Annotated in this window: 100 protein-coding genes, 3 tRNA genes, 1 other RNA gene and 1 pseudogene (2 of these 105 cut by a window edge); 48 read left to right on the top strand and 57 right to left on the bottom strand. The window is 72.4% G+C overall.

All coding sequences use genetic code 11. The annotated features are described in order from the left end of the window. The 3 genes from DEI84_RS03630 to sucB form a co-directional block, all read left to right on the top strand. Positions 1–62: the 3' portion of a leucyl aminopeptidase gene (locus DEI84_RS03630; protein WP_110889709.1), read on the top strand. The gene continues 1444 nt to the left of window position 1, outside the view; the window shows 62 of its 1506 coding nt (coding positions 1445–1506); the start codon falls outside the window, past its left edge; it ends in the stop codon at positions 60–62. A gap of 168 nt (positions 63–230) precedes the next feature. Beyond that, positions 231–1604 carry a dihydrolipoyl dehydrogenase gene (lpdA, locus tag DEI84_RS03625; RefSeq protein WP_110825438.1) on the top strand — a complete coding sequence of 458 codons (1374 nt, stop codon included), beginning with the start codon at positions 231–233 and terminating at the stop codon, positions 1602–1604. A 67-nt stretch (positions 1605–1671) separates the two neighbouring features. Then, entirely contained in the window at positions 1672–3204 is a 1533-nt protein-coding gene (sucB, locus tag DEI84_RS03620; protein ID WP_110889708.1) for a 2-oxoglutarate dehydrogenase, E2 component, dihydrolipoamide succinyltransferase, read from the top strand. An 80-nt stretch (positions 3205–3284) separates the two neighbouring features. Here the strand turns inward: sucB and DEI84_RS03615 are convergent, their stop codons facing one another. Next, positions 3285–4109 (bottom strand): hypothetical protein, encoded by an 825-nt coding sequence (locus DEI84_RS03615; RefSeq protein WP_146236300.1) that lies wholly within the window; start codon positions 4107–4109, stop codon positions 3285–3287. Positions 4110–4237: 128 nt separating this feature from the next. Here DEI84_RS03615 and DEI84_RS03610 point away from each other — a divergent pair, with 128 nt between their 5' ends. After that, positions 4238–4951: a DUF4191 domain-containing protein gene (locus DEI84_RS03610; RefSeq protein WP_110825435.1), complete on the top strand. Its 714-nt coding sequence runs from the start codon at positions 4238–4240 to the stop codon at positions 4949–4951. Between the two features lie 153 nt (positions 4952–5104). On the opposite strand, the gene DEI84_RS03605 is transcribed toward DEI84_RS03610, so the two are convergent. After that, complete coding sequence (locus DEI84_RS03605) at positions 5105–5542, bottom strand: RDD family protein (RefSeq protein WP_110889706.1); 438 nt, start codon at positions 5540–5542, stop codon at positions 5105–5107. Between the two features lie 142 nt (positions 5543–5684). On the opposite strand from DEI84_RS03605, the gene glnA (DEI84_RS03600) reads away from it, so the two are divergent. After that, on the top strand, positions 5685–7109 hold the full coding sequence (gene glnA / locus DEI84_RS03600) for a type I glutamate--ammonia ligase (protein ID WP_110889705.1): 1425 nt from the start codon (positions 5685–5687) through the stop codon (positions 7107–7109). A gap of 291 nt (positions 7110–7400) precedes the next feature. On the opposite strand, the gene DEI84_RS03595 is transcribed toward glnA (DEI84_RS03600), so the two are convergent. The 5 genes from DEI84_RS03595 to glnA (DEI84_RS03575) form a co-directional block, all read right to left on the bottom strand. Further along, entirely contained in the window at positions 7401–8819 is a 1419-nt protein-coding gene (locus DEI84_RS03595; RefSeq protein WP_110889704.1) for a UDP-glucose/GDP-mannose dehydrogenase family protein, read from the bottom strand. Continuing rightward, a complete protein-coding gene (locus DEI84_RS03590; protein WP_146236299.1) occupies positions 8816–10360 on the bottom strand; it encodes a glycoside hydrolase family 26 protein in 1545 nt (514 codons plus the stop codon). Before DEI84_RS03590 ends, DEI84_RS03595 begins: the two co-directional genes overlap by 4 nt. Then, a complete protein-coding gene (locus tag DEI84_RS03585) occupies positions 10353–11927 on the bottom strand; it encodes a glycosyltransferase family 2 protein (protein ID WP_110889702.1) in 1575 nt (524 codons plus the stop codon). The genes DEI84_RS03590 and DEI84_RS03585 overlap by 8 nt, the downstream gene beginning before the upstream one ends. 514 nt (positions 11928–12441) lie before the next feature. Beyond that, the gene (locus DEI84_RS03580; RefSeq protein WP_110889701.1) at positions 12442–15417 is read right to left on the bottom strand and encodes a bifunctional [glutamine synthetase] adenylyltransferase/[glutamine synthetase]-adenylyl-L-tyrosine phosphorylase; all 2976 of its coding nucleotides are present in this window, start codon (positions 15415–15417) and stop codon (positions 12442–12444) included. 34 nt (positions 15418–15451) lie between these two features. Then, a complete protein-coding gene (glnA, locus tag DEI84_RS03575; RefSeq protein ID WP_110889700.1) occupies positions 15452–16789 on the bottom strand; it encodes a type I glutamate--ammonia ligase in 1338 nt (445 codons plus the stop codon). A 187-nt stretch (positions 16790–16976) separates the two neighbouring features. Here glnA (DEI84_RS03575) and DEI84_RS03570 point away from each other — a divergent pair, with 187 nt between their 5' ends. Together DEI84_RS03570 and DEI84_RS03565 are read left to right on the top strand one after the other, a co-directional pair. Next, the gene (locus DEI84_RS03570) at positions 16977–18068 is read left to right on the top strand and encodes an iron-containing redox enzyme family protein (RefSeq protein WP_258371688.1); all 1092 of its coding nucleotides are present in this window, start codon (positions 16977–16979) and stop codon (positions 18066–18068) included. Next, positions 18049–18303, top strand: coding sequence for a CDGSH iron-sulfur domain-containing protein (locus DEI84_RS03565; RefSeq protein ID WP_309146378.1), 255 nt, complete (start codon positions 18049–18051; stop codon positions 18301–18303). The genes DEI84_RS03570 and DEI84_RS03565 overlap by 20 nt, the downstream gene beginning before the upstream one ends. A 4-nt stretch (positions 18304–18307) precedes the next feature. Here DEI84_RS03565 and DEI84_RS03560 read toward each other — a convergent pair whose 3' ends face one another. Next, positions 18308–18493, bottom strand: coding sequence for an SPOR domain-containing protein (locus tag DEI84_RS03560; protein ID WP_110825426.1), 186 nt, complete (start codon positions 18491–18493; stop codon positions 18308–18310). A 69-nt stretch (positions 18494–18562) separates the two neighbouring features. Between DEI84_RS03560 and map the strand changes: the two genes are divergently transcribed. The 3 genes from map to rnpB all read left to right on the top strand — a co-directional run bounded on the left by map (position 18563) and on the right by rnpB (position 20718). Further along, positions 18563–19426: a type I methionyl aminopeptidase gene (gene map / locus DEI84_RS03555; RefSeq protein WP_110889698.1), complete on the top strand. Its 864-nt coding sequence runs from the start codon at positions 18563–18565 to the stop codon at positions 19424–19426. A 43-nt stretch (positions 19427–19469) separates the two neighbouring features. Next, complete coding sequence (gene ppgK, locus DEI84_RS03550; RefSeq protein WP_110825424.1) at positions 19470–20222, top strand: polyphosphate--glucose phosphotransferase; 753 nt, start codon at positions 19470–19472, stop codon at positions 20220–20222. Between the two features lie 135 nt (positions 20223–20357). Next, an RNA gene (gene rnpB, locus DEI84_RS03545) (RNase P RNA component class A) lies at positions 20358–20718 on the top strand. 60 nt (positions 20719–20778) lie between these two features. Here the strand turns inward: rnpB and DEI84_RS03540 are convergent. The 8 genes from DEI84_RS03540 to DEI84_RS03505 form a co-directional block, all read right to left on the bottom strand. After that, positions 20779–21513 carry a zinc ribbon domain-containing protein gene (locus tag DEI84_RS03540; RefSeq protein WP_110889697.1) on the bottom strand — a complete coding sequence of 245 codons (735 nt, stop codon included), beginning with the start codon at positions 21511–21513 and terminating at the stop codon, positions 20779–20781. Positions 21514–21515: 2 nt separating this feature from the next. Then, positions 21516–22349, bottom strand: coding sequence for a Nif3-like dinuclear metal center hexameric protein (locus DEI84_RS03535; protein WP_110889696.1), 834 nt, complete (start codon positions 22347–22349; stop codon positions 21516–21518). 38 nt (positions 22350–22387) lie between these two features. After that, positions 22388–23536, bottom strand: coding sequence for a hypothetical protein (locus DEI84_RS15450; RefSeq protein WP_146236298.1), 1149 nt, complete (start codon positions 23534–23536; stop codon positions 22388–22390). Positions 23537–23656: 120 nt separating this feature from the next. Beyond that, the gene (locus DEI84_RS03525) at positions 23657–24580 is read right to left on the bottom strand and encodes an AraC family transcriptional regulator (protein ID WP_181420335.1); all 924 of its coding nucleotides are present in this window, start codon (positions 24578–24580) and stop codon (positions 23657–23659) included. A gap of 102 nt (positions 24581–24682) precedes the next feature. Continuing rightward, positions 24683–25111 (bottom strand): ATP-binding protein, encoded by a 429-nt coding sequence (locus DEI84_RS03520; protein ID WP_110825420.1) that lies wholly within the window; start codon positions 25109–25111, stop codon positions 24683–24685. Further along, complete coding sequence (locus tag DEI84_RS03515) at positions 25102–25440, bottom strand: STAS domain-containing protein (RefSeq protein ID WP_110825419.1); 339 nt, start codon at positions 25438–25440, stop codon at positions 25102–25104. The genes DEI84_RS03520 and DEI84_RS03515 overlap by 10 nt, the downstream gene beginning before the upstream one ends. Before the next feature lie 110 nt (positions 25441–25550). Further along, positions 25551–28208 (bottom strand): phosphoenolpyruvate carboxylase, encoded by a 2658-nt coding sequence (locus tag DEI84_RS03510; RefSeq protein ID WP_110889694.1) that lies wholly within the window; start codon positions 28206–28208, stop codon positions 25551–25553. A 141-nt stretch (positions 28209–28349) separates the two neighbouring features. Continuing rightward, complete coding sequence (locus DEI84_RS03505; RefSeq protein WP_110889693.1) at positions 28350–29018, bottom strand: heme oxygenase (biliverdin-producing); 669 nt, start codon at positions 29016–29018, stop codon at positions 28350–28352. Positions 29019–29093: 75 nt separating this feature from the next. On the opposite strand from DEI84_RS03505, the gene DEI84_RS03500 reads away from it, so the two are divergent. Next, a complete protein-coding gene (locus tag DEI84_RS03500; RefSeq protein ID WP_110889692.1) occupies positions 29094–29954 on the top strand; it encodes a siderophore-interacting protein in 861 nt (286 codons plus the stop codon). A 68-nt stretch (positions 29955–30022) separates the two neighbouring features. Beyond that, positions 30023–30598, top strand: a complete 576-nt coding sequence (locus tag DEI84_RS03495; RefSeq protein ID WP_110889691.1) for a GIY-YIG nuclease family protein — start codon at positions 30023–30025, stop codon at positions 30596–30598. Between the two features lie 118 nt (positions 30599–30716). On the opposite strand, the gene DEI84_RS03490 is transcribed toward DEI84_RS03495, so the two are convergent. The 4 genes from DEI84_RS03490 to DEI84_RS03475 form a co-directional block, all read right to left on the bottom strand. Continuing rightward, entirely contained in the window at positions 30717–31718 is a 1002-nt protein-coding gene (locus DEI84_RS03490; protein ID WP_110889871.1) for a hypothetical protein, read from the bottom strand. A 73-nt stretch (positions 31719–31791) separates the two neighbouring features. Then, positions 31792–32469, bottom strand: coding sequence for an RES family NAD+ phosphorylase (locus DEI84_RS03485; protein WP_110889690.1), 678 nt, complete (start codon positions 32467–32469; stop codon positions 31792–31794). 10 nt (positions 32470–32479) lie between these two features. Then, positions 32480–33082 carry a hypothetical protein gene (locus tag DEI84_RS03480; protein ID WP_110889689.1) on the bottom strand — a complete coding sequence of 201 codons (603 nt, stop codon included), beginning with the start codon at positions 33080–33082 and terminating at the stop codon, positions 32480–32482. Between the two features lie 159 nt (positions 33083–33241). After that, the gene (locus DEI84_RS03475) at positions 33242–33436 is read right to left on the bottom strand and encodes a zinc transporter permease (protein WP_110889688.1); all 195 of its coding nucleotides are present in this window, start codon (positions 33434–33436) and stop codon (positions 33242–33244) included. 125 nt (positions 33437–33561) lie between these two features. Between DEI84_RS03475 and DEI84_RS03470 the strand changes: the two genes are divergently transcribed. The 4 genes from DEI84_RS03470 (at position 33562) to DEI84_RS03455 (ending at position 38119) form a co-directional block, all read left to right on the top strand. Further along, positions 33562–34530, top strand: a complete 969-nt coding sequence (locus DEI84_RS03470) for an acetylxylan esterase (RefSeq protein WP_258371687.1) — start codon at positions 33562–33564, stop codon at positions 34528–34530. A gap of 210 nt (positions 34531–34740) precedes the next feature. Continuing rightward, entirely contained in the window at positions 34741–36276 is a 1536-nt protein-coding gene (locus DEI84_RS03465) for a GNAT family N-acetyltransferase (RefSeq protein ID WP_110889687.1), read from the top strand. Next, entirely contained in the window at positions 36273–37046 is a 774-nt protein-coding gene (locus tag DEI84_RS03460) for an amino acid ABC transporter ATP-binding protein (RefSeq protein ID WP_110825409.1), read from the top strand. Before DEI84_RS03465 ends, DEI84_RS03460 begins: the two co-directional genes overlap by 4 nt. A gap of 53 nt (positions 37047–37099) precedes the next feature. After that, positions 37100–38119, top strand: coding sequence for a transporter substrate-binding domain-containing protein (locus tag DEI84_RS03455; RefSeq protein ID WP_110889686.1), 1020 nt, complete (start codon positions 37100–37102; stop codon positions 38117–38119). A gap of 279 nt (positions 38120–38398) precedes the next feature. Here the strand turns inward: DEI84_RS03455 and DEI84_RS03450 are convergent, their stop codons facing one another. From DEI84_RS03450 to DEI84_RS03435, 4 genes are all read right to left on the bottom strand, one after another. After that, positions 38399–39550 carry an LLM class flavin-dependent oxidoreductase gene (locus DEI84_RS03450; protein WP_110889685.1) on the bottom strand — a complete coding sequence of 384 codons (1152 nt, stop codon included), beginning with the start codon at positions 39548–39550 and terminating at the stop codon, positions 38399–38401. Next, positions 39547–40911, bottom strand: a complete 1365-nt coding sequence (locus DEI84_RS03445) for an NtaA/DmoA family FMN-dependent monooxygenase (protein ID WP_110889684.1) — start codon at positions 40909–40911, stop codon at positions 39547–39549. Before DEI84_RS03445 ends, DEI84_RS03450 begins: the two co-directional genes overlap by 4 nt. Continuing rightward, positions 40908–42134, bottom strand: a complete 1227-nt coding sequence (locus DEI84_RS03440) for an LLM class flavin-dependent oxidoreductase (RefSeq protein WP_181420334.1) — start codon at positions 42132–42134, stop codon at positions 40908–40910. Before DEI84_RS03440 ends, DEI84_RS03445 begins: the two co-directional genes overlap by 4 nt. Positions 42135–42305: 171 nt before the next feature. Then, positions 42306–43256 (bottom strand): reverse transcriptase family protein, encoded by a 951-nt coding sequence (locus DEI84_RS03435; RefSeq protein WP_110889682.1) that lies wholly within the window; start codon positions 43254–43256, stop codon positions 42306–42308. 598 nt (positions 43257–43854) lie between these two features. On the opposite strand from DEI84_RS03435, the gene DEI84_RS03430 reads away from it, so the two are divergent. Genes DEI84_RS03430 through DEI84_RS03420 form a run of 3 tightly spaced genes read left to right on the top strand, consistent with a single transcriptional unit; the run spans position 43855 to position 45262 of the window. Beyond that, positions 43855–44379, top strand: a complete 525-nt coding sequence (locus DEI84_RS03430) for a heme-degrading domain-containing protein (RefSeq protein ID WP_110889681.1) — start codon at positions 43855–43857, stop codon at positions 44377–44379. After that, the gene (locus tag DEI84_RS03425) at positions 44376–44810 is read left to right on the top strand and encodes an HIT family protein (protein WP_110889680.1); all 435 of its coding nucleotides are present in this window, start codon (positions 44376–44378) and stop codon (positions 44808–44810) included. Before DEI84_RS03430 ends, DEI84_RS03425 begins: the two co-directional genes overlap by 4 nt. Beyond that, on the top strand, positions 44807–45262 hold the full coding sequence (locus DEI84_RS03420; protein WP_220032863.1) for a RidA family protein: 456 nt from the start codon (positions 44807–44809) through the stop codon (positions 45260–45262). The genes DEI84_RS03425 and DEI84_RS03420 overlap by 4 nt, the downstream gene beginning before the upstream one ends. A gap of 174 nt (positions 45263–45436) precedes the next feature. Here the strand turns inward: DEI84_RS03420 and DEI84_RS03415 are convergent, their stop codons facing one another. The 3 genes from DEI84_RS03415 to DEI84_RS03405 form a co-directional block, all read right to left on the bottom strand. Next, positions 45437–46084 (bottom strand): copper resistance CopC family protein, encoded by a 648-nt coding sequence (locus DEI84_RS03415; protein WP_110889679.1) that lies wholly within the window; start codon positions 46082–46084, stop codon positions 45437–45439. 95 nt (positions 46085–46179) lie between these two features. Continuing rightward, positions 46180–47142: an SDR family NAD(P)-dependent oxidoreductase gene (locus DEI84_RS03410; protein ID WP_110889678.1), complete on the bottom strand. Its 963-nt coding sequence runs from the start codon at positions 47140–47142 to the stop codon at positions 46180–46182. Between the two features lie 9 nt (positions 47143–47151). Continuing rightward, a complete protein-coding gene (locus DEI84_RS03405; protein WP_110889677.1) occupies positions 47152–47877 on the bottom strand; it encodes a hypothetical protein in 726 nt (241 codons plus the stop codon). A 293-nt stretch (positions 47878–48170) separates the two neighbouring features. Between DEI84_RS03405 and DEI84_RS03400 the strand changes: the two genes are divergently transcribed. Then, on the top strand, positions 48171–48632 hold the full coding sequence (locus tag DEI84_RS03400; protein ID WP_110889676.1) for a BLUF domain-containing protein: 462 nt from the start codon (positions 48171–48173) through the stop codon (positions 48630–48632). A gap of 123 nt (positions 48633–48755) precedes the next feature. After that, positions 48756–49940, top strand: a complete 1185-nt coding sequence (locus DEI84_RS03395) for an APC family permease (RefSeq protein ID WP_375537643.1) — start codon at positions 48756–48758, stop codon at positions 49938–49940. 75 nt (positions 49941–50015) lie between these two features. Here the strand turns inward: DEI84_RS03395 and DEI84_RS03390 are convergent, their stop codons facing one another. Genes DEI84_RS03390 through DEI84_RS03380 form a run of 3 tightly spaced genes read right to left on the bottom strand, consistent with a single transcriptional unit; the run spans position 50016 to position 53214 of the window. Then, complete coding sequence (locus DEI84_RS03390; RefSeq protein ID WP_258371685.1) at positions 50016–51197, bottom strand: low temperature requirement protein A; 1182 nt, start codon at positions 51195–51197, stop codon at positions 50016–50018. 26 nt (positions 51198–51223) lie between these two features. Then, a complete protein-coding gene (locus DEI84_RS03385) occupies positions 51224–51895 on the bottom strand; it encodes a response regulator transcription factor (protein ID WP_110889675.1) in 672 nt (223 codons plus the stop codon). Next, the gene (locus DEI84_RS03380) at positions 51892–53214 is read right to left on the bottom strand and encodes a sensor histidine kinase (protein WP_110889674.1); all 1323 of its coding nucleotides are present in this window, start codon (positions 53212–53214) and stop codon (positions 51892–51894) included. Before DEI84_RS03380 ends, DEI84_RS03385 begins: the two co-directional genes overlap by 4 nt. A 255-nt stretch (positions 53215–53469) precedes the next feature. Here DEI84_RS03380 and DEI84_RS03375 point away from each other — a divergent pair, with 255 nt between their 5' ends. The 11 genes and pseudogenes from DEI84_RS03375 to DEI84_RS03325 all read left to right on the top strand — a co-directional run bounded on the left by DEI84_RS03375 (position 53470) and on the right by DEI84_RS03325 (position 69768). After that, positions 53470–58929, top strand: a complete 5460-nt coding sequence (locus tag DEI84_RS03375; RefSeq protein ID WP_110889673.1) for a discoidin domain-containing protein — start codon at positions 53470–53472, stop codon at positions 58927–58929. 90 nt (positions 58930–59019) lie between these two features. Beyond that, positions 59020–59748: pseudogene (locus DEI84_RS03370) on the top strand (NADPH-dependent F420 reductase); the annotation flags it as partial. Positions 59749–59766: 18 nt separating this feature from the next. Beyond that, positions 59767–60726, top strand: a complete 960-nt coding sequence (locus DEI84_RS03365) for an SDR family NAD(P)-dependent oxidoreductase (protein WP_110889672.1) — start codon at positions 59767–59769, stop codon at positions 60724–60726. Positions 60727–60824: 98 nt separating this feature from the next. Continuing rightward, complete coding sequence (locus tag DEI84_RS03360; protein ID WP_110889671.1) at positions 60825–61784, top strand: alpha/beta hydrolase; 960 nt, start codon at positions 60825–60827, stop codon at positions 61782–61784. A 110-nt stretch (positions 61785–61894) separates the two neighbouring features. Continuing rightward, on the top strand, positions 61895–62356 hold the full coding sequence (locus DEI84_RS03355; protein WP_181420333.1) for a nuclear transport factor 2 family protein: 462 nt from the start codon (positions 61895–61897) through the stop codon (positions 62354–62356). 34 nt (positions 62357–62390) lie between these two features. Then, the gene (locus tag DEI84_RS03350) at positions 62391–62759 is read left to right on the top strand and encodes a nuclear transport factor 2 family protein (RefSeq protein ID WP_258365965.1); all 369 of its coding nucleotides are present in this window, start codon (positions 62391–62393) and stop codon (positions 62757–62759) included. Positions 62760–62837: 78 nt separating this feature from the next. Further along, positions 62838–63353: a MarR family winged helix-turn-helix transcriptional regulator gene (locus DEI84_RS03345; RefSeq protein WP_110825387.1), complete on the top strand. Its 516-nt coding sequence runs from the start codon at positions 62838–62840 to the stop codon at positions 63351–63353. An 80-nt stretch (positions 63354–63433) separates the two neighbouring features. After that, positions 63434–66226, top strand: a complete 2793-nt coding sequence (locus tag DEI84_RS03340) for a LuxR family transcriptional regulator (protein WP_110889669.1) — start codon at positions 63434–63436, stop codon at positions 66224–66226. Between the two features lie 186 nt (positions 66227–66412). After that, positions 66413–67147 (top strand): ABC transporter ATP-binding protein, encoded by a 735-nt coding sequence (locus tag DEI84_RS03335; protein ID WP_110889668.1) that lies wholly within the window; start codon positions 66413–66415, stop codon positions 67145–67147. 2 nt (positions 67148–67149) lie between these two features. Further along, positions 67150–68517 (top strand): FtsX-like permease family protein, encoded by a 1368-nt coding sequence (locus tag DEI84_RS03330; protein WP_309146379.1) that lies wholly within the window; start codon positions 67150–67152, stop codon positions 68515–68517. A gap of 108 nt (positions 68518–68625) precedes the next feature. After that, complete coding sequence (locus tag DEI84_RS03325) at positions 68626–69768, top strand: nucleotide disphospho-sugar-binding domain-containing protein (protein WP_110889666.1); 1143 nt, start codon at positions 68626–68628, stop codon at positions 69766–69768. Positions 69769–69818: 50 nt separating this feature from the next. On the opposite strand, the gene DEI84_RS03320 is transcribed toward DEI84_RS03325, so the two are convergent. Then, a complete protein-coding gene (locus tag DEI84_RS03320; RefSeq protein WP_220032862.1) occupies positions 69819–70418 on the bottom strand; it encodes a TetR/AcrR family transcriptional regulator in 600 nt (199 codons plus the stop codon). A gap of 24 nt (positions 70419–70442) precedes the next feature. On the opposite strand from DEI84_RS03320, the gene DEI84_RS03315 reads away from it, so the two are divergent. From DEI84_RS03315 to DEI84_RS03295, 5 genes are all read left to right on the top strand, one after another. Then, complete coding sequence (locus tag DEI84_RS03315) at positions 70443–71465, top strand: hypothetical protein (protein ID WP_146236297.1); 1023 nt, start codon at positions 70443–70445, stop codon at positions 71463–71465. Positions 71466–71598: 133 nt separating this feature from the next. Beyond that, positions 71599–72708 carry an acyl-CoA desaturase gene (locus DEI84_RS03310; RefSeq protein WP_110889663.1) on the top strand — a complete coding sequence of 370 codons (1110 nt, stop codon included), beginning with the start codon at positions 71599–71601 and terminating at the stop codon, positions 72706–72708. Between the two features lie 75 nt (positions 72709–72783). After that, on the top strand, positions 72784–74436 hold the full coding sequence (locus DEI84_RS03305) for a long-chain fatty acid--CoA ligase (RefSeq protein WP_110889662.1): 1653 nt from the start codon (positions 72784–72786) through the stop codon (positions 74434–74436). Between the two features lie 23 nt (positions 74437–74459). Beyond that, positions 74460–75311, top strand: a complete 852-nt coding sequence (locus DEI84_RS03300; protein WP_110889661.1) for a hypothetical protein — start codon at positions 74460–74462, stop codon at positions 75309–75311. Positions 75312–75596: 285 nt separating this feature from the next. Beyond that, positions 75597–76037 (top strand): hypothetical protein, encoded by a 441-nt coding sequence (locus tag DEI84_RS03295; RefSeq protein WP_110889660.1) that lies wholly within the window; start codon positions 75597–75599, stop codon positions 76035–76037. A gap of 35 nt (positions 76038–76072) precedes the next feature. Here DEI84_RS03295 and DEI84_RS03290 read toward each other — a convergent pair. After that, a tRNA-Val gene (locus DEI84_RS03290) sits at positions 76073–76145 on the bottom strand. 78 nt (positions 76146–76223) lie between these two features. Between DEI84_RS03290 and DEI84_RS03285 the strand changes: the two genes are divergently transcribed. Continuing rightward, positions 76224–76793: a hypothetical protein gene (locus tag DEI84_RS03285; RefSeq protein WP_110889659.1), complete on the top strand. Its 570-nt coding sequence runs from the start codon at positions 76224–76226 to the stop codon at positions 76791–76793. A 172-nt stretch (positions 76794–76965) separates the two neighbouring features. After that, complete coding sequence (locus DEI84_RS03280; RefSeq protein WP_146236296.1) at positions 76966–77853, top strand: L,D-transpeptidase; 888 nt, start codon at positions 76966–76968, stop codon at positions 77851–77853. Here DEI84_RS03280 and DEI84_RS03275 read toward each other — a convergent pair. Together DEI84_RS03275 and DEI84_RS03270 are read right to left on the bottom strand one after the other, a co-directional pair. Next, on the bottom strand, positions 77846–78775 hold the full coding sequence (locus DEI84_RS03275; protein ID WP_110889657.1) for an alpha/beta fold hydrolase: 930 nt from the start codon (positions 78773–78775) through the stop codon (positions 77846–77848). The two genes, DEI84_RS03280 and DEI84_RS03275, sit on opposite strands and share 8 nt — an antisense overlap. 110 nt (positions 78776–78885) lie before the next feature. Then, a complete protein-coding gene (locus tag DEI84_RS03270; protein ID WP_110825343.1) occupies positions 78886–79374 on the bottom strand; it encodes a peroxiredoxin in 489 nt (162 codons plus the stop codon). 243 nt (positions 79375–79617) lie between these two features. Between DEI84_RS03270 and aceE the strand changes: the two genes are divergently transcribed. The 6 genes from aceE to DEI84_RS03240 all read left to right on the top strand — a co-directional run bounded on the left by aceE (position 79618) and on the right by DEI84_RS03240 (position 87392). Beyond that, positions 79618–82362, top strand: coding sequence for a pyruvate dehydrogenase (acetyl-transferring), homodimeric type (gene aceE / locus DEI84_RS03265; protein WP_110825342.1), 2745 nt, complete (start codon positions 79618–79620; stop codon positions 82360–82362). Positions 82363–82369: 7 nt separating this feature from the next. Beyond that, complete coding sequence (locus DEI84_RS03260) at positions 82370–83596, top strand: CdaR family transcriptional regulator (RefSeq protein ID WP_110825341.1); 1227 nt, start codon at positions 82370–82372, stop codon at positions 83594–83596. Positions 83597–83690: 94 nt separating this feature from the next. Next, positions 83691–84653 carry an ACP S-malonyltransferase gene (locus DEI84_RS03255; RefSeq protein WP_110889656.1) on the top strand — a complete coding sequence of 321 codons (963 nt, stop codon included), beginning with the start codon at positions 83691–83693 and terminating at the stop codon, positions 84651–84653. After that, a complete protein-coding gene (locus DEI84_RS03250; protein ID WP_110889655.1) occupies positions 84650–85726 on the top strand; it encodes a beta-ketoacyl-ACP synthase III in 1077 nt (358 codons plus the stop codon). The genes DEI84_RS03255 and DEI84_RS03250 overlap by 4 nt, the downstream gene beginning before the upstream one ends. An 84-nt stretch (positions 85727–85810) precedes the next feature. Further along, positions 85811–86059: an acyl carrier protein gene (locus DEI84_RS03245; RefSeq protein WP_058741348.1), complete on the top strand. Its 249-nt coding sequence runs from the start codon at positions 85811–85813 to the stop codon at positions 86057–86059. An 88-nt stretch (positions 86060–86147) separates the two neighbouring features. Then, positions 86148–87392, top strand: a complete 1245-nt coding sequence (locus DEI84_RS03240) for a beta-ketoacyl synthase (protein ID WP_110825339.1) — start codon at positions 86148–86150, stop codon at positions 87390–87392. Between the two features lie 458 nt (positions 87393–87850). Here the strand turns inward: DEI84_RS03240 and DEI84_RS03235 are convergent, their stop codons facing one another. The 5 genes from DEI84_RS03235 to DEI84_RS03215 form a co-directional block, all read right to left on the bottom strand. Continuing rightward, positions 87851–88384 (bottom strand): DUF3145 domain-containing protein, encoded by a 534-nt coding sequence (locus DEI84_RS03235; protein WP_110825338.1) that lies wholly within the window; start codon positions 88382–88384, stop codon positions 87851–87853. Positions 88385–88515: 131 nt separating this feature from the next. Then, complete coding sequence (locus DEI84_RS03230) at positions 88516–89586, bottom strand: AI-2E family transporter (protein WP_258365971.1); 1071 nt, start codon at positions 89584–89586, stop codon at positions 88516–88518. A gap of 64 nt (positions 89587–89650) precedes the next feature. Continuing rightward, positions 89651–89725: transfer RNA gene (locus tag DEI84_RS03225), tRNA-Ile, on the bottom strand. Further along, the gene (locus DEI84_RS03220) at positions 89716–90948 is read right to left on the bottom strand and encodes a glycosyltransferase (protein WP_258371684.1); all 1233 of its coding nucleotides are present in this window, start codon (positions 90946–90948) and stop codon (positions 89716–89718) included. Before DEI84_RS03220 ends, DEI84_RS03225 begins: the two co-directional genes overlap by 10 nt. Positions 90949–91118: 170 nt before the next feature. Next, positions 91119–92033 carry a multidrug DMT transporter permease gene (locus DEI84_RS03215; RefSeq protein ID WP_181419591.1) on the bottom strand — a complete coding sequence of 305 codons (915 nt, stop codon included), beginning with the start codon at positions 92031–92033 and terminating at the stop codon, positions 91119–91121. A gap of 39 nt (positions 92034–92072) precedes the next feature. Here DEI84_RS03215 and def point away from each other — a divergent pair, with 39 nt between their 5' ends. Next, on the top strand, positions 92073–92648 hold the full coding sequence (gene def / locus DEI84_RS03210) for a peptide deformylase (RefSeq protein ID WP_110825337.1): 576 nt from the start codon (positions 92073–92075) through the stop codon (positions 92646–92648). A 36-nt stretch (positions 92649–92684) separates the two neighbouring features. Here def and DEI84_RS03205 read toward each other — a convergent pair whose 3' ends face one another. From DEI84_RS03205 to dusB, 11 genes are all read right to left on the bottom strand, one after another. Next, a complete protein-coding gene (locus DEI84_RS03205) occupies positions 92685–93197 on the bottom strand; it encodes a hypothetical protein (RefSeq protein WP_110889654.1) in 513 nt (170 codons plus the stop codon). Positions 93198–93357: 160 nt separating this feature from the next. Next, a tRNA-Asn gene (locus DEI84_RS03200) sits at positions 93358–93430 on the bottom strand. Between the two features lie 128 nt (positions 93431–93558). Then, positions 93559–94566, bottom strand: coding sequence for a D-isomer specific 2-hydroxyacid dehydrogenase family protein (locus DEI84_RS03195; protein ID WP_110889653.1), 1008 nt, complete (start codon positions 94564–94566; stop codon positions 93559–93561). Next, entirely contained in the window at positions 94563–95438 is an 876-nt protein-coding gene (locus DEI84_RS03190) for an ATP-binding cassette domain-containing protein (RefSeq protein WP_110889652.1), read from the bottom strand. Before DEI84_RS03190 ends, DEI84_RS03195 begins: the two co-directional genes overlap by 4 nt. Positions 95439–95576: 138 nt before the next feature. Further along, positions 95577–97283, bottom strand: coding sequence for an ABC transporter ATP-binding protein (locus DEI84_RS03185; RefSeq protein WP_375537639.1), 1707 nt, complete (start codon positions 97281–97283; stop codon positions 95577–95579). After that, the gene (locus DEI84_RS03180) at positions 97280–98278 is read right to left on the bottom strand and encodes an ABC transporter permease (protein ID WP_110825333.1); all 999 of its coding nucleotides are present in this window, start codon (positions 98276–98278) and stop codon (positions 97280–97282) included. The genes DEI84_RS03185 and DEI84_RS03180 overlap by 4 nt, the downstream gene beginning before the upstream one ends. Before the next feature lie 2 nt (positions 98279–98280). After that, complete coding sequence (locus DEI84_RS03175; protein WP_110825332.1) at positions 98281–99375, bottom strand: ABC transporter permease; 1095 nt, start codon at positions 99373–99375, stop codon at positions 98281–98283. Between the two features lie 70 nt (positions 99376–99445). Further along, the gene (locus DEI84_RS03170) at positions 99446–101065 is read right to left on the bottom strand and encodes an ABC transporter substrate-binding protein (protein WP_110889651.1); all 1620 of its coding nucleotides are present in this window, start codon (positions 101063–101065) and stop codon (positions 99446–99448) included. A 303-nt stretch (positions 101066–101368) separates the two neighbouring features. Next, positions 101369–103303: a DNA primase gene (dnaG, locus tag DEI84_RS03165; protein WP_110889650.1), complete on the bottom strand. Its 1935-nt coding sequence runs from the start codon at positions 103301–103303 to the stop codon at positions 101369–101371. Positions 103304–103393: 90 nt separating this feature from the next. After that, entirely contained in the window at positions 103394–104674 is a 1281-nt protein-coding gene (locus DEI84_RS03160; RefSeq protein WP_110889649.1) for a deoxyguanosinetriphosphate triphosphohydrolase, read from the bottom strand. Continuing rightward, a complete protein-coding gene (gene dusB, locus DEI84_RS03155; protein WP_110889648.1) occupies positions 104671–105822 on the bottom strand; it encodes a tRNA dihydrouridine synthase DusB in 1152 nt (383 codons plus the stop codon). Before dusB ends, DEI84_RS03160 begins: the two co-directional genes overlap by 4 nt. Positions 105823–105869: 47 nt before the next feature. Here dusB and DEI84_RS03150 point away from each other — a divergent pair, with 47 nt between their 5' ends. Next, entirely contained in the window at positions 105870–106358 is a 489-nt protein-coding gene (locus DEI84_RS03150; protein ID WP_110889647.1) for an aminoacyl-tRNA deacylase, read from the top strand. Positions 106359–106593: 235 nt separating this feature from the next. On the opposite strand, the gene DEI84_RS03145 is transcribed toward DEI84_RS03150, so the two are convergent. The 3 genes from DEI84_RS03145 to DEI84_RS03135 form a co-directional block, all read right to left on the bottom strand. Next, complete coding sequence (locus DEI84_RS03145; RefSeq protein WP_110825326.1) at positions 106594–107313, bottom strand: DsbA family protein; 720 nt, start codon at positions 107311–107313, stop codon at positions 106594–106596. Between the two features lie 164 nt (positions 107314–107477). After that, on the bottom strand, positions 107478–108863 hold the full coding sequence (locus tag DEI84_RS03140) for a glycine--tRNA ligase (protein ID WP_110889646.1): 1386 nt from the start codon (positions 108861–108863) through the stop codon (positions 107478–107480). Positions 108864–108961: 98 nt separating this feature from the next. After that, positions 108962–110050 (bottom strand): aminotransferase class V-fold PLP-dependent enzyme, encoded by a 1089-nt coding sequence (locus DEI84_RS03135; protein WP_110889645.1) that lies wholly within the window; start codon positions 110048–110050, stop codon positions 108962–108964. 71 nt (positions 110051–110121) lie between these two features. On the opposite strand from DEI84_RS03135, the gene DEI84_RS03130 reads away from it, so the two are divergent. Next, positions 110122–111063 carry a LysR substrate-binding domain-containing protein gene (locus DEI84_RS03130; protein WP_110889644.1) on the top strand — a complete coding sequence of 314 codons (942 nt, stop codon included), beginning with the start codon at positions 110122–110124 and terminating at the stop codon, positions 111061–111063. 40 nt (positions 111064–111103) lie between these two features. Here the strand turns inward: DEI84_RS03130 and DEI84_RS03125 are convergent, their stop codons facing one another. The 4 genes from DEI84_RS03125 to DEI84_RS03110 form a co-directional block, all read right to left on the bottom strand. Then, the gene (locus DEI84_RS03125; protein ID WP_110889643.1) at positions 111104–111904 is read right to left on the bottom strand and encodes an isoprenyl transferase; all 801 of its coding nucleotides are present in this window, start codon (positions 111902–111904) and stop codon (positions 111104–111106) included. Then, complete coding sequence (gene recO / locus DEI84_RS03120) at positions 111901–112776, bottom strand: DNA repair protein RecO (RefSeq protein ID WP_110825321.1); 876 nt, start codon at positions 112774–112776, stop codon at positions 111901–111903. The genes DEI84_RS03125 and recO overlap by 4 nt, the downstream gene beginning before the upstream one ends. A gap of 244 nt (positions 112777–113020) precedes the next feature. Further along, complete coding sequence (leuA, locus tag DEI84_RS03115; RefSeq protein ID WP_110889642.1) at positions 113021–114790, bottom strand: 2-isopropylmalate synthase; 1770 nt, start codon at positions 114788–114790, stop codon at positions 113021–113023. 262 nt (positions 114791–115052) lie between these two features. Beyond that, positions 115053–115343: the 3' end of an ABC transporter permease gene (locus tag DEI84_RS03110; protein WP_110889641.1), read on the bottom strand. The gene runs 1104 nt beyond the window's last position; only the last 291 of its 1395 coding nucleotides appear in the window; its start codon lies beyond the right edge, outside the window — the gene reads right to left on this strand; its stop codon occupies positions 115053–115055.

Below are 115343 nucleotides of genomic sequence, written 5' to 3'. Positions count from 1 at the left end.
GCGCGACCGGCGTGATGGTCCGGACCCTGGTCGCACTCGCAGAAGACCTGCAGGGCAAGTAGTAGGTTTGGTTCCGGCGGGGCCGCCGCGTCAGTGTGCTCCCCGCCGGAACTGACGGGACGGGACCGGTACAGACGGTCCGACCGCCGGACGCCGCCGCGCGGTGTCCACCGGGACGGCGTCCAAGAGACACCAAGCCGCCCCTGACACGCACGAGGGAGTTGCACCAGGTGACGGAACAGACTTACGACGTCGTGGTCCTCGGTGGCGGCAGCGGCGGCTACGCCGCAGCGCTCCGGGCCGCCGAGCTCGGCATGAGCGTCGCGCTCATCGAGGGAGACAAGCTCGGAGGGACGTGTCTGCACCGCGGCTGCATCCCGACGAAGGCACTGCTGCACTCGGCCGAGATCGCCGACGGTACCCGTGACGCGGAGAAGTACGGTGTCATCGCCGAGTTCACCGGCGTCGACGTGCCGAAGGTCATCGAGTACCAGCAGGGCGTCATCAACTCGAAGTACAAGGGCCTGCAGGGGCTCATCAAGGCCCGCGGCATCACCGTCGTCGAGGGGTGGGGCCGGCTGACCTCGCAGAACACGGTGCAGGTCGGCGACCAGACGGTCACCGGTCGCAACGTCGTCCTCGCCACCGGCTCCTACTCGAAGTCGCTGCCGGGCCTCGAGATCGGCGGCCGGGTCATCACCTCCGAGACCGCGCTCCGCATGGACTACGTCCCGAACAAGGTCGTCATCCTGGGTGGCGGCGTGATCGGTGTCGAGTTCGCCAGCGTGTGGAAGTCGTTCGGCGCCGAGGTCACGATCGTCGAGGGCCTGCCGCACCTCATCCCCGCCGAGGACGAGTCGATGTCCAAGCAGCTCGAACGCGCGTTCCGCAAGCGCGGCATCGAGTTCTCGCTCGGCGTCCGGTTCGACCACGTCGACCAGCACGAGAACGGCGTCGTCGTCACGCTCGAGAACGGCGCGACCTACGAGGGCGACGTCCTCCTGGTCGCCGTCGGCCGTGGCCCGGTCACGCAGAACGTCGGCTACGACGAGGTCGGCGTGGCCATGGAGCGCGGGTTCGTCACGACGAACGAGCGCCTCCTCACCAACCTGCCGAACGTCTACGCCGTCGGCGACATCGTCCCGGGCCTGCAGCTCGCCCACCGCGGCTTCCAGCAGGGCATCTTCGTCGCCGAGGAGATCGCCGGTCTCAACCCGGTCGTCATCTCCGACACGAACATCCCGAAGGTCACCTACTCCGACCCCGAGGTCGCCTCGGTCGGGCTCTCCCAGGCGAAGGCCGAGGAGCAGTACGGCGCCGACAAGGTCGACACCTACGAGTACAACCTCGCCGGCAACGGCCGCAGCCACATCATCGGCACGGCCGGTGCGGTGAAGGTCGTCCGCGTCATCGACGGCCCGGTCGTCGGCGTCAGCATGATCGGCGCGCGCGTCGGCGAGCTCATCGGTGAAGCCCAGCTCGCCGTGAACTGGGAAGCGCACCCGGAGGACGTCGCTCCCCTCGTGCACGCCCACCCCACGCAGAACGAAGCCCTCGGCGAGGCCTTCCTGCACCTCGCGGGCAAGCCGCTGCACGCGCTGTGATCGACACGCACGTGCGCACGACGAACACCACAACCACGAACCACGCCTGCGAAGAGGAGTCCACCCGATGAGCGAATCCGTCAACCTCCCGGCGCTCGGGGAGAGCGTCACCGAGGGTACGGTCACCCGATGGCTGAAGAACGTCGGTGACCGGATCGAGGTCGACGAGCCGCTGCTCGAGGTCTCCACCGACAAGGTCGACACCGAGATCCCGTCGCCGGTCGCCGGCGTCATCGAGGAGATCCTCGTCCAGGAGGACGAGACCGTCGAGGTCGGCACCCCGCTCGTGAAGATCGGTGACGGTTCCGGTGGTGGCGACTCCTCCGACCAGGGCGGTTCCGAGTCCACCGACGACGCGACCGAGGCGGTCGCACAGGAGTCCGAGCCGGAGACCGCGCCGAGCACGGAGCAGGACACCGAGGCCAAGGCCCCGGAGCCCACCGAGCCCGAGCCCGCACCGGCCGGTCAGACGCAGCCCGCGGCCCCGCAGGCTCCGTCCGCGCCGCCGGCGGCCTCGCCCGTGCCGCAGGCCGCTCCGGTCCCGCCGCCCGCCGCCGCCCCGCCGGCCGCGGTCCCCGCTCCGGCGAAGGCAGCCCCGGCTCCCGCGGCCGTCCCCGCCGCGGCCGCCCCGGCGTCGACGCCCTCGGCCGAGGTCCCGAACCCCACCACCAACGGTGCGGCATCCGGGTACGTCACCCCGCTCGTCCGCAAGCTCGCGAACGAGCAGGGCGTCGACCTGTCGACCGTCGCCGGCACCGGTGTCGGTGGCCGCATCCGCAAGGAGGACGTGCTCGCCGCGGCCTCGGCAGCGGCGGCCGCCCCGGCAGCGTCGGCGTCGACCAGCGCTCCGGCCCAGTCCGGTCCCTTCGTCGCCGAGGTCTCGCCGCTGCGTGGGACGCGGGAGAAGATGACCCGCCTGCGCAAGGTCGTGGCCGAGCGGGCCGTGCAGTCGATGACCTCGACCGCGCAGCTCACCAGTGTCGTCGAGGTCGACGTGACGAAGGTCGCGCAGTTCCGTGACGCGCACAAGGCCGAGTTCCTCGAGAAGACCGGCTCGAAGCTCTCCTTCATGCCGTTCTTCGCCCTCGCGGCCTCGGAGGCGCTCAAGGCGCACCCGAAGATCAACTCGACCGTCGACGGCGAGGAGATCGTCTACCCGGAGACCGAGAACGTCTCGATCGCGGTCGACACCGAGCGCGGACTGCTCACCCCGGTCATCAAGGACGCGGCGTCGCTCGACCTCGCGCAGTTCTCGACGGCGATCGCGGACCTCGCGGAGCGCACGCGCAACAACCAGCTCAAGCCGGATGAGCTCGCCGGCGGCACGTTCACGCTGACCAACACCGGTTCGCGCGGCGCGCTGTTCGACACCCCGGTCGTCTTCCTGCCGCAGTCGGCGATCCTCGGCACGGGCATCGTGACGAAGCGTCCGGCCGTCGTGAAGGTCGACGGCCAGGAGGCCATCGCGATCCGTTCGTTCGTCTACCTGGCGCTCTCCTACGACCACCGGATCATCGACGGCGCGGACGCGTCCCGGTACCTGGTGGCCGTGAAGAACCGCCTCGAAGAGGGCAACTTCGCTCCGAACCTCGGGTACTGACCACCCAGGTCGGACCGACACCACGCTGACGGCCCCGTCTCCCACCCGGGAGGCGGGGCCGTTCCGCGTTCACGTCCCGCTCATCGGCCCCGACCCTGCGTGACGGCGACGACGAGACCCGCCACGACCACCAGCACGGTCACGACCGCACGGACACCGACCCGTCGGCCGGCGAGCGGGACGCCCGAGGTCAGGACGTCCCGACACGCCACGAGCAGGCGGCCGACCGGCAGCGTTCCCGGCGTTCCCGGACGCCCGCCCGTCGCCGTGCCGTGGCGGTCTGCGGTCTCGAAGGCGTAGGGCAGCGGCGGCGGGTCCCACCGCACGGGACGCGGTGGTGCGGCCGCTCGGACCGCGCGGTCGAGCTCCACGAGGGCCACGCCGCCGTGCGTCCGCGCCAGGGAGCACCGTTCGTCGATCCCGTCCACGCTCGGGCCCGCGATCCCGGCGTCCCGGGCGTCGACACGGTCCCAGACGGCACGGACCGCGAGCACGAGCGCCTCGACCCCGGGGAGTGACCCCGCGGGCTGCTGCCCGTCCGCGCCCGGAGGGCGGTCGACGAGCACGACCGCGCCCACGTCGTCGACGACGACGTCCTCCACGCGGGCGGAGCCGAGCAGCAGCGCGCCGGCGTCCGCCAGCAGCGCGACCTCGAGCAGCGGGAGCGTGAGCGTCACGGCGACGCCCGGTGTCGGCGTCCCGATGCGGTCCAGTGCCGTCGGCAGCGCCAGCCCGGACGGTCCGGCCGTCCGCACGACGAGCGCCCCGGTCTCGTCACGACCCACCTGCGCGACGGCGACGAGGTGGTCGTGCGCCAGGCAACTGCGGTCCGCGACCCACTCCCAGAAGGCGTCCGAGGGCGTCGCGGTCCGCCAACAGCGGTCGGTCGGTTGCTCCAGGTCCACGGTGACCAGCGTGCCGGCGGTGGGGCGGGCCTCCCGTCCGCGACCAGGACCGGTGGAGACGTCCCGTTCGCCCACAGCCTGAGGGCGGGCGGTCTCCGATCCGCGTGCCAGGCCGTATCCTTGACGGCATGGCACGCAGCAGTTCCTCAAGCACCCCGGCGAAGGAGCCCGGTCGTCTCAAGCAGATGTACCAGGTCTTCACCATGACGCGCCGGGCCGACCCGTCGTCCGTCTGGTGGTTCGCCCTCGCGTTCCTCGGTCCGGTCGTGGCGGGCGTCCTGTTGGCGCTGCTCCTGCCGGGTCAGAACTGGCTCGCGATCGTCCTCTGGATCCTCGCCGGCGTCCTGCTCGGCGTGCTGCTGTTCCTCATCGTGCTCGGGCGTCTGGCCGAGCGGGCCGCGTACTCGCAGATCGAGGGGCAGCCCGGTGCCGTCGGCGCCGTGCTGACGAACTCGCTGCGGCGTCAGTGGCGGTCGAGCGAGATGCCGGTCGCCGTCCACGGTCGCTCGCAGGCTGCGGTCTACCGCGCGGTCGGGACGCCGGGCGTCATCCTCATCACCGAGGGTCAGGTCGGCAACCTCACGCGCCAGGTCGAGGAGGAGCGCCGCAAGGTGGCCCGCATCGTCCCGAACGTGCCGATCCACGTCGTCAACGTCGGCGATGGTGACGGCCAGGTCACGCTGCACAAGCTGCCGAAGGCCATGAACAAGCACAAGAAGGCCCTGAACCGGAACGAGGTGCTGGCGGTGTCGAACCGACTCGACTCGCTGACGCACGGTCCTGCCGCGTCCATCCCGAAGGGCATCGACCCCACGCGTGTCCGAGCGGGTCGCCCGCGCTGACCGTCACCGCCGCGTCCCGATGCCCCCGGCCGTCCTGGTCGGGGGCATCGTCGTCCTCCGGCATCGGACGGCATCGGCCGGCTCGGACGGCATCGGCCGGCTCGGTCAGCACCGGCCGGCTCGGACGGCACCGGCGGACGAGGACCCGCGCCGTCAGCGGCGGACGAGCACCGTACCGGCAGCGCCGTCGTGGAGCGGACGGCCGTCCTTCGCGTGGATGAGCGCCGGGACGACGATGCACAGCAGCACGGTGCGGACCGCCGGGCGCCAGACACCGACGTAGCCCCCGCGGATCGGCACCACGCGCAGCCCGACACAGAGGTGCCCGAACGACCCCGACGCGAGCGCGATGAACAGGACCTGCAGCACGGCGAAGATGCCCAGCGTGATGAAGTTGCCCGCCGCGCCGTACGTGCCGATGACGAGGGAGACGAGCGAGGCCAGCGCCCAGTCGATCACCAGCCCGAGGAACCGCCGGCCGAAGCTGCCCATGCTCCGCGGACCCGACTCCGGCAGCCCCAGGACCTTGCCCGGCCACTCGGTCCGACCGGAGCCGGCTGCGGGCGGGGTGGACGGAGTGGAGCGGGCCATGTCCCCAGCGTAGGCGGTCGGCGGGTGCGTAACACGCTGGAAACAACGCAGTCACGTCCGGGAAACCCGGTGTCTCTAGCCTCGTCGGAGGGTGCCTCCTGGTTCCCTCGACACCACCCAACGCCACAGGAGACCGACTCGCATGTTCAGTGATTCCTCCGAGGTGCTCGCGTTCATCAAGGACACGGACGTCAAGTTCCTCGACATCCGGTTCACGGACCTCCCCGGGGTCCAGCAGCACTTCAACATCCCCGCATCAACGGTCGACGAGGACTTCTTCGCCGTCGGTCAGCTCTTCGACGGCTCCTCGATCCGCGGCTTCGCGTCGATCCACGAGTCGGACATGCAGCTCATCCCCGACGTGACGACCGCCTACGTGGACCCGTTCCGCGCGGAGCGCACGCTGATCATGGTGTTCGACATCTACAACCCGCGCAACGGCGAGATCTACGGCCGTGACCCGCGCCAGGTCGCCAAGAAGGCCGAGAAGTACCTCGCCTCGACCGGCATCGCGGACACGGCGTTCTTCGCCCCCGAGGCCGAGTTCTACATCTTCGACGACGTCCGCTACTCGGTCACGCAGAACGAGTCGTTCTTCTCGGTCGACTCGGAAGAGGGCGCGTGGAACACCGGCCGCGAGGAAGAGGGCGGCAACCTCGCCAACAAGACCCCGTACAAGGGCGGCTACTTCCCCGTCTCGCCGGTCGACAAGACGGCGGATCTGCGCGACGACATCTCGCTCAAGCTGATCGACGCCGGCCTCGAGCTCGAGCGCGCGCACCACGAGGTGGGCACCGGCGGCCAGCAGGAGATCAACTACAAGTTCGACACGCTGGTCCACGCCGCGGACGACATCCTCAAGTTCAAATACATCGTCAAGAACACGGCCGAGCAGTGGGGCAAGGTCGCCACGTTCATGCCGAAGCCCCTGTTCGGTGACAACGGTTCGGGCATGCACACGCACCAGTCGCTCTGGTCGGACGGCACCCCGCTGTTCTACGACGAGAACGGTTACGGCGGCCTGTCCGACGTCGCGCGCTGGTACATCGGCGGCATCCTGCGGCACGCCCCGGCCCTGCTCGCCTTCACGAACCCGACGGTGAACTCGTACCACCGCCTGGTCCCGGGCTTCGAGGCCCCCGTCAACCTCGTCTACTCGGCGGGCAACCGTTCGGCTGCGATCCGCATCCCGATCACGGGTACGAACCCGAAGGCCAAGCGCATCGAGTTCCGCGCGCCCGACGCGTCCGGCAACCCGTACCTCGCCTTCGCCGCGCAGCTCATGGCCGGCCTCGACGGCATCCAGAACCGCATCGAGCCGCACGAGCCGGTCGACAAGGACCTCTACGAGCTGCCGCCCGAGGAAGCCAAGAACATCCCCCAGGTCCCGGCCGGCCTGTCGCAGGCGCTCGACGCGCTCGAGGTGGACCACGAGTTCCTCACGAAGGGCAACGTCTTCACCGAGGACCTCATCCAGACCTGGATCGACTACAAGCGTGAGAAGGAGATCCTCCCCCTCGCGCAGCGTCCCCACCCGTTCGAGTACGAACTGTACTTCGGCGTCTGAGTTCCGCACACGAGGAAGGGCCCCGCACCGTCAGGTGTGGGGCCCTTCCTCGTGTGCGCGTCCGCAGAGCGGGGAGCCGTCCCCTGCGCGGAAGCGACAGATGGCGGCCGAACTTCCCCGCCGATCTGTCGCTTCCGCGGCGGGACCGCCGTGTGCGTCCGCCTGGAGGCGCGGTGGCGGCCCGGCGGACCGGCACCGGGCCGCGCACCGCACCGCACCGCACCGCACCACGGCAGACGAGAGCGGGGCCCGCGCCGTCGCCGGCACGGGCCCCGCTCGACCGCGGTCTGTTCAGCGCGCGGTCACCAGCGCGTCCGTCGCACCGGCCGCGACGCTCGTGGCCGGCGCAGCGGCCGGGCTCGGTCGGCCGAGGGAGCGGACGGTCCAGCCCGCCCCGACCCACCGTGCGGCCGGGAGGCAGTTGCGCGCGTCGATCACGACCCGCTGACCGACGAGGGCGGCGAGGGCGACCGGGTCGGCCTCGACGACTTCGTCCCACTCGGTGAGGACGAGCACGAGGTCGGCGCCCTCGATCGCCTCCGTCATCGATCCGGCGTACGTGAGGGTCGGGAACGAGCGCCGCGCCGTCTCCATCGCCTCGGGGTCCCACAGCGTCACCTGGGCGCCGCGGAGGTGCAGCGCCGCCGCGACGTTGAGCGCCGGCGAGTCCCGGACGTCGTCGGTCATGGGCTTGAAGGCCGCTCCGACGACGGCGATCCGGCGGTTGAGCACCGATCCCCCGGCGGACTCGATCGCCATGTCGATGACCCGCTGGCGCTGGCCCATGTTGATCTCGTCGACCTGCTGCATGAGCCCGACGACCCGCCCGGCGCCGAGTTCGGCCGCGCGGTGCATGAGCGCCCGGATGTCCTTCGGCAGGCACCCGCCCCCGAATCCGAGACCGGCGTTGAGGAACTTCCGGCCGATGCGGGCGTCGTGCCCGAGGGCGTCCGCGAGCGTCGAGACGTCCGCGCCCGTGATCGCGCACATCTCGGAGATCGCGTTGATGAACGAGATCTTCGTCGCGAGGAACGCGTTCGCGCTCACCTTCACGAGCTCGGCGGTGGCGAGGTCGGTCGTGATGACCGGGGTCCCCTCGCTGATCGGGGCGGCGTACACCTCGCGGATCACCGCGTCCGCCGCCTCCGACGCACCGCCCCAGACCAAGCGGTCCGGGTGGAGCGTGTCCTCGACGGCTTTGCCCTCGCGCAGGAACTCGGGGTTCCAGACGAGTTCGGCGTCGATGCCGGCGGGCGTGAACTCGCTGACGATGCCGCGGAGGCGCGCTGCCGTCCCGACCGGGACCGTGGACTTGCCGACGATGAGACCCGGGTGGGTGAGGTGCTCGGCGACACCGCGGGTGGCGGCCTCCACGTACGACAGGTTCGCGGCGTGCGACCCGGCCTTCTGCGGTGTCCCGACGCAGACGAAGTGCACGTCGGCCGCAGCGACCGCTTCCGAGATGGACGAGGTGAAGCGGAGCCGCCCGGTGGCGACGTGCTTCGTGATGAGTTCGGGCAGTCCGGGCTCGTAGAACGGCACCTGCCCGGCCGACAGGGCCGCGAGCTTCGCCGGGTCGACGTCCACGCCGATGGTCTCGAAGCCCATCTCGGCCATGGCGGCGGCGTGCGTGGCACCGAGGTAGCCGGTGCCGATGACGCTGATGACGGGAGCGGGGCGGGCGTCGTCCCGGGATGGCGATGTGGTCACTTCTTGACCTCCTGCAGGTCGTAGTCGATGTCGTTCCGGGCGATGCCGGCCGCGAAGGCCGCCATGCTGTCGGCCCGGGAGTTGAGTCGCCAGTCGTTCGTCGTGCGGGCACCGTCGACGATGGTGGTGGCGGTCTCGCTGAAGTACGCGAAGCCGATGACATCGGCGTTCGCCGGGTCGGCGAGGGCGTCGAAGAGCGAGGTGATCCAGCGCGCCTTCTGGCCGTCCGTGACCGCGGCACCGGTCTCGGTCGCGCCGATCTCGCTGAGCAGGATCCGCTTCTCGGGCGCGATCTGCCGGAGCTGCTCGATGGTCTTCGCGAAGGTGGTGTCGAACGTCGGAGCCTCGGCCGCCTTCCGGTAGTAGCCGCTCATGCCGACCCAGTCGACGTAGTCGTCACCCGGGTAGTACGCCTTCAGGTAGTCGAGCGTCTGGTACTTCGGGTTGCCCAGGGCGTCGATGCGCGTCGGCGACCAGTTCCAGATGACGTAGTCGTTCGCGCCGGCACGGTCGAAGACGTCGTGCACGTGCTGCCACATCGCGACGAACGAGCCCGGTGCGTTCTGCTGGACGGTGCCGTCGGCCCAGTTGTACCAGCTGCCGTTCATCTCGTGGTCGAGCCGGATGACGACGGGCTGGCCGTTCGCCACGAGGGCCTCGGCGTACTGCGTCAGGTACCGGTCGAACGCCCCGCCGGTGACGTCGGCGTTCGTGTAGCCGGGCACGTACTTCTGGTCGTTGCCGGTCTTCAACGGACGGCTCTCCCAGGTGAGCATCGGGACACGCCCGTTCGTCCAGGAGCGCTGGACGGCGTCGGCGTTGAAGTCCTGGTCGAAGCCCTGGAAGTAGCCGACCATGTTCGTGGCGGTACCGACCTGCTGGGACACCTGGTCGTACTCCGCCCAGTTGAAGGGCGACTGCGCCGTGTACAGGCCGTACCAGCGGGACTGCTGTGCGAGCACCTCGGCCTTGGTCGGGACGTCGACGGGGACCGCGGGGTCCGGGTCCGTCGACGGGCCGTCCTTGCCGGGCACGACGGTCGGACCGCCGCCCTGCCCGGACGCTCCCGATCCGGACCCCGATCCGGACCCGGACCCGGAGCTGCCGGCGTGGCCGCCGGAGGACGACGTGCCGGAGGAGGACGAGCCTCCCGAGGAGTGGTCCGCTCCGGACGCCGACCGGGCGTGCGCGAGCTGCGACCGCAGGTCGGCGATCTGGCCCTTGAGCTGGGTGAGCTGGTCGCCGCGGGAGCCGGCCTGCGCCGTGGTGCTCTGCAACTTGCCCTCGAGCTTCCAGATCCGCTCCTGGGCTGCGGTGAGCTTCGCTTCGAGCGCCTCGGCGTCCGCCGGTTGCTCCTGCTTGGTCGGGACGCCGAGCGCTCGGCTGACGGCCGAGGAGACCGGCCCGGAGGGCGAGATCCACACCGACCAGGTGATGAGCGAGAGGACGGCGACGATGGCCGCCATGCCGACGGCGGTGCGCTTGGCGTGTCGGGTCGAGGGTGCCCACCAGGTGCCGGTGGAGCGAGGGAGATCAGACAATGAGGAACGCCTCCAGAGCGAAGACCGCGATCCCGATCACGTAGGGGATCGACGCGTAGGGGTTGAGACGACGGGGACGGGAGGGCTTCGGGGCGCGCTGTGCCTGTCGCTCGGTCGCGGTCGCGACGTCGCGGCGGGTGGCGAGGACGGTCGTGGTGGAGGCCGTGGTGGCGTCCGGACCGAAGATCTCGTCGAACGCGCGGTCGACGGCGGCCTGCTCGTCCGTGCCGCCGACGGGGGCGGACGGGTCGTGGTCGACCGGACTCACCGGGACGGCCGCGGCGCGGGGCTGCGGCTGCGCCGGGTCCTCCTCGACCGGACCGCCGGCGTAGGCACCGGCACGGGTCCCCCAACCGCTCGCGTGGGCGAGACGGAAGAACCCGATGAGGCGGATCGGCATGAGGAAGAACGTCGAGACGATGATGAACATCGGCAGGCGGAAGAAGTCGGAGGGCTTCTCGGCCAGGTGCCGCATCTGCCGGATCGCCATGCTCAGCACGCTCGAGACGACCATGAGCCCCGCCACGTAGACGAACCCCGTCGAGAAGCCGTACTGGTGCAGGATCCCCTCGTACAGGTTCTGACCCTGCCCGGTGAGCGCCCGGTAGACCCACCCGGCGATCACGCCGAAGAGCATGAACGGCAGGATGATGTCCGTCAGGAAGAACAGGGCGAGGACCGGCGCGTGGCCGAGCATCCAGGGCAGCATCCGAAGCGTGTTGTACTGCGACCCGCGGGCCCAGCGGAGCTGCTGCTTGAACAGCTTCTTGACCTGCAGCGGGGCGTCCGTGTACACGAGCGACGTGTACTGGTAGACGGTCCGGTAGCCCTCCTTGAGCGTCAGGTTCGTGAGCGTCCGGTCGTCGGACACCTCGAGGAAGACGCCCATGAACTCCTCGTGCATGAACTTGTCCATCACACGGACGAGGATGCTGCGGCGGAACGCGATCGTGCGACCGGGCAGGCAGCCGATCTGACCGAGCACGCTCTGCGCGGGCATCGAGTACAGCGCGCGGGAGTTCTCGAGCCAGTCCGCCCAGCGGGTGATCCACGAGCGGGTCGGCTCGAGGATGCGCTGGCGGGTGGTGACGCCGCCGACCGACTCGTCCGCGAACGGCCGGAGGAGTTCGACGAGGGTGCCGGGCGTCCAGACGGTGTCGGAGTCGACGAGCACCGTGATGTCGCCGGTGGACATCTCGGTGCCGACCTTGACGGCGTTGCGCTTGCCGGGGATCGGCGTGTGGGTCCAGCGGACCAGCGGCGCGAACTCGTCGCAGACCGCTTCGAGTGCCTCGTTCCGGGCGCCGTTGATGACGACGATGATCTCGCCGGGACGCTGCTCGACCATGCGGCCGATGACGTCACGGAACAGGTCGAGCGGCTCGTCCACGACGGGGACGACCACGCTGGTCGTCCCGGTGTACGTGCCGGTGAAGGGGCGGTACCGGGCGGAGAGGACGACCTTGAGCAACCAGAGCAACCAGATCACCAGTGAGTACACGGTGAAGAGGTAGAACTCGGGGTGGCCGTCGACCATCTGCCGGATCTGGAGGATGAAGGTGAACATCGATCCCTGCTGCAACGTTCGAAGGGGAGATTCCGCGCCATCGGGAAATCGGGGGTCGGTTCGGGTGTCCTCATTCAGACAGAACGCAGACGCGCCGCGCAACGTGCCCCTCGGCCGGGGGTGACGGCGTTGTGCCCCGGGGTACACCGGCGTCCACTGCACGCCGGACAGGGCCGTGTCCGCACTGGTGCTGACAGCAGTTCCGTGGACCGGTCCCACGGCTCGCAGCCGGGCGACCGACGGCGGGTCCGGCCGGGAGGCCCGGCGCCGGCAGACGAGGAACCCCCGGTCAGCAGGCACTTCAGCGGCATCCGCCAGCCGCCGTTGCGGCGTGGGCCGCGCGTGTTCCGAAACCCTGGTCACGCGCTGACAGCGGTACCGTGTCTGAACCGAACGGGGTACGGTATTCCATCACTCGGGGTACGACGGCGTCGTCGTGGAAATTGCGGAAGACAACTCGCGATCCTCCGCCCGAACGGAGCGTCCCGGGCGTGTCGCGCGGCCCGCCGAGCGATCAGGTGCCGTAGAACTCGCGTTCGAACACCTGTCGCGCGCGACGCGTCACGGCGAGGTAGTCCTCCTCGAGCTGCGACGCCGAGCCCGGCGGGTACTCCAGCAGACGCGCGATCCCCTCGAGCTGCGTGCGTTCGACCGGCAGGACGTCGGTCGTGCGACCGGACCAGAGCACGAGCGCGCTCCGGGTGCGTGAGGCGAACCGCCAGGCGGCCGCGAGCTTCTCAGCGTCCTCCGCGGTGACCCAGCCGGCGTCCGTCGCAGCGTCGAGGGCCTCGAGCGTCGAGGTGGTCCGGAGCGACGGCTGCGCGCGCCCGTGCTGCAGCTGCAGGAGCTGCACGAACCACTCGACGTCGCTGAGGGAACCACGTCCGAGCTTGAGGTGCCGTGCGGGGTCGGCTCCGCGCGGCAGCCGCTCCGACTCGACGCGGGCCTTGATGCGCCGGACCTCACGGACCTCGCGCTCCTCGATCGACTCCGGGTACCGCGTGCGGTCGGCGAGGTGCTCGAAGTCCCGGAGGAGCTGCGGGTCCCCCACGGCACCGCGTGCCCGTAGCAGGGCCTGGGCCTCCCATGTGAGCGACCAGCGGGCGTAGTACGCGGCGTAGGAGTCGAACGAGCGCACGACCGGGCCGTTCCCGCCCTCCGGCCGCAGCCCGATGTCGAGCTCGAAGGGGTGCAGGGCGTCCTCGGTCAACCGGTTCAGTTCGCGCACGACCACCTGCGCCGCCCGCGACGCGACCTCGTTCGGCACCGTCTCGGACCGGTACACGAACAGGACGTCCGCGTCGGACCCGAACCCGAGCTCGCGGCCGCCGTACCGCCCCATCGCGATGACGCCGAACTCCAGGCCCTCCGGGGCGTCCCGACGGGCCAGGTCGAGTGCGCCGCTCAGCGTCGCCTCCGTCACGTCGCTCAGCGCAGGACCGAGCCCGTCGACGTCGAGGTGCCCGAGCACCGCCGCCATGCCCAGTCGCAGCGTCTCCCGCCGACGGACGCTGCGCAGGAGGGCCGCCGCCGTGTCCACGGCGTCGCCGTGACGGGCGGTCGTCGCTCCGGTCTCCGCGAGCAGGGCCGGCAGCGGTCGGGGGCGCAGCAGGGTCTCCGGTTCGTCGAGCCAGGCGACGGCCTCCGGGAAGCGCTCGAGCAGTCCCGACAGGAACGCCGACTCCGACAGCACCGTCGTGAGGCTGTGCGCGGCGCCCGAGGAGTCGCGGAGCATCCGGAGGAACCAGCTCGACTCCCCCAGGGTGTCGCTCAGTCGCCGGAAGGCCAGGAGGGCGCGGTCCGGTGCCGGTCCCTCCGCCATCCACCGCAGGAGCACCGGCAGCAGGTTCCGTTGGATGGCCGCACGGCGCGAGGTCCCCTGCGTCAGGGCACGGATGTGTGCGACGGCGCCGTCTGGGTCGAGGAACCCGATCGCGGTCAGGCGGTCGCGGACCTGTCCGCTCGTCAGGACGATCTCACCGTCGGTCGCCGCCACCGCCGAGAGCATCGGCCGGTAGAAGAGCCGCTCGTGCAGCCCCCGCACCTCGAGCTTCACCGATCGCCAGCGGTCCTGCAGCGCCGACGCCGAGGACGCCAGTCGCGTCGACCGGGCGAGCACGCGGAGTTCGTCCTCGTCGCTCGGCATGAGGTGCGTCCGCTGCAGCCGTCGGAGCTGGATGTGGTGCTCGAGCACCCGGAGCAGGGCGTAGTCCGGCCCGAACCGGGCCGCTTCGGGACGTCCGACGTAGCCCGCGGCCGCCAGGGCGTCCATGGCCTCGAGCGTCGACCGGACCCGCACGGACTCGTCGTCCCGGCCGTGCACGAGCTGGAGCAGCTGCACCGTGAACTCGACGTCGCGCAGGCCACCCGGGCCGAGCTTCAGCTGGCGGTCCACCTGACCGTCCGGGATGTGCGCGGTGACCCGCTCCCGCATCCGCTGAACGGACTCGACGAACCCGGGGCGCTTCGACGACTCCCACACGAAGGGCGCCACCGCGGCGACGTACCGCTCCCCCAGGTCGATCGACCCGGCGATCGCCCGCGCCTTGAGCAGCGCCTGGAACTCCCACCCCTTCGCCCACCGCTCGTAGTAGGCCACGTGGGACTCCAGCGTCCGGACGAGCGCGCCGTCCTTGCCCTCCGGGCGGAGGTTCGCGTCGACCTCCCACAGCGCGGGCTCCGCGGCGAGGTCGGTGATGACGTGCGTGGCCGCGATCGCGAGGCGGGTCGCGATGAGGACCGCGCGGTCGGTCCCGATCGACGGCGCGTCGTCGCCCTCCGCCGGCTCGGTCGGTTCGGTGACGTAGATGACGTCCACGTCGCTGACGTAGTTCAGCTCGCGGGCGCCCGCCTTGCCCATCGCGATGACCGCGAGGGGGGTCGCGGCGACCTCGGCGGCGGGGAACGGGACCTCGCGACGGGCCACGGCGACCGCGACGTCGAGCGCGGCGCCGGCCAGGTCGGCGAGCCCGGCTGCCACGGCCGGGAACGCCTCGGTCGGCACCGGGTGCAGGACGTCGAACAGGGCGATCTGGGCGAGGTGCCGGCGGTAGCGGACCCGGAGGCGGCGGCGCGCGGTCTCGCCCGAGCTGCCGTCGACGGCCTCGGTCAGGGAGGCCGTGTAGCGCTCCTGGGACTGCGGCGGGGTGACCGGGTCGAGCAGCAGCGTCAGTTCCTCCGGGCGTCGCTGCAGGAACTCGGCGAGGCCGATCGAGGAGCCGAGCAGCCGGACCAGACGCTCGGTGGCGGCCGGGTCGGCGAGGACGGGACGCAGCCGGTCCGGAACCGCCTCGACCAGACGCTCGATCGCGAGCAGGGCACCGTCCGGGTCCGCGGTGGCGGCCCAGACGGACTCGGCATCCGCGATCGGGACACGGGGGTCCGACGCGGGGCGGGCCTCCAGGGCGGCGATCCGCTCGAGCGTGCCGGACAGGTCGGCGAAGCCGAGCCGCGCCAGCTGTGACCGCGACGTCGCCGTCCTGCCCGTCATCTCGCGAGTGCTCCCGTGGTGCGCTGCCGGTGGATCAGAGCATGCCGAGGTTCGTGTCCAGCTCGAACGGCGTCACCTGGTCGCGGTACCGCTTCCACTCCTGGCGCTTGTTCAGCAGGACGAAGTTGAAGACCTGCTCACCGAGGGTCTCGGCGACGAGCTCGGAGTCCTCCATGAGCGACAGTGCGTGGTCGAGGCTCGCCGGCAGCTGGCTGTAGCCGAGGGCCTTCCGCTCGGAGTCGGACAGGCTCCAGACGTTGTCCTCGGCCTCGGCGGGGAGCTCGTAGCCCTCCTCGATGCCCTTCAGGCCGGCGGCGAGCAGCAGCGAGTACGCCAGGTAGGGGTTCGCGGCGGAGTCGATGCCGCGGTACTCGACACGGGCGGACTGACCCTTGTTCGGCTTGTACAGCGGCACCCGGACGAGCGCCGAGCGGTTGTTGTGGCCCCAGGTGACGAAGGACGGGGCCTCGTCACCGCCCCAGAGCCGCTTGTACGAGTTCACGAACTGGTTCGTCACCGCGGTGATCTCCGGCGCGTGCCGGAGCACACCGGCGATGAACTGCTTGGCCGTCGGCGAGAGCTGGTACTCGCCGCCGGGCTCGTAGAACGCGTTCTGGTCGCCCTCGAAGAGCGAGACGTGCGTGTGCATGCCGGACCCGGGCTGACCGGACAGGGGCTTCGGCATGAAGGTCGCGTACACGCCCTGCTCGATCGCCACCTCCTTGACCACGGTGCGGAAGGTCATGATGTTGTCCGCCATGGTCAGCGCGTCGGCGTAGCGGAGGTCGATCTCGTTCTGACCCGGACCGGCCTCGTGGTGGCTGAACTCCACCGAGATGCCGAGGTCTTCGAGCATGCGGACCGAGCGCCGACGGAAGTCGTGTGCGCTGCCGCCGGGGACGTTGTCGAAGTAACCGGCCTGGTCGACGGGCTGCGGGCCGCCGTCCTTCCAGTCACGGCTCTTCAGCAGGTAGAACTCGATCTCGGGGTGCGTGTAGAAGGTGAAGCCGCGGTCGCTCGCCTTCGCGAGGGTCCGCTTCAGGACGTTGCGCGGGTCGGCCACGGCGGGCTGCCCGTCCGGCGTCGTGATGTCGCAGAACATCCGCGCGGTGGGGTCGACCTCACCGCGCCACGGCAGGATCTGGAAGGTCGAGGGGTCCGGGTGCGCGAGCACGTCGGCCTCGTACGACCGGGTGAGCCCCTCGATCGCCGAACCGTCGAACCCGATGCCCTCGGCGAACGCACCCTCGACCTCGGCCGGTGCGATGGCGACCGACTTGAGCGTGCCGATCACGTCGGTGAACCAGAGTCGGATGAACTTGATCCCGCGCTCCTCGATGGTGCGGAGCACGAAGTCCGTCTGCTTGTCCATGCACGACCTTTCCGTGTTCGCCGGGCCGCGTCGCGGCTCGCCGGAGGCCGCATCGCGACCGTGCTCACAGGCTAGTGCCCAGGCCGCTGGTCGTGGGCGGGACGCGCGCGGTCGACGGCCCGCGCGGCCTGTTGTCAGGGGTACCGACCAGTATCGGAGTGGTACCGATCCGCGAAGGAGCACCGTCATGGCCGTCCTCGACGCCACCGAAGTCCTCACCCAGACCCCCATGCCTGCGCCGGAGCCGCGCGGCCCGTTGAGCGCGGCCGTCCTCGACGCCCTGCTCTCCGGTGCGCCCGGGGAATCGCTGCCGACCACCGCGGCCGCCGCCGTCGCCGCCGCGTCCGACGTCCTGCACGACGACGACGTCCAGCTCGCGCTCTTCGTCCTGTACGAACTCCACCACGGCGGGGTCCACGGGGTCGACGACAGGTTGGAGTGGGACACGACGCTGCTCGCGACGCGCGCCGTGCTCGAGACGGCGCTCGAGTCCGCCGTGCGCGCCGTCGTCCCGGTACCGGAACGGCCGGAGGCCACGGCCGAGGCGGTGTCGGCAGCCCTCTTCGCCCTCACCGCCGCCGACAGCGGACCGAGTGTCTCCCGATGGGTGGCACGCAAGGCCGACCGTGAGCAGATCCGCGAGTTCCTCGTGCAGAAGACCGCCTACACGCTGAAGGAGGCCGACCCGCACAGCTGGGCGATCCCCCGCCTGTCCGGCCGCGCGAAGGCCGCGCTCGTCGAGATCCAGTCGGACGAGTACGGCGGTGGACGGCCCAAGCGCATGCACTCGGCGATCTTCGCCCGGACGCTCCGGGCCGCCGGGCTCGACGACTCGTACGGTGCCTACGTCGACCACCTGCCGGCGATCACGCTCGGCGCGCTCAACATGATGACCATGTTCGGGCTGCACCGGCGCCTGCGCGGCGCGATCGTCGGACACCTCGCCGCGTTCGAGATGACGTCCTCGATCCCGAGCAAGCTCTACGGGGACGGGTTCCGCCGGAACGGGTTCGACGAGGACGCGACCTGGTACTTCGACGAGCACGTCGAGGCCGACGCCGTGCACGAGCAGATCGCCGGTCGCGACCTCGCCGGCGGGCTCGTGGAGGCCGACCCGACCCTCCTGGACGACGTCATGTTCGGCGCGGCGGCGTGCCTGACGGTCGAGGGGATGGCCGGCGCCCAGCTGCTCTCGAGCTGGGAGGCCGGGCGCAGCTCGCTCCGCCGTCCGCTCGACGACGCCGCCGTCACGTCGGGCGGTGTCACGGTTGTCGCGTGAGCAGGCCGACGAGCCGTCGATCGTCGCCTACCCGGACGGGCCGTTCCTGCTCCGCGGGGACGTCGCCGTGCTCGGGCCGGACGGGCAGGAACTGCCCCGGCGCCGCCGCACCGTGGCGCTCTGCCGGTGCGGCAAGTCGGTGCTGAAGCCGTACTGCGACGGCACGCACAAGCTCATCGGCTTCCGCACCGAACCCGAGCTCCCGGCGGACGGCAGCGACCGCTCCGCCGAGTAGCGGGTCAGCCCTCGGCGTCGGCCGCGTCCGCGCGCTCGTTGTTCGCGCGGATGCGGTCGAGGGCGTGCGCGGCCTCGTCGCGGGTGGCGAACGGACCGATGTGGTGTCGGTTCGTCGACTTGAGGCCCTGTTCGACCTCGCCGGTCTTGTCGTTGTACCACCACTGGGACTCGATGCGTTCGTCGCTCATGAGCCCGACCGTACCCGCCGACCGCACGGCGCGGGCAGGCCGCTCCGGCCCGCCGCTAGAGTGGAGCGCATGCCCCGGGACGAACACGGACACCTGACCGCCGGCCGGATCTCCCCGCAGCGGCCGGTCCCGAAGGACATCGAGCGTCCCGAGTACGTCGGCAAGGTGGAACCGCACGAGCACGGCCTCGGTGACATCTACACGCCCGACGAGGTCGACCGCATCCGCACCGCCGGGCGCATCGCCTCGCAGGCCATCGATGCGGTGGGTGCCGCCATCCGCCCGGGTGTGACGACGGACGAGCTCGACCGGATCGGGCACGAGTTCGTCGTCGGCCACGGTGCCTACCCCTCCACGCTCGGCTACCGCGGCTTCCCGAAGTCGCTCTGCTCGTCCCTCAACGAGGTCATCTGCCACGGCATCCCGGACGACACGGTGCTGCAGGACGGCGACATCGTGAACATCGACATCACGGCGTACAAGGACGGCATGCACGGCGACACGAACCGCACCTTCGTGGTCGGCTCGGCGTCGCAGGAGGTCCAGGACCTCGTCACCCGGACCGAGGAGGCCCTGCGCCGCGGCATCCGCGCCGTCGCCCCCGGCCGGCAGGTGAACGTCATCGGCCGCGCCATCGAGTCGTACGCCAAGCGCTTCGGCTACGGCGTCGTCCGCGACTACACCGGTCACGGCGTCGGCCGGGCGTTCCACTCCGGGCTGATCATCCCGCACGTCGACGACGTCCGGTACGACACCGTCATCGAGCCCGGCATGGTCTTCACGATCGAACCCATGCTGACGCTGGGCGCGATCGACGCCGACATCTGGGACGACGACTGGACCGTGACCACGCGGGACCGGTCGTGGACCGCGCAGTTCGAGCACACGCTCGTCGTCACCGAACGCGGCGCCGAACTCCTCACCGTCTCCTGACCGCACCACCCCTCAGCACGTCTACCGGAAGGCACCGTTCCTCATGACCTCACTCGCAGTCGGCGTCGACATCGGCGGTACAGGCATCAAGGGCGCGATCGTCGACACCGAGTCCGGTCAGCTCACGACCGACCGCATCAAGAAGGCGACGCCCGAGGGCGGGAAACCGCAGGACATCGTCGACGTGGCCAAGTCGATCCTCGACGACCTGTCGCCGGCGTCCGACGTGGCCGTCGGTGTCTGCTTCCCCGCGATCGTGCGCGGCGGCAAGACCATGTCGGCGGCGAACGTGTCGAAGAAGTGGATCGGCTTCGAGGCCGAGGCGCTCTTCGAGAAGGAACTCGGTCGCTCGATCCACTTCGTCAACGACGCCGACGCCGCCGGGTTCGCCGAGCAGCAGTTCGGTGCCGCGAAGGGCCGTGACGGCCTCGTCATCGTGACCACCCTCGGCACCGGCATCGGCACCGCCCTCATCAACGACGGCGTGCTCATCGTCAACGCCGAACTCGGGCACCTCGAGATCGACGGCGTCGACTACGAGACGAAGGCGTCGTTCGCCGCCAAGGAGCGCGACGACCTGTCGTGGAAGCACTGGGCGAAGCGGCTGCAGAAGTACTACTCGCGCCTCGAGGCCCTGCTCTCCCCCGAGCTGTTCGTCGTCGGCGGCGGGGTGTCGAAGCAGCACGAGGAGTTCCTGCCGTTGCTCGACCTGCAGGCCGAGATCATCCCGGCGACGCTCCGGAACAACGCCGGCATCATCGGTGCCGCGACCCTGGCCGCGCGCAGCAACGGCTGAACTCGTCGGAGCGGACGGGTCGCCGATCGTCCTGCACTGCACGGTCGCGTCTGCCCGTCGGACGCGATCAGCGAACGGGTCGCCGATCGTCCTGCACTGCACGGTCGCGTCTGCCCGTAGGATGGGATCAGCGAACGGGTCGGTGAGACGGTCGCGTCACTCCCCCGGGAGTGCCGAGGAACGTCCGGGCTCCACAGAGCAGGGCGGTGGGTAACACCCACCCGGAGCAATCCGCGAGACAGTGCCACAGAAAGCAGACCGCCGGCGGCGACGTCGGTAAGGGTGAAACGGTGGTGTAAGAGACCACCAGGGGTCCGGGTGACCGGATCCGCTCGGTAAACCTCGCCCGGAGCAAGGTCAGACAGAGGACGTCGAGGCTGCTCGCCGAGTCCTCGGGTGGACCGCTGGAGGCCGACGGCAACGTCGGTCCGAGAGAGATGGCCGTCACCGCGGCGGAAGTCGCGGGACAGAACCCGGCGTACGGCCGGCCCGTTCGCCTCGATCCACACAGCACGGCCCCCGACACCGCGAGGTGTCGGGGGCCGTCGTCGTCGACTCAGAGGCCGGACTCCGCCGTCCGCACGAGGATCGCGTCACTGTCCGGGCAGAGCACGACGTCGTCCGGTGCCGCTGCTCGGATCGCCGCCAGGTCGGAGTTCGTCAGCGTCACCCCGGACGCCGTCGAGACGCCGCCCTGCAGGAGCGACGCGCCGAACCCGTACCGTGCACGCTGCCGCTCGTAGAGGGCGAGGAGGTCTGCCGGGACCGCAGCAGCCACTTCCGCCCGCGCCTGCACGGCCGCGACGCGGTCCTTCTCGAACCGGGCGATGCCGTCGTCGCGGACGCCCATGAGCCGTCCACGCTCGCCGTCGAGCTCAGCGAGTTGCGCCTCGACGTCGCCGACCCGTGCGCGCAGGCGGTCGAGCGTCTCCATCACCTCGAGCTCCTGCGTCTCGAGGTCACCGATGCGCCGGGTCAGCGAGTCGAGTTCGTTCTGCAGCCCGGCGGCGTCCTTCGCGTTGCCGACGTTCTGGAGCAGGGTCGTGTCCCGCTCGACACGGGCCTGTGCGGTCGCGGTGTCGGACTCGAGCCGGGCGAGGTCGCGTTCGGCGTCCTCGACCTCGCCGACGGCGACGACGAGCTGCGCGCGGAGGGCGGCGGCGCGGGTGCCGAGTTCGGTGAGGTGCTCGCCCTTCTGCAGGGAGCTGATCCGGTGCGCCAGACGCGTGATGTCGTTGTCGAGTCGCTGCAGGTCGAGCAGGGTGGCCTGGTCCTCGGGTGCTGCCTTCATGGTCAGGCTCCTTCGTTGGGTGCGGATGGCAGGACGGCGAAGTCCCACGGGTCGGTACGGAGGTCGCTCACGGTCACGTGCACACCGGCGGCCGCACGCAGCTGCTCGGCGGCGACGTCCAGCCAGAGCCACTCGGTCGCCCAGTGGGACGTGTCGATGAGCGCCGGTCCGTCGGCGAGCAGAGCCTGTTCGCGGAACTCGGACGCGGGGTGGTGCCGGAGGTCGCTCGTCACGTAGACGTCGGCGGCCCGCACGGCCGGGTGCCCGAGGTACGAGTCCCCCGCCCCGGCGCAGAGCGCGACCGTCCGGACCGGGTGGTCGTACTCCCCGGAGACGCGGACGCCCGTCGCGGTGGCGGGCAACACGTCGACGATCCGTCGGGCCAGTGCGCCGAGGGGCATCGGCTCGGGCAGCACGCCGACGCGGCCGATCCCGGTGATGCCGTCCGCCGCCGGGTCGATGGGGCGCTGGTCGACGAGCCCGATCCGCTCCGCGAGCACCGCCGACGTCCCGGTGGTGACGACGTCGGCGTTCGTGTGGGCCGCGAGCAACGCGCAGCCGCCACGGACCAGCGTGGCGAGCACGGACCCCTTGACCGTGGACTCGTCGATCGTCGTCACACCACGCAGCAGGAGCGGGTGGTGGGTGAGGAGCAGGTCCGCGCCGGCCGCGACCGCTTCCCGCGCGGTGTCGGGGACGGCGTCGACGGCGAGGTGGACGTGCTCGACCACCGCGTCCGGATCGCCGGAGACGAGGCCGACGGAGTCCCAGGACTCCGCTCCGGCGGTCGGCCACAGGGACTCGACGACGGACTGCAGTTCTCGGAGCGTCGGCATCCCGTCAGTGTACCGAGGCGCGGGGCCCGCTCCGGGTGTCAGCGGCGGCCGACGAGGCGCAGCACGCGAGCGACGAGACGCGACCACCAGCCGGGGCCGGCGGTCGTGTCGGCGGCGTCCCGGGCCTCCCGGTCGGACCCGTCGACGTCGGTCGCGGAGTCCGTCGGCCCGCCGACCGTGTCGTCGGAGACGACGGGCGGTGCGGACGGGACGGCGACCGAGACCACGGGCGTCTCGCCCGTGTGGGCGCGGAGCATCGCGGCGAACGCCTCGCGGTCGACGACGGTCGGGCCGGTGGCCGGCTGGACCAGCGGGGTGGGGCGGCCCGAGGCCGACAGCGGCGGTGAGACCGGGGCGCCGGACAGGAGGCCCGACACGGGGCGGACGGCCGTGCGCGGCCCGACGGCGGTCACGGTGGCAGCGCTCGGCGCGGGTGCATCCGCGTCGTCGGCTCCGTCGAGGTCGGCGGGCAGGTCGAGCGCGACGGGCTCGGCCACCGCGCGGTGCGGAGCAGGCAGCAACGGGCGGACCGCACCGACCAGCACCGGTGCGGTCGCGGCACGGCGGAGCGCGGCCCGCTCGCGGCGGCCGGCCTCGAGGGCGGCGTCGGCGAGGAGGTCGGCGAAGACCTCGCGGGCGAAGGCGCGTGCCCCGTCGATCTCGGCGGCCGAGACCTCGGTACCGGCCAGTCCGGCGACGACGGCCTCCCAGGCAGCGAGACGGGCGAGGTCCTCGTCGCGGACACGGACCTCGTCTTCGAGCAGGTCGATGCGCTCGATCGTGGTGCGGCCGCTGGTCGCGCTCAGGGCGACGGCCAGGTCGTCGAGACGGAGGGCGAGACGCTCGGGCGGTTCCGGGAAGGAGGGGGCGCAGACCGCGACGTGGCGCGCGCGGTCACGGCGGAAGGCGCGGTCGTCACGCTGCTCGACGGCACCCTGGCCGGCGACCGGAGCGTCCGCGACGGGAGCGACGGGAGCGTCCGCGACCGGAGCATGCGCAGCGGGATCGTCGACGTCCGGAGCGTCGACGGCGGGGAGCACCGGGCGGCGGACGGGACCGGTGACCGGGGGCACGACGAGGTCGGCCACGTACGGGGAGCGCGTCGCCGGGGCGTCGCGCAACCACTCCTCGAGTTCCCGACCGAAGGGGTCGACGAGGGGGGTGCGTGCACCGGACTGCGTCTCCATGTGAGGAGTATGAATATCGCGCGGTGCGGATCGGCGGACATCCGCGGAGTGTCGCGCGATCGGGTGGCATGTCGCACTGGACGTGAGCGGCGTGTCGGTCGCTCGGAGCGATCCGCGGGGTCAGCCGTGCAGCGTGTCGCGGGGGTACTCGCCGAAGCGACGCGCGTACGCCGCGGAGAACCGGCCGAGGTGCGCGAAGCCCCACCGCAGGGCGACGGTCGCGACGGTGGTGTCGAGCGGCGACGCTGCCCGGAGTTCGTCCCGGACCCGGTCCAGTCGAATGCCGCGCAGCATCGCGTTCGGGGCGACACCGATCTGCCGTTGGAAGGCCTGCTGCAGCCCGCGGACGCTCAAGCCGACCTGCTCGGCGACGTCCGTGGTGGTGATCGGGGTGTGGGCGACCGCGTGCATGTACTCCACGGCCGCACGAACGCGTCCGGAGGCGCCGACGGGGACCGGGACCTGGCGGGTCAGGACGTGGTGCGGGAACGTGCTGAGCAGGGCGAGGGCGGTGCGCCGTGCGACCTCGGCGAGGGCGAGCACGGACATCGGAGCGGCCCCGAGGACGACCGGCGCCCACTCCTGCACGTGCAGGTTCCAGGCACGGGCCGCCTCGACCCCGGGTGCCACCGCGTGGTCGAGCACGACCGTGCCGGGCTCCGCGCCGTGGACCTCGGCGGCGACGCGCTCGACGACGGTACGGTCCACCTGCACGAGGTTCTGCCGGACGTCCATCAGGTCGAAGCGGAACGGACGGTCCGAGGGGAACACGACGGGACGGCCCGGGACGAGGGCGACCTCGTCGCGGCCGACGTCGACCACGCCGCCGCCGTCGCTCACCCACGTCACGACGAACTCGTCCGGGGACGCGACCTCGCCGACCATCCGTGCGTCGTACCGGGTCGAGCGGAAGGACATCGTCGCGTCGCCGACGGTGCGGAAGCGGTACCCGAACGGTCGCTCCGATCGCTCGGGGAGGAAGCCCGAGGCGTCGTACGCGTCCTCGAACAAGGTCCGAGCGGCGTCGAGGTCGTTCCCGGTCATCTCGACGACGTTCCGAGGGTCGGGTGGCACGCACATCACGGGCATGCTGACACGGCTTGGACCGTGTCTATGAATCCGGATCGACCAGGTGCGGGAAACGGCTCACGCCGCGCGGGTGGCCTTCCGCACCGTCCACCGGTTCTCGTCGCCGTGACGGTCGTAGCGGAGCTCGTCGACGACCATCTGCACGAGGGCCAGCCCACGGCCGCTCTCCGCGAACTCGTCGGGCAGGGTCGCTCCGGCCACGTCGACCGCGGCGGGACGACCGTCGTCGGTGATCCGGGCCTCCAGCCCGTCGGACGCGACGGCCAACGTCAGCGAGCACGTCAACGGGACGCCGGCGGTGGCGTGCTCGATGACGTTCGACGCGAGTTCGATGATCGCGAGCTCGAGGGCCATGCGGTCCTCGACGCTGATCGCGGGCTCCGACGTCCAGACGTCGGCGAGGAAGTCGTGCACGGACGACACGTCGTCGGGCGGTGACGCGAAGTCGAGCCGGTGTTCCCCCACGACGGCCCCGGTCAGACCCATTCGCTGACGGCTTCGTCGCCGTCCGCGTAGCTGCGGAGGATCTTGTCGATGTTCGAGAGCTTCAGGACCATCGCGACCTGCTCGGAGGGAGCGGCGATCCGGAGGTCGCCGCCGGCCTGGCGCGCGGTCTTCAGTGCGCCCACGAGTGCGCCCAGACCCGACGAGTCGAGGAACTCGACCTTCGACAGTTCCACGGCGACGCGGGGGCGACCGCCCTCGATGACGGACGCGACCGTCTCGCGGAATGCGGGGGCCGACACCATGTTGAGGCGGCCCGAGCACTCGAGCACCGCCGCTTCCGTGCCGGCTTCGTGTACGACGATGTCCATTGTCTCCGGGTCCTCCTCGAGAACGTGCGCGTGCCTTCCAGCGAGGCTACCGATTGTCGACGACCGGGGGAACAGGACGCGCTGACTCCCGCGACCCCGGTCCGGGGGGATCAGCCCGTGTTCTGCAGTCCGGCGGCGATCCCGTTGACCGTCAACAGCAGCAGGCGGTGGTCCGCGTCGGTCGTGTCGGTGCTGCCCGAGGTGCGGATCGAGCGGAGCGCCCGGAGCTGCAGGTGCGACAGGGCGTCGACGTACGGGGAGCGGAGCCGCACCGCGCGCGCGAGCACCGGACGGTCCTGCAGGACGTCCTCGGCACCGCTGATCCGCAGGACCCACGAGCGGGTGCGGTCCATCTCGGCGAGGACCTTCTGTCCGAGGTCACCGCGGTCCGCGAGTTCGAGGTAGCGGCGGGCGATCTGGACGTCGGTCTTCGCGAGCGACATCTCGACGTTCTTCAGCAGGGCGGCGAAGAGCGGCCACTCGGCAGCAGCGGTGCGCAGCAGCTCGAGGTCGCCGACCGCCTCGAGCGCGGACCCGAGGCCGTACCACCCGGCGAGGTTGATGCGCGCCTGCGTCCACGAGAACACCCACGGGATTGCCCGCAGGTCCTCGAGGGACTCGACGCTCAGGCCGCGGCGAGCCGGACGTGATCCGAGCGGCAGGAGCCCGAGTTCCTCCATCGGCGTGACCCGGGCGAACCACGGCGCGAACCCGTCCGCCTTGACCAGGTCGTAGAACGCGGCGCGGGAGACGTCGTCGAGCTGCTGCGCCAGGTCGGCGAACCGCTCGGCTGCGACCGCCGTGCGGGACTCGTTCGAGGGCGAGGACGCGAACAGGGTCGCGGAGGCCATCTGCTCGAGGTGCCGGGCGGCGATGTCCTGGTCGCCGTACTGGGCGAAGATGACCTCGCCCTGCTCGGTGAGCTTGAGCCGGCCGTCGATCGACCCCGGCGGCTGCGCGAGCACGGCCTCGTTGGCGGGACCGCCGCCGCGACCGAGCGAGCCGCCACGGCCGTGGAACAGCGTCAGTTCGACGTCGTTCGCCGCGGCCCACGTCGCGATGCGCGCCTGCGCGTCGTACAGTGCGAGGTTCGCCGACACGGGGCCGACGTCCTTCGACGAGTCGGAGTAGCCGAGCATGACCTCGAGCCGCCGACCGGTCGCGGCCAGGCGTCGCTGGAACGGCTCGGTCCGGACGGCCTCGTCGAGGATGTCGACACTGGCGTGCAGGTCGGCGAAGGTCTCGAACAGCGGGATCACGTCGAGCACCGGGGCGGCCTCGACCGAGCCGAGCGCGGCGACCGCGAGCTCGTGCACGTTCGCCAGGTCCGCCGCGGACTGCGTGAACGAGACGATGTACCGGCTCGCCGAACGGACGCCGTACCGACGCTGCAGGTCCGCGATGGTCCGGAAGACGGCGAGGACCTCCTCCGTCATCTCGCTGCGTGCTCCCCCGGCCCGGATCTCCGCGAGGGCGGTGCGGTGGACCTGCGAGTGCTGACGGACCTCGAGTTCGGCGAGGTGGAAGCCGAAGGTCTCGACCTGCCACACGAGGTTCTGCAGCTCGCCGTTCGCGGCCCGGACGGCACCGGCGGCGGTCAGGGAGGCCTGCACGACGCGGAGGTCCGTGAGGAGCTCGTCGGGACCGCTGTACGCGAGCGGACGGTCGTCGCGGCGGGTGGCGTCGATGCGGGCGGCGATGAAGAGCAGTGCCCGACGGTGCGTCTCGTTCGGCGCGCGGATGCCGATGCGCTCGGCGACCTCCGGGTCGAGCGACTCCTGCGCCGCGACGAGGGCGGTGAGGCCGGCGTCCGCGGGGGTGTGGTCGGCGTCGAGCGTCAGGGCGCTGCCGATGCGGGTGGCGGCGCGGGTGAGACCGAGCAGGATGTGCTCGGCCGCGATCTCGGCGGCCTGGCGCGTGACGTCGGCGGTGACGTGCGGGTTGCCGTCGCGGTCCCCGCCGATCCACGTGCCGAAGCGCACGAACGCCGGGGCCTGCACCGGGGCGCGGCCGGCGTCGTCGCCCTGCAGCCGGTCGTCGAGCAGTCGGTAGACCTGGGGCACGATCTCGAAGAGCGTCTGGTCGAACACGCTCATCGCGGTCCGGACCTCGTCCAACGGGGTGGGCCGGGTCGTCCGCAGCGGCGAGGTGCGCAGCAGCGTGGCGATCTCCTCGAGCAGGCGTCGCTCGTTCTCGGCGCGGGCGGTGGCGTTCTTCGTGCGGTCGCGTTCGTCGATGAGGTCCGTGATGCGACGGACGCCCGTGGTCACCGCACGACGGCGGGCCTCGGTCGGGTGCGCGGTGAGGACCGGGTGGAACCGGAGCCCCTCGAGCCGGGCGGCGGCCTCGTCGGCGCCGACCTGCTCCACGAGCTCGACGAACGTGGCCGGGAAGGAGTCGCCCGGCAGGCCGCCGTCGTCGCCGCGGGAGCGGAGCACGCGGACACGGTGGTGCTCCTCGGCGAGGTTGACGAGGTGGAAGTACGAGGTGAAGGCCCGTGCGACCTCTTCGGCGCGTTCCGCCGAGAACCCCGCGACGACCGCCTCGGCCCGCGCGGCTCCGTCGGCGTCGGTGTTCTCGTACGCGTGGATGACCGCCTGGCGCAGCGCCTCGACGTCGCGCAGCAGGTCGGGCCCGCCGGTCTCGCTGAGCACCCGGCCGAGCAGGTTGCCGAGGTACCGGACGTCGGCGCGGAGGTCGCTGTCGACCGCTCCGCTGACGTCGTCACGCGCCCGTCCGTGGCGCGTCGAGCCGTCGATCGTCGTCATGGAGGTCCTTCCCGGGTCGGTCCGGGCTGTCCCGCCCGGGTCGGTCCGGGCTGTCCCGGCGTGGCAGCAGCGTACCGGGCAGCGCAGCCTCGTGACGACGACCGTCCGGACGGGCGGACCAACGGCGGTCCGCTGGGTGGGTCAGGCCGGGTCGGCGAGGACGGACGGCAGCCGCGTGCCGTCGACCGCCGCGAGCAGCCCGGCGTCGAGCCGGTACGCGAGTTCGACCTCGGCGATGACGCGCTCCCGCTCGTCCTCCGTCCACGGGGCCGCGTCGAGTTCCGCCCGGTAGGTGTCCGTGAACGCGGCCGGGTCTGCCACCTGGTCGAAGATCCACAGCAGGACGCCGTTCGTCTCGAACCCGAACTGGTCGGCGAGCAACCGGCCGATCGCGTGGCCGCCGGTCAGGTCGCCGAGGTAGCGCGTGTAGTGGTGTGCGACGAACCCGCCCGGCCACGTCGCCGCGACCTCGTTGAGCCGTCGCACGTACGCCGTCGTCGCCGGGAGCGGCGTGAGCAGCTCGTCCCAGTCGGGTCCGACCAGGTACTCGAGGTCCGCACGGATGCCCGGCATTCTGGTCAGTCGGCTCGTCACGAACGGGGCCGCGACGGGGTGGTCCGCCATCCGGTCCGCCGCGCGTTCGAGGGCGTCGTACACGAACGCGTACTGCCCGAGCAGTGCCGCGTAGTCGGCGACGTCGCACCGCCCCTCGACGAGGTCGTGCATGAAGCCGTGCCCGGCCGAGACGCCGTGCGAGCGCCGGGTCCGGGCCCGCAGCGCCTCGGAGAACGGGACGACGTTCGTGCTCATGAGGTGAGGCTAACCTCACTTGATGCCCGTCGTCACGCACCGACGGGAAGACCCAGGAAAGGAGGCTCGTCCCCGATGAGCCCGAAGCCGAACCGCCCGCAGCACGTCCTGGTCGTCGTCCGGACCGAACGACTCACCCCGCACATGGTGCGCGTGCACCTCGGAGGACCCGGGTACGACGCCTTCGTCGGCGACGCCGACCCGGAACGCCTGGCGATGACGGACAAGTACGTGAAGCTGCTGCTCCCGCAACCGGGCTCCGGGCTGCGACCGCCGTACGACCTGGAGGCCCTCCGCGCGACGATGCCGAAGTCGGACCTGCCCGCCCGCCGCACGTACACGGTGCGCGCCGTGGACCCGCTCGCACGGACCATCGCGATCGACTTCGTCGTGCACTCGTCGGCAGGGCACGGCGACGACGGACTCGCCGGACCCTGGGCGGTCGCCGTGCAGCCCGGGGACCGCATCGCACTGTCCGGTCCCGGCGGCGGGTACGCACCCCCGACCGACCCGACCGTCACGCACGTGCTGCTCGGCGACGACAGCGCCCTGCCCGCGATCGGTGCCGCCCTGGAGGCGATGCACCCCACCGCCACGGGTGTCGCCCTGCTCGAGGTGGCCGGCCCCGCCGACGAACAGCCGCTCGTGCACCCGACGGGCGTCACGCTGCGGTGGCTGCACCGCGACGCGGTCGGGGCCGAGCCCGGCACGCTGCTGCTGGCGGCGACCCGGGAGCTGCCCAGGGCCTCCCGGCCGGTCCGGGTCTTCGCGCACGGCGAGCGTGCCGCGATCAAGGCGATCCGTCGGGTCCTGCAGGACGACTGGGGACTCGAGAAAACGGACATGTCACTGTCGGCCTACTGGGCGCTCGGGCGCGCCGAGGACCGGTTCCAGGAGGAGAAGCGCGAACCCGTCGGGGTGGTCTTCCCCGACTGAGCTGCCGCCACCGGCCGGTCGGACGGGAGGCCCGCCGCGCGTCGGTGGTCGCCGGTAGCGTCCCGCGCATGGTCCGGCCCCGAGACGTCCCGCGCTGCTGCGTGCCCGGCTGCGACCGCACGACCACGGACGGCGTGCCCGTGCCGCTGTGCCTCGGACACGTCACCCTGGTCGGCGACTTCGCCGCGGAGCACGTCGGCGTCGAGGACCTGCTGCCCGGCCCGTGCATCGTGTGCGGCGGACGCATCGGCGTGCGCTTCCCGACCGGGACCCTCTGTGCCGTGTGCGAGTGGCGGTTCGGCGACGTGCCGGACGGCGAACTCGGTGCGCCGCGGGTCGACGTCGTCTACTACCTGCGGATGCGCGACGAGAGCGGGGACCGGGTCAAGATCGGCACGACCGCGAACCCGCGGCAACGGCTCGGGCGGATCGCGCACCAGGACCTGCTCGGGTTCGAGCGGGGCGACCGGACGCTCGAACGACGGCGACACGCCGAGTTCGCGGCCTCGCGCTACCCGGGCACCGAGTGGTTCCGCGTGACGCCGGAGCTCCTGGCGCACGTGGGCACGGTCGCCGCGGGCGCCCCGGACCCGTGGGCGCTGCACACGCGGTGGGTCAGCGAGGCGCTGGCGCTCCGGGCCTGAGGCAGCGAGCGGCGCTCTGGTCCCGAGGCAGCGAGGGGTCCGAGGCAGCGAGCGGCGTTCCGGACCCGAGGCAGCGACCGGCGTCCCGCGCCCGACACGCGGTCGGCGGTGACCGCGGTCAGCGGGCGTAGGCGTCGACGAAGAGCGGGCCGCGGATCTCCCGCAGGACGTCGACGAGCCGGTCGACCGTCCGGCCGGACACGCCGGACACCTGGAGGTCCCACGGACCGAGTGCCGGCAGCCGCCCGGTGCGGATGCGCACGACCTCCCACCCGACGGCGCGGGTGGCGCGGTCCTTCCGGCGGTCGGAGTCCTCGCGGGAGCCCACGTGCTCGAGCCCGTGCCGCCCGGTCGAGTCGTACTCGATCGCGACGCGGAGCTCGGGCAGCACGATGTCCGGCCAGACCTCGACGTGCTCGTGGAACGGCCGGTCCAGGCGGATCGCGGTGTGGTCGAACGTCAGGTCGAGCCGGTCGCGCAGCGCTGCGCGGAGCTCCGCCTCGACCGCCGAGGCCGGCGCCGGGGCACACCGACTGACGAAGGACTCCCCCGACGGCAGGCGCGGGGTCTTCGGGCAGATGGTCCGGGGTGCGGCCGAGCGGGCACCGCCGGTCCGTCCGGTGCGGCGGCTCCCCCGGCGCGTCGACGCCACCGCGCCGCTCGGCACCGCGGACGAGGAGGCCCCGGTGGCGACGGCGCGGGCACCACCGCGCGCGGGCGCGGCCGGCAGCGTCTGCCGACCGGTCGTCCGCACGGCGCGCTGCGGGACGGGGACCCCGCTCGGCCAGTCCTCCGGCAGGACCGGCCAGCGCTGCGGCTGGGCGAGCACCGCACACTCCGGGCACCACACGGACCGTCGGCGCTCACGGCCCGGCCGGGACCGCTGCTCGGACGGTGTCGCGACGAACACGTGGCCGATGTCGCACTCCCACGTCAGCAGGACGTCGGCGGCCGGCGGCACCTGCGTGAGGACGACACCGGCGTTCCACTCCGGGTGGTACTGCCGCACGAGGACCGGCCACGACGCCCACTCGGCTCGGAACTCCCCCACGGCGTAGGGCACCGGGACGCCGCGCGACCACTGTCGGCGGCGCCACCACGCATCGACTGGTTCGGCCACGAGCGGCACGGTAGGACGAGCCACCGACACCGACCGGATCGGCCATTGCCGACACCGACCGGGACCGCTTCGCTCAGGTCGGCGGGGTGACGAACGTGAACCGCTCGGGACCGGCGTCGGACCCGTCGTCGAGCACGCGGATGCCGGATTCACGGCAGGCGGTGATGCCGTCGCGGTGCACGCGCTCCGGCCGAGGCCGCTTCGGTACGCCGGCGCTGCCGAAGACGGCCCACGCGTTCGCCGCCGCGGCGCTCGTGAAGCGGGTGCTGTACCGGACACCGGCGAAACCCGCTGCGTCGAAGGCCCGGGCCCACGCCTGCGGCACCCGGTAGTCGCCCATCGTCTGCAGCTCCGCCCCCACGCCGGACCGGACCGCGAGCGGGTCGGTGACGTCGGCGAAACGGCGGCCGCGGGAGGCGCGCGCGGCCACGACGACCATCTCCCGAGCCCGTGCCGCGAACACGGTGTTCGTGGTCAGGGTGTGGTGTGCGAGACGCTCCCGCACGGCGACCTCCACCGAGTCCGCCCAGTAGCAGGTGCCCCGCGGAGCGGCGAGGTCGAAGCGGCCGCCGTCGATCCCGTCCGCGTCCGCCGGGGTCGAGGCGAACCACCAGGCACCGCGGTCGTGCCGCTTCGCCCGGTAGAAGGTGGTGCCGCGCGACTCCGCCGCGGGGAAGGCCGACAGGTCGACGCCCGCGTCCGGGAGCTGCTGGGCGACGTCGGTGCGCCGGGGCTCGTGTGCCGGGGTCATCGCGCGCGGCTCAGGCGTCCGCGTGCCAGGCGTTCGCCGCGCGACGGGCGGCAGTGACCACGGGCTGCACGCGACCGTCCCGGAGCGCCTGGGCGGCGGTCGTCCCGCCGAACTCGTCGGCGACGGTGTTCAACCAGAGCGCGCTGCCCCACGGGTCGATGCCGTCGCGGTCGAGCAGGTCGAGGACCTCCCGCAGGTGCGGGAGCGGGGCGCCGGAGGCACCGAACTGGAACGACGGGAAGATGCGGGTGCCGTCCCCGATCTTCAGGCCGAGCAGGTCGCGCTTCTGGCTCGCCTTGTGGATCGCCTGCCGGCTCACACCACGCCAGGTCGCGAGCGAGGTCGTGTCGTAGAACGGCCCGATGAGGGCGTCCGCCTCGTGCTTCACCGCGGGCAGGGCGGCGAGCATGCGTTCGGCCAGCGCGTCGACGTCCGCAGAGTCGGAGAGCGCGCCGTCCGCCCGGCCCTGCCGGACGAGGTCGGTGACCGCCTCGACCAGTGCGGTCTCGGTGGCGGAGAGCCCCCGGCCCGCGCGGCGGTCCGCGTCGGCCGTGGCGCCGGAGCGCTGAGCGCTCGCACCGCGGGTGGCCGAGCGGTGCAGTGTCGATTCCAAGCCGGACTCCTGTCGTCAACCGTGTCAACCACACGCTACGCGCGGGGCGACAACCGTGTCAACCCGTCCTGCCGGTTCCGCTCCCCCGACCGCCGGACGGGAGGCGCGGTGCGCTTCCGGCACCGCGCCTCCCGTCCGGCGACCCCGCGTCAGCGGGTGTCAGTGCTCGTCGTAGTGGTCCTCGTGACGGGCGTGACGGTGCCCGTCGTGGACGAAGTCGACGTGGTCGTCGTGCTCGACGGTCTCGTGCTCGCCGCCGTCGCGCTCGTGGTCGTGCTCCTCGACGCCGTGCTCGGCGACGCGGTGCTCGCCCTCCGCGGGTCCGTCGACGGTGGGCTCGGTCGTGTCGGTCATGGTGCCGTCCTTTCGTGAGATCGGTTCTCATGCCACCGTACGGGCTCGTCCCCCCGATGTCCGCCGGCGGACCGGCAGACCCGTCGGACCTTCCCCGGGACGCCGTGCCGTGCCAGGGTCGGACCGTGTACACCGACATCACCGGACCGGACCTCACCTCGTACCGCGGCAGCGTCGCCGAACCGGACGACTTCGACGACTTCTGGCGACGCACCCTCGCGGCAGCGCGGGAACACCCCGTCGCCGTACGGACCGAGCGGGTCGACACCGGCCTGACGACGGTCGACACCTACGACGTCTCGTTCGCCGGCTGGGACGGGCAGCGGGTCGCCGCGTGGCTGACGGTCCCCGCGGGCAGCAGCGCCGACGCTCCGCTCCCCGCCGTCGTGGAGTACCTCGGCTACGGCGGTGGACGCGGCCTGCCGACCGAACGCCTGCTCTGGGCGTCGTCGGGCGTCGCGCACCTGCTCATGGACACCCGCGGCCAGGGCTCCGGTTGGGCGACGGGCGACACCCCGGACCCGGACGGCAGCGGACCGGCGATCCCCGGCGTGATGACCCGCGGCATCGAGTCGCCCGACACGTACTACTACCGGCGCCTGACCACCGACGCGGTCCGCGCCGTCGACGCCGTCCGCGACATCGACCTCGTCGACGGCCGGCGGGTCGCGGTGCTCGGCGGCAGCCAGGGCGGCGGGATGGCGATCGCCGTCGCCGGCCTGGTGGAGGGACTGGCCGGGGTGTTCCCCCGCGTGCCGTTCCTCTGCGACCACCGGCACGCCACGCAGATCACCGACGCGTACCCGTACCACGAGGTCGTCGACTACCTGGCGACGCACCGCACCGCCACGGAGCAGGTGTTCGGAACGCTCGCGTACTTCGACGGCGTCCTGCACGCGGCCCGTGCAACCGCACCGGCGTGGTTCTCGGTCGCGCTGATGGACCCGATCTGCCCGCCCTCGACCGTCTACGCGGCCTACAACGCCTGGGGTGGCCCGAAGGAGATCACCGTCTGGGAGTACAACGGCCACGAGGGCGGCGGGGCGCACGAGGACGCCGACACGCTGCCGCGGCTCCGGCAGCTGTTCGGCTGACACCGGAGCGACCACGGCGACCGGCCAGCGGGCGAGCACCGGCTCGGTCACCGGGGAGGGCCACGATGTGACGCTGCGTTGCGCCGTGTAGCGCCGTGTTGCGGAGTGTGCCGCCGTGTTTCGTCCTCCGTTGTGAGCGGGGCGGAGCCCTCGTACCGTCGGGCCACCGACCGGCACCCGCCGGCCGGGTCACCGACGTGAGGGACACCGATGACCGACACGGCCCCGGCGCACACCGCCTCTCCCCGCGCGCTCGTGTTCCGCACGGTGCACCCCGACGACCCTGCCGTCGCCCCGCTGCTCGCCGACCTGGAACACGAGTACGACACCCGGTACGGCGACTCCTCCGACGAGCCGGCGTCGGTCGAGCTCCGGCGTTGGCCGGCGGAGGACTTCGTCGCCCCCCGCGGTGCCTTCGTCCTGCTGTTCGAGGACGACCAGCTCGTCGCCGGCGGCGCGTTCAAGCCGTACGACGCGGAGACCGTCGAGCTCAAGCGCATCTGGACGGCGCCGGCCGCACGTGGGCGGGGGCTCGCCGGGCTCGTCGTCGCCGAACTCGAGGCAGAAGCCCGCCGCCGTGGGTTCCGCCGCGTCCACCTGACCACCGGGCCGCGGCAGCCCGAGGCGGTCCGGCTCTACCTCCGCTCCGGGTACACCCCCCGGTTCGACCGCGGACGGCCGCCGGAGGAGATCGGGATCCACCCCTTCGAGAAGGTGCTCGACGAGGCGGAGGCGGAGCGGGCCTCCCGTCCCGGGACCGACCCGGACGTCGTCCTGGCGGGGCGCGCCGCGCTCGACCGGCCCGTCGTGCCGCTCCGGCACCCGCTGCGGTGGCTCGCCGCCGCGGTCGTCCTCGTGCTCGTGCTGAACCTGGTGCAGACCCTGTTCACCAACCCGTCCTGGGGGTGGCCCCGTGTCGGGACGTGGCTGTTCAGCCCGGCGGTCCTCACCGGACTGCAGCTGACCCTCGTCGCGACCGCGTTGAGCGCGGTGATCAGCTTCGCCGGTGGCGTCCTCGTCGCGGTCGCCCGGATGTCGCCGAACCCGGTGTTGTCCGGGCTCGCCTGGGGCTACGTCTGGCTGTTCCGGTCGGTGCCGCTCATCCTCGTGCTCGTCTTCCTCTACAACCTCGGCTCGCTGTACCCGTCGATCGGCGTCGGGATCCCCTTCGGGCCGCAGTTCACCGTGCCGACGACCGACCTGCTCGGCGACCTGGCGATCGGGGTGCTCGCGCTGAGCCTCAGCGAGATCGCCTACGCGTCGGAGATCGTCCGCGCCGGGGTCCTCGCCGTCGACACCGGGCAGCGTGAGGCGGCGCAGGCGCTCGGACTCCCCCGTCACCGACAGTTCCTGCGGATCGTGCTGCCCCAGGCCCTCCGCTCGATCGTGCCGGCGTTCGTCAACCAGCTGATCGGGCTGCTCAAGGCGTCCTCGCTGCTGTTCTACGTCTCGCTGCTCGACCTGTTCGGGGTGGTGCAGAACCTGTCGAGCACCTACCCGACGGACGTCATCCCGCTGCTCGTCGTCGCGACGCTCTGGTACCTCGCACTCACCAGCGCCGTGTCGGTCGTGCAGTACCACGTCGAGCGGTGGACGGCCCGCGGCTCGGTGCGCGAGCTGCCGCCGACCCCCTGGCAGCGGATCCGTGCCGCGCTGCGGGCTGCCCGCCGCACCGCCGCCACCCGTCCCGCGACCACGGCGTCCCACCCGTCCGTCGCATCGACCGCCGTCAGGAGCACCCGATGACCGCCGCCGTCTCCGTCCGGAGTGCCGTGAAGGCGTTCGGCGACCACGTCGTCGTCGACGGCGTCGACCTCGACCTGCCCGCCGGGAGCGTGACGGCGGTGCTCGGACCCTCCGGGTCGGGGAAGTCGACGCTCCTCCGCGCGATCAACCACCTGGAGCCGCTCGACCGCGGCGTCGTCACCATCGGCGGCGAGCCGGTCGGGGTCCGCGTCCGTCGCGGCCGCGACGGCCGTGAGCGCCTCGAGGAGCTACCCGAACGGATCATCCTGCGGCAGCGCTCCCGGATCGGGTTCGTGTTCCAGCACTTCAACCTGTTCCCGCACCTCACCGCGCTCGAGAACGTCGTCGAGGGGCCGGTGGCCGCCGGGGTCCCCGCCGACGCTGCCCGGGCACGCGGCAGACAGCTCCTCGACCGGGTCGGGCTCGGTGACCGCGCGGACAGCCGACCACGGCAGCTGTCCGGCGGCCAGCAGCAGCGCGTCGCCATCGCCCGGGCGCTCGCGCTCGAGCCCTCGGTGGTGCTGCTCGACGAGCCGACGTCGGCGCTCGATCCGGAGCTCGTCGGCGAGGTGTTGTCCGTCATCGCGGACCTCGCCCGGTCCGGCACCACGCTCGTCGTCGTCACGCACGAGGTCGCCTTCGCCCGCGAGGTCGCCGACCACGTCGTGTTCCTCGACCGCGGCCGCGTCGTCGAACAGGGACCGCCGTCGCAGGTCATCGATGCGCCGGCGCACCCGCGCACCCGCGACTTCCTCGCCCGCGTGCGCTGACCGCGCGGCTCTCCCACACCCCGTCCCCACCCGATCCCCTCGTCTGGAGCACCATGTCCTCGAACCCCGTCTCCCTCCGCCAGCGGCACCGTGCCGGCGTCCTCGTCCTCGCGGCCGGCGTCGTCGTCGCACTCGCCGGCTGCTCAGCGAACGCCGCGGCCGACCCCGCCGGCGCGGACGACGGCTCGGTCACGATCGGCGCCGCCGCGAACGGTGCCGCGACCGAGACCACGCTCGACGTCGCGGCCGACCCCGCCCTGCACGATGCCCTCCCCGCCGATGTGAAGGCCTCGGGGAAGCTCGTCATCGGCGTCGGGGCCCTGCCCGCCGGGGTCCCGCCGCTCGCCTTCACCGGGGACGACCAGAAGACGCTCACCGGCTCGGAGCCGGACCTCGGCCGCCTCGTCGCCGCGAAGCTCGGGCTCCGGGCGGAGGTGTCGAACGCGACCTGGGACAACCTCTTCGTCGGCATCGACGGCGGCAAGTTCGACGCCGGGTTCTCGAACATCACCGTGACCGAGCAGCGCAAGGAGAAGTACGACTTCGCGTCCTACCGGCAGGACGAACTCGCCCTGCAGGTACCGGCCGACAGCGACCTGTCCTTCGACGGCGACCCGTCCGTCCTCGCCGGGGAGACGATCGCCGTGAGCTCGGGCACGAACCAGGAGAAGATCCTGCTCGAGTGGCAGGAGCAGCTCGCGGCCGACGGGAAGACCGTCACGGTCAAGTACTACCCGGACGGCAACGCGGTGAAGCTGGCCCTCGACTCGGGGAAGATCGACGGGTACTTCGGCCCGAACCCGACGATCGCCTACCAGAACAGGCAGAGCGCGGGTGGGGCGCACCCCACGAAGACGGCGGGCACGTACTCCGGAGCCGGGGCGGACCTGCAGGGGCTCATCGCGGCGACGACGAAGAAGGGCAGCGGTCTCGCGGATCCGATCGCGGACGCCCTCGACGAGCTCATCGAGGACGGCACCTACGCGGAGTGGCTGCGGGCGTACGGCCTGTCGAACGAGGCCGTCGAGCACTCGGAGGTCAACCCCGAGGGACTGCCGCTCGACAACAGTTGACGCGCGGCTCCCGCGCTGGCACGACGCGCCGCTCACCTCCCCGGTGGGCGGCGCGTTGTGCGTTGCCGCCGTCGTCCGCGCAGCGGTGACGGGCCGGCGGTCCCCGCCGGGACGCACGCCGTCGGACGGGAGGCGCGGTGTGCGCCGGCACCGAGCCTCCCGTCCGGCGGCAGGACCGCACCCCGCGCGAGCGGGCGCGACCCGGGTCGCGCGGCGCGGCGCGCCGGGCTCCAGGCGACGCCAGGCCTCAGCGACGCCTGGCCTCAGCGACGCCTGGCCTCAGGCGACGACGACCGCCTCGGCGGTGCGGCGGGCCCACTCGGCGGCGAGCAGCTCGTAGGAACGCACCCGTGCGGCGTGCTCGTGCGTGATCGTCGTGACGAGGAGCTCGTCCGCACCGGTGACTCGGCGGAGCACCTCGAGACGGTCCGCGACGTGCCCGGCGTCCCCGACGAAGCGGGCGGCGATGCGGTCGCGGACGGACGCGGCGGCGGCTGCGTCGAGCGGGGTCGCGCGGGCCTCGTCCGGCGTCGGGTACGCGATCGCGCCGATGCCGGACCGGATCGAGTGCACCCACTGCCCGTAGCCGTGCGCGAGTTCCTCGGCCTCGGCGGTCGAGCGGCCGACGACGACGTCCGCGGACACGATGACGTACGGCTCGTCGAGCACGCCGGGGCGGAAGGCCGCGCGGTACGCCCCGACGGACGCCAGGACGGTGCCGGGCGTGGAGTGGTAGTTCGCGCCGTAGGGCAGACCGAGCACCCCCGCGATCCGGGCGCTCTCGCCGCCGGTCGAACCGTGGACCCAGAGCTCGACGTCCGCACCGGTCGCCGGTGGCGCCTCGACGACGGCGCCGTCACGCTCCCAGGTGCCGGCGAAGAGGGCACGGACCAGGGCGAGTTCGTCCTCGAACCGGTCGACGTCACCGGGTACGCGGCCGAGCAGCTCCCCCTGCAGGGCGAACCGGCTCCCGGGGGCGATGCGGAGGTCGAAGGGCGCGGGCAGGAGCAGCCCGTCCACCTCGGTGTCCGCGCGCGGGGCGAGCGCGGGCGGCTTCGGCGTGCCCGGAGCGGGTGCGCCCGAGCGGCCGAGACCGAGGTCGAACCGCGGCCCGTACAGCCCGGTGAGGGTGCCGAAGGTCTCGGCGATCTGCAGTCCGCGGACGTTCCCGACCAGGGTCGCTGCGCTGCCGACCCGGATCGACGTGGTGGCACCGGCGACGGCACCCATGACGACGGTCGGCGCACTGCCCGCGACGCCCGGGTTGAGGTGGTGCTCGGCGAGCCAGTACCGGGCGTAGCCGGCGCGCTCGGTGACGACGGCGAGGTCGACCGTCTCGTGCAGGGCCGCCGTGGCGGACGAACCGCTGCGCACGGGGACGAGGTCGAGCACCGAGAGCGGCACCGGCGCCCCGCGGTCGACGCCGCTCACGCGAGCACCCCCTGGCGGTCACGGACCCGCCCGGAGAGCCCGAGGGTCTCGCGCAGGGTCGCCCCGTCCTCGTACTGCTCCCGGTACACACCGCGCTCCTGCAGCAGTGGGACGACGCTGTCGACGAACTCGTTCAGGCCGTACGGGTTCGTGTGCGGGACGACGACGAACCCGTCGGTCGCCCGTTCCTGCACGTACCGGTCGATCTCGGCGGCGATGCTCGTCGGCGTGCCGACGAAGCCGCCCCGTGTCGACACCCGGATGACGAGCTCGCGGATGGACAGCCGATCCGCCGCGGCCTGCTCGCGCCACGTCTGCACGACCGCCCGGGGGTCCCGGACGTGCCGGACCCTGCCGCGGGTGATCGTGTCCGCGTCGACGTCGGGTTCGACCTCGGGCAGCGGTCCGTCGACGTCGTAGGACGACAGGTCCCGGTTCCAGACCTGCTCGAGGAACGCGATCGCGGTCGCCGGGCTGACCTGCGCCCGACGGATCGCACGGGAGCGTTCCTCGGCGTCGGCCCGGGTGTCGCCGAGCGTGAAGGTCGCGCCGGGCAGGACGAGCAGCTCGTCCCGGGAACGTCCGACCCGCTCCAGCCGTGCCGCCAGGTCGTCGGAGAACCGGCGGGCGTCCTCGAACTCGGTGTGCAGCGAGAAGACGACCTCGGCCTGCGCGGCGGCGAGGTCGCGGCCCTCGTCGGAGTCGCCGGCCTGCACGAGCACGGGGTGACGCTGCGGGCTGCGCGGCACCGGGAACGTGCCGGTGACGTCGAACTGCGGGCCGTGGTGGTCGACGTCCCGGATGCGGGAGCGCTCCGCGTACACGCCGGAGGTCACGTCGGCGACGACGGCGTCCGGCTGCCACGAGTCCCACAGCTCGCGGGCGAGCTCGACGAACTCGGCGGCGCGCGTGTACCGGTCCGCGTGGTCGAGGAAGCCCCCGCGTCGGAAGTTGGCACCGTGGAAGGCGTCCGAGCTCGTCACGACGTTCCACCCGGCGCGGCCCTCGGTGAGGTGGTCGAGCGTGGCGAGCTGCTTCGCGAGCTCGACCGGCTCGTTGAACGTCGCCGACAGCGTGCCGACGAGCCCGATGTGGGACGTCACCCCGGCGAGGGCGGCCAGGACGGCGAGCGTGTTCGGACGACCGACGACGTCGAGGTCGTGCACGCGGCCCTTCTGCTCGCGGAGCCGCAGCCCCTCGGCGAGGAACAGGAAGTCGAACCGGCCCCGCTCGGCGTTCCGCGCGAAGTGCTCGAACGACGAGAACGCGATCTGGCTCTCCGCGCGGTCGTCGCTCCAGACCGTGGTGTTGTTGACGCCCGGGAAGTGGGCGGCCAGGTGCACCTGTCGCTTCGTGCTCATGCGGGGACCCCCTCGGGTGTGGTGGTGGCGTACCGGCTGACCGCGGGGCGCAGCCCGAACCGCGTCCGCAGGTCGGCGACGGGGCGCGAGGCGACGTCCGCGCGGAGCCCGGCGGTGACGAGCGCGGGGACGAGCTGTCGGGCGACGGCGGTGCTGTCGAGCGGGATCCGCAGCGGGCGCAGTCGGACGCCGGCGTACCCGAGGGCACGGAGGTCGCCGATGCGGGACACGAGTTCCGGCACGGTGGTCGCGAGCACGGCGGCGTCCGACCAGGGGGGACCCGCTGCCGCAGGCCCCGCCGCCACGGTTCCCGCCGCCGCGTCGAGCGCCGCCAGCGCGTCCGCCGCCTCCGCCGACGACGACCCGATGAGCACCGCGAGGTCCGCGAGCACCGGGCGCTCCCGGTCCGATCCGGCCGCCTGCTCGGCGTCCCGCACCGCGGCCAGCGCGCCCCGGTCCTCCCGGCCGCCCGCACCGGGCGTGACGAGCACGACGTCCGCGGCGTCGACCGCGAACCGCGCCGTGTCCTCGCGGTGCGCCAGTGCGAGGACCGGCGGCCGACCCTGCGGGGACCGCGGGACGATCGACGCGCCGTGCACCGACAGGTACGAGCCCCGGAACCGGGCGTCGTGGATGCGGTCGCGGTCGATGAAGCGGCCGGTGGTGACGTCGCGGATGACGGCGTCGTCGTCCCAGCTGTCCCAGAGACGTGCGACCACCTCGGCGACCTCGCGCGCCTCGTCGAGCAGCGGCTCGACCGTGCCCGGTCCCGGTGCTCCGTCGGGCAGGGTCCGGCGGCCGAAGAGCGCGGCCTCGCGGGCGGTGGGACTCACCTGCAGTCGCCACCCGGCCCGGCCGGTTGACACGTGGTCGAGGGTCTGGAGGGCCGTTGCGACGTGGAACGGTTCGGTGTGGGTCACCGAGACGGTCGGGACGAGGCCGATCTGGCGGGTGGCCGGTGCGACGGCGGCGGCGACGAGCAGTGCGTCGAGGTGCCCGACGACCGTGCTGGTGTCGAGGTCACCGGTCGCGTCCACGGGGCCGGCGGTGAAGGAGTCCTCGAACGTGACGGCGTCGACGCCGAGGCGGTCCTGCTCGCCGACGACGTCGCGCCAGTGCTGCAGGGTCGGCAGGCGTCGCGCGGCGACCGGGTCGGTCCGCCAGGCTGCCGGGTGCCATCCGGCGCCCTGCAGGGCGGTGACGAGGGTGATGCGGTCGGGCACGGGTTCCTCGGCTCTGTCGGTGGTCACGGCGTGCGGGACGCGGGGCATCGGGCGTGCGTCGACGCTACGGCGACGGACGCCGGACCGGGACGTGGGTTGCGGTCCGTGACGGGGTGTTGCGTCAGATGACGTCCGGCGTCCGTCCGTCACGCGGGTGGTGACGGGGCTCGATCACCAGGTGATGCGGACGAACTCCCGGCGGAGGCGGTCGGCTCGTCCGGGGTTGGTCTGCTCGACCCAGCCGATGCGGCCGAGGAGGTGCGCCCGGAAGTCCGGATGACCCGAGCGGTTCTGCGACTCCGGTCCGTGCTCGGCGCAGTTGTGGAGGACGGCGTGGAGGCGGTCGACCTCGCGGCGGCCGGGAGCGGTGCGGTCGTTGACGACGACGCCGGTGACGCTCTGGCGGACGCTCGCGGGTCGGACCCGGGTCTTGCGGGCGTTGAGCCGGAGGCCCTGGTCGGTGACGATGCGGTCGACACCCCGGAGGAAGGCGTCGGCGCGCCGCGCGAGACGGTCGTCGCCGCTGAAGGTGAGGTCGTCGGCGTACCGGGTGTAGACGGCACCGGCGGCGTCGGCCCACCCGGCGAGGCGCGCATCGAGGTGCCGCAGCACGGTGTTCGCGAGCGCCGGGGAGGTCGGCGCTCCCTGGGGCAGGTGCGCGTCGGCGAGGGCGCGGCGGAGGGCGGCCCGCTCGTCGACGTCCCCGCCGGGCGGCATCGCGGTGAGCACGTGGGTCGGGACCCGGTGGGTGCAGAGACCGGTGAGGACGTGGGCGAGGGGTTCCGCGAACCCGGCCGCCCGGAACACCCCGTACACGGACCGTGCGCGGACGCTCGCGAAGAAGCTGGTGAGGTCGGCTGTGATGACGACGCGTTGCCCGACGTGCAGCGTGGCGCCGGAGACCACGCTGCGGCCGGGGACGAAGCCGTGTGCCGCATCGTGCACCGGCAGGACCGCCAGGAGTTCGTCGAGGACCGTCCGTTGCGTCCGGCGGAGCATGTCCAACGGTTTCTCGAGCAGGCGCGGCGTGCGCCCCGGGCGGCGGACCCACTCGTGCCGGTGGTGGTGCAGCGGGCTGGCGGAGCCGGGTCGGCGGTTCCACCCGCGCGTGTCGGCGAGCACAGGAGCCGGCCGACCGTCAGGTCCAGTTCGCGGGCGAGCTCGGGCAGGGTGTCGACGAGCAGGCGGCTCGACACCCGCGGCACCGCGCGCACGGGGACCGCCCGCCGCAGCAGCACCCGGACCGGTCGGCGGGTGGACCGTGTGCGGTGCAGTCGCACCAGCTGCGGTGACGCCGCGATCACCGCCGCGAGTTGCCGGGGTGCGTCGACGGGAGGCCGTGGGTACGTCTCGAGCACGGTGCGGACGGCGTGGCCCACGTACGCGCGCTCCGGTCCGACGACGTCGAAGCCCGCGGCCGTGAGTAGACCGGTGTCCCAGGCGTCGGCGGCGAGGAAGGCGTCCGCGAGGGCGGTCGCGACCACCTCGACGGGCGTGGGGTTCCCGGGAGACCTGTCGGTGCCTCCGTGAGGTCGCGCGCGCGGAGCGCGCCGAGCCTCTCGGGGCGTGTGGTGCTGCTGGTCCTGCGTACCCCGGGGTGACCCCGGAGAGGTCGACGCGTCACGCGCGCCGTCCGCCTCCCCCGGGAACTCCACGTGCTCACCATACGGAGGATCGCGCTACCGTGACGAGCGACACCGCCGTCCCTGTGAGGAGCACCATGCCCGACACCACCGGAACCACCGACACCACCACCGGAGCCCGGTACCGCGAACTCGGGACCGAGCAGAAGCTCGCCGTCCTGCTCGCGGAGGAACGCGAACTCGACCACGACTCGTTCGACCTCGACGACGCCTGGGCGGTGGGCTCCTGGTTGCGGGCGACCGCCCTGGAGCGCGGGCTCGGCGTCGGGTTCGCGGTGTCCTTCGGCGAGCAGCGGGTGTTCCACGCGGCGACCCCGGGCTCCGGCGCGGTGAACGACGCCTGGTTGGAACGGAAGTTCCGGGTGGTGCGGCACTTCGCCCACTCCACCCTCGCGGTGCGGACGCAGTACGAGGTCGGCGGTTCGACGTTCGACGAGGCCGCGGCGCTCGACCCCCGGCAGTACCAGGCCGCGGGCGGGGGCTTCCCGCTCGTGGTCCGCGGGTCGCTCATCGGCGCCGTCGGCGTCAGCGGCCTCGAGATGCACGACGACCACGCGCTCGTGGTCGAGGCACTCCGGGCACACCGGGCGTCGCGCCCGTGACGACGGTGGACCCCGACGACTGCGTCTTCTGCCGGATCATCGCGACGGACGACGCGGACACCGTCTGGATCGAGCGGGAGCCGGACGCGGTCGCGTTCCGGCCGCTGCCGGAGTCGGAACTCGCGCCCGGGCACACGCTGGTCGTCCCCCGGGAGCACGCCACGGCCCTCCTGGACGTCGCCCCGGACGCCCTGCGAGCGACGGCACTGCTCGCGCAGCGGGTGGGGCGTGCCATGCGGGCCGCGCTCGGTGCGACCGGGGTCGTCGTGCTCAGTGCGACCGGAGCGGACGCGGGCCAGAGCGTGCCGCACCTGCACCTCCACGTCGTGCCGTGCTGGCCCGACGACGGTGTCCTCCGCTGGCCGGAACAGCGCTCCGCGCACGTCGTGGACGGGGACCCGTCGGCGTTGCTCGCGGAGATGTTCGAGTGAGCGGACAGCCCGGCGAGGCCGCTCGCGACACGGCCGTGCAACTCGTCAGGTCCGCGGCGCTGAGTCCGGCCGCCGAGTACGCGTACGCCGCGACCGTGCCCGCCGGAGCGCGACTGGTGTTCCTCGCGGGTGCGTGTCCGATCGACAGCGCCGGAGCGACGGTGTCCCCTGGTGACCACGTCGCACAGGCCGTGCAGTGCATCGCGAACCTCCGACAGGCGCTCGCCGACGCCCGAGCAGGCCTGACGGACGTCGTCAGCACCCGCGTGCTCGTGGTTTCTTCGCGACAGGCGGACCTCGTCGCAGCCTGGGCGGTGGTGCGCGACGCCTTCGGCGCTCATGACGTCCCGAGCACGCTGCTCGGGGTCACCGTTCTCGGGTACGACGACCAGCTCGTCGAGATCGAGGCGGTGGCAGCCGTGTTCGACGGACCAGCCGGGCGCCCGGCCTGACCGCCGCTCCCTTCGACGGCCCACCCTTCTCGATCCGGTCGGCGAACGAGCACCACCCGCTGTCCCGGCCCGACGGGGTCCGTCTGGTGGCGAGCGTCCAGCGTCCGTGAGGGTCAGCGTCGGTGACGCGATGCAGGAGCGGCCTCGGGAACAGGACCCGGCCCACGCCGTGGCTCACCCGCCGAGCCGTCCGGAGCGCCGCCGGACGGCGAGGACGACGCCGCCGGCGACGACGAGCAGCACCCCGCCGAGCACCCACGGCAGCACGGGTGCTCCGGTACCGGTCGCGGTCGGGTCAGCGGCAGCAGCAGGGGTCGGCGTCGCCGTGGCGGACGTGTCCAACCGGGCCTCCCGGCTCGCGGTGGCGGACGGCGAGGAGAGCGGAGCGGGCGTACCCGACGCAGCCGGAGCGGCCTCGACGGTGAACGCGACCTGGCCGTCGACCGGGTGGCCGTCCGGTGAGACGTACCGCCACAGCACCGTGTGCGGGCCGGCCGACAGGTCAACGCGCTTCGACATCGTCGTCCCGTCGACGCGGACCTCACCCGTCGACTCGTCCTGGCCGGTCTGGTCCCGCACCTCGATGCGGAGTCCCGCGTCGAGACCTGCGAGCGGAGCCTCGCTGAACGTCAGGTCGACCTGCCGTACGGCCGTCGTCACCGTCGCGCCGTCCGCAGGGGTGCTGCCGATGAGCGCCGAGTGCGCCGCGGCGGGCCCGGCACCGACCGGACCGGCGACGACCGCCGCGAGGACGACCGCCAGCGCGAGGGCGGAGCCTCCGACGCGACGGGAGGAAGAGCTGCTGCGTCCGGTCCGTGGCACAGACGGACTCTACGGGTCCGAGGTGTGCGCCCGGCGGACGGACGGGAGGCCCGGAGCCGACCGGCACCGGGCCTCCCGTCCGACGGACGCCCGCGTCAGCGGCGCGAGCCGCTCCGGAGGAAGAGCACCGCGGCACCGGCGACGCCGAGCCAGACCAGCGGCCGCGTGACGCGACGCCGCTTCGCGACCCAGCCGCCGTCGGTCGCGTTGCCCGCGTCGGTCGGTGCGTAGAGGTTCCCGTCGGTGGGCGCCTGCTTCCCGCGGAGGGCGAAGACCTCGACGGCCGGACGGGTGATGCGGTGGAACAGCCACGGCACGATGAACTCGGCCGGCACGAGCGCGGCCTGGATGCGCCCGACGTAGCGGTTGCGCTTCGGGTGCAGGGCCTCGGCGACGACGGCCTTCGCCGCGCGCTGCACGGACACGGTCGGGGGCAGCGGGTGCGACGCCTTCTCGGTGTAGTTCGCACCGTTCTGGTAGATCGGGGTGTCGATCGTCGACGGCAGGACGGCGCCGAAGCGGATGCGCGTGCCCAGGTGCTCGTCGGCGAGCACGTCCATGAGCCCGAGGGCCGCGTGCTTGCTCGTCACGTAGGCCGACTGGTACGGCGCGGACAGCAGCGACTGGATCGAGCCGACGAGGACGTACGTGCCCTCACCACGCTGCTTCCAGTGCGGCAGGAGCGCCTTCACGGCGTGGACGTGACCGTGCAGGTTCGTGTCGACGACGCGCTTGAACGCCTCGGTCGGGGTCTGCTCGAACAGGCCGTAGACGAACAGGGCGGCGTTGCCGACGAAGACGTCGATGCGGCCGAAGCGACTGGTGACGGTGCCGACGAGGTCGTTCACCTGTCGCTCGTCGGCGACGTCGGTGGGGACGGCGACGGCCTCGGCGCCGAGTTTGCGGCACTCGGCGGCGGCTTCCTCCAGGCTCTGCTCGCCGCGCGCCGCGAGGACGAGCGTGGCGCCCTGCTTCGCGAACTCGTGCGCAGCAGCCCGGCCGATGCCGCTCGATGCTCCGGTGATGACGACGACCTTGCCGCGGAATCGTGAACCCATGGCTCTTCCCTACCCGGTCGGGGCTGCTGGGGAGCCGAGCGGCGTGTCCCCCGGCCGCGCACCCGGGCGCTCGGTGGTCCGGGTGGCGCCGGCGGGGTCGAGCTCCGCGCGGAGCGAGCGCAGAACCCGCACCAGCACGGGTCGCTTCAGCCCACCGGCGGCGAAGGGTCGGCCGAGCGTCGTCCGGGGAGCGAGCACGACGTGTCCGTTCGCGGTGCTCACCCAGATGCCCCAGTCCTGTCGCACCCCCTTGACCACGGTGTTCGCGAGGCCGAAGGCGCGGATGCGTTCCCACGGCAGCGCATGCACCGGCCGGGCGTGGTCGGGTGTCCAGCCGTGCAGCCCGGTGTCGTCGACGGTCCAGACCTCCGGCTTCGGGTCGGCGAACTCCTCGCCGGCGACCAGGGCGGCCGTCTCGACGGGCAGGTGGAACACCGGCCGGCCACCGGTGGCGCGGATCCGGGCGAGGGTGCGACGGTCGCGTCGGCCGGACGACCATGCGGCGAGCGCCACGCCCGGTCCCGTCAGGAGGAGGATCGGTGGGACGAGCAGGAACACCCCGCTGCGCGGCGTCGCGTCCGCGATGCGGCGCGTGACGTCCGGCTGCACGAACATCTCGACGAGCAGGAACGCGCCGAGCGCCGAGACGAGCACCGTGACGAGGACGATCCGCCAGGTCGGAGGGACCTCGCCGTCCCGCAGTCGCTGCACCCATCGGTCCCCGTCGTGTTCCACGGGCCCAGCTTGGCAGCGGGGACGGTCGGGGTCCGCCGAGGCTGCCGGCGGAGTCCGTGTCCCGTACCCGTGGCAGGTCAGGCGTGGTCGCGGAGGGCTGCGTCCCCACACCGAGCGCGCTCGGCATACATGGGAGAACGGGTGAACGGCAGGCGACGCGGTCGGCGTCCGCGCCGCGCCGGTCAGGACCGTGCGACCGTCGGTGAGGTCGCGGCGGACGGCTCGGTGCGGGATCCGGCGATCCGGTGGACGCTCGGTTGACCCCTCCGGAGGTCGTGCACGAGAGTGAAGCGATGCTCTCCCTCGTCTACATGTCCGTCGCCGTCGACGACCTCACCGACGCGCAGCTCGTCGACCTGCTGCGGGACGCCCGCCTGAAGAACGACGCGCTCGGCGTCTCCGGGCTCCTCGTCGCCAAGGAGGGACGCTTCATGCAGGTCCTCGAGGGGCCGGCGTGGAGCGTCGAGGACCGCTTCGGCGCGATCCAGCGCGACCCCCGCCACACCGACGTCCGTTCGCTCAGCCGCGAGGAGATCGACACGCGCCGCTTCGACGGCTGGTCGATGGCCTTCGGCACCCCGTCCGACGTCGAGGTCCGCGACGAGCCCGGCTTCAGCGACTTCCTGCAGCGACGCGGTGGTCTGCCGACCGGGCTCTCGGGGTCACCGGCGGACTGGCTCCTCCGGTGGTTCCGCGGTCGGCAGTTGCAGGACACCCCGCTCGAGGCCGTCTCGCTGGGACGCCACGCCGCCTGACACCGGGCAACGCCCCGTTCACCCGGCTGTGGCACGGTGACGGACGTGCACCACGCTCCCGTGACCGGCCCCCTGGCCCGTCGTCTCCGGTTGTCCGACGCCGTCACGATCGGTCTCGGCTCGATGATCGGCGCCGGCGTGTTCGCGGCGTTCGCCCCCGCGGCCGCCGCTGCCGGGACGGGGCTGTTCCCCGCCCTCGTCCTGGCGGGCGTCGTCGCCTTCTGCAACGCCACCTCGTCGGCGCAGCTGGCAGCCCGGTACCCGACGTCCGGTGGTGCGTACGTGTCCGGGCGGGAGCGGCTCGGACCGTGGGCCGGCTTCGCCGCGGGGTGGGGCTTCGTGATCGGCAAGACCGCGAGTTCGGCGGCGATGGCGATCACCTTCGCCGCCTACGTCGTACCGGAGCCGTGGCAGAAGCCCGTCGCGATCGCCGCGGTCGTGGTGCTCACGGTCGTGAACACGTTGGGCATCACGCGGACGGCGCTGCTCACGCGCGTGCTCGTCGTCGTCTCGCTCGTCGCGCTGACCGTCGTGGTCGTGATCGGCACGACCTCGACCGGGTCGACCGCGGCCGACCCGGGTACGCCCGCGGCACCGCTCGGCGTCCTGCAGGCCGCCGGGTTCCTGTTCTTCGCCTTCGCCGGCTACGCCCGCATCGCCACGCTCGGGGAAGAGGTCGTCGACCCCGCCCGGACCATCCCGCGGGCCGTGGTGACCGCGTTGACGATCACGCTCGTCGTCTACGCGCTCGTCGCGGTCGCGACCGTGCACGCGCTCGGGCCGGGAGGCACGGCCTCCTCCGCCGCGCCCCTGCGGTCCGTCGTCGACACCGCCGGACTGCCGTGGCCGGGCGTCGTCGTGCAGGTCGGGGCGGCGGCCGCGTCGCTCGGCGCGCTCCTCGCGATGATCGCCGGCGTCGGCCGGACCAGCCTGGCGATGGCGCGGAACCGGGACCTGCCCGGCTGGTTCGCCGCCGTGCACCCGCGCTGGCAGGTGCCGGCACGGGCGGAACTCGCCATCGGCGTCGCCGTGTGCGTGCTCGTCGCCGTCACGGACCTGCGCGGGGCGATCGGCTTCTCGTCCTTCGGCGTCCTGCTGTACTACGCCGTCGCGAACGTGGCCGCGTGGACGCAGGAGCGGCAGGACCGGCGGTACCCGCGCCTCCTGGCCGTCGTCGGCGTGGTGGGGTGCGTCGTCCTCGTCGCCGCGCTGCCGCTCACCTCGATCGTCGGCGGTGTGGCCGTGACGGCGGTCGGCCTGGCGTACCGGGCCGGGCGGCTCGCGCTGGCGCGACGGCGGGTGCGCTGAGCACCGCCGGTCCGGGCGGCTGCGGCTTCCTCCCGCGCGCTGCCGCCTGGCGGCCGCCGCCGATCGGTCGACGTGTCAGTGCGCGGCGACGGGGACGCTCTGCGCCCGGGCACCCCGCGGAGAGGCGACCTCGAGCGTCACCACCACGGCCGCGACGAGCAGGGCGGTGACCGGCAGCGACACCGCCGGGACCGCGATCGAGGCGAGCACCGCGACCGACAGCACGACGACGGCCGTGTTCGCCCGCTGCGGCAGTGACGGTCGGATGGCGAGCGCCCAGATGGACAGCACGAACAGCGCGACCGGGACGGCGACGGTCGCGGCGACGGCGACGGAGCTCAGGTGCACCCGACCGGCGTCGGCGAGCACCGCGACCTCGATCCCCGCCGGCAACGCACCCGCGGCCGCGAAGACGAGGTAGTGCCCGTAGCCGAACACGAGCGCCGACCGCAGGTCACGGATGTGGTCGTGCTGCTCGCGCGAGAAGTAGATCCACCACATCCCGACGGTGATGACCAGTCCGCAGCCCGCGAGGGTGAGCAGGGAGCCGAGGTGCTCGGTGTGCTCGAGGGCGTCGATCACGGCGTTCGCCGATGCGAGCAGCCCCTCGCCGAGGACGATGAGCGTGAACAGCGAGTACCGCTCCGCCAGGTGGTGGGTGTGCCACGGCGTCGTCTCCGACCGCGACTCGACCCAGACCGGCACGAGCAGTTCGCCGAGGATGAGCAACGGCGCCGCGAACGGCCGCAGGTCGTGCGGCAGGGCGAGCGACGCGACCCAGAGGACCTGGACGCCGGTGACGCCCACGGCGTAGCGGACGGCGCTCGGTCGGTAGCGCGCCGACGACACCGCGGCCCGGACCCACTGGCCGACGAGCGCCAGCCGCATGACCACGTACCCGGTGATCCCGACCGTGAAGTCGCCGTCGACCATGACGGCGTGCACCCCGGCGGCGAGGACGAGCACGCCCGCCATCTGGACCACCGTCATCACCCGGTACAGCCAGTCGTCGGTGTCGAACGAGGTGGCGAACCACGTGAAGTTCATCCACGCCCACCAGATCGAGAAGAACACCAGGCCGTACGACAGGACCGCCGACGTCACCTCGCCCTCCGCCTCGATCTCGTGCAGGTCCGTCGCCGCGAGACCGACCGCGACCACGAACACCAGGTCGAACAGCAGCTCCAGGGGGCTCGCGGCACGGTGCCGCTGGGTCGGGTCGCGGGGGACCATCCGCCGCAGGCCGATCGTCGTCACGTCACGCCTCCTCGGTCGTGGGCACGTCAGCGCGTTTCGCGCAGGTAGGTGAGCACCGCACGGACCCGACGGTTCGCGTCGTCCGGTGCGAGGTCGAGCTTGGTGAAGACGTTGCCGACGTGCTTCGCGACCGCGGCGTCCGACAGGTGCAACTCGCGGGCGATGTCGGCGTTCGCGGCGCCCTCGGCCATGAGCGTCAGGACCGTGGTCTCGCGTGCCGTCAACCGGGCCAGCGGGCTGTCGGTCGTCCGACCACGGGCGAGGTGGCGCACGACGTCCGGATCGACGACCACCCCGCCGTCCGCCACCGTCTCGAGCGACCGGAGGAAGGCGGCGACCTTCCCGACGCGGTCCTTGAGCAGGTACCCGACCCCGCCGCGTCCGTCGTCGAGCAGGTCCTGCACGTACGCGCCCGCGACGACCTGCGACAGCACGACGACGGGCAGGTCGGGGTGCTCGCGGCGGAGCGCGATCGCGGCGCGGAGGCCGTCGTCGGTACCGGACGGCGGCATCCGGACGTCGGTGAGCACGAGGTCCGGCCGCTCCCCCGTCGCGGCGAGCGCCGAGACACCCCGGACCAGGGCGCCGGCCTCCGCCGCGGTGCCGACCACGGTGTGACCGGAGCGCTCCAGCAGACTGACCAGGCCCTCCCGGAGGAGCACGGCGTCCTCCGCCACGAAGATCTTCACGAGCGTCATCGAACCACGTCGGGACGGTCCCGCAGGTGTTCGCCGTGCGTCGGCACGCTGAACCGCAGCACGGTCGGGCCGCCGATGGGGCTCTCGACGTGGAACGACCCGCCGAGGACGGCCGCGCGCTCCCGGAGTCCGTCCAGGCCGCCACCGGGGGACGACACGGCTCCCCCGACGCCGTCGTCCGCGACCTCGAGCCAGAACCGGTCGTCGGTGGTCCCGGCGGTCACCTGCACGGTGGCCGCCGCGCCGTGTCGACCGGCGTTCGTCAGTGCCTCGCTCACCACGAAGTAGGCCGCGGTCTCGACCCGTGCGGGCGGTCGGACCGGCAGGTCGACGGCCACGCGCACGGCCAGCGGGGAGCGCGCGGCGAGTTCGTCGACGGCGGCGCCGAGTCCGTGGTCGACGAGGACGCGGGGGTGGATCCCGCGGATGGTCGCGCGCAGGGCGTCGACGGCGTCGTCGACGTTGCCGCTGATGCGGTCGAGGGCCTGCCGCAGGGTGCCGAGGTCCCGGCCGTCCCGCTCGGCGGCGTCGAGGTCGACCGCGAGCAGACCGATGTTCATCGACAGGATCGTGAGCTGCTGCTGTGCGCCGTCGTGCAGGTCGCGTTCGATGCGTCGCCGCTCGGCGTCGAACCCGTCGAGGAGCGCCCGCCGCGAGTCCGTGAGTTCCTCGACGCGGTGTTCGAGTTCGCCGGTCCGGTCGCCGAGGAGTGCCCGGGCGACCAGGTCGTGTGCGGTCGCGAGGGCGGTGACCGCGTACAGCAGGACGACGAGCACGACGAGGGCGCCCGCGAGCTCCACGGGTGGGCTGAGCCGGAGGCCGTCGAGCCAGGTCCGGATGACGTCGTCGTCCTGCGGGCGCGCCCCGGTGGCGGCCCCCACGGCGACGCTGACGCTGACGAGGGTCAGGACGACCAGTGCGAAGCCGATCCCGGCGACCAGGAGGAACACGGGCAGGTAGCCGAGTTCGGACCAGGCGAGCGGGTCGCGGAACCGTCCACGCAGGGTGGTGTGGCGGCCCCGTCCGGACGACCGGGGGTCCGGGATGCGTGGCAGTCCGAGCACGACCGGCAGGCGGCGACCGACCCGGGCGACCGCGACGGCCCAGACGGGGGCGAGGAACCAGGTGGCCACGACGGGTGCGACGACGACGAGTCCGAGCGCCGCGGTGAGGGTGACGTCGAGCAGCGCTCGCCACGGCGTGCCCGACAGGAGGAACGTCCACGGCGGGACGGTCCACGCCGGCCCGGTCGACGGCCCGGTCCGACGGGGCGGGGCGCCCGTGCGCGTCGGTGGATCGGTCCGGTCCGTGCTCGTCACCCGCCCACGGTAGGGCGCGGAGGCGCACCACCACCAGGGTGACGGCGACCGGTCGACGGTGGAGTCGGCTCCACCACGGGAGTCCGGCCCCCACCCGTGTGCGCGGCGCCGGACGCCGTCAGGATCCAGGACGTGGGACCGCTGACGGATCGTCGAGCCCTGCCGATCAGTCCGGGTGCAGGTCCCGCACCACAGCCCCAGCCGAGCACCGCGGAGTCCGCCGTGTCCGGCCCGCCCCTCCGACAGGAGTCCCCGGTGAGCTCACCGCGTCCCGCCGTCCGCACGAGGTCCGTCCTCGCCGTCACCGCCTCCGCCCTGACCGCGGTCACCCTGCTCGCGCTCGTCGGCCCGCCCGCTGCGGCCGCCACCGCCACCGTGGACGTCTCGCGGTCTCCGGCCGGCGTGACCGCGGCCGTCGGCGAGCAGGACGCCGGGACCCCGGCGGTCGGTCCGGCCGCCGACGGTGTGCGGGTCGGTGACGGGTCCTACGCCCCGACCCCGCCGGCGAGCATCACGGACAGCGCCGACGTGCAGAAGACGCTCGACCAGCGGCTGTACATCGACCCGTCGCAGGCGGGCAAGCCGGTCCCGACGAACCAGTGGTGGACCGACCTGCTCGTCAGCAGGTACTCCGGCGACATGTGGGCGTACCCGTTCGTCTCGTCGAACAGCGCCGCCGGGACGAAGGTCACCATCCCGACGCGCTGGAACAGCGACGGCACGGCGATGCGCCTCGAGGCGCCGGTCACGGTCGGCGGGACCGTCGAGCCGACCCCGGACGCCTCCGACCGGGTGCTCGCCGACTTCGAGGACGGCCTGCCCGAGGGCTGGACCGCCACGGGCGACGCGTTCGACCGGACCGCGTCGGGCACGGCCACCGGGCAGAGCGAGGTCGCCGGGTGGCTCGGTGACCGGTTCCTCGACTCGTTCACCGACGCCGACGGCGACGGCGCGACCGGGACGCTCACCTCCCCGTCCTTCACGATCGACCGGTCCACGCTCGCGTTCCTCGTCGGCGGGGGGAACCACCCCGACCACGAGGCCGTGCAGCTGCTCGTCGACGGCGACGTCGTGGCGAGCAGCACCGGGACCGACAGCGAGCGGCTGCGGTGGGACAGCTGGGACGTCTCCCGCTTCCAGGGCCGCTCCGCGCAGGTGCGGGTCGTCGACGACCTCCGTGCCGGGTGGGCCCACGTCCTCGTCGACCAGGTCCTGCTCACCGACGCGCCGGAGGGCCTGGCCGAGCGGTTCTCCACGACGTTCTCCGCGGAGCAGGCCGACGCGCTCCGCTGGGGCGACTGGAACGTCAGCTGGCGCATGCCGCAGGACGGCCCCGGCGGCCAGTACATGGACGTCACGAGCATGCAGGGCTCGCCGTACGAGTGGTTCGAGTTCCACGGCATGACGCCGCGCATCACCCTGCAGGACGGAGCCGAGGTCACCGACGGCGACGGACGGCCCCTCACGCTGCCGGTGACGACGGACCGCTTCGAGATCCGCCAGGACGGGCACGTCTTCGGCGTGCACGCTCCCGACCGCACCACCTTCACCCGGACCGGCAACGCGCTCGAGGCCTCCTCCGGCACGCCGTACCTGGTCCTCAGCGCGGTCCCCGAGGCCGGGCTCACGCTGGACGACCTGCACCGGACCGCGTTCGCCGTGCCGCGCGACACGACCATGACGTACTCCTACGACCCGGCTGCCGCGAACGTCCGGCAGCAGTGGTCCGTCGACACCGAGACCCTCCAGGGCGACGACCACGACACCGTGCAGGGCTGGCTGCAGCACCAGTACGCCGACGCCACCACGAACCTGCGCTTCACCGGCGCCACCTACGCGACCCCGCGCGGCACGATGAAGACGACGGTCGGGCACGACGGGTGGACGCTCGACTACCGGTTCACGGGGATCACGCCGATCGGCAGCAAGCCGGAGGCCATCGGGGACGACCCGTACTCCGAGGACGTCATGCGGCGGTACCTGCACGACTACGCCGCGAAGACCACCTACGGCGGCGACACGTACTGGGGCGGCAAGGACGTCCTGCAACTCGCCGAGTACATGACCATCGCCCGGCAGATCGGCGCCACCGAGGACGCCCGGAAGCTGCAGGACACGCTCGAGACGGCCCTGACCGACTGGTACACGTACACGGACGGCGAGAAGGAGCACTTCTTCGCCATGTACCCGACGTGGAAGGCCCTCATCGGGTTCGCCGACTCGTACGGCTCCGCGCAGTTCAACGACAACCACTTCCACTACGGCTACTTCGCCGTCGCGACGGCCCTCCTCGGCCGCGTCGACCCCGCCTGGGCCGACCGGTACGAGGGCATGGCGACCCTCGTGGTCAAGCAGTACGCCAACTGGGACCGTGACGACGCCCGCTTCCCGCACCTGCGCACCTTCGGCGTCTGGGAGGGCCGGTCCAACGCGGGCGGTGTGTCCTCGCCGGGCGGCAACAACCAGGAGTCGTCCTCCGAGGCGATCCAGTCCGAAGCCGGCCTGTTCCTGCTCGGCAGCGTCCTCGGCGACGAGGACATGCAGGCCACCGGCGCGATGCAGTACGTCACCGAACGGGCCGCCGTCCGCGACTACTGGCAGAACGTCCGCGGCAACCCCGCCTCGGCCTCGTACGACGGCAACGGCGCGTTCCCCGACGCGTACGGGCACGGACAGGCCGGGATCCTGTTCGACTCCGGCCAGGCCCACGCCACGTACTTCTCCGGCGATCCGGCCTGGATCTCCGGGATCCAGTGGATGCCGACCGCTCCCTGGTTCGACTACTTCGGGTGGGACCCCGACTTCTCGAAGGCGCTGATGCGGGAGATGATGACGGCCCGACCCCGGGCGCTCGGCCAGGCCGGGGTCACCGACGGCAACGCCGGCCGGATCCAGATGCTCACGAAGAAGTGGTGGGGTGTCGGGACCTACGGGGACGCGACGATCAGCCGCGACCGCCCGGCTGCTATCGGTGAGCTGCAGGAGGCGATCCGCAGCGTCGAGACGAACCACCCCGGGTACGTCACCCAGCGCACCGCCGCGAACCCCCTGTACGTCCAGGCCACCGACACGCTGCTGGTCTCGGTCGACGACGACGGACGGGTGGTGTTCCCGGACCGGTACTGGACCCCGGAGACGCTCCCGGCGTCGCTCGTCCCCGCCCAGCTCGACGGACGCACCGCCGACCGTCTGCCGAAGGACTGGCCGGTGCCGTCGCCGCTCATGCCGTTCCTCGTCGACGACTTCCGCGCCGACACCGCCACCATCGACGGGCTGTACGGCGTCGACCTGACCGACCACACCCCCGGGCAGGACACCGCGCACGCCGCGCGGGTCTTCAGCGGCATGGGTGACGCGCTCGGCAACGTCGTCCTCGGCTTCCTCGGCCAGTACGACCCGGACACCTACGCCGACGTCCATGCCGCACTGTGGGACGCCGAGGACCCGGCCGTGACCGGACAGTCGATGGCCGGACTCGTCTACCACCAGGCCATGTCGAACCGCACCGTCGGCACCGAGGTCACCGACCGGCACACCTCCGACCCGCTCAGCCAGGTGTTCCGCGCGGCCGACGGGACGATCAGCTACGTGCTCGACAACCCCGACACCGTGCAGCACACCTACGACGTGTACGACGGCACCGAGGTCATCGGGCAGATCGCGGTCCCCGCGCAGACGCAGATCACCTCGCACCTCGACGCCCACCTGGCCGAGATCGAGGTGCACGCCGACGGCGACCCGAAGACCGTCGTCCCGGGGACGACCACCACGTTCACGGCGACCGGCCGCGACCAGTACGGCGCGACCGTCGACCTCGACGACGTCACCTGGTCCACCGACGCCGGCACGATCAGCGACTCCGGCGTCCTCCGCGCCGGCGAGCGGTCGGACCGGGCGACCGTCACCGCGACCGTCGGCGACGTGCACGGATCGGTCGCCTTCCGCGTCGCCCCGGCACCGGTCCTCACCGGGATCGACGTCACCCCCGGCACCGAGCGGCTCGTCGTCGGCACGCCGCAGCGGTTCCGCGCCGCCGGCCACGACCAGTACGGCGACCCCGCCGCGCTGCCCGGTGACGTCAGCTGGACCTACACCGGGTCCGGCACGGTCGCCGCCGACGGCACCGTGACGACGACCGCCGCCGGCTCCGGGTACGTCGTCGCCACCGGCGCAGGCGTCGAGGGCACCGCCGTCGTGGCGTCCGTCACGGCGGTCCCGGACGCCGCAGCCGGAGCCGACGTCACCGCGAGTTCGTCGGACGGCGGCAACACCGCCGGCAAGGCCGTCGACGGCGACCGCAGCACCCGCTGGGAGAGCGCGCACGGAGTCGACGACGTCGACTACACGATCGACCTCGGGCGCGTGACCGACATCACCACCGTGCGGGTCGACTGGGAGGCCGCCGCCGCCGAGCAGTACGTCGTCCAGGTGAAGGACGCCGCGGACGACGACTGGCGGGACGTCCGCACGGTCGAGAAGACCACCGCGGACGCCGACACCGTCGCGGTCGGCACGAGTGCCCGGTTCGTCCGCCTGCACATGACGCAGCGGCTGACCGGGTACGGCTACTCGATCTGGGAGGTGCACGTGTCCGGCACCCCGGCTGCCTCGGCCGTCGAGGTCGAGGACGTGCTCCTGGCACCGCGGTCGGCGACCGTCCGTCCCGCCGACACCGTCCGGCTCCGGGCGTACGGCTTCGACCGTGACGGGTACGGCGGCCTCCTCGCCACGGATCGACCGGCGTGGTCCGTCGCGGGCGGGGACGACGTCGGCACGGGCAGCGTCGACGGCGACGGCGTCGTGACCGCCGGACGTGACGGCGGTGTCACCGCGACCGTCACCGCCACCGTCGGATGGGCCTCCGCCCAGGCGGCGGTGACCACCCTCGACGAGCACGCCGACGACGACGGAGCGGTCCTGCCCGGCCCGTCGCGGGACGTCGCGGTCGGCAAGTCGGTCACCACGTCCTCCGACGAGCGCGGTGACCTCGCCGGCCGCAACGCGGTGGACGGGGACGGGACCACGCGGTGGTCCAGCGTCGCCCGTGACGACCAGTGGATCGCCGTCGACCTCGGCGCCGTCGTGCCCGTCGACCAGGTCCAGGTCGACTGGGAGGCCGCCTCGGCCGAGGCCTACCGCATCCAGGTCCGGGACGACCCGCACGACGAGTGGCGGACGGTCGCCGACGAGCAGCACGGCAGCGGCGGCACGGCGGCCCACCCGTTCGAGGACGTGTCCGCGCGGTACGTCCGACTGCTCGCCGACCGCCGCCACACGGCGTACGGCGTCTCCCTGTGGGCCCTCCGCGTGTTCTCGACCGAGGGCGCCCCGACCCCCGACCTCGCACACCGCGCGGCCGTGTCGTCCTCGGCCGACGAAGGGGACGGCGTCCCCGCCCGCAACGCCGTCGACGGGGACGCCGGCTCCCGCTGGGCGAGCGGGCACACCGACGACCAGTGGCTCGCGGTCGACCTCGGCGCGGAGCACGAGCTGCACGGAGCCGTCGTGCGGTGGGAGGACGCGTTCGGCCGCGCCTACCGCATCGAGGCGCGGAACGCCACGGACGACGGGTGGACGACGCTCGCGACCGAGACGGACGGCGACGGCGGAACCGACCGGCTCGACCTGCACGGCTCGTGGCGGTACGTCCGCCTGCACGGCGTCGAGCGCGCGACGCCGTACGGCTACTCGGTGTACGACCTCGAGATCCGGTAGGCCAGGACCGGATCGCAGGGCGCACGCCGTGCCGCGGTCGGGCAGTCGTGTCGCGACGGTCCGACCGCGGCGCGGTTACGTCGTCCGACGGATGCCCCGGCCGGGCAGGACCGCGGAACCTGGAGGGACCACGGCACCCACCACGTCAGGAGCACCCGCATGGCCAGCCCCACCCCCGTCCAGACCCTCGGCATCGTCGGCGCCGGCAACGTCGGCTCGCAGATCGCCCGACGCGCCACCCAGACCGGCCTGGACGTCGTCATCGCGAACTCGCGCGGTCCCGAGACGCTCGAGACGCTCATCGCCGAGCTCGCTCCGCTCGCCGGCGCCGCGTCGGTGGCCGACGCGGCGAAGGCCGGCGACGTGGTCGTCGTCGCGATCCCGGTCACCGGCTACGCGGCGCTGCCCGCGGACGCCTTCGCGGGCAAGGTCGTCGTCGACACCGGCAACTACTACCCCGAGTACTCCGGCACGGTCGCCGAGCTCGAGCAGGACCCGCACCCCACGACCTCCGAGCTGCTGCAACGCGCGCTCCCCGGCGCCTCCGTCGTGAAGGCGCTCAACAACCTCGGCGCCGCCGACGTCACCACCGACGGTTCCCCGGCCGCCACGCATGGCCGTCGGGCGCTGACGGTCGCCGGCGACGACGCCGACGCCAAGGCGGTCGTGGCCGGTCTGCTCGACCGCTTCGGGTTCGACGTCGTCGACGTCGGGCCCCTCAGCGAGGGGTGGCGGTACGAGCGCGACCAGCCCGCGTACGGCGTCCGACACGACCGCGACGGCATGACCGCGGCGCTCGCTGCGGCACGTCGGTCCTGACGGGGAGGGACGACCATCGTGACCGAGCTGGTCAGCACCCCCTTCCCGGCGTCGGCCACCGCAGCCGACGTCCTCGCCGACGTCGACCTGCACGGCCGGCGGTACCTCGTCACGGGCGGCGGGTCCGGCATCGGCGCCGAGACCGCGCTCGCCCTCGCGGGTGCCGGCGCCGAGGTCATCGTGGGCGTCCGCGACCCCGTCCGGGCCACCGCCACGCTCGAGCGCACGGGTCGGACGGCGGACCGGGTCCACGCGCGCCCGCTCGACCTCGCCGACCTCGCCTCGGTCCGCCGGTTCACCGGCGCCTGGGCCGACGACGGGGTCGGTGCGCTCCACGGGGTCGTCGCGAACGCCGGCGTGATGGCGCTGCCCGACCGACAGCTCTCCGCCGTCGGGTGGGAGCTGCAGCTCGCGACGAACCACCTCGGACACCTCGCGCTCCTCCTCGGGCTCCGCGACGCCGTCGTCGAGGCCGGCGACGGACGCGTCGTCACGGTGAGTTCCACCGCCCATCTGCGGTCGCCGTTCCACTTCGAGGACCCCCAGTTCGACGAGCGTCCCTACGACCGGTGGGCGGCGTACGCGCAGTCGAAGACGGCCGACGTCCTGCTCGCCGTGGGCGTCGCAGAACGGTGGGCGGCGGACGGCGTCGTCGCGAACAGCCTGATGCCGGGGTGGATCACGACCGGGCTGCAACGGCACCTCGACGACGACACCCTGCGCGCCATGGGCGCGATGGACGAGGCGGGCAACCGCATCGAGCAACCGTTCTACAAGACCCCGGCGCAGGGGGCCGCGACCTCGACGCTGCTCGTCGCCTCGCCGACCGTGTCCGGCGTGACCGGGCGGTACTTCGAGGACAACCAGGAGGCCCCGGTGCTCGACGACGGCACGGGTCACGACCGCGGTGTCGCCCGGTACGCCCTCGACCGGGGGAACGCCGACCGCCTCTGGGAGCTCGGCACGAGCGTGCTCTGAGCGGATACGTCAGCTGACGGATGCCGCACCGTCGGCCCTGCTGCGAACGTGGGGACCGCCCCACCCATCCCACCGACACCCCGACAAGGAGCAACACCATGGCCGGAAACCCGAAGGGCATCGCCCTCGAGCCCGCCGCGCAGGAGTTCGTCGACGCGACGTCCACCCCGCCCTTCCTCAACGAGCTGCCGCCAGCGGAGGGCCGGAAGGCCGTCGACGCGGTCCAGGACACCCCGATCTTCAAGCCCGACGTCGACGAGGAGTGGCTCGAGATCGAGGGCGGCCCCACCGGCACCGTGAAGATCCGCCTCGTGAAGCCGGCCGGCACGACGGCGAACCTGCCCGTCATCCTGTACGTGCACGGCGCCGGCTGGGTCTTCGGCGACGCCCACACCCACGACCGACTCGTGCGTGACCTGGCGATCGGGTCGAACGCCGCCGTCGTCTTCCCCGAGTACGACCGATCGCCGGAGGCCGGCCACCCGGTCGCCCTCGAGCAGTCGTACGCGGCGGCGCAGTGGGTCGTCCGCGAGGGCCGCGACAAGGGCCTCGACGCGTCCCGCTTCGCCGTCTCCGGCGACTCCGTCGGCGGCAACATGGCGATCGCACTGTCGCTGCTCGCCGCCGAGCGCGGGGACGTCGAGTTCGTCAAGCTCGTGGCCTTCTACCCGGTGACCGACGCCGCGTTCGACACCGGCTCGTACCAGGAGTTCGCCGAGGGCTACTTCCTCACCCGCGCCGGCATGCAGTGGTACTGGGACCAGTACACGACCGACGAGACGGTCCGCGCGCTCCCGACGGTGTCGCCCCTGCGCGCGCCGCTCGAGACGCTCGCGACGCTGCCCGAGACGCTCGTCATCACGGCCGAGGCCGACGTCCTCCGGGACGAGGGCGAGGCCTTCGCCGCGCGGCTGCGTGAGGCCGGGGTCAAGGCGACGAACGCCCGCTTCGGCGGCATCACCCACGACTTCGTGATGGTGAATTCGCTGCACGACACCGAGGCCGCGAAGCACGCGCTCCTGCTGGCCACCGCCTCCCTGCGCGCGGCCCTGGCCTGACGGCGACGGGCGCGGTGGTGACCCGACCCACCGCGCCCTCCCGCCCGTCCGTCAGTGCGTCCGTCCGACCGTCCATCCACGACCACGACCACGACCACCGAGGAGCAGCCGTGACCGAGACACTCGAGACCCTCGTCGCCCGCGAGGAGATCCGCACCCTCCTGGCGACCTACGCCCGCGGTGCCGACCGCCGCGACGCCCGCCTCGAGGCGTCGGTGTTCACCGAGGACGGCGTCGTCGTCCTCTTCCAGGGTGACCCGTCGACGTCCGAGCCGGTCGACACGATCCGTGGGCGGGAACGCCTCGAGGAGACGTTCGCCGGCCTCGTCGAGCAGTACGACGTGACCACCTACCTCACCGGCCAGTCGATCGTCCGCTTCACGGGTGACGACGAGGCCGAGGGCGAGACGTACTGCGTCGCCTTCCACGTCCTGCACGAGGGCGAGCAGCGGACCCTCCTGACGATGTCGATCCGCTACCTCGACCGCTTCGTCCGCGTGGACGGCGCCTGGGCGATCGCGGTCCGTCACCTGGTGTTCGACTGGACCGACCGCGCACCGTCCCACCCCTGATCCCCGACCACCCACGACCCGTCCGGAGCCCGCTGTGTCCCAACCCCTCGAGTCCCTCATGCACGCCAACCTGTTCGACGTGTTCGGCGAACGCGACCCCGAGCGCCGACGGCAGGCGATCGCGCGCACCTACGCACCCGACGTCGCCTTCCTCGACCCCGACGAGGTCGTCGTCGGGCACGAGGCCCTGCACGCGAAGGCCCAGCGGCTGCTCGACGAGGCCCCCGGCTTCGTCTTCTCGCCTGCCGGCCCCGTGTACGAGAACCACGGCATGGGGTACCTCGCCTGGCACTTCGGCCCCGACGGCCAGCCGCCGGTCGTGTCCGGGATGGACATCTGCTTCATCGAGGGCGACGTCATCGCGAAGGTGTACACCCTGCTGACGAGCGCACCGCCCGCCTGACGGTCGGACCAGTCCCCGTCGGACGCCCTGCCATGATGGTCGGGCGTCCGGCGGTCGGGCGACGGGAGGTGACGGACGATGGCAGCCCACGGCGAGGTGCCCCCGGAGTCGCCGTACGCGTTCCTCACCGACGAGCAGATCCGGGTCTGGTACGCCTGGATGAAGCTGCAACTCCGGCTCCGGTACGAGATGAACCGGCAGCTCCGCGCGGACAGCGACATCTCGCTCGCCGACTACGACGTCCTGGTCGCCCTCACGAGCGAGCCCGGCGGTGAGATGACGATGACCGCCCTCGCGACGCGCATCGGCTGGGAGCGGAGCCGTGCCTCCCACCACACGAAGCGCCTCGCCGAGCGCGGCCTCCTCGAGCTCCGCCGCTGGGAACAGGACCGACGGAGCACCGCGGTCGCGCTGACGGACGACGGCTGGCAGGCCCTGCGCGACGCGACGCCCGCCCACACGGAACTCGTCAAGCAGATGTTCTTCAGCGGGCTCGACAGCGCGGAGTTGCCGGGCTTCGCCGACGTCCTCGAGCGGGTGTACGAGACCGTCATCGACCACGGCACCCTCCCGCGGCCGGCGGACCACCCGTAGCGACCGCTCGGCTTGCCCATCGGGACCGCACCCCGTACGTTTGAGTGAAAGATCACGCAAACCGGCGGGGAGGACCGACGATGGGTGCAGACGGACTCGCTGCGAGCCTCCAGGGCGGGACGGACGACGGCGTTCTGCGCCTCCGCACGGACGACCAGCGCCCGCTCCTCGGTCGCGACGAGGAGGTCGCCGCCCTGACCGCCCTGCTCGACCGGTCGGGCGGAGGCGGCACCGCCGTACTCGTCGAGGGCGAAGCCGGCGTGGGCAAGACCGCCCTCGTCGCCGCGGTCGAGGCACACGCCCGCGGCGCCGGACACCGCGTCCTCCGGTGCACGGGCGTCCAGGGGTCGAACGCCGTCGGGTTCGACGGTCTGCACGAGTTGCTGCACCCCCTGCTCCCCTACGCCGACGCCCTGCCGGGACGGCAGCGTGCCGCCCTGCTCACCGCCCTCGCCGTCGAGGACGGCCCCGTGCCCGACCGCCTCCTCGTGAGCACCGCGGCCCTCGGCCTGCTCGAGGAGGCCGCGGCGCACCGTCCGGTCCTCGTCCGCGTCGAGGACCTGCACTGGGTGGACCGCTCGAGCGCCGAGGTGCTCGACTTCATCGGGCTGCGGCTCTCGAACGCGCCGATCGTGGTCATCGCGACCGCACGCACCGGGCACGAACCCACCGGTACCCTCCCCTGCTCCGCGGCCCGCCTCGAGCTCGGCCCCCTGCCGGAGGACGCCGCGGAGGCCCTCCTCGCCGAGCGCGCCGGCGGACTGTCCGAGACCGCGCGTCGGCGCATCCTCGCCGAGGCCGGCGGCAACCCGCTGGCCCTCCGCGAGCTCCCAGCCGCGCTCGCCGCCACCGGCGCCGCCGGGACCTCCCTCGCCACCCGGCTCCCGACCACCCGTCGGCTCGAGCAGGCGTTCCTCGACCAGCTCTCCGCCGTCCCGGCCGGTAGCCGGGCACTGTTGGTCCTCGCCGCGGCCGCCGACGACGCCGTGCTCCAGGACGTGATGGCGGCGGCGCGGACCATGGACCTCGGGCTGGCCGACCTCGGGCCGCTCGAGGTCCGCGGACTCCTCCGGACGGACCTGGCCGCCCTGCACTTCCGGCACCCGCTCCTCCGGTCCGCCGTCCTCGGGAGCGCGACCGCCGCGGAACTCGCCGCTGCGCACCGCGCGCTCGCGTCGGTCGCCCGCGACGAGACCCGTGCCGCATGGCACCGCGCCTCCGCCACGTTCGAGCGCGACGAGACGATCGCCGCCGACCTCGAGACGGTCGCCCGACGCGCCGAGCAGCGCGGCGCACGACCGGAGGCGGTCCGCGCGTACGCACGCGCGGCCACCCTGTCGCAGGGGGACGTCGGGCGGGCCCGTCGGCTCGGACGTGCGGCGGAGACCGCGCGGGCCGCCGGCATGACGAACGAGGCGATCGAGCTCCTCGAGCAGGTGGACGCCCTGGCCGGCGACCCGGACACCGTGACCGCCACCGCCGTGACCCGCACCGTCCTCAGCCTCACCACGGGGTCACCCGTCGCCGGCCGCATCGAGACGGACCGCGTCCGGTCCGTGCTGGGCGGCGCCGAGCACACCGACCGGCTCGTGGAGGTGCTCTGGGTCTGGGCACTGAGCGTCCGCGGGCGGAACCTGCCCCGCGCGGAGTGGCACGCGATCGAGACACAGCTGCGCAGCCTGTCCTCCTCGAGTCCGCTGAAGCCGGTCGCACTCGCCCTGCTCAACCCGTTCGGGACGGCTCCCGCGGCCCGGGCGGACCTCCCGCACCTCGTCCCACAGCTCACCGACTCGCCCCTCGGCATGGCCTCCCTCGCGATCGCCGCCGAGTCACTGCAGGACCTCGAGACCGCGCTGACGTGCTGGGAACTCGCCTACGAGCGCGCGCACGAGCTCGGCGCGGTGGCCGACGAGGCCCAGGCCCTCCGCGGGCGCGCCACGGTCCTCCTGCTCCGCGGGCGCATCCGCGACGCCGTCGCCGACGCCGAGTACGCCGTCCGGATGGCCAGCGAGAGCCACCTCCCCCTCGTCGCCGGCATGGCGTACGGCACGCTCGCGCGGGCGCACGCCCTGCTCGGCGACGCCGAGGCCGCCGCGCAGGCGCTCCGGGACGGCTCGGCCCGCTCCCTGGGCGGACGGCTCGCGCTCGCCAGTGCCGACGCACGCTGGGCGGCGGGCCTCGTCGCGCTCGGGCAGCACCGGTACCGGGACGCGCAGATCGAGTTCACGCACATGACGGTGCACCCGACACGCTCGCTCTGGGCCATCGCGGACCGCACCGAGGCCGCCGTGCACGGCGGTCGGCCGGAGTCGGTGACCGAGACCCTCGCCGAGGCCGAGGCCGTAGCGAGCACCTTCCGGTCCGCGCACCTCACCGCCCTCGTGCTCCGCAGCCGGGCGCTGCTCGCTCCGGCGGACCGAGCCGAGTCCTGGTTCGTCCGGGCCGTCGAGGCGGGCCAGCTGAGCGAGTCCCCCGTCGAGCTCGCGCGCACACGCCTGCTCTTCGGCGAGTGGCTCCGACGGGAACGCCGCGTCGTGGAGGCCCGCACCCACCTCCGGGAGGCGCTCGCCGAGTTCGTCGCCGCGGGCACCGCCGGGTTCGCCGCACGGGCCGCCGCGGAACTCCGCGCCGCCGGTGAGGCCCCGCCCAACGACACCTCCGGCGCGCCGTCGGCGAGCGCTCCGCTCACCCCGCAGGAACTGCAGATCGCCCGGCTGGCGGCAGCGGGGATGTCGAACCGCGAGATCGCGGACCGGATCTACCTGTCGCACCGCACGGTGAGCACCCACCTGTACAAGGTCTTCCCGAAGCTCGGTGTCAGCAGCCGCGCCGGACTCGCGGAGGCGCTCGCCGCGACCGGACACGCCGATTAGGCCCGGCGGGCCCGACCGGCTCGCCTACGTCAGTCGACGGATGCCCACAGGGCGGTGCGCCTGCGACGCTCGTCGGACGGCCCGGGGCGAAGGACACGGAGCTGCCCGTGGAGGTGGAGCGCGCTCCACCCTCCGTCTCGTGCCTGCACCCGTGACCGGACGACCAGACCGAGGTGGACTGACGCCATGACCGAACCACTCCTCCACGCAGAGGACCTCATCAAGTCGTTCCCCGGCCCGGACCAGGGTCGGGTCGAGGTGTTGCGCGGTGTCTCGCTCGCCGTGCAGCCGGGCGAGTTCGTCGCGATCGTCGGGCCGAGCGGCTCCGGCAAGTCGACGCTCCTCTACTGCCTGTCCGCCCTCGAGCCCTACGACAGCGGGTCGGTGTCCATCACCGGGCAGCGGCTCGAGACCCTGCGACCGAAGCAACTGCAGGCCCTGCGCCGCTCCACCGTCGGCTTCGTCTTCCAGTCGTTCAACCTCATCCCCTCGCTGACGGCCCGGCAGAACATCGCGCTCCCCGCGAGCCTCGCGCACCGCCCGGTCTCCACCGCCGAGGTCGACGCGGCACTGGCATCGGTCGGGCTCGCCGACCGCGGGGACCACCGTCCGGGCAGCCTGTCGGGCGGGCAGCAGCAGCGGGTCGCGATCGCCCGGGTGCTGGCGTCCCGTCCGGAGGTCGTCTTCGCCGACGAGCCCACCGGCGCGCTCGACACCACGGCCGGTGACGCGGTGCTCGGGCTCCTGCGGCAGGTGGCGTCCGGCGACCGCGCGGTCGTGATGGTGACGCACGACCTCGAGGCCGCCGCCCGCGCGGACCGGGTGCTCGTGCTGCGGGACGGCTCGATCCACCGGGAACTCGTCCGTCCGAGCGCGGGGCAGGTCCTCGACGCGCTCACCGCCGCTGCCCAGGAGGCGTGACGATGCTCCGACTCGTCCTCAGCGACCTCCGGCACAATGCCGGGATCTGGGTCGGGGCGCTGGTCGTCAGCGCGGCGACGGCCGTGGCCCTGGCGGTCGCGGCGGCCATGGTCGAGACCGGGATCGCGCTGATCGCCTCGGGCGACGAACTCGACCTGCTGCGTGCAGCCGGCCTGGGCACCCTGGCGACGCTGGTCGTGGTGCTCACGGTCGTCGCGGTGGCCGCGGTGCTCGGCAGCGTGACCCGACTGACGATCGACCTGCAGCGCCGGGGGTACGCGCTCTGGCAGCTCGTGGGCGTCCCGTCCCGGACCGTCACCGTCGTCGTCCGGCTCCAGCTCGGCGTGGTCGCCCTCGTCGGGAGCACCCTCGGGTGCCTCGTCGTCGCGCCCGTCGCGCCGGCCGTCCTGCACCTCGGGCTCTCGGCCTCGGACGGGCTCCGCGACCTCGACGAGCGCTTCGACGTCGTCGGCGGGGTCGCCGTCGTGGTCGCCGTGACGGCGGTCGTCGTCCTCAGCAGTCTCCGGTCGTCCCGTCGCGCCGGTCGGGTCCGCCCCGTCGAGGTCCTCCGCGACCCTGACGCAGCGGCGGGTCGGACGAGCTGGGGACGGTGGACGCTCGCGGGCGTCGCCGTCGTGCTCGCCGCCCTGCTGACGTCGAGCCTCGCAGCCGGTGGAGTGCGTGCGTCCACCTCGGTCCTGCTCATCGGGCCGTTCCTCACCGCAGCCGCCGTCGCCGTCGGGCCGACGCTGTTCCCGGTCGTGCTGCGCGCCTGGACCGCCGTCCTGCCGGCGCACTGGTCGGCGTCGTGGTTCCTGGCCCGGAACGCCGCGGCCTCCGCGGTCGGCCGCAGCAGCGCGACGGTCGGTGCCCTCGTCCTCACGATCGCGCTCCCGGCCAGCATCACGGGCGGGTTCGCGACCACCGCCGACGCCGTCCGCCGGTCCACCGGCGGGGACGGACCCGGACTCGATCCGCAGAGCCTCCTCCTCATGCTCGGCGGACCGCTGCTCGTCTCGCTGTCCGGAGCCGCCGCGACCGTGCTCATGGCCGGGCGGACCCGTGAGCAGGAGGCCGCGCTCGTCGAGGCCGCGGGCGGGTCCCGGTCGGTCGTCCTGGCCCGGGCCGCCTGGGAGTCGGTCGTCCTCGTCGGGACCGCGGTGCTCGTGTCGGCTGTCGTCCTGGTGGTGAGCGGCGTCGCGCAGGCGATCGCCCTCGGGGTCACCGTCCCCGGCACGTCGCCCGACGTCGGACTGGGTGTGGCCGGCCCGGCCACGCTGGTGAGCCTCGTCCTGATGGTGGCCGCCAGCACGCTCCCGCTCGTCGTCGGGCGCCACCGCAGCATCCCGCTCGTCCTCGCCGCGGACTGAACCCGGTCCACCACGGCCGTGTCGGGCCTCCCGGCCGGACAGGCTGCTCCGCCGGGCCGACGCACCTCTCCGATCCTCACGAACCCACGAACCCTGGAAGGACGCACCATGCGCATCCTCTTCTCCGGCGTCCCCGCGCTCGGACACCTGCTCCCCCTCGTCCCGCTCGTCCGCGCCGCCGCATCGGCGGGGCACGACGTCGCCGTCCTCACCAGCGGCGGCATGCGTGACGCCCTCGCCGCCGAACTGCCCGGGGTACCGGTCCTGGCAGCGGGCCCCATGCCTCCCGAGCTGTTCGCGGAGGTGGCCCGGCGCCTCCCCGGCAGCGACCCGGCGAACCGACCGGAACCCGCGGCCGTCGCCGAGTTCTTCGCCGGGACGCGGGTCGACCTCACCGTCGACGACGCCGTCCGCGAAGCGAGGACGTGGGGTCCGGACGTCGTCGTGGCCGACGCGGTCGACCTGGTGGGGCCGCTCGTCGCGGCGACGCTCGACGTCCCGTACGCCGTCGTCGCGTTCGGACCGGAGGTGCCCGATGCGTTCCGACGTCCGATGACGGAGCTCGTGCTCCCCCGGTACGCGGGCCGGGGCCTGGTGCCGTCACCCCCGGTGGCGCTGCTCGACCCGACGCCGGCGTCCCTGCAGGCGTCCGGGTGGACGCAGCACCCCCTGACCATCCCGTTCCGGGCGGAGCCGCACAGCCGTCCGGGCGACACCACTCCGCTGGCGCCGTTCCCGGCGTCCGAGCGGCCGCGCGTGCTCGTCACGCTCGGGACGGTGTTCGGGGACGCCGCACTCCTGACGGCGATCATCGACAGCCTCCACCCTGACGAGGCGGACGTCCTCGCGACGGTCGGCGTGATCGGGGACCACCTCGAGGACACCGACCACGTCCACCACGTGCCGTTCCGGCCGATGCGAGAGCTGCTGGACGGCGTCGACGTCGTGGTGAGCGCTGCGGGAGCGGGTACGGTGCTCGCGGCCGCGAGTGTCGGCGTCCCGATGGTGCTGCTCCCCCAGGGCGCCGACCAGTTCATCAACGCCGAGCGTGCTGCCGCGGCCGACGTCGCCGTGGTGGTCGACGAGCCCGCTGCCGTCGGGCCGGCGGTGCACGCGGTGCTCGCCGGGTCGCGCCATGCCGCCGCGGCCCGTCGGCTCCGCGAGGAGAACGAGCAGCGTCCGAGCGCCGGGGACGCGATCGCCGTGCTCGTGGACCGCGTGACCCACGCCACGAGCGCCGCCGGGCGGTGACCCGGCGGGCCCTGGGCCGCCGACAGGCCCGGGGCCCGTGGCGGGCGGCGTCAGGCCTCGGTCGGCCCGGGTCCTCCGGGACCCGGACCGATGACCGACGCCACGAACCGACGGGCGTCCTCGTCGTCGTGCTCGTGCAGCCGCATGCCGAGCAACGTGTTGATGAGCATCCCCTTCGCGAGGAACGTCTCGGCGGCCGACGGCGTGAGGCGGGCGTCCTCGACGAGGAACCGGAGGATCCGCGTGAACCCCTCCCGCGCGACCGGCCCGATCACGGGGTCCGCACCGAGCATGTACGACTGCATCACGATGAGGTGGACGCCGTCCTCGGTCGCGAGCGTCCGGTAGGCCTCGCCGAGCCGGGACTCGACCGTGCCCGGTTGCCCGTCGTCCAGCGCCGCACGGAACGTGTCGAGGACCGCTTCCAGACAGCCGTCGATGACCGCGAGGAACAGGTTCTCCTTCGACCCGAACATGCGGACGACGTAGGGCTGGCTGATCCCGGCGGCCTTCGCGATCCGCTCGGTGGTCGCCCCGTGGTACCCCTCGCGGGCGAACACGGCGGCCGCGGCGGCCAGGGTCGCCTCCCGCCGCTGACTGCCCGCCATGCGCTCCGCTGCCCTGGGGACCGGACCCCTTGCCGTCGTCATGCCTCGAGGGTATCATCCGATTCCATGAGTAATGAATCGATTACTAACCAACGCTCCTCCGTTCCCTCGCTCCCGCCGCTCCGCCGGGTCCTCCCGGTCCTCGTCGTGCAGGTGCTCGTCGCGATGGCCATCGCCGGTGCGTTCGCCGGCCTCTACATCGGACTGCAGAAGGCCCCCGTGCCGCACCACCTGCCGGTCGCGGTCGTCGGCGCACAGCTCGCCGACGCGGCCTCGACGGCGCTCGGTGACTCCGCCGACGTCCGTCCGGTCGACTCCGCAGCCGCCGCTCGCGCCCTCGTCCGCTCACACGACGTCGTCGCCGCGCTCGTCCCCGCTGCCGACGGATCGATGCTCGCCGTCGCCGGCGCGGACGGGCGGAGCGCGACCGGTGCGGCGACGGCCCTGCTGAGCGGTGTCGCCCGGGCCGGCGGCGTCCCGGTGACCCGCACCCAGGACCTCGTCCCGCTCGTGACCGGGGACGGGCAGGGCATCGCGGGCTTCTACCTCGTGTTCGGCACCACGCTCGCCGCCTTCGTCCTCGCCCAGATCATGAACTCCCTCGGCGCCCTGGCCGGCCTGCGGGTGCGCGTCGCGGTCACCGTCATCGGGAGCATCGCCGCGGCCGTCGTCGTGGCCGTCATCGCCGGACCGGTCGCCGGCGCCGTCCCCGCGGCCCCCGCTGTCGTCATCGGCGTGCTGGCGCTGCTCGCGGTGGCCGTCTCGCTGTCGACCCTGGCCATCACCGCCCTCCTCGGCCCGATGGGCGTCGTCGTGTCCACGCTCGTGTTCACCACCCTCGGCAACGCGACCAGCGGCGCGACGGTGAGCACACACCTCCTGCCGCCGTTCCTGTCCGCCGTCGGTGGCGCCCTGCCGCCCGGAGCGGCGTTCGGGGCGGTGACGGCGGCCAGCTACTTCGACGGCGCCGGCGTCGGCCGCGCACTCCTGACGCTCGGCCTGTGGATCACCGGAGCCGCGATCGCGTTGTCCGCCGCCGCCGCCCGTCGCCGTGCCGTCCGGCATGACCGCCGCTCGCCCTCGGCCTGAGCCGAGCGACATGCTCCGTCCTTCCTGAGCACTCACAGGACTCCGCATCTCCATCGCCTATCGTGGCGACCAGCGCGATCGCGCGAACACCCCACGCCGGTGCAGACCGGCGGCGACGGAAGGTCGGTCTGCGTTGACCACCACCCCGATCCAGCCCGGCTACACCCGCACGAGGCCCGCCGCGGGCCCCAGGGGTTCGAGCACGTCCACCTACTCGGCCGTCCTCGCGCAGGTCAAGGAGCACGACCTGCTCCGCCGCCGCACCGGGTTCTACTGGTCGCTGTTCGGCTCGCTCGTCGGCACGCTCGCACTCGCGTGGATCGCCTTCGCCGTGCTGGGCGAGTCGTGGTTCCAGCTCATCGTCGCCGGCGCGCTCGGCGTGGTCTTCACCCAGTTCGCCTTCCTGTCGCACGAGGCCGCGCACCGTCAGGTGTTCGCCTCACAGCGCTGGAACGACCGCGCCGGCCGCTACGTCGGCACCTTCCTGGTCGGCCTGAGCTACTCGTGGTGGATGACCAAGCACACCCGCCACCACGGCAACCCGAACACCATCGGCAAGGACCCGGACATCGCCGCCGGCGTCATCCGGTTCACGCCCGAGGACGCAGCGGTGACCCGGGGTGCGCGGAGCGTCTTCACCCGGTTCCAGGGGTGGCTGTTCTTCCCGCTCCTGACGCTCGAGGGCATCAACCTGCACTGGTCCGCCGTGCACACCGTGCTGACCGGCGCCGACACCAAGGCCGACGTCCGGGCACGCGTGCTCGAGGCGACGCTCCTCGTCCTGCGCTTCGGCATCTACCTGACCGTGCTCTTCTGGTTCCTGCCGTTCGGCATGGCGTGCGCGTTCCTCGGTGTGCAGCTCGCCGTCTTCGGCGTCATGATGGGTGCCTCGTTCGCCCCGAACCACAAGGGCATGCCGACCATCGCGCACGACGCCAAGGTCGACTTCTTCTCGCGCCAGGTGCGCACCTCGCGGAACATCCGCGGCGGTTGGTGGGTGTCGTTCCTCATGGGCGGCCTGAACTACCAGGTCGAGCACCACCTGTTCCCGTCGATGCCGCGACCGGCCCTGAAGAAGGCCCGGCTGCTCGTCCGTCAGCACTGCGAGACGCTCGACGTCCCCTACACGGAGACGACGCTCCTGCGCTCGTACGGCATCGTCGTCCGCTACCTCAACCGCGTCGGCCTGGCCGCCCGCGACCCGTTCACCTGCCCGATGGTCTCGGAGCTCCGCATCCACTGACGGGTCGGCGAACCGCGCCGCGCTCCCACCCGTACGATCGACGGACACCCATCGTCGACGGAGACGGAGCCCGGCATGACCACCACTGACCTCGCCGCACCGGCGGACGCAGCGAGCGTCGGACGCACCGCTGCCGACCATCCGCACCACCACGCGACCGCGTCCGTCGCCGCGATCCTCGCGGAGTCAGCGGCCCGGTACCCGGACGACGTCGCCGTCGTCGTCGGCGAGCAGCGCATCACCTACGCCGAGCTGTGGGACCAGACCCTCGCGTACGCGGGCGCACTCCGCGCCCGCGGTGTCACCGAGGGCAGCCGCGTCGCGATGCTCATCCCGAACGTGCCCGACTTCCCCCGCGTGTACTACGCGACCCTCGCGCTCGGCGCCGTCGTCGTGCCCGTGCACGCACTCCTCAAGCGGCACGAGATCGAGTACGTGCTCCGCGACAGCGGAGCGGCCCTGCTCGTCTGCGCCGCACCGCTCATCGCGGAGGGTGCGGCGGGGGCCACACTCGCCGGGGTCGACGTCGTCACCGTCCTCGCGCCTCCCGGGGACGGGGACGGATCGGCCGCACCCCGCCTGGAGGCCCTGGCCGCGTCGAGCGCGCCCCTCACCACCCTCACGCCCCGCGACCCGTTCGACACCGCGACGATCCTGTACACGAGCGGCACCACCGGGCAGCCCAAGGGCGCCGAGGGATCGCACTTCGCCCTGCTCGAGCAGGTCAACACGCTCCTCATGAGCACCTTCGACATGCGACGTGGTGACGTGCTGCTCGGTGCGCTGCCGCTGTTCCACACCTTCGGCCAGACCTGCACCATGAACACCGGCTTCCGCGCCGGCGCGACGATCGTCATGCTGCCGAAGTTCGACGGCGACGCCGCACTCGCCGCGATGGTCGAGCACGGCTGCGGCATCTTCATGGGCGTGCCGACGATGTACATGGCGCTGCTCGACGCCGCGACCCGGACCGACGCCCGTCCCGACCTCCGGTACGCGATCTCCGGCGGGGCCTCGTTGCCGCTCGCGGTGCTCGAACGATTCGAGGCCGTGTACGGGGCGCCGATCCACGAGGGCTACGGCCTCACCGAGACCTCACCCGTCGCGAGCTTCAACCACGTCGGACGGACGCCCCGTCCCGGCACCATCGGCACACCTGTCTGGGGCGTCGAGGTCGAGATCGCGGACCCCGCCGTGCAGGACCGCATCGACATGCTGCCGCGCGGCACGATCGGCGAACTCGTCATCCGGGGCCACAACCTGATGAACGGTTACCGCAACCGACCCGACGCGACCGCCGCGGCCGTGGTCGACGGGTGGTTCCGGACGGGCGACCTCGGGACGAAGGACGACGAGGGCTTCCTGACGATCGTCGACCGCACGAAGGACATGATCATCCGCAACGGCTACAACGTGTACCCGCGCGAGGTCGAGGAGGTGCTCGCCGCGCACGAGGACGTCACGATGGCCGCGGTGTTCGGGGTGCCGCACGACGTGCACGGCCAGGAGATCGCGGCGGCGGTCGTCCTCGCCGACGGCGCCACGACCAGCTCGGACGAGCTCGTCCGGTACGTCGCGGACGCCATCGCCGCGTACAAGTACCCGCGGGTCGTCCACGTCGTCGACGCGCTCCCCCTCGGTCCGAGCGGCAAGGTGCTGAAGCGTGCCCTCGTCGAGCAGTTCGGCTCGGAGCCGGCGCCCGGACCGGAGGAGCACGCCGGCGCCTGACCGACGTCGGTACACTCGGCCGGGTGGAGCTGATCACGGACGTGCGTCGAGCCGACTGGCTCGTGCGACGCCTCCAGGCCTCCGGGACCGTCGCCGGCACCGTCGGCGGCGGGTTCGACGGGTACGCCCGCATCCTGCACCCGCTCGAGGCCTTCCGGGAGGACCGCTCGGTCCTCGACGAGCACGGCGACGCTCCGGTCCTCGAGACGAGCACCTGGCGGTGGTCCGACGTCGCAGCGAGGACCGGGCGGACGCTGGACGCCGGGGCCTCCTGGAGCGCACTCAGCGCGAACCGCGACGACGACGTGCTGTTCGACGACGGGTGGCGGGTCGAACCGCCTGCCGAAGGCTGGCTCGATCCGCGCCTGCTGGCCGCACTCACCTCGCACCTCAGTGCCTCGACGGCGACCCCGCTCGACCTGGTGGCGGCGGTGTGGGACGGATGGGGGGACCTGAGCGGCGGCTCCATCCTCGCGGCCGGATGGCAGGACGGGACGCCGGACGCGACCGAGCGTGCCCGCGCCGAGGCGGAGGTCGCCCGCCTCCGCACAGCACACCAGGCGGCACTCGACGCCGTCCGCCGCGCACTCGCCGTGCCGCGACTGCACCTCACCCACCGCGAGCACCTCCTGGTGCGCACGACGGTCGCGGACTGGGCCGACCCGGCGTGGACCGAGCGGGCGGAGATCGCGGACGGTGTGCCGCTCGCGCACACGCCGCAGCTGTTGTGGCCGGAGGACCACGCGTGGGTCCTCGCGACGGAGATCGACTGCGACTCGACGCTGGTCGCGGGGACGCGACGACTCGTGGACGCAATCCTCAGGGACGACCGGTTCGAGGCGTTCGAGGTGGACCCGCTCAGCGCCCTTCGATGACGTCCGTCGAACGGTCCTGACGCGAGCAGGTCACAGCGCCCGCTGCGGAGGCCCGCAGCGCCTCGTACAGCTCCCGTTCTGTGCCACGGCGGGGAGGTTGCCTGGAGCACGTACTGAAGAGGGGGAACCATGACAGCACTGGTCTGGATCGCAGCGGTCGTCGGCGGACTCGCGGCCGTAGCCGCGCTCGCCCGCGCACGTCGCCGCTGACAGCACGGCAACGGTCGGGTCACGTTCCTCGCCCGCACGGCGTCGGCGACTGCTCGCGGTGCTTCACTGGCCGGCATGGGGCAGACACGGACACGAGGGTCGATCGCGATCGTCCTCGCGGTGAGCATCGCGATCGGCGTGAACGGGTGCGCGGGAGTGCGTTCGAGTTCTGGCGGATCCTGCGCCCTGAAGTCGATCGAGCTCCAGGACTCGTCCCTGCACCCCGGAGGAGTCCTCCAGCTCCACTCCGACGCGGTCTGGGAGACGTGTGAGGACACCGGAGGCACGAGCCGCGCGGCGTCCGACGTCACCGTCGTCGTCACACCCTCCGCGAGCGGCGAGGAGGTCCTGCTCGGTCGGCCGACACCGCAGGGGCCGCTGTCCACGGTCGACGAGTCCTTCGAGCTCCCCGCGGACCTCCCGGTCGGTCCCGCGGTGCTCGCACTGCACATCCACAGCGGCGATGTGATCGACGCTGAACTGCCGATCACGATCACCGCACCCCCGGCGACCTGAGATCGGCGGCACGATGGCCGGCCGTGTGCTCTCGGTGGGCCCTGCCGGGATCGAACCGACGACATCCACGGTGTAAACGTGGCGCTCTACCAGCTGAGCTAAAGGCCCTCGCGCCGCTGCCGGGCGCAGCCCACATCCTACGGGAGCGCCGAGAACCGTGCCGCGCCGCTGACTACGCTCGCGCTCATGCACCGCCGCTCCTCCACCGTCGTCACCGCCACCGCGCTCGTGACCCTGCTCGGCACCCTGCTCGCCGGCTGCTCGGTGCCCGGCTCCGACACGAGCACGGCGGCTCCCCCGTGGCCCCGACCGACGGACCTGGAGCACCGCGCCGACCAGGCCGGGCTCCAGGACGTCTGGGGTGAGCGGCTGGCCGAACACGTCCACACCCACCTGTCGATCACGGACGGCGACTCCCCGGTCGTCGTGCCGGGGAACGTCGGCCATTCGGCGTCCGAGCACTTCGCCGCACAGCTCCACACACACGACACCTCGGGGATCCTGCACGTCGAGTCACCGACCCGCGAGACCTTCACGCTCGGTCAGTTCTTCGACGAGTGGGGCGTCTCCCTCGGTCCCGCCCACGTCGGCGGGCTCCGTGGCGAGCTCACCGTGTGGGTGGACGGGAAGCGCTTCTTCGGCAACCCCCGCTCGATCGCGCTGACGAACCGGCGCGAGATCGCCCTGGCCGTCACGACGATCGGCGAGGTCCCGCACCGCCCGGCGCCGTTCGACTGGCCGCCGCAGTACCGCTGAGCGGGCGGCACCCGCGCATCCACGGTCGGCCCCAGCCGCGGTCTGGGAAGCTGTACGGGAGGGGGTGGCGCACATGTCGGAACCGTCCAGCACACCGGGACCGGACGCACCAGCGGACGGGACGCGACCGGACGCACCAGCGGACGGGACGCGACGACGGTGGATCGTCGGCGTGAGCGCACTCGCGGTCGTCGTCGTGGCCGGGACGACCGCCTGGGCGCTCTCCGGCACCGGCCAGGAGGCCCGCCCCACGCCCGTCGCGGCCGCGCCGTCCGCCACGCCCACCCCGACGCCGTCGCGCACGCCGTTGCCGGCCGTCCCCGCACGGCCGTCGGACGCCGCCCTGGCCGCCCTGCCGCTCGCGTTCCACGACGCCGTGATCGGCGGGCTCCTCGACGGGTCGCAGGTCGAGGCGGAGAACCGGTGGACGACGGCGACCCCGAAGACCGCGCTCGTCCCCCTGTACGCCTCGCCCGACCCCGACGCCGCTCCCGTCGCCACGCTGTCGTCCTCGGTGTCCACGCTGGACACCCCGACGGTCACCGCCGTCTGGGACCGCTCGCCCGGACAGGACGGCGGGATGGTGCTCGTCTCGACGCCCGCGCGGAACCGGACACCGGGCGACGGCGGGGTCGCCACCGCCCCGAGTGCGACGTTCGCGTGGGCCCGCGCCGCGGACTTCACCCTGACCGGCATCGACCGCGTCGTGCGTGTGGACAACCAGGCGTCGACCATCGCGATCGTCCGTCGCGACGGCTCGGTGCAGACGAGCGAGGCCGCGCGCCTCGGCACCCCGCAGGACCCGACGCCGACGGACACGAAGACGTACATGGAGGCGAACTACGTCGACCCGCAGGTGACGTACACGCAGGGGCACCCGATCTCGCTGACCGGCGCGCACTCCGCGACGCTCGCCGGCTACGGCGGGAACGCCGCCCTCACCGCCCTGCACTACTACCCGGACCCGAACGGGTCGTCGCACGGGTGCGTCCGCATCTCGGCGGCGATGACCGAGGCCCTGGCCGGGCTGCCGATCGGGACGCCGATCGAGTTCAGCTGAGCAGCTCCCGGACGACAGCGTCCGGCCGCTCCACGTGCGCGAAGTGCCCGCATTCCTCGAGCAGCACGGTCCGCACGTCCGGCAGCGCCCGCCGCAACCGGTCGAGGTCGTCGGTCCGGGCGAACACGTCCTGCCGCCCGGCGACCGCCACCACCGGACACCGCACGGCGGACCAGCGACGGGTGTCGTAGTGTGCCGCGGAGCGGGCTGCGCCGAGGAACCCGGCCGGCCGGAACTCCTCGACGAAGGCGTCGAGGACGCTGCGGTCGAGTCGGCGCACGGCCGCGAACACGGGTGCCGCGAGGAGCGGGAGCAGCCCGACCCGGGCGAACGCCCGCAGGACGGTGTGCGCGGACCCGCGGGTCACGGCGAGCCCGGCGCGCAACAGGGTGAACGCCGGCAGGGACCGCAGCGCCCGCACGGGGTGTCGCGATGCCGCCGCGGTCGCGAACGTCGTCCCCGAGACGAGCCCGAGGGACCGCACCCGAGCGGGTCGGTCGACGGCGAGGTGCAGGCCGACGAAGGCCCCCATCGAGTGCCCGACCACGTCGACGTGGTCGAGGCCGAGCGCGTCGAGCACCGCGACGAGCACCCGGGCGGAGTCGTCCACGTCGAGCGGGACCTCCGGCGGGGGCGACGCCCCCCACCCGGGCAGGTCGACGAACACGAGGCCGCGGCCCGGCAGCCCGTCCGCTGCTGCCAGGAGCGGCGTCCACGTCGACCACGACCCGGCGACACCGTGCAGGAACAGGAGCGGCCGCACACCGCGGCGGTGGTGGACGACGGCCGGACCGGCGTCCGTCGCGGTCGTCGTCGTGGTCAGACCCCAGCGGGCCGGGTCGTCGACCACGGGGTACGGCGCGTAGCGGCCGTCCGGGACCCCGCCGACCTGCGGAGCCGAGCCGGTGTCGGTGGCGCTCACCGTGCCTCCAGTCCGGTGCGCTCGGGCACCGTCAGGGGTTCGGAGCCGACCGTGCCGGGGAGGGCAGGTGGGCGTCCGTCAGCGGGCGCGCAGCGGCCGGGAGGCCCGGGTCAGCTGACCGGGACCGGCGCGGAGCACGCGGCGAGGCGGTCCAGGGCGGCCCGGTACTCGGTCACGTCGCGGGCGACGCCCGGCTCGGTGATGATCGACGCCTTGATGCGGCCCTGCACGTCGATCACGAAGGTCGCGCGGGTGGCGAAGCCCTTCTTCTCGAGGAAGACGCCGTACTCCTTGGACACGGCACCGTGCGGCCAGAAGTCGGCGAGCAGCTCGAAGTCGTAGCCGTTCGCCTGGGCGAAGGACCGGAGCGTCGCCTTCGAGTCGACCGAGATGCCGATCAGCTCGATGCGCTGGTCCTGGAACATCGCGATGTTGTCCTGCAGCGTGCAGAGCTCGTCGGTGCAGGTGGACGAGAACGCGAGCGGGAAGAAGACGAGGGCGACCGGGCGGTGGCCGCGGTGGTCGCTGAGTCGGACGTGCTCACCGAACTGGTTCGGGAGCTCGAAGTCCGGCGCGAGTGAGCCGATCTCCAGTGCCATCGTGGTGGTGCTTCTCTCCCCGGGCGTTGGGTGTGCCCGTCGGTTCCACGCATCCACCGGTCGCGGACGCACGGTCGGCCATGCTACGCCGACGGCCCGCGAACGCAAGTGCCGTCCGGACCGCGTCGTCATCAGCATCGCCGTCGGTGCGTGGGCCTAGAGTGGACGCGGCCCGTCCCCGGTCGTGATCCGACCACCGACGGCTCGACATGTCCACCACCACGAGAACGAACGAGGTCAACGGTGACGGTGAACGACCAGGACCCGCGCAGCACCGCAGGGCAGGACCAGGACCCGGAGGAGACCGCCGAGTGGCGTGAGTCCCTCGACGGTCTCGTCGCGACGCACGGGCACCAGCGGGCCCGCGAGATCATGCAGAGCCTGCTGAAGCGCTCGAACGAGCTGCACCTCGGCGTGCCGATGGTCCCGACGACGGACTACGTCAACACGATCGCCCCGGAGGACGAGCCGACGTTCCCCGGCGACGAGGAACTCGAGCGCCGCTACCGCCGCTGGATCCGCTGGAACGCGGCCATCACGGTGCACCGCGCGCAGCGTCCCGGCATCGCCGTCGGCGGCCACATCTCGACGTACGCGTCGAGCGCCGCCATGTACGAGGTCGGCTACAACCACTTCTTCCGCGCGCAGGACCACCCGTCGGGCGGAGACCAGGTCTTCTTCCAGGGCCACGCCTCCCCCGGCATGTACGCCCGCGCCTACATGGAAGGCCGCCTGAGCGAGGACCAGCTCGACGGCTTCCGCCAGGAGAAGTCCCACGCCGGCGGCGGACTGTCCTCGTACCCGCACCCGCGCCTGATGCCGCACTTCTGGCAGTTCCCGACCGTGTCGATGGGCATCGGCCCGATCAACGCGATCTACCAGGCGCAGCAGGCCAAGTACCTGTCGAACCGTGGCATCAAGGACGCCTCCGAGCAGCAGGTCTGGGCCTTCCTCGGCGACGGGGAGATGGACGAGGTCGAGTCCCGCGGCCAACTCCAGGTCGCCGCGAACGACGGCCTCGACAACCTGAACTTCGTCATCAACTGCAACCTCCAGCGCCTCGACGGCCCGGTGCGCGGCAACGGCAAGATCATCCAGGAGCTCGAGGCGTTCTTCCGCGGCGCGGGCTGGAACGTCATCAAGGTCGTCTGGGGCCGCGAGTGGGACGACCTGCTCGCCCGTGACACCGAGGGTGCGCTCCTCAACCTGATGAACGCGACGCCGGACGGCGACTACCAGACGTACAAGGCCGAGAACGGTGCCTACGTCCGCGAGAACTTCTTCGGGCGCGACCCGAAGGCGCTCGAGCTCGTCAAGGACTACACCGACGACCAGATCTGGAACCTCAAGCGCGGCGGCCACGACTACCGCAAGGTCTACGCGGCGTTCAAGGCGGCGACCGAGCACAAGGGCCAGCCGACCGTCATCCTCGCGAAGACGGTCAAGGGCTACGGCCTCGGCCCGAGCTTCGAGGGCCGCAACGCGACCCACCAGATGAAGAAGCTCACGCTCGACAACCTCAAGCAGTTCCGCGACGAGATGCGCATCCCGATCTCGGACGCGCAGCTCGAGGAGAACCCCTACACGCCGCCGTACTACCACCCGGGCAACGACGACGAGGCGATCCAGTACATGCACGAGCGCCGCCGTGAGCTCGGTGGCTACGTGCCGGAACGTCGGTCGAAGTACACGCAGGTCAACCTGCCCGACGAGTCGAAGTACCAGATCGTCAAGAAGGGCTCCGGCAAGCAGGAGGTCGCCACGACGATGGCGTTCGCCCGTCTGCTGAAGGACCTGCTCCGCTCGCCCGACTTCGGCAACCGCGTCGTCCCGATCATCCCGGACGAGGCCCGCACGTTCGGCATGGACGCGTACTTCCCGACAGCGAAGATCTACAACCCGAACGGCCAGCACTACACGTCGGTCGACCGCGAGCTGCTCCTGGCGTACAAGGAGAGCCCGCAGGGCCAGATCATCCACGTCGGCATCAACGAGGCGGGCGCCCTCGCGGCGTTCACCGCCGTCGGCACCTCGTACTCGACGCAGGGCGAGCCGCTCATCCCGGTCTACGTCTTCTACTCGCAGTTCGGGTTCCAGCGCACCGGCGACGCGATCTGGGCCGCCGGCGACCAGATGACCCGCGGGTTCATGATCGGCGCAACCGCCGGTCGCACCACCCTGACCGGGGAGGGCCTGCAGCACGCCGACGGCCACTCGCCGCTGCTGGCCGCGACGAACCCGGCCGTCGTCTCGTACGACCCCGCCTACGGCTACGAGATCGGGCACATCGTCCGCACCGGCCTCGAGCGGATGTACGGCACGAACGAGGACGGCTCTCCGTCCCACGACGACCCGAACGTCATGTACTACCTCACGGTCTACAACGAGCCGCTCGTGCAGCCGGCCGAGCCGGAGGGCGTCGACGTCGAGGGGATCGTCAAGGGCATGTACCTGCTCAAGCCGAGCGAGCACGACGGCCCGAAGGCCCAGCTGCTCGCGTCCGGTGTCGCCGTGCCGTGGATCCTCGAGGCGCAGCAGCTCCTGGCCGAGGACTGGGGCGTGTCCGCCGACGTCTGGAGCGTCACGAGCTGGGGCGAGCTGTACCGCGACGGGGTGGACGCCGAGCAGCACGCGTTCCTCAACCCGAACGACGAGCCGCGCACCCCGTACGTCACCGAGCGCCTGCTCGGGACCGAGGGCCCGGTCGTCGCGGTGAGCGACTTCATGCACGCCGTGCAGGAGCAGATCCGTCCGTTCGTCCCGTCCGACTACGCCACGCTCGGTGCCGACGGCTTCGGCTTCTCGGACACCCGTCCGGCAGCGCGCCGCTTCTTCCACATCGACGGTCCCTCGGTCGTCGTGCGGACGCTGCAGCAGCTGGTCCGGCAGGGCAAGCTCGACGCGTCGGTCCTCCAGCAGGCGATCGACAAGTACCGCCTGCACGACGTGACCGCCGGCACGACCGGCAGCGCGGGCGGCGAGAGCTGATCTCCGCGTGACCACACCCCGCACCGCCACCGCCGCGGGCCGGGAGGACGACCGGCAACGGGCGCTCTCCTGGCTCCGGCAGGTGTCGGGCGAACTCTCGACCGCGACGATCAAGCGGCTCGAGGACACCCTGCCCTGGTACAGCGAGATGCCCCCGGGCCGTCGCTCGGCCGTCGGCATGGTGGCCCAGGCCGGCATCACGTCGTTCATCTCGTGGCTCGAAGGCAGCGCCTCCACCCCGTGGATCGCCGCCGCCGACGTCTTCGGCTCGGCCCCGCGTGAACTCCTGCGCTCGGTGAGCCTGCAGCAGACCCTGCAGCTCATCCGTGTCGTGGTGACCGTGGTCGAGGAGCGCGCCGCCGACGACGAGATGCTGCAGGAGGCGATCCTCAAGTACTCGCGCGACATCGCGTTCGCGGCGGCCGACGTCTACGCCCGTGCGGCGGAGGCCCGCGGGCTGTGGGACGCCCGGCTCGAGGCCCTCGTCGTCGACTCGATCCTGTCGGGCGAGTACGACGACGAACTGCCGTCGCGCATCGCCGCCCTCGGCTGGCACGGGCACGGCGAGGTCGCGGTCCTGGTCGGGACGGCGCCGAAGCAGCTCGAGGTCGACCAGGTCCGCCGGACGGCCCGCCACCAGGACGCCGACGTGCTCATCGGTGTGCAGGGCTCGCGGCTCGTGGTCGTCATCGGACGGGCGACCCCGCGCGACGACGTGCCCGAGGGGGAGGAACCCGTGTCGTTCATGTCGATCGCGCAGGAGCTCGAACCGCTGTTCGGCGAGGGCCACCTCGTGCTCGGCAACGAGGTCCCCGGGGTCGTCGACGCCTCGACCAGCGCGAAGGCCGCCCTGGCCGGGTTCGCCGTGGCCCGGGCCTGGCGGGGCGCACCCCGACCGGCCCTCGCCGACGACCTGCTGCCGGAACGTGCGCTCGCGGGCGACCCCCTCGCCCGCTCGGCCCTGGTGCAGCGGATATACACGCCGCTCAAGGACCAGTCCACCGAGCTCCTGCAGACCCTGTGGTGCTACCTCGACACCGGTCGGTCGCTCGAGGCGACGGCGCGTGAACTCTTCGTGCACCCGAACACCGTCCGCTACCGCCTCCGCCGCGTCGCGGACATCATCGGGTGGGACGCCACACACGCGCGGGACGCCCTCATCGTGCAGTCCGCGCTCATCCTCGGCGCGATGTCCGAAGCGGCGTCCACGCGCCGTCGCCCCACGCGCCGCTGACGACCCCACCGGGTGGGGTTCCTACAAGGCATCCCGGCAATCCGTGTGGGGAGTCCACACGTGCCCGACGGTGACTGCCCGGCATCATTGAGCGGTGATCGTCGTCGTCGCGCCCGGACAGGGCTCCCAGACCCCCGGCTTCCTCGCCCCCTGGCTCGAGGACGCCGCCGTCCGTGACCGCGTCGGGCAGTGGTCCGACGCGATCGGCGTGGACCTCGCCGAGCACGGGACGAACTCCGACGCGGACACCATCAAGGACACCGCCCTCGCGCAGCCGCTCATCGTCGCCGCCGGGCTCGTCACGGCCGACGCCCTGCTGGCCGACGACCGCCGCGCCCTCGTCGGTGGTGTCGCCGGGCACTCGGTCGGCGAGTTCACCGCCGCCGCCGTCGCCGGGGTCCTCACCCCGACCGACGCCGTGTCGCTCGTCGCCGAGCGGGGCCGGGCGATGGCCGACGCCGCCGCACTCGAGCCGACCTCGATGGCCGCGGTCCTCGGTGGTGACGCCGACGAGCTCGCCGCCCTGCTCGACTCCCTCGGGCTGACGGCCGCGAACCACAACGGCGGCGGGCAGACCGTCGTCGCCGGTCCGGCGGACGCGATCGCCCGCCTCGCGGAACAGCCGCCCGCGAAGGCCCGCGTCGTCCCCCTCGCCGTCGCCGGCGCCTTCCACACGCGCTTCATGGCGCCGGCCGTCGACCGGGTCGCACCCGTCGCCGCGGCCGCGACCGTGCAGGACCCGACCCTCCCGCTCTGGACGAACGCCGACGGGTCGCAGGTCCGGGACGGTCGCCGCTTCGTCGACCTCATGGTCCGGCAGATCGCCAACCCGGTGCACTGGGACGCCGTCATGACCTCCTTCCAGCAGGCCGGCGTCACCGGCATCATCGAGCTCGCACCGGCCGGGGCCCTGGTCGGCCTCGCCAAGCGCGGTCTCCGCGGCACGCCGACGGTCGCGATCAAGACCCCGGACGACCTGCCCGCCGCCGTCGAGCTGCTGCAGAGCGCCGCCGACGAGTCCACGGAGGCAGCCCAGTCCACGGAGGCCGCCCGATGACCGACGCCAGCACCACCGCCGTCGAGACGGACGCCACCGGCGGGACGGACGCGACCACGGGCCTCCAGGCCGGCGACCGACCGGTCCTGTCCCAGCGACGCGGCCACGAGTTCACCCGCATCCTCGCCTTCGGAGCCGCGCGCGGCGAGAACGTCGTCCCGAACGACGACCTCGTCGGTCCGATCGACTCCTCCGACGAGTGGATCCGCCAGCGCACCGGCATCGTGACCCGCATGCGCGCCGGCCGCGACGTCGAAGCAGTCGACCTCGCCGAGGCCGCCGCGCGCGAGGCGATCGAGAAGGCCGGGCTCACCCCGGACCAGATCGGCGTCGTGCTCGTCGCGACCGTCACCCACACGGTGGCGACGCCGTCGATGGCGTCCCTGCTCGCCGAGCGGATCGGTGCCGCACCGGCCGCCGCGTACGACATCAGCGCCGCGTGTGCCGGATACGCGTACGGGATCGCGCAGGCGGACTCGTTCATCAAGTCCGGCATCGCCGACCACGTGCTCGTCATCGGCGCCGAGAAGCTCAGCGACGTCGTCGACCCGACCGACCGCTCCATCTCGTTCCTCCTCGGGGACGGGGCGGGCGCGGCCGTCGTCGGTCCGAGCGACACCGCCGGCATCGGGCCGAGCATCTGGGGCTCCGACGGCTCGAAGTGGGACGCGATCGGCATGACCGCGACCTACAACGAGTGGGCGGCGGGAGCCCCCCGCCCGACGATGCGCCAGGCCGGGCAGACCGTGTTCCGCTGGGCCGTCTGGGAGATGGTCAAGGTCGCACGCCAGGCGCTCGAGGCGGCCGGTGTCCGCGCCGACCAACTCGCGGCGTTCGTGCCGCACCAGGCGAACATCCGGATCATCGACGAGTTCGCCAAGCAGCTCGGGATCCCGGACACCGTCGCCATCGCCCGTGACATCACCACGACGGGCAACACCTCGGCCGCGAGCATCCCGCTCGCCACGCACCGCCTGCTCTCCGAGCACCCGGAACTGTCGGGCGGTCTCGCCCTGCAGATCGGCTTCGGCGCCGGACTCGTGTTCGGCGCGCAGGTGGTCGTCCTCCCCTAGTCCCCTCGCGCCTCCGGGCGCGGGCAGTGCCCGTGCCCTAGGCTGTCCCACGGTCAAACGACACCCCCCTCAAGGAGAACACTCATGGCCCTGTCCAACGAAGAAGTCCTCGCCGGCCTGGCCGAGCTGATCAACGACGAGACCGGTATCGCCACCGACACCGTCGCCGCTGACAAGTCGTTCACCGACGACCTGGACATCGACTCCATCTCGATGATGACCATCGTCGTGAACGCCGAAGAGAAGTTCGACGTCAAGATCCCCGACGAAGAGGTCAAGAACCTCAAGACCGTCGGCGACGCCGTCGACTTCATCGTCAAGGCCCAGGCCTGAAACGAGCTTCCTGAGCGCCGCGGGCCGCTGACCCTCGAGTCGTGGCCCGCGGCGCTCGTCTTGTCCCTCGCAGAAAGAACCGTCGTCCATGACCAAGAGAACCGTCGTCGTCACCGGGATCGGTGCGATCAGTCCCCTCGCTGCGACCGCCAAGGAATCCTGGGCGGCCCTGCTCGCCGGCGAGTCCGGCATCACCCGCATCGAGGACACGCGCTACGCCGAGCTCGAGCTCCCCGTGGAGTTCGCCGGTCAGGCGCGTCGATTCGTCACCGACCAGCTCACCCGCCCGGAGGCGAAGCGTCTCGACCCGTCCTCGCAGCTGTCGCTCATCGCGGCTCGTGAAGCCTGGGCCGACGCCGGCATCGACGCCGAGTCCGTCGTGCCCGAGCGCCTCATCGTCGACTGGGCGACCGGCATCGGCGGCGTCAACACGCTGCTCGATGCGTGGGACACCCTGCGGGAGCGCGGTCCCCGACGCGTCCTGCCCATGACCGTCCCGATGCTCATGGCGAACGGCCCGGCCGCCGCCATCGAGATGGAGTTCGGCGCCCGTGGTGGCGCCCGCACCTACCTCTCCGCCTGCGCCTCCTCTACGGAGTCCCTGGCCGAGGCATATCGCCACGTCGCCTTCGGTGACGCCGACATCGTCATCGCCGGTGGTGCCGAGGCCGCGCTGCACCCGCTGCCGCTCGCGGCGTTCGCCGCGATGCAGGCGCTCTCGCGGCGGAACGACTCCCCCGCGACCGCGTCCCGTCCGTACGACGTCACTCGTGACGGTTTCGTGCTCGCCGACGGCGCCGCCGCGCTCATCCTCGAGACGAAGGAGCACGCCGAGGCCCGCGGCGCGCACATCTACGCCGAGGTCGCCGGTTCCGGCATCACGTCCGACGCCTTCCACATCACCGCTCCGGACCCCGAGGGCTCCGCCGCCGCCCGCGCGGTCATCATGGCGCTCGAGCACGCGGACGCCAGCCGTTCGGACGTCGCGCACGTCAACGCCCACGCGACGTCAACCCCGGTCGGCGACGTGGCCGAGTACCACGCGATGCGTCGGGTCTTCGGTGACCACCTCGACCAGGTCGTCGTGTCCGCCACGAAGGCGTCGACCGGGCACCTGCTCGGCGGTGCCGGCGCGATCGAGGCGGTCTTCACCGTCCTCGCGCTCGAGAACCGTCTCGCACCGCCGACGATCAACCTCACCGAGCAGGACCCGGAGATCGTGATGGACGTCGCGACCGCTCCGCGGGAGCTGCCGGCGGGCGACCTGCTCGCGGTGAGCAACTCGTTCGGCTTCGGTGGGCACAACGCCGTGGTCGCGTTCCGCTCGGTCTGATCCGCCGTCGGCCTGGAGGCCCGTCCCGCGTCGCGGGGCGGGCCTCCGTCGTCCTGCGTGCGCCGCCGGTCGGCGCGCTCCCGGGACCCCTCCGCGGTCGCACGACGTGCCGCTCACGTCCGCCCAGGTCCCACGATGTGCGGCTCTCGACGCGCGAAGTCCGCGCATCCCGGAACCTGGACGTCTGCGCCCGGGCGAGGCGCGCCTCCCGGCTGCCCGTCGACCTCCGCTGCCCGAGGTCGCCCGCGCTCGCCGTCGCCCGCGGTCGCCCGCGGTCGCACGACGTGCCGCTCACGTCCGCCGTGGTTCCGGAAAGTGCCGCTCTCGGCGCGCGAGATGGGCGGATTCCGGAACCTCGGCGCAGGGGCCCGCGCGCGTCGGACCCCGGTCCCACGACGCAGACGACGGCGCCGCCTCGGCAGAGGCGACGCCGTCGATCGGAGGAAGCAGGCCCGGGACTACCCCACGCGGTGGAGCCAGACGACCGGGTTGCCCTCGGCCGCGTGCCGGAAGGGCTCGAGCTCGTCGTCCCATGCCTGACCGAGCGCGAGTCGCAGTTCGCGGTGCAGGTCGAGGGCGTTGCTGCCGGCGACCTCCATGGCGTAGCGGACCCGGTCCTCGGGGACGACCATGTTGCCGGTGACGTCGGTCTGCGCGTAGAAGACGCCGAGGTCCGGCGTGTGCATCCACCGGCCGCCGTCGGAATGGGCGGTGGCGTCCTCGGTGACCTCGAACCGCAGGTGCTCCCAACCGCGCAGGGCGGAGGCGATCGCCGCACCGGACCCGACGGGGCCGGACCAGGTGAACTCGGTGCGACGTGAGCCGTCGAGCGCGGGCTGGTCGAGCCACGAGAAGTTCACGGCGCGGTTCATCGCGCGACCTGCCGCCCATTCGACGTGCGGGCAGAGCGCGCGTGGTGAGGAGTGCACGTAGAGCACTCCTGACGTTGTCCCAGTCACGATTCCTCCGATCGTCAGGTGCGACTTCCCCATCGACCTGGACTGCGGAGGACCCGTTCGGGACCATCGGTATGCGATTGTGATGTCCCGCAGGACACGCTCATCATGCCAGCTGCCGACCGGGAACGGCAAGCACCCGGACGAAGACCGTGGAGCCGGATCCCCTACGCCAGTTCCTGACGCGGGTAGATGACCTTCTGCACGATGATGATCACCGACGCTGCTGCCGGCACGGCCACGAGCGCGCCGAGCACCCCGCCCACCGTCGCTCCGGCGACCGCGGCGATGACCACGAGGGCCCCGGGGACCTGCACGGCCCGCGACATGATGCGCGGCGAGATGATGTACGCCTCGACCTGCATGTACACGAGGTAGTAGATCGCCGCAGCCAGTGCCGTCGCCGGCGAGGCGAACAGGCAGAGCAACGAGATGAGCACCGCGGCGCCGATCGTGCCGACGAGCGGGATGAGCGACCCGAGGAACGCGAACGTCGCCAGCAGCACGGGCAGGGGCGCTCCGATGATGAGCAGCCAGATGATGCTCAGCACACCGTTGATGCCGGCCTGGGTGATCTGGCCGACGACGTAGCGGCCCACCGACGACGTGACCTCCTCGCTCACCGCGACGAAGTTCTCCCGACGGGACGCCGGCACGAACCGGTACGCCATCGTCTTCAGGCCGCGCATCGACGCCAGGAAGTACAGCATCAGGATGATGACGATGAGGGCACCGGTCAGGCCGGAGAGGATGCCACTGCCGACGGCGAGGATGCCGCCGCCGAGGGAGAGCAGGTTGCCCGGGTTCTCGACGAACTTCTGCGCGGACTCCAGTGCGTGGTCGACGTCGAACGACCCCTCGAACTGTCGCGAGAGGTCCTGCACCCAGCCCTGTCGCGAGATGTCGTCCACGATCTCGGGGAAGTTCTGGACGAGGTTCGTGGCCTGTTCCACCAGCAGCGGCACGATCGCGAAGACGACCCCGACGAACGCGCCGAGCACCGCGACGACGACGACGAGGATCGCCGACCACCGCGGGATGTACCGCTCGAGCAGGGTCACGAGCGGGTCGAGGCCGAGCGCGATGAACAGCGCGACGCCGATGTAGACGAGGACGGTGCTCAGCTCGTGGATGAGCGTGCCGGCCAACAGTGCGACGAGCACACCGATCGCACCCATGAACCCGATGCGGAAGGCGTTCACACGCACACCGGTGCCGGCCCGGCTCACCTCGAACATCACGTTCGGGGTGGGCGCGTGACTCGTGTCTTCGGGAGGGCGCTTCTTGGACGGCAGGTGCACGTAGGGCGGGCGGGACTTGAACCCGCGAATCGTTCGGTTATGAGCCGACTGCCTTGACCAGCTTGGCTACCGCCCCTCGGGGCCAGCGGCCACCGGCTCCCCACGATACAGCGCCTCGAACGTGGAGAGGGTGCGGTTGATGTCGTGTGCCTCGATCATCGTCAGGCTGCGTGCGCGCATGCGGGCGTACTCGTCGTCGGGTGCGGTGAGCACCGAGGCGAGCTTCGCGGCGAGGTCGTGCTCGTCGCCCGGCGCGAACAGGGCGCCGTTGCCGTCGACGAGGTGCGGGAGCGCCATCGCGTCGGCCGCGACGACGGGCAGCCCGGAGGCCATCGCCTCGAGCGAGGAGATGCTCTGCAGCTCGGCCGTCGACGGCATCACGAACACGGTGCCCTCGGTCAGGGTGCGGAGCTTGACCTCGTCGGGGACGAACCCGAGGAAGCGCACCCGGTCCTCGACACCGAGCTCCTGCGCGAGCGCGGTGAGCTTCGGGATCATGTCGCCGTCGCCGACGATCGTGAAACGGGCGTCGAGCGCGGCGGGCAGGAGCGGCAGCGCACGGATGACGACGTCGAGGTTCTTCTCGGGCGCGACCCGGCCGACGAACACGATGTCGTTGCCGGCGGGCCGTCCGGTCGCCAGCGTGTACCGGGTGGCGTCGATCCCGCACGAGATGGCGAGCACCGGCTGCCCGGCGATCGCGTCGCGCAGGTAGTCGGCGGCGAGCTCGGTGGGCGTCGTGATCGCCTCGGCGAGCCGGTAGGTCTTCGCCGCGTCCCGCCAGGCGATCTTGAGCGCGATGGGCGTCGTCCGCTTGCCGAAGGGCGTGTACTCGAGCAGGTTCTCGGGCATGAAGTGGTTCGTGCCGATGATCCGGATGCCCCGGTCGTGTGCCTCGCGGGCGACGCCGCGGCCGACCACGATGTGGGACTGGATGTGCACGACGTCCGGCTGCAGTGCGTCGATGACCGGGGCCGTGTGCTTGCGGACCGTCCACGGCCACGCGAACCGGTACCAGGCGTGTGCCGGCCAGCGGTACGAAGCCAGCCGGTGGACGGTCAGCGTGACGCCGCGGTACTCCTCGTCGAAGGAGCCGTGGTGCGTCCGGTTCCAGGACGGGGCGATGACGTGCACCTCGTGCCCGCGCTGCGCGAGCCCGACCGCGAGTTCCTCGGTGAAGGTCGCCGCACCGTTCACGTCGGGCGCGAAGGTGTCGGCGGCGATGAGCACCCGCAGCGGCCGTCGCCCCCCGGTGGCGGCCGTGGTGTCGGTCGTCTCGGTCCTGGCGTCTGCTGACACGGCGGGGGTCGTCCTCTCGTCGCGGTCACCGGCGCGCGTCCTGACGGACGGCCGGTCTGGTCGGTTCGGAACGCTACCGCACCCCTCTGGCCGCCCGCCTCCGCCGCGCGGCTGACCCGGGTCATCCCCCGGGGTCGTGCCGGACGGGAGGCACGCCTCCCGTCCGCCCGCTAGCGGCGGGTGTCGGGGTGGTGCTTCGCGAGCAGGAACACGCCCGTGATCGCGATCGCCCCGGCGACGAGGAAGCCGATGCCGGCGCCGACCGGCGCCCCGGCGGCCTCGTCGAGGACGATCACGCCGATGCCGACGGCGACGATCGGGTCGACGACCGTGAGGCCGGCGATGACCAGGTCGGCCGACCCGCTGGAGTACGCGTTCTGCACGAAGTACGCCCCGACAGCCGAGGCGACGACGACCCCCACGATCGCGAACACCGTCACCCAGTCGAACGTGCCGTTCACGATGCGGTTCAGCGTGACCTTGGCGAGCGTCGCGACGAAGCCGTACAGGACCCCGGCGCCGATGATGTAGTACAGCGCGTTCCGCCGCTTGGCCACGAGCCGGAACGACACCACGACGAGCCCCAGCACGACCGCCAGGACCACGAGGACGGTGATGAGCTGCCCGCGCCCGATCGGGCTCTCCCGGCCGTACAGCGCGGCGATGAGCACGAACAGGCCGACGCCGCCGATGCACGTCCACACCGCCCGACGTGCCCGGGTGCCGAGCGGGACGCCGCTGCTGCGGGACGAGAACCACGTCGTCACCACCAGGGCGACCGCACCGAGGGGCTGGACGACGATGAGCGGCGCGTAGGTGATGCTGACGAGCTGCAGCACGATGGCGGCACCGAGCATGAGCGTGCCGAGCACCCAGTTGCCGCTGCCGAGCAGGGCCAGGACGTGTCGGACGGACAGGCCCTTCGACTGCTGCCCCAGCCGGGCCTCGACGCGCTGGACGCCGCGGCTCTGGAACTGCGCACCGAGCGACAGGAACACCGCGCCGACCAGTGCCACGGGGATCATCAGGGCCTGGAATGGGGTCAGGTTCTGCACCACGTCGGGGATCGGCAGGTCCGGTGTCACGGGTCGAGGCTATCCGACCCGCGCGGATACCCTGGGAGCATGCCCGTCCTGCCGATCCGGATCACCGGTGACCCCGTCCTGCACACCCCCGCGACCGAGGTGACCGTCTTCGACGACGCCCTCCGCGCACTCGTGGCCGACATGGTCGAGACGATGGACCTCGCTCCCGGTGTCGGCCTCGCCGGTCCTCAGGTCGGTGTCGGCAAGCGGCTGTTCGTCTACTCGTGGACGGACGACGACGGCGTGCTGTGGCGGGGTGTCGCGGTCAACCCGGTGCTGTGGACGACTCCCCCGCTGCCTGAGTCGGTGGAGGAGCTCGACGAGGACGAGGAGTCCGAGGGGTGCCTGTCGATCCCCGGGGAGCGCTTCCCGCTGCGCCGGTCGGAGGGCGCCCTCCTCCGCGCGGTCGACGAGTACGGCGAACCCTTCGAGATCGAGGCGCACGGGTGGCTCGCTCGGGTGTTCCAACACGAGTACGACCACCTGGACGGCCTGCTGTACGCGGACCGGCTGGTGCACCCGTACGCGAAGCAGGCGCAGAAGGCCGTGCGGAAGAACAGCTGGGGCGGTCCGGGGAAGTCGTGGCTGCCGGGTCGGGACCACCCCGAGGGCTGAACGCTCCACCGGCACACCGCGTCCGGCAGACGGGCGTCAGCCCCGGTACGTGTCCAGGGCGTCCCGGAGCCGGTCGATCTCGGGGTGCCCCGGGCAGTAGCGCTCGAGCCCGGCCGCCAGGTGCGCCTGCGACCGGCTCGTCACGGCACCCGTCCACGGCGCCGTCCCGCTGACGGCGCACGCTGCCGCGAGCTGTTCGAGCGTCGCGTCGCCCTCCGTGGCGGCCAGGGCGGACCGCTGCTGCTCCGACGGCTCGGTGCCCGTGATCGGTGCCGCCGTGCACGAGGTCCTGCCGTCCTCCCAGACGGCCGCGGCGGTCGTGTAGGTCTCGGTCTTCGGTCCGTCGCCGACGGCGCAGGTGAAGGCGAACACGATCGGTGCCGACCCGCTCGGGCCGGACGTCGCGGAACTCGCGGACGACGTCGGTTCCTCCGCGACCGCGCGGTCTGTCAGGTCGTCGGCCGAGGAGCACCCGGTGAGCGCCGTCACGGCGAGCCCGAGCGCCAGCACGGCGACGGTGGTCGCGGAGCGGCGGGGACGACGGGGCACCTGTGGACGTTAACAGCATCGGGCGGACGATCGGCTGAGGATGCGCACCACGGCGCCCGGGAACCGCAGGCCCGCGCCGTGCGGCACACGAGTCGAGCCAGGACGGGCGAGCCGGGCCGGAACGCAAGAGGCCCCCACCCCGGAGGGTGAGGGCCTGTCGCTCCCCGAGTTGGACTCGAACCAACAACCTGCCGGTTAACAGCCGGCTGCTCTGCCAATTGAGCTATCGAGGATCACTGTGTCCTCCGCTGGAGAGCGGTTGAACAGCGGGTAACAGCATAGCAGCAAACGTCCAGCGTCCCGCGCATCGGTCGCGCATCCCGGGCGTGCCGCACGGGAAGCCCTGGTCAGGGGCGGATCGTCAGTACCCCGCGGCCGGGTCGACCACGCCGATGAACCCGGTGCCGTCGGCGCGGAGGAACGCCGCCACGTTGGTGCCGACCCGCTCCGCCAGCAGCGGCGCGACCATGTCCGGGGTGTCCGCCTGGTGCGGCGTGACGAGGGCGCCCGGCTCGCTCCACAGCGGGTGCCCGTCGGGCAGCGGCTCCGGGTCGGTGACGTCGAGTCCGGCGGCGGCGATGCTCCCGGACCGCAGGGCGTCCACGAGCGCGTCGGTGTCGACCAGCCCGCCACGGGCGATGTTCACCAGTCGGGCGTGGTCGGGCATGAGCGCGAACTGGTGCGCGCCGAGCAGGCCGGACGTCCCCGCCGTCATCGCGGCGGCGACCACGACGACGTCGGCGTCCGGCAGCACGTCGTCGAGCTGGTCGGTCGTGACGGTGCGGTCGGCGCCGGGGACGTCGTCGGCGGAACGGCGGACGACGGTGACCCGGACGTCGAAGGGCGCGACGAGGCGCAGGTACTCGAGCGCGATCCCGCCGGCGCCGATGAGGACGACGTGCCGGCCGTACAGCGACAGGCCCTCCGGTTCGCGGCCCCAGGTCGTCGTGCGGGCGCGCTTCTGCAGCACCCGCAGGGTCGCGAGCGTCAACGCGAGGGCGTGCTCGGCGACCGGCTCGGCGTAGGCGCCCTTGGCCGAGGTGAAGAGCACGCGGTCGCCGTGCTCCGCGATGAGGTGGGCGAACGCGTCCACGCCGGCGAACGGCAGCTGCACCCACGTCACCCCCGGGGCGGTCGTCAGCGCCTGCTGCAGGCCGTCGGGGTCACTCGCGTCGAGCCAGACGATGCCCCGCGTGTCACTGCCGAGGTCGGCGAGCGTCCCGCCCGCCTGCCGCACGACGTCCTCGTGCAGATCGGTGGGCGTCGGCAGGATCGTCACGGCACCCGGGGTGGGCGGCCCGACCGGCAGGGGACGCCCGCCGTCGGTGACGACCGCCCGGTGTCCGCGGTGCTGGTGCTGTTCGCTCATGCTTGTCGTACCCCTCCTCGGCCGGCCGCGACCGGCTTGCGCTTCACCGGGCGCGACGCCGTCGCGGCGAGCGTCCGGACGTACGGGTCGAGCGGGTTGTCGAGCACCTCGTCGAAGGTCCCGAGCCCGACGAGCCGGCCCTCGTTCATGACGGCCACCCGGTCCGCGAGTGCCCGGGCCTCGCGCAGGTCGCTCGACACCACGATCGCCGAGAACGCGCGCTTCCGCTGCAGGCCGACCAGGGCCTCGAGCACGGACTGGCGGACGAGGACATCCACACCGCGGGCGGGTTCGTCGGCGACGAGCAGCTGCGGTTCGAGCACGAGCGCACGGGCCAGGGCCACGCGCTGCCGCTGGCCGCTGGAGAGCTCCCACGTGTTCAACCGCAGGACCCCGAGCGGCAGGTGCACGGCGTCGACGAGCCGCGCCACGATGAGCCCGGCCTCCTTCCGGTCGAACCGGCGGTCGCGCGCGTAGATCGGTTCGGCGATGGCCTCGCCGACGAGCAGGTCGGGGCGGAGGCGGTCCGCGCCGTCCTGCGGCAGGTAGCCGATCTGTCCGGTCAGCCGTGCGTGGCGTCGCGAGGACGGCCGGATCCGGCGCATCCGCTCGCCGAGGACGGTGAGCTCCCCGCCGATGACCCGACGCCGGTGCGCACCCTCGCCCTCGCCGTTCGTGCCGAGCTGACCCGCGACCGCCGCCGCGAAGGTCGACTTGCCGGAACCGGACGCACCGAGGACCGCGAGCACCTCACCCCAGCCGAGTGACAGGCTCACGCCGTCGACGGCGCAGATCGGGCTGGTGACCGCACCGCCCCGGTACTCGATGCTGACGTCGTCCGCGACGACGGCCGGCCCGTTCTCCCCGGTCATGCAACCCCTTCTCGTGCCGCGCGCACCCTGCTGCGGCACCGTGTCGGGAGGCCCGGCCGCCCCGCCGACGCGACGTGCGTCGCGGACGGGGGCCGGGCCTCCAGGCTGGTCGTACTGCCGTCGGTCCTGACCGAGCGGTCAGGCTCCGGCCTGCTCCAGTCGCTCCAGCGTACGCCGTCGCTCGGCCTGCTCCTCCGGGTCCGGCACCGGCAGCGAGGCCAGCAGCCGCTGCGTGTAGGGGTGCTGCGGCGCGCCGAGGACCTGCGCGGTGGTGCCGGTCTCGACCAGGTCGCCGCGGTACAGCACCGCGATCCGGTCGGACAGCGCGCCGACGACGGCGAGGTCGTGACTGATGAACAGCGACGCGAAGCCGAAGTCCTGCTGCAACTCGAGGAACAGTTCCAGCACGCGGGCCTGCACCGACACGTCGAGCGCACTGGTGGGCTCGTCGGCGATGAGCAGCTTCGGCCGGAGCGCGAGCGACCGGGCGAGCGACGCACGCTGCCGCTGTCCGCCGGAGAGCTCGTGCGGGTACCGGTCGCCGTACGCCGCGGGCAGCTGCACGGCCTCCATGAGCTCGTCGACCTGCTTGCGGGCCGCGCGCGGCGACGAGGCCACTCCGTGCACGACGAGCGGCTCGGCGACGGCCTCGGCGATCGTCAGCAGCGGGTTGAAGGACGTCGCCGGGTCCTGGAAGACGAACCCGATGTCCTTCCGCAGCCGCTTGAAGTCGCGCTCCTTGTACCCGAGCATCTCGGTCCCGAGCACCTCGAGCGAGCCGCCGGTGATCTTCGTCAGACCGGCGATCGCGCGGCCGATGGTGGTCTTGCCCGAACCGGACTCCCCCACCAGACCGAGCACCTCGCCGGGACGGATCGACAGGTCGACGCCCTTGACGGCACGGAACGCCGCGGCGCCGAGCCGGCCCGGGTAGACGATCTCCAGGCCCTTCGCGGACACGACGGGCTCCACGTCCTCGGTGATCGCCGCACGCCGGGCGACGCCGGTCGACGCCTCGAGCCGGGGCACCGCGGCGAGCAGGCGCTTCGTGTAGTCGGCCTGGGGCGCCGCGAAGAGCTGGTGCACCGGCGCCTCCTCGACGATCTCGCCCTGGTACATGACGGCGACCCGGTCGGCCAGGTCGGCCACGACGCCCATGTTGTGCGTGATGACGACGATCGCCGCACCGAACTCGTCACGGCACCGGCGGAGCAGGTCGAGGATCTCGGCCTGCACGGTGACGTCGAGCGCGGTGGTCGGCTCGTCGGCGATGATGACGCTCGGCTCGAGGGCCAGCGCGCTCGCGATGACGACGCGCTGCTTCTGTCCGCCGGAGAACTGGTGCGGGTAGTGGTCGACGCGGGTCTCCGGGTCGGGGATGCCGACGCGGCCGAGGTAGTCGATCGCCTTGGCGCGTGCCTCCTTCTTCGACATCCCGCCGTGCGCCCGGAGGCCCTCGGCGATCTGCCAGCCGACCGTGAAGACCGGGTTGAGGGCCGTGGAGGGCTCCTGGAACACCATCGCGCCGGCCGTGCCCCGCAGGTCGCGGAGCTTCTGCGCGCCCACCGACACGACGTCGGTGCCGTCGAGCAGCACCGCGCCGCCGAGCGTCGCGGTCTCCGGCATGAGCCGGAGCATGCTCCGCGCCGTCACGGACTTGCCGGAGCCCGACTCGCCGACCAGGGCGAGCACCTCACCCGGGCGGACGTCGAGGCTGACGCCCTTCACCGCGTCGACGGCGCCGCCGTCGGTCGCGAAGGTGACGGTCAGGTCGTCGACGACGACCACCGGGTCGGCTGCCGTCCGGCCGGTGTCGGACCGGAGGCCCGAGGGGACGTCGCTCACGAGCCCGCTCCTTCCGTCGTGGCCGCCGCGCGACGCGTGGAGACCAGCTGCTTCAACCGACGACGCGCACGGAGACGCGGGTCGGAGATGTCGTTGAGGCTCTCACCGATGAACGTGACACCGAGGACGAGCAGCACGATGGCGACACCCGGGAAGACGCCCGTCCACCAGACGCCGCTGGCGACGTCGGACAGTGCACGGCTGAGGTCGTAGCCCCACTCCGCACCCTGCGTCGGTCCGATGCCGAACCCGAGGAAGCCGAGGCCGGCCAGGGTCAGCACGGCGTCGCTCGCGTTCAGGGTGAGGATGAGCGGCAGCGACCGGGTGGAGTTCCGGAGCACGTGCCGGGTCATGATGCGCCACGGGTTCGTGCCGATCACGCGCGCCGACTCGACGAACGCGTCGTTCTTCAAACGGACGGCCTCGGCACGCACCACGCGGAAGTACTGCGGGATGTAGACGACCGTGATCGAGATCGCCGCGGCGATGATGCCGCCCCAGTAGGTCGACCGGCCGCCGGAGACGACGATCGAGACGACGATCGCGAGCAGCAGCGACGGGAACGCGTAGATCGCGTCCGCGACGACCACGAGGATCCGGTCGAGCCAGCCACCGATGTAACCGGAGACCATGCCGAGCAGGACGCCGATGGTGATCGAGACGATCACGGCGACGATGACGACGAGCACCGCGGTGCGCGTGCCGAAGAGGACGCGGCTGAAGACGTCGAGCCCGCCGACGGTCGTGCCCCAGATGTGCTCGGCACTCGGCGCCGCCGTGCGCGGGAAGTTCACGCCGTCCGCGCCCTGCTGCTGGCCGAAGCCGTACGGGGCGATGAGCGGGGCGAAGAGCGCGACGAGCAGGAACAGCGCGCAGATGACGACGCCGACGATGAGCATGGCGCGCTGCCATCCGGTGCTCCGACGGAGTTGGACGACGACGGGGAGCCGCTTCCACAGCGGCTCGTGGCGGTCGACGAGGGTGATGTCGGACATCGTCAGAACCTCACTCTCGGGTCGATGAGCGCCGCGATGACGTCGACGACGAAGTTCGTGACGGCGACGATCACCGCCAGCATCGCGACGATGCCCTGCACGGCGACGAAGTCACGGGCGGACAGGTACTGGTTGAGCTCGAAGCCCAGGCCACGCCAGCCGAAGGTCGTCTCGGTGAGCACCGAGCCGCCGAGCAGCATGGCGATCTGCAGGCCCATCACGGTGATGATCGGCACGAGTGCTGGTCGGAACGCGTGCGTCCGGACCAGGCGGGACTCCCGGACACCGCGCGATCGGGCCGCGTCGACGTACTCGGACCCGAGCGACCCGATCATGTTCGCGCGCACCAGGCGCAGGAAGATGCCCGCGGTGAGCAGGCCGAGGGTCAGCGCCGGCAGGACGGCGTGCTGCAGCACGTCGCTGATGATCTGACCGTTGCCCGTCCGCAGGGCGTCGATGATGTAGATGCCGGTCGGGTTCTCGATCCGGTCGAGGATGAGCTGCGCGCGGGTCGACGCGCGGTCGCCGAGGGGCAGCCAGCCGAGCCACACGGAGAACACGAGCTTGAGCAGCAGGCCGCCGAAGAACACCGGCGTCGCGTAGGTCAGGATCGCGAGCGCGCGGAGGAGCACGTCGGGCCACTTGTCGCGCAGGTAGGCGGCGAGCATGCCGAGCGGGATGCCGAGCACGAGGGCGACGATGAGCGCGTAGAAGACGAGCTCGGCGGTCGCGCCGCCGTACTGCAGGATGATCTCGGTGACCGGCCGGTTGTCGGTCGACGTCGTGCCGAAGTCGCCGCGGACGATCTGGCCGAGGTACTCGAGGTACTGGACGATCACCGGTCGGTCGTAGCCGGCGGCGTGCAGGCGTTCCTGCAGCTGGGTCGGCGTGAGGCGACCACCGACGGAGGCGGTGATCGGGTTCCCGACGACGCGCATCAGGAAGAAGACGAGCGTCACCAGGATGAAGACCGTCGGGAAGATCAGGAGGAAGCGGACGAGGACGTACCGACCGAGTCCGCCGCCGCCACTGGCACGTCGCTGTGCCTGTGGCTTCGTCGGCTCCGTGTCGATCGCCTCGGGGTTCGTGAGGGTCACGGGGTGGGTGCCTTTCGCATGACGCGACCGGGGGTGCCCCTCGTGGGAGCACCCCCGGTCGTCCGTCTGGTTACTTGGTGATGGTCCCGTAGCGGAACTTGAACGACGCGTCGAGCGTGACGCCCTTGACGTCCTTGCCGGCCACGGCGACCGACTTGCCCTGCAGGAGCGGGAGGGTCGAGATCTGCTCGGCCTCACGCTGCTGGGCCTTCTCGATGATCGCGGCACGCTTGTCCGCGTCCGACTCCTCCTGCTCGTCGGCGATCAGACCCTGGATGGTCGGGTCGTCGTAGTGGTTCTGCACGAAGTTGTCCTTCGTGAAGAACGGCGACAGGTAGTTGTCGGCGTCGGAGAAGTCCGGGAACCAGCCGAGCTGGTACAGCGGGTAGGCGTCCTTCGTGCGCTCGACGGCGTAGGTCGTGTAGACCGTCGACTGGATGTTGACGGTGAACAGACCCGAGTCCTCGAGCTGCGTCTTGAGCGTCGCGTACTCGTCGTCCGAAGCCGAGCCGTAGTGGTCCGGCGAGTACTGGATGTCGAGCTCGATCTTGCCGGAGACGCCCGCGTCGGCGAGGGTCTTCTTCGCCTTGTCGACGTCCGGGGCACCGTTGCCGTCGCCGTAGAGCGACTTGAACGGCGTCGCGGCACCCGTCAGGCCGTCCGGCACCATCGAGTAGACCGGCGTGTAGGTGTCGTTGTAGACCTCCTTGGCGAGCTCGTCACGGTCGACGACGTCCGCCACGGCCTGACGCACGGCGAGGGCCTTCGCCTCGTCGGCGTCGTCCTGGCCGGTCCCGAAGGGCTGGGTCTTGAAGTTGAAGACCACGTAGCGGATCTCGCCGCCGGGGCCGTCGATGACCTGCAGCGCGTCGTCCTTGCGGAGCGACGAGATGTCGGTCGGGGTCAGGGAGCGGTACGCCACGTCGACGTCGCCCTGCTGGACGGCGAGCTTGAGGTCGGTCTCCTTGGTGAAGTACTGGGCGGTGACGTCCTTGGTCTTCGCCTTGTCGAGGACACCGTCGTACTTCGGGTTCGCCTTGTAGGCGATGAGGTCGTTCTCCTTGTAGGAGGTGATCGTGTACTGGCCGGCGAAGGCCTTGCCCTTGACGATGTCCTCGGCGCTGGTGAGCTCGGTCGCCGAGAAGACGTCCTCGTCGACGATCGGACCGGCGGGGCTCGAGAGCACCTGGGGCCAGGTCTGGTCGGCGTGGTCGAGGTGGAACACGACCGTGGTGTCGTCCGGGGTCTCGATGCTCTTGAGGTTCGCGAGCAGCGACCACGGGCCGTTGTCGTTCTTGATCTTCAGGTCACGCTCGAACGAGAACTTGACGTCGCTCGAGGTGAGGTCGTTGCCGTTCGCGAACTGGAGGCCCTTCTTCAGGGTCACCTCGTACGTGGTCGGGTCGGTGAACTCGGCCTTCGTGGCGATGTCCGGCTCGACGTCCGGGCTGCCCGTCGGGGTGTTCATGAGGAACGGGAAGACCTGGTTCTGCACGGCGAACGAGCCGTTGTCGTACGAGCCGGCCGGGTCGAGCGACGTGATCTTGTCGGTCGTGCCGATGATCAGGCCGTCCAGGTCGCCGGTGCCGCCGCTGGTGCCGCCTGCGCAGCCGGTGAGCACGAGCGCGGTCACTGCCGCGCCGGCGCCCAGCGCGAGGGTGCGCTTGCCCCATGTGGGAACGGATGCCATGTCCGATTGCCTCTCTGGTGTGGTTGCAGGAGTCCTGGGACCGAGGTGGAACGGGCTGTGACCGGTCGCAGGGACGTTCAATGGTCACACCCTGCCAGACAACGGAGCGCTCCGGGAACGGATTGTTTACACCGCTGTAACGCACGATCGCAGCTTCGACGGCAGCATCGGAGTCGGTGTGCCCGGCGCGGCGCGCATCTTCGTTGCGCTCGGGACGCCTTGTTGCGTCCGGCAATCCCGCAGTACTCCGCGGGAGTCAGGACCTGGCGACGGACCGCGACGACCGGTCGGGAGGGCCCGGCCTCAGGCTCCCGGGGTGTCCGCGCGGAGGCGCATCCGCTGGGCGTCGAGGTCGACGAGTTGCCGCTGCACATCCGCCCGACGCTCCTGGTCGGACGGGTCGGTGCGCTGCAGCTGTCCGAGCAGCGACGCCTTGCGGGCGAGCAGGTCGCGCTCGACCAGTGCCACCACGATGCCACGGCAGTAGATCGCCAGGTCCTCGTCGGAGCGCGCCGGGATCGGCGCCAGGGCGAGTTCCTGCACGAGCGAGCGGAACGGCGCCGGCACGTCCGCGAGCAGCTTGTCGAGCCAGGACCGGTCCCCCACCGCGTCGATGTTGGCGACGACGGCGTCGCGGACGACCGAGAGCATCCGTGCGGAGAACGTGGCGGACGCCGCCAGGCCGAGCAGCGGCACACCGACGGACTGCGGCTGCTGCACCATCGCCATCACCGCGTCGCGCTCCATCCGCGCGATCGGGTCGTCCGGCAGGGACCGGAGGCTCGCCTGCGGCTCCTCGGGCATGCTCGGTCCGTCGCCGTGACCGGGGTGGCCGTTCCCCGAGCCGGTGTGACCGGCGCCGGACGGGCCTGGCGACCGGGTCTCCGCGCCGCTGTCGGCCGGGCGTCGCCGCGCCGCAGAGACGGCGCGACGGACGTCGTCGATGTCCATGCCGAGCCAGCCGGCGGTGTTCCGGATGTACCCGTCGGCCAGCGCGCGGTCACGGATCTCGGAGATGACCGGCGCCGACTCACGGAGTCCCGCGACGCGCCCCTCCACCGTGTCGAGGTCGTGGCCGTCCAACCGACGGCGGATCATGAACTCGAACATCGGTCGACGGTTCTCGACGAGCCGGCGGACGGCGTCGTCGCCGCGGGCCAGGCGCAGGTCGCAGGGGTCGAGCCCGCCCGGCGCGACCGCGACGTAGGTCTGCGACGCGAACCGCTGCTCCTCGGTGAAGGCACGGGAGGCGGCGCGCTGCCCGGCCTCGTCGGGGTCGAAGGTGAAGACGATCTGCCCGAGTTGGGAGACGTGCTGTGCGGCGGAGTCGCCGAGCATCGGTCGGAGGACCTTGATGTGGTCGACCCCGAACGACGTCCCGCACGTGGCCACCGCGGTCGTGATCCCGGCGAGGTGGCACGCCATGACGTCCGTGTAGCCCTCGACGATGACGACCTGCTTGCCCTTCGCGATCTCCTTGCGGGCGAGGTCGATCCCGTAGAGCACCTGGCTCTTGTGGTAGATCGGCGTCTCCGGCGTGTTGAGGTACTTCGGCCCCTTGTCGTCCTCGAGCAGCCGTCGTGCGCCGAAGCCGATGGTGGCCCCGGTGACGTCCCGGATCGGCCACATCAGGCGTCCGCGGAACCGGTCGTACGGGGACCGGTCACCCTGGCTGACCAGTCCGGCGGCGACGATCTCGTCGATGCTGAACCGGAGGCCGCGCAGGTGGTCCTTGAGTGCGTCGAACGACTTCGGTGCGAAGCCGACGCCGAAGTGCTGCGCCGCCGCCGGGTCGAATCCGCGCTCGCCCAGGAACCGGCGGGCCGGCTCGGCCGCGGCCGTCGTGAGCTGCGCGGTGAAGAACGCCTGCGCGGCCTCGTTCGCCGCGATGAGCCGGGCGCGGGCGTTGTAGTCGGTCCGCGGCCCGTCGCCCTCCTCGTAGTGGAGCGTGAAACCGATCTTGGCGGCCATCCGCTCGACGGCTTCCTGGAACGTCGTGTGGTCCTGCGACATCAGGAAGCTGAAGACGTCGCCGTCCTCACCGCACCCGAAGCAGTGGTAGCGACCGACCTGCGGGCGGACGTGGAACGAGGGCGTCCGCTCGTCGTGGAAGGGGCAGAGGCCCTTCAGCGACCCGACGCCCGCCGACTTCAGCGTGACGTAGTCGCCCACCACGTCGGCGATGTTCACGCGCGCGCGGACCTCGTCGATGTCGTTCCGCGCGATCAGGCCTGCCACCCGACGATTCTAGTTCGGCGGGCCGACGCCGGCGGACCGTGTGCACCCGCGTCGGGACACCGGTCCGTGCTGGCAACGGACCCGCTCCGGTCAGACGGCGATGGAGACCGTCTCGCGCTCCCCGACCACCAGCCGCTTGTGCCAGGCGAGCGCCCCCTGGTCGGTGAGGCTCGCCACCTGGTCCACCACGGCCCGGAGCCGTCCGGCGTCGTCCCCGGCGGCCCGCCAGTCGGCGGCGAACCCGGGCTCGAGTGCGGAGTCCTCGCGCGCGGCGATCGCGTCGAGCAGTTCGGTCAACACGCGCCGCTGGTCCTCGTACACGGGCTGCCGGTCGCCGTGCGTCATCACGAAGGCCGCGACGATGCCCTTGAGCACCGCGATCTCGCCGATGATCTCCGGCGGCGTGACGACGCTCGCGGCGAACCGGACGAGCGAGCCGGAGGCGTAGGACTCCCGCGTCGCCGTGGTCGCGGTCCGGGCGAAGCGGCCGATGAGCTGACTCGTCAGGTTCTTCAGGCGTGCCTGGTCCTGCCGCGAGCCGTCGTACGAGGTCATCCACAGCGACATCCCGCGCAGGCGGTCGAACGCCTCGAGCAGTTCGTCGCGGCTCAGGTCGTCGCCGACCCAGGCGTGCATGGCGGTGACGATGTCGTTCTCGCTGACGCGGTCGCCGAGCGCAGCGACGTCGATGAAGCCCGCGACGACGGCGTCCTCGAAGTCGTGCACCGAGTACGCGATGTCGTCGGACAGGTCCATCACCTGGGCCTCGATGCACCGCTGTCGTCGCGGTGCGCCGGCGCGGAGCCAGGCGAAGGCCTCGTGGTCGTCGTCGTAGAAGCCGAACTTGGTCCGTCCCGACGACGCCTCGCCGACGCCCTGCGACGCCGGCCAGGGGTACTTGCAGCTGGCGTCGAGGGAGGCCCGGGTCAGGTTGAGCCCGTAGGCCCGGCCGTCGTCGCCGTAGACCTTCGGCTCGAGCCGGGTGAGCAACCGCAGCGTCTGCGCGTTGCCCTCGAACCCGCCGATGCCGGCGGCCCAGGCGTTGACCGCGGTCTCGCCGTTGTGGCCGAACGGCGGGTGCCCGATGTCGTGCGCGAGGCACGCCGTGTCGACGACGTCCGGGTCGAGGCCCAGGCTGTCGGCGAGCTCGCGACCGACCTGCGCCACCTCGAGCGAGTGCGTCAGGCGGTTCCGGGCGAAGTCGAGCCCGGTGGTCGGGCTGAGGACCTGGGTCTTCGCGGCGAGGCGGCGCAGCGCGCTGGAGTGCAGCAGGCGGGCGCGGTCACGCGCGAAGTCGCTCCGCCGGCTGCTGTGCTGCTCGGGGAACCACCGGTCGGCGTCGGCCGGACCGTACGACGAGGTGGCGCTCATCCGCCGCTGTGGTGCATCTCGGCGGCGGCGAGGACCTTGCGGAACTCCGCGTCCACGTCGCGGCTCTCGAGCCACCGGTCGGGCAGTGCGGTGCGCTTGGCGTGGCCGGCCCGGCCCCGCGGGCCCTCGACGTCGGCGCCCGGGTAGGGGGCGCTCCAGTCGAGCTTGCCGAGCAGGTCGTCGATCTCCTGCAGGCTCGACGCCATCGCGAGACCGGAACGGACCTCTCCGCCGATCGGGTACCCCTTGAAGTACCACGCCACGTGCTTCCGGACGTCCCGGCAGCCGTGCTCCTCGGACTCGAAGAACTCGACGAGCAGCTCGGCGTGCCGACGGAAGGCGACCGCGACGTCACCGAGGCTCGGTGCCGCACGGAGGTCCTCGCCCCGGAACGCCGCGGCGAGGTCGCCGAACAGCCACGGTCGGCCGAGGCACCCGCGTCCGACGACGACGCCGTCGCAACCGGTCTCGTCGACCATCCGGAGGGCGTCGGCCGCGGACCAGATGTCCCCGTTGCCGAGCACCGGGATATCGGTGATCGTCTCCTTGAGGGTCGCGATCGCCGACCAGTCGGCCTGGCCCGAGTAGTGCTCGTTGGCGGTGCGGGCGTGCAGGGCGACGCTCGCCACACCGGCGTCCCGCGCGATCTTCGCCGCGTCGAGGTAGGTGAGGTGGTCGCCGTCGATGCCCTTGCGCATCTTCACGGTGACCGGCACGTCGCCCGCGGCCGCGACGGTCTTCGTCACGAGGTCCCGGAACAGGTCGAGCTTCCACGGCAGGGCCGCACCGCCGCCCTTGCGCGTGACCTTCGGCACCGGGCACCCGAAGTTCAGGTCGATGTGATCCGCGCGGTCCTCGCCGACCAGGATCGTGGCGGCCTCGGCGACGGTGTTCGGTTCGACGCCGTACAGCTGGATCGACCGCGGGGTCTCGGACTCGTGGTGCCGGATCAGCCGCATCGACTCGGGCGTCCGCTCCACCAGGGCACGGGAGGTGATCATCTCGCACACGTACAGCCCGGCGCCGTACTCGCGGCAGAGGCGGCGGTACGCCATGTTCGTGATGCCGGCCATCGGGGCGAGCACGACGGGCGCATCGACCTGGATCGGGCCGATGCGCAGGGGTGCTGCTGCTTGTGTGATCGTCATACCTCGCCCATTCTCCCACGTCGGCTGCCGCCGGTAGCGTTCTCCACATGACCGATCCCGATGCCGTCTCCCGCTTCGACGCCGACGCTGCCGCCCGGGGCCTCGACGTCCAGGTCGTCGAGCGTCCCGCGGCCGATTCGCTCGAGGGCGCCGCCGCCATGCTCGGCATCGACCCCGGCGACATCGTGAAGACCCTCGTGGTGAAGCGGCACGACGGCGGCTTCCTGCTCGCCCTCGTCCCCGGCGGCCGGAGCATCGCCTGGAAGAAGCTCCGCACCGTCGTCGGCGTGAACAAGCTGTCGATGCCCGACGCGGCCACGGCCCTCGAGGCCAGCGGCTACGAGCGCGGCACCATCACCCCGATCGGCGCGACCGGCGACCTGCCGGTGTACGCCGACGAGCGGGTGCTCGGTCGACGGATCGCACTGGGAGCGGGTCGCCAGGGCGCGAGCGCGTTCGTCGACGGCGACGCACTCGTCGCCGCCTACGGCGCGACGATCGCGGACATCACCGACGAGGAGCCCGCCCGCCCCTGACGGAGCCCGCGTCAGTCCGGGACCTCGGACCAGTCCCCCTCGGCGCCCGGCACGAAGCACGAGTCGCCCTCGCAGACGGGGGCGCCGCCGGCCGTGACCAACGTCAGGAGGGCGGGTCGTCCCTCTCCCCACGAGCTCGGCCGCCCCGCCGCTTCGCGACGCGTCGGTACCGGCTCGCGTGGGCCCAGGCCGGCCGGGAGGCCCGACCCGGCACCCAGCGGGCCCGTCGCGCCCGTCATCGGGTCACCTCGGCGTCCGCTGCCGCGTCGTCCTCGGCGCGCTGGGCGGCCTCGGCCATCTCGGCGGGGGTCGACTCCCGGAGGGCGACCACCTGGCGGAGGACCTGCTCGAACGCCGCCGGGTCCTGGGCACCCGAGACGCCGTACTTGCCGTCGATGACGAAGAACGGGACACCGTTGATGCCGTACGCCTGGGCCTGCGCCTGGTCGGCACGGACCGCGGCGAGCTGGGCGTCGTCGCGGAGGGTGGCGAGCACCTCGTCACGGTCGAGTCCGACCTCGGCGGCCAGGTCGGCGAGCGATTCGTCCTGCCCGACGTGTTCGCCGCGCTCGAAGTAGGCGGTGAAGAGCCGCTCGACCATCTCGAGCTGCTTGCCGTGCTGCTTGGCCACGTGGATGACCTGGTGCGCCTTGACGGTGTTCGTGTGCCGTAGGGCGTCGTAGTCGTAGTGCAGGTCGACCTGGGCGGCGATGCCGGCGACCTGGTCGATCATCTGCTGCGCCTGCTGCACCGGCAGGCCCTTGTGCTGCGAGAGGAACTCGGCCTCGGTGCCCTCGAAGTCGACGGGGGTGTCCGGGCTCAGTTCGAAGGAGTGGTACTCGACCTCGACCGGCCCACCGAACGCGGAGACGCCCGCCTCGAACTTGCGCTTGCCGATGTAGCACCAGGGGCAGGCGATGTCCGACCAGACATCGACCTTCACAGTGTCGCTCATGCTCACCCCAACGCGCGCCGGCGTTCCCCATTCCCGCCCCGCCGGCGTCGTTCGGCACCGCACAACCAGGACCGCCCCGAACCGACGGATCCCGTGGTTCGAGGCGGTCTTGGTCGTGCGAGTCCGATCGGCGCCGGCCGACGGCACGGCCGACCGGCCGCGTGCTACGCGCCGAGCAGCCGCTCCGCCAGGTACCCCTGCAGGCGGTCGAGGCCGACGCGCTCCTGGCCCATCGTGTCGCGCTCGCGCACCGTCACGGCCTTGTCCTCGAGCGTGTCGAAGTCGACCGTGATGCAGAACGGCGTGCCGATCTCGTCGTGGCGGCGGTAGCGGCGGCCGATCGCACCGGCGTCGTCGAAGTCGACGTTCCAGTTCTTGCGGAGGTCGTCCGCCAGGCCGCGGGCGACCGGCGAGAGCTGCTCGTTGCGGGACAGCGGGAGCACCGCGGCCTTGACGGGTGCCAGGCGCGGGTCGAGGCGCAGGACCGTGCGCTTGTCGACGCCGCCCTTCGCGTTCGGGGCCTCGTCCTCGGAGTACGAGTCGAGCAGGAACGCCATGAGGGCACGGGTCAGGCCGAAGGACGGCTCGATGACGTACGGGACGTACTTCTCGTTCGCGGCCTGGTCGAAGTAGCGGAGGTCCTGGCCCGACGCCTCGATGTGGTTCTTCAGGTCGAAGTCGGTGCGGTTCGCGACGCCCATGAGCTCGCCCCACTCGGTGCCGGCGAACCCGAAGCGGTACTCGATGTCGGCGGTGGCGTCGGAGTAGTGCGCCCGCTCACCGTCCGGCACGTCGAAGCGGCGGAGGTTCTCCGGGTCGATGCCGAGGTCGGTGTAGAACGAGACGGCGTCCGCGATCCACTGCTCGTAGTGCTCCTCGGCCGAGGCCGGCGGCACGAAGTACTCGATCTCCATCTGCTCGAACTCGCGGGTGCGGAAGATGAAGTTGCCCGGCGTGATCTCGTTGCGGAACGCCTTGCCGACCTGGCCGATGCCGAACGGGGGCTTCATGCGGCTGGTCGTGACGACCTGCGCGAAGTCGACGAAGATGCCCTGCGCGGTCTCCGGACGGAGGAAGTTCAGGCCCTCCTCGGACTCGACCGGGCCGAGGTACGTCTTGAGCATGCCGGAGAACTCACGGGGCTCGGTCCACTCGCCGCGGGTGCCGCAGTTCGGGCACGCGACCTCGGCCATGCCGCCCTCGGGGGCGCGGCCCTTCTTCGCCTCGAACGCCTCGAGCAGGTGGTCCTCGCGGAAGCGGTGGTGGCAGTGCAGGCACTCGACGAGCGGGTCGGTGAACGTCGCGACGTGCCCGGAGGCCTCCCACACCTTGCGGGGCAGGATGACGGCGGAGTCGAGGCCGACCATGTCGCCGCGGCCGCGGACGAACCGCTGCCACCACTGGCGCTTGATGTTCTCCTTGAGCTCCACGCCGAGGGGCCCGTAGTCCCACGCGGAGCGGGATCCGCCGTAGATCTCCCCCGACTGGAAGACGAAGCCACGGCGCTTGGCCAGGGCGATGACGCTGTCGAGACGGGAGGGCTGTGCCACGGAGAGCTCCTGTGTTCGCCGAGCTGGGTGCTCGGTGTGCGGGCGGACCCGGCAATGCTAGCGGCCCGGGAGGCCCGCCCAGGCTCCTCCTCGGCTCGTCACGGTTCCGACGTGGCCGGCTCCACCCCTGCCAGCGCCGCGACCACGGCGGACACGTCGTCCTCGTCGTTCCAGTGGTGGAACGCGATGCGGAGGCGGCCGGCCCGACCCGAGGCGGTGAGCCCCGCAGCGGTCACCGCCCGGAGTGCCGTCCCGTCGGCGTCCGGGAACGTGACGATCGCCTGCCCCTCGACACCGCCGCAGGCCGCAACACCGACGCCGCGCCCCTGCCGTGGCGACCCGAGCGCGTCGCAGAGCCGGTCCGCCAGAGCGGTGGCGTGCCTCCAGGTCGAGCGCTGGTCGAGGGCCACGGCGTGCCGGAGCGCCGCCACCGCGCCGGGCCACGCCTGCCAGGCCGGGGAGACGTCGAACCGGCGTGCGTCGTCGGCCAGGCGCATGGCGGGGCCGTAGCAGGACGACCACACGTCCTCGCCCGCGTACCACCCGGCCTGTACGGGGCGCAGCCGACCGAGTGCCTCGTCCGAGAGCGTCATGAACGCGACGCCGCGCGGGGCGCACAACCACTTGTAGGCGTGCGTGAGCGTCACGTCGAAGGGCGCGGCGGAGACGGGCAGCACCCCGGCCGCCTGCGTCAGGTCGCAGAGCGTGAGCGCACCCACCCGGCGGGCCGCCGCGACGACCGGGTCCGGGTCGGTGACGACGCCGCTCGCGGACTGCACGGCGGACCAGACGACGAGCGCGGTGTCCGGTCCGACGGACGCCGCGAGGCGGTCGAGCGGGACGCTGCGCACGCGGACGCCGCGGTGGGCCTGCGCCAGGAAGGGGAACACGACCGAGCTGAAGTCGCCGTCGGGGACGACGACCTCGGCACCGTCGGGCAGGGCGTCGGCGACGACGGCAGCCATCACGGACGTCTGGGAGCCGGTCGCGACCCGCGCCGCCGGGACGCCGACGAGGGACGCGAACAGGGCGCGCCCCTCCTCCACGAGGGCGCCGTAGCGGGCCGGGGAGGTCTCGGCGCGCGACCACGCGTCGAGGTCGGCGCGCTGGGCGGCGAGGGTGCCGAGCGTCGGGAGGCCTGCGGTGCACGCCGCGAGGTAGCCGCGGCCGTCGGGGAACGAGTCCATGTCCGACAGGGTCCTCCCGACCGACCCATCACGCCAGAGCATCCTGCTTGTGCCACCGGTAACATGACGTGATGGACGAGATCGATCCGCAGCTGCTCCGGGTCCTCCGCGCCGTCGCGGACCACGGTTCGATCACGCGTGCGGCGACCTCCCTGGGCTCGAGCCAACCCGCCGTCAGCCAGCTGCTGACCCGCGCGGAGCAGCGGCTCGGGCACGCGCTCGTCCTCCGTGGCGGCCGCGGTGCCACGCTCACACACGCCGGGCAGGTGCTCGCCGACCACGCCCTGCACGTGCAGGCAGCGTTGACCGCCGCGCGCGAGGACCTGGACGCCGTCGGCGGCCTCACCCGCGGCCGGGTGCGGCTGGCCGGGTTCCCGAGCGCCTCCTCGGGCCTCGTGCCCACGGTGCTCGCGCGGCTGGCGGTGACGGCGCCGGGCGTGCGGACCTCGTACGTCGAGGTCGAACCACCCGAGGCGCTCGACCTGGTGCGCAGTGGCGAGGTCGACGTCGCCCTCACGTTCACCTACGTCGGGGACGAGGTCGGAGCCGTCCCCGACCCCGGGCTCGTCACCCGGGCGCTCGGACGCGACCCGCTCGCGCTGGTGACGCCGGTCGACGCGGGTCGGCCGGGAGGCCCGGACACGGACCGCACCGCCGACGCCGCCGTCGTCGACCTAGCGGCTCGTCGGGACGACCGGTGGATCGGCGGCTGCCCGCGCTGCCGTGGCCACCTGCTCGCCTCGTGCGCGACGGCGGGGTTCACGCCGGACATCGTCCTCGAGACCGACAACGCGGCCGCGGTGGTGGGGCTCGTCGCCGCCGGGCTCGGGGTGGCGCTGCTCCCCCGGCTGGCGCTCGCGACGACGGTCATCCCGGCCGGTGTCGCGATCGACCCCGTGGACGACGACCTGGCCCGACGCATCGAGGTCGTCGTCGCCCGCGGCGCCGAGCGCGTGCCGAGCGTGCGAGCCGCCCTCGACGCCGTGCGGTCGGCGGCACACCTCCTCGCCTGACCGGGCGGTCACACGCACCGGCCTCGGCTGCGCGGGCGGCCTAGGCCGTCGGGGTGTCCACCGCACCGCCGTACCGACGGTCGCGGCGGGCGTACTCCTCGATCGCGCCCCACAGGTCGGAGCGACGGAAGTCGGGCCACAGCCGGTCGAGGAACACCATCTCGGCGTAGGCCGACTGCCAGAGCAGGAAGTTGCTCGTCCGCTGCTCCCCCGAGCTCCGGAGGAAGAGGTCCACGTCGGGCAGCTCGGGGACGTACAGCCGCTTCGCCAGGGTCTTCTCGGTCACCTGGCTCGGCTTGAGGCGTCCGGCGGCGACGTCGTCCGCGATCGAGCGCACGGCGTCGGCGATCTCGTTGCGCCCGCCGTAGTTGACGCACATCGTGAGCGTGAGGACGTCGTTGCCCGCGGTCAGCTCCTCGGCGGTCTGCAGCTCGTCGATGACGCTCCGCCACAGCCTCGGCGTGCGACCCGCCCACCGGACGCGGACGCCCCACTCGTGCAACTGGTCGCGGCGGCGGCGGATGACGTCCCGGTTGAAGCCCATGAGGAACCGGACCTCCTCCGGTGAGCGCTTCCAGTTCTCGGTCGAGAACGCGTACGCCGACACGTGCGAGACGCCGATCTGGATCGCGCCGGCCACCACGTCGAGCAGCGAGGCCTCGCCGGCCTTGTGTCCCTCGATGCGGGTGAGTCCGCGCTGGTTCGCCCACCGGCCGTTGCCGTCCATGACGATCGCGACGTGCTCGGGGACGAAGCGCCCCGGGATGGCGGGCGGCTGCTCGCCCGTCCAGTCGACCGGCAGGAAGGACTCCGGCTCGGCAGCGGGACGGCGAGGGCTCATGCGCGGGTTCCTTCGGGTTCGGGCGGTGCGGGTACGGCGCCGGCGGCGTCGGGGTCCGCCGGGTCGGGCGTCGGCACCGGCGGGGCCGGCACCGCTGCCACCGCCGCCGGGACCCCGCCCGGGTGCGGGGCCAGGGGCGACGGGTGCTCGGTGCGGTCGACGTGCGGCAACGACCGGAGCGATCGTTCCAGGTGCCACTGCGCGTACGCCGCGACCACGCCGGAGGCCCGGGATCTCGTCCGCTCGTCCGTCGCGTCGACGGTCCCCCAGTCACCGGCGAGCAGCGACCCGAGGACGTCGAGCGTCGCGGGGTCCAGGCGCGGTGTGCCGGGAGGCGCGGCCGAGTCCGCCACGACCCCGCCGAGCTGCACGACGAACGCCGAGTGCGGCCCGGGCTCCCCGGTGACGGCACAGTCGCTGAACGACGGCGCCCACCCCGCGATGCTCATCGCGCGGAGCAGGTACGAGTCGAGGGTCGCGCTCGGCTGGTGTTCCCCGCGCGACAGCGACCGCAGGGCACCGACGAGCAGCAGGTACTGCTGGAGCCCGGCGTCCGCCTCGCTCAGTCGGTCGGCGGTCTCGACCATCGCACTCGCCGCCGTGTACGCGCCGTAGTCGGCGACGATGCGGGCGCCGTATGCGCCCAGGGACTCGGCCTGCGTGACGATGTCGAGCGACCGGCCCTCGTAGAACTGGGCGTCGACGACCATGAACGGTTCGAGCCGGGAGCCGAACTTCGACGCGGTGCGCCGGACGCCCTTCGCGACGGCCCGGATCTTGCCGTGCTGCCGGCTGAGCATGGTGACGATGCGGTCGGCCTCACCGAGCTTGTGGGTGCGCAACACGACGCACTCGTCCCGGTACAGCGGCATGTCCCCAGTATCCCCCGCCCGACCGACACGACCTGCCCGTTGGTCGCCGCGGTCGCACGACGCGCCGCGCGCAGATCGCCGAGGTCGCAGGACGTGCCGGCCCGGCACGCTCCGGGCGGCAGGTCGTGCGACTTCGGCGCACGGACGGGACCGGCGGACGGACGGGATGGGCGGACGGACGGGATCGGCGGACGGACGGGAGGCGCAGGGCGGACCCGCACCGCGCCTCCCGTCCGCCGCGGTGCTACGCGGAGACGAGCTCCGGCGCACCGGAGGCCGCACCCGCGCGCACGGCACGATTCACCGCGGACACGATCGCCTTGAGCGACGCGGTGGCGATGTCGGCGTCGATCCCGACGCCCCAGAGCCGGACGCCGTCGACGTCGAGCTCCACGTACGACGCCGCCTTCGCGTCCCCGGAGGCGCTCATCGTGTGCTCGGAGTAGTCGTACAGCGTGACGGCGACGCCCTGCTCCGCCATCACGGAGAGGAAGGCGTCGATCGGACCCGTGCCGACCGCTTCGGACGTGACCGAGCCCTCGTCGACGCGCATCGCGACGGACAGCTTCGTGGTTCCGTCGAAGTCGCTCGAGGTCGCGGTCTTCGTGATCTCGTAGCGGCCCCACTTGTCGTCGTCGACGTGCGCGGGCAGGTACTCGTCGGAGAACAGCTCCCAGATCCGCTCGGACGTGAACTCGCCGCCCTCGGCGTCGGTCCGCCGCTGCACGACCCCGGAGAACTCGATCTGCAGCTTGCGGGGCAGGTCGAGCGCGTGGTCGGTCTTCAGCAGGTACGCGACACCGCCCTTGCCGGACTGCGAGTTCACCCGGATGACGGCCTCGTACGAGCGGCCGATGTCCTTCGGGTCGACCGGCAGGTACGGGACGGCCCAGACGACGTCGTCGACACCGACGCCCTCGGCGGCCGCACGGGCCTCGAGCGCCTCGAGGCCCTTCTTGATCGCGTCCTGGTGCGACCCGCTGAACGCGGTGTAGACGAGGTCGCCCGCCCACGGCTGGCGCTCCGGCACCGGCAGCTGGTTGCAGTACTCGACCGTGCGCTTCACCTGGTCGATGTCCGACAGGTCCACCTCCGGGTCGATGCCCTGGGTGAACAGGTTCATCCCGAGGGCGACCAGGTCGACGTTGCCGGTGCGCTCCCCGTTGCCGAACAGGCAGCCCTCGATGCGGTCGGCACCGGCCATGTAGCCGAGCTCGGCGGCGGCGACGGCGGTGCCGCGGTCGTTGTGCGGGTGCAGCGACAGGATGACGTCCTCGCGGTGGTCGAGGTGGCGCGACATCCACTCGATCGAGTCGGCGTAGACGTTCGGCGTCGCCATCTCGACGGTCGCGGGCAGGTTGACGATGACCTTGCGCTCGGGGGTCGGCTCGAAGACCTCGAGCACGGCGTTGCAGATCTGCACCGCGACCTCGAGCTCGGTGCCCGTGTAGGACTCCGGCGAGTACTCGTAGTAGACCGTCGTGCCGTGCTGCAGCCGAGCCTCCGCCGCCTTGCACATGTGCGCCCCGGCGACGGCGATGTCGATGACGCCCTGTACGTCGGTGCGGAAGACGACCTCGCGCTGCACGATGCTCGTCGAGTTGTACAGGTGCACGATGGCCTGCTTCGCGCCGTCGATCGCCTCGTACGTGCGGTCGATGAGGTGCTCGCGCGCCTGCGTCAGGACCTGGATCGTGACGTCGTCGGGGATGGCGCCCTCATCGATGAGCGACCGGACGAAGTCGAAGTCGGTCTGCGAGGCGCTCGGGAACCCGACCTCGATCTCCTTGTAGCCCATCTGCACGAGCAGGTCGAACATCGCCCGCTTGCGTTCGGCGTCCATCGGATCGATGAGGGCCTGGTTGCCGTCACGCAGGTCGACGGCGCACCAGCGCGGCGCACGGTCGATGCGCTTGGTCGGCCAGGTCCGGTCGGGCAGGTCGACGGTGATCTGCTCGGAGAAGGGGACGTACTTGTGGATCGGCATCCCGGAGGGGCGCTGTGCGTTCTGCATCGGTTCGCTTTCGTCGGTGTGGTTCAGGAGCGGCCACGACGGACTCCGCGACGAGGTGGGCCGGTTGTCAGGCCTCGTCGCGGCGACGAAGGAGGAGGAGGAGTGCCGAGGACATCGGGTTCACGCTAGCACCGGAGGTGGCCGCCGGCGCACTGTGTGACGGCAGGCGCACGGACGGGAGGCCCACCACCGGTCCGGTGGTGGGCCTCCCGTCCGGCACGGCCGAGCCGCCGCTGGCGCGTCGCACCGGACCGACGGCCGCTCAGTCGACCGCGAGCGCCTCCGTCGGTGGCACACGCATCGCGCGTCGCACCGGCGCGACCGTCGCGACGACCGCGAGGACGAGCGCCCCGACCACGACGATCGCGATCGTCAGCGGCGGCAGGACGGGCGTGACGACCGAGCCGAGCACGCCGAGCAGCGTCTGCCCGCCGAGCCACCCGTAGAACGTGCCGAGCACGAGCCCGGTGACGACGGCGGCGACCACCATCTGCACGGCCTCGGTGACGATCATCCGACGGACCTGCACACCGGTCAGTCCGAGCACGCGGAG

This window comes from Curtobacterium sp. MCBD17_023 (assembly GCF_003224415.1).
Classification (GTDB): domain Bacteria; phylum Actinomycetota; class Actinomycetes; order Actinomycetales; family Microbacteriaceae; genus Curtobacterium.
The sequence above is the reverse complement of the archived record's forward strand: the minus strand, read 5'-3'. Positions and strand labels throughout refer to the sequence as shown.

Bases quoted from the DNA above. Each gene is read 5' to 3' on its own strand.
- DEI84_RS03460 (WP_110825409.1), top strand. From the start codon at position 36,273: ATGACCGCCGCCGTCTCCGTCCGGAGTGCCGTGAAGGCGTTCGGCGAC.
- DEI84_RS03560 (WP_110825426.1), bottom strand. From the start codon at position 18,493: ATGAGCGACGAACGCATCGAGTCCCAGTGGTGGTACAACGACAAGACC.
- DEI84_RS03295 (WP_110889660.1), top strand. From the start codon at position 75,597: ATGGGGCAGACACGGACACGAGGGTCGATCGCGATCGTCCTCGCGGTG.
- DEI84_RS03485 (WP_110889690.1), bottom strand. From the start codon at position 32,469: ATGACCCCGGCACACGAGCCCCGGCGCACCGACGTCGCCCAGCAGCTC.
- DEI84_RS03510 (WP_110889694.1), bottom strand. From the start codon at position 28,208: ATGACGACGATCGACGGCTCGACGCGCCACGGACGGGCGCGTGACGAC.
- DEI84_RS03130 (WP_110889644.1), top strand. From the start codon at position 110,122: ATGGACGAGATCGATCCGCAGCTGCTCCGGGTCCTCCGCGCCGTCGCG.
- DEI84_RS03520 (WP_110825420.1), bottom strand. From the start codon at position 25,111: ATGGGTCTGACCGGGGCCGTCGTGGGGGAACACCGGCTCGACTTCGCG.
- DEI84_RS03320 (WP_220032862.1), bottom strand. From the start codon at position 70,418: ATGACGACGGCAAGGGGTCCGGTCCCCAGGGCAGCGGAGCGCATGGCG.
- DEI84_RS03605 (WP_110889706.1), bottom strand. From the start codon at position 5,542: ATGGCCCGCTCCACTCCGTCCACCCCGCCCGCAGCCGGCTCCGGTCGG.
- DEI84_RS03540 (WP_110889697.1), bottom strand. From the start codon at position 21,513: ATGAAGGCAGCACCCGAGGACCAGGCCACCCTGCTCGACCTGCAGCGA.
- DEI84_RS03495 (WP_110889691.1), top strand. From the start codon at position 30,023: ATGGTCCGGCCCCGAGACGTCCCGCGCTGCTGCGTGCCCGGCTGCGAC.
- DEI84_RS03325 (WP_110889666.1), top strand. From the start codon at position 68,626: ATGCGCATCCTCTTCTCCGGCGTCCCCGCGCTCGGACACCTGCTCCCC.
- DEI84_RS03385 (WP_110889675.1), bottom strand. From the start codon at position 51,895: ATGACGCTCGTGAAGATCTTCGTGGCGGAGGACGCCGTGCTCCTCCGG.
- DEI84_RS03180 (WP_110825333.1), bottom strand. From the start codon at position 98,278: ATGTCCGACATCACCCTCGTCGACCGCCACGAGCCGCTGTGGAAGCGG.
- DEI84_RS03395 (WP_375537643.1), top strand. From the start codon at position 48,756: ATGATCGGCGCCGGCGTGTTCGCGGCGTTCGCCCCCGCGGCCGCCGCT.
- ppgK (WP_110825424.1), top strand. From the start codon at position 19,470: ATGACCTCACTCGCAGTCGGCGTCGACATCGGCGGTACAGGCATCAAG.
- DEI84_RS03315 (WP_146236297.1), top strand. From the start codon at position 70,443: ATGAGTAATGAATCGATTACTAACCAACGCTCCTCCGTTCCCTCGCTC.
- DEI84_RS03195 (WP_110889653.1), bottom strand. From the start codon at position 94,566: ATGAGCGAACAGCACCAGCACCGCGGACACCGGGCGGTCGTCACCGAC.
- DEI84_RS03515 (WP_110825419.1), bottom strand. From the start codon at position 25,440: ATGGACATCGTCGTACACGAAGCCGGCACGGAAGCGGCGGTGCTCGAG.
- DEI84_RS15450 (WP_146236298.1), bottom strand. From the start codon at position 23,536: ATGGAGACGCAGTCCGGTGCACGCACCCCCCTCGTCGACCCCTTCGGT.
- DEI84_RS03330 (WP_309146379.1), top strand. From the start codon at position 67,150: ATGCTCCGACTCGTCCTCAGCGACCTCCGGCACAATGCCGGGATCTGG.
- DEI84_RS03500 (WP_110889692.1), top strand. From the start codon at position 29,094: ATGAGCCCGAAGCCGAACCGCCCGCAGCACGTCCTGGTCGTCGTCCGG.
- def (WP_110825337.1), top strand. From the start codon at position 92,073: ATGCCCGTCCTGCCGATCCGGATCACCGGTGACCCCGTCCTGCACACC.
- DEI84_RS03475 (WP_110889688.1), bottom strand. From the start codon at position 33,436: ATGACCGACACGACCGAGCCCACCGTCGACGGACCCGCGGAGGGCGAG.
- DEI84_RS03270 (WP_110825343.1), bottom strand. From the start codon at position 79,374: ATGGCACTGGAGATCGGCTCACTCGCGCCGGACTTCGAGCTCCCGAAC.
- DEI84_RS03410 (WP_110889678.1), bottom strand. From the start codon at position 47,142: ATGGGTTCACGATTCCGCGGCAAGGTCGTCGTCATCACCGGAGCATCG.
- DEI84_RS03160 (WP_110889649.1), bottom strand. From the start codon at position 104,674: ATGAGCGCCACCTCGTCGTACGGTCCGGCCGACGCCGACCGGTGGTTC.
- DEI84_RS03250 (WP_110889655.1), top strand. From the start codon at position 84,650: ATGACCGACGCCAGCACCACCGCCGTCGAGACGGACGCCACCGGCGGG.
- DEI84_RS03610 (WP_110825435.1), top strand. From the start codon at position 4,238: ATGGCACGCAGCAGTTCCTCAAGCACCCCGGCGAAGGAGCCCGGTCGT.
- DEI84_RS03135 (WP_110889645.1), bottom strand. From the start codon at position 110,050: ATGGACTCGTTCCCCGACGGCCGCGGCTACCTCGCGGCGTGCACCGCA.
- DEI84_RS03585 (WP_110889702.1), bottom strand. From the start codon at position 11,927: ATGTTCACCTTCATCCTCCAGATCCGGCAGATGGTCGACGGCCACCCC.
- DEI84_RS03245 (WP_058741348.1), top strand. From the start codon at position 85,811: ATGGCCCTGTCCAACGAAGAAGTCCTCGCCGGCCTGGCCGAGCTGATC.
- DEI84_RS03535 (WP_110889696.1), bottom strand. From the start codon at position 22,349: ATGCCGACGCTCCGAGAACTGCAGTCCGTCGTCGAGTCCCTGTGGCCG.
- DEI84_RS03145 (WP_110825326.1), bottom strand. From the start codon at position 107,313: ATGAGCGACACTGTGAAGGTCGATGTCTGGTCGGACATCGCCTGCCCC.
- glnA (WP_110889705.1), top strand. From the start codon at position 5,685: ATGTTCAGTGATTCCTCCGAGGTGCTCGCGTTCATCAAGGACACGGAC.
- DEI84_RS03400 (WP_110889676.1), top strand. From the start codon at position 48,171: ATGCTCTCCCTCGTCTACATGTCCGTCGCCGTCGACGACCTCACCGAC.
- DEI84_RS03230 (WP_258365971.1), bottom strand. From the start codon at position 89,586: ATGTTCGAGGTGAGCCGGGCCGGCACCGGTGTGCGTGTGAACGCCTTC.
- DEI84_RS03455 (WP_110889686.1), top strand. From the start codon at position 37,100: ATGTCCTCGAACCCCGTCTCCCTCCGCCAGCGGCACCGTGCCGGCGTC.
- DEI84_RS03125 (WP_110889643.1), bottom strand. From the start codon at position 111,904: ATGAGCCCTCGCCGTCCCGCTGCCGAGCCGGAGTCCTTCCTGCCGGTC.
- DEI84_RS03360 (WP_110889671.1), top strand. From the start codon at position 60,825: ATGGCCGGAAACCCGAAGGGCATCGCCCTCGAGCCCGCCGCGCAGGAG.
- DEI84_RS03340 (WP_110889669.1), top strand. From the start codon at position 63,434: ATGGGTGCAGACGGACTCGCTGCGAGCCTCCAGGGCGGGACGGACGAC.
- DEI84_RS03305 (WP_110889662.1), top strand. From the start codon at position 72,784: ATGACCACCACTGACCTCGCCGCACCGGCGGACGCAGCGAGCGTCGGA.
- DEI84_RS03150 (WP_110889647.1), top strand. From the start codon at position 105,870: ATGACCGATCCCGATGCCGTCTCCCGCTTCGACGCCGACGCTGCCGCC.
- DEI84_RS03235 (WP_110825338.1), bottom strand. From the start codon at position 88,384: ATGGGGAAGTCGCACCTGACGATCGGAGGAATCGTGACTGGGACAACG.
- DEI84_RS03525 (WP_181420335.1), bottom strand. From the start codon at position 24,580: ATGACCGGGAACGACCTCGACGCCGCTCGGACCTTGTTCGAGGACGCG.
- DEI84_RS03190 (WP_110889652.1), bottom strand. From the start codon at position 95,438: ATGACCGGGGAGAACGGGCCGGCCGTCGTCGCGGACGACGTCAGCATC.
- recO (WP_110825321.1), bottom strand. From the start codon at position 112,776: ATGCCGCTGTACCGGGACGAGTGCGTCGTGTTGCGCACCCACAAGCTC.
- map (WP_110889698.1), top strand. From the start codon at position 18,563: ATGCCCCGGGACGAACACGGACACCTGACCGCCGGCCGGATCTCCCCG.
- dusB (WP_110889648.1), bottom strand. From the start codon at position 105,822: ATGACGATCACACAAGCAGCAGCACCCCTGCGCATCGGCCCGATCCAG.
- DEI84_RS03570 (WP_258371688.1), top strand. From the start codon at position 16,977: ATGGCCGTCCTCGACGCCACCGAAGTCCTCACCCAGACCCCCATGCCT.
- DEI84_RS03240 (WP_110825339.1), top strand. From the start codon at position 86,148: ATGACCAAGAGAACCGTCGTCGTCACCGGGATCGGTGCGATCAGTCCC.
- DEI84_RS03345 (WP_110825387.1), top strand. From the start codon at position 62,838: ATGGCAGCCCACGGCGAGGTGCCCCCGGAGTCGCCGTACGCGTTCCTC.
- DEI84_RS03505 (WP_110889693.1), bottom strand. From the start codon at position 29,018: ATGAGCACGAACGTCGTCCCGTTCTCCGAGGCGCTGCGGGCCCGGACC.
- DEI84_RS03580 (WP_110889701.1), bottom strand. From the start codon at position 15,417: ATGACGGGCAGGACGGCGACGTCGCGGTCACAGCTGGCGCGGCTCGGC.
- leuA (WP_110889642.1), bottom strand. From the start codon at position 114,790: ATGCAGAACGCACAGCGCCCCTCCGGGATGCCGATCCACAAGTACGTC.
- glnA (WP_110889700.1), bottom strand. From the start codon at position 16,789: ATGGACAAGCAGACGGACTTCGTGCTCCGCACCATCGAGGAGCGCGGG.
- DEI84_RS03445 (WP_110889684.1), bottom strand. From the start codon at position 40,911: ATGAGCACGAAGCGACAGGTGCACCTGGCCGCCCACTTCCCGGGCGTC.
- DEI84_RS03430 (WP_110889681.1), top strand. From the start codon at position 43,855: ATGCCCGACACCACCGGAACCACCGACACCACCACCGGAGCCCGGTAC.
- DEI84_RS03285 (WP_110889659.1), top strand. From the start codon at position 76,224: ATGCACCGCCGCTCCTCCACCGTCGTCACCGCCACCGCGCTCGTGACC.
- DEI84_RS03335 (WP_110889668.1), top strand. From the start codon at position 66,413: ATGACCGAACCACTCCTCCACGCAGAGGACCTCATCAAGTCGTTCCCC.
- DEI84_RS03170 (WP_110889651.1), bottom strand. From the start codon at position 101,065: ATGGCATCCGTTCCCACATGGGGCAAGCGCACCCTCGCGCTGGGCGCC.
- sucB (WP_110889708.1), top strand. From the start codon at position 1,672: ATGAGCGAATCCGTCAACCTCCCGGCGCTCGGGGAGAGCGTCACCGAG.
- DEI84_RS03465 (WP_110889687.1), top strand. From the start codon at position 34,741: ATGACCGACACGGCCCCGGCGCACACCGCCTCTCCCCGCGCGCTCGTG.